The sequence below is a fragment of the Mesorhizobium sp. WSM4807 genome, from assembly GCF_055811615.1.
Genome location: NZ_JBVVQY010000002.1, coordinates 1 through 111836 on the forward strand (window position 1 = coordinate 1; position 111836 = coordinate 111836).

General features: G+C 62.2%; 113 protein-coding genes and 2 pseudogenes. 77 read left to right on the top strand and 38 right to left on the bottom strand.

The genetic code is table 11. The features are described 5' to 3' along the window. Positions 1-112: 112 nt before the first annotated feature. The 9 genes from AC0L3N_RS02285 to AC0L3N_RS02325 all read left to right on the top strand — a co-directional run bounded on the left by AC0L3N_RS02285 (position 113) and on the right by AC0L3N_RS02325 (position 9877). Positions 113-838 (top strand): SDR family oxidoreductase, encoded by a 726-nt coding sequence (locus tag AC0L3N_RS02285; RefSeq protein WP_127314342.1) that lies wholly within the window; start codon positions 113-115, stop codon positions 836-838. Positions 839-873: 35 nt separating this feature from the next. Further along, positions 874-1941, top strand: coding sequence for an ABC transporter ATP-binding protein (locus tag AC0L3N_RS02290; protein ID WP_473545299.1), 1068 nt, complete (start codon positions 874-876; stop codon positions 1939-1941). A gap of 430 nt (positions 1942-2371) precedes the next feature. Beyond that, entirely contained in the window at positions 2372-2683 is a 312-nt protein-coding gene (locus AC0L3N_RS02295) for a helix-turn-helix domain-containing protein (protein ID WP_123147004.1), read from the top strand. Then, entirely contained in the window at positions 2680-4698 is a 2019-nt protein-coding gene (hyfB, locus tag AC0L3N_RS02300) for a hydrogenase 4 subunit B (protein ID WP_473545301.1), read from the top strand. Before AC0L3N_RS02295 ends, hyfB begins: the two co-directional genes overlap by 4 nt. Beyond that, complete coding sequence (locus AC0L3N_RS02305) at positions 4689-5645, top strand: respiratory chain complex I subunit 1 family protein (protein ID WP_473545303.1); 957 nt, start codon at positions 4689-4691, stop codon at positions 5643-5645. Before hyfB ends, AC0L3N_RS02305 begins: the two co-directional genes overlap by 10 nt. Further along, on the top strand, positions 5645-6307 hold the full coding sequence (locus AC0L3N_RS02310; RefSeq protein ID WP_473545305.1) for a hydrogenase-4 component E: 663 nt from the start codon (positions 5645-5647) through the stop codon (positions 6305-6307). The genes AC0L3N_RS02305 and AC0L3N_RS02310 overlap by 1 nt, the downstream gene beginning before the upstream one ends. Continuing rightward, the gene (locus AC0L3N_RS02315) at positions 6304-7752 is read left to right on the top strand and encodes a hydrogenase 4 subunit F (RefSeq protein WP_473545307.1); all 1449 of its coding nucleotides are present in this window, start codon (positions 6304-6306) and stop codon (positions 7750-7752) included. Before AC0L3N_RS02310 ends, AC0L3N_RS02315 begins: the two co-directional genes overlap by 4 nt. A 14-nt stretch (positions 7753-7766) precedes the next feature. Next, positions 7767-9332, top strand: a complete 1566-nt coding sequence (locus AC0L3N_RS02320; protein WP_473545831.1) for a hydrogenase large subunit — start codon at positions 7767-7769, stop codon at positions 9330-9332. A gap of 11 nt (positions 9333-9343) precedes the next feature. After that, positions 9344-9877: an NADH-quinone oxidoreductase subunit B family protein gene (locus AC0L3N_RS02325; RefSeq protein WP_473545309.1), complete on the top strand. Its 534-nt coding sequence runs from the start codon at positions 9344-9346 to the stop codon at positions 9875-9877. Between the two features lie 58 nt (positions 9878-9935). Here the strand turns inward: AC0L3N_RS02325 and AC0L3N_RS02330 are convergent, their stop codons facing one another. The 3 genes from AC0L3N_RS02330 to AC0L3N_RS02340 form a co-directional block, all read right to left on the bottom strand. After that, on the bottom strand, positions 9936-10292 hold the full coding sequence (locus AC0L3N_RS02330) for a DUF488 domain-containing protein (RefSeq protein ID WP_473545311.1): 357 nt from the start codon (positions 10290-10292) through the stop codon (positions 9936-9938). Positions 10293-10337: 45 nt separating this feature from the next. Next, the gene (locus AC0L3N_RS02335; protein ID WP_473545312.1) at positions 10338-11594 is read right to left on the bottom strand and encodes an aminopeptidase; all 1257 of its coding nucleotides are present in this window, start codon (positions 11592-11594) and stop codon (positions 10338-10340) included. 84 nt (positions 11595-11678) lie between these two features. Then, the gene (locus tag AC0L3N_RS02340; protein ID WP_473545314.1) at positions 11679-12593 is read right to left on the bottom strand and encodes a LysR substrate-binding domain-containing protein; all 915 of its coding nucleotides are present in this window, start codon (positions 12591-12593) and stop codon (positions 11679-11681) included. A 97-nt stretch (positions 12594-12690) separates the two neighbouring features. Here AC0L3N_RS02340 and AC0L3N_RS02345 point away from each other — a divergent pair, with 97 nt between their 5' ends. The 3 genes from AC0L3N_RS02345 (at position 12691) to sbmA (ending at position 15582) form a co-directional block, all read left to right on the top strand. Beyond that, positions 12691-12903, top strand: coding sequence for a hypothetical protein (locus tag AC0L3N_RS02345; protein ID WP_473545316.1), 213 nt, complete (start codon positions 12691-12693; stop codon positions 12901-12903). Positions 12904-13067: 164 nt separating this feature from the next. Further along, on the top strand, positions 13068-14183 hold the full coding sequence (locus tag AC0L3N_RS02350) for a YbfB/YjiJ family MFS transporter (protein ID WP_473545833.1): 1116 nt from the start codon (positions 13068-13070) through the stop codon (positions 14181-14183). A gap of 121 nt (positions 14184-14304) precedes the next feature. Further along, entirely contained in the window at positions 14305-15582 is a 1278-nt protein-coding gene (sbmA, locus tag AC0L3N_RS02355; protein WP_473545318.1) for a peptide antibiotic transporter SbmA, read from the top strand. A gap of 16 nt (positions 15583-15598) precedes the next feature. Here the strand turns inward: sbmA and AC0L3N_RS02360 are convergent, their stop codons facing one another. Next, entirely contained in the window at positions 15599-16615 is a 1017-nt protein-coding gene (locus AC0L3N_RS02360; RefSeq protein ID WP_473545320.1) for a polysaccharide deacetylase family protein, read from the bottom strand. Between the two features lie 295 nt (positions 16616-16910). Here AC0L3N_RS02360 and AC0L3N_RS02365 point away from each other — a divergent pair, with 295 nt between their 5' ends. Continuing rightward, positions 16911-17576 (top strand): tetratricopeptide repeat protein, encoded by a 666-nt coding sequence (locus tag AC0L3N_RS02365; RefSeq protein WP_473545322.1) that lies wholly within the window; start codon positions 16911-16913, stop codon positions 17574-17576. A gap of 172 nt (positions 17577-17748) precedes the next feature. Continuing rightward, complete coding sequence (der, locus tag AC0L3N_RS02370; protein ID WP_473545324.1) at positions 17749-19182, top strand: ribosome biogenesis GTPase Der; 1434 nt, start codon at positions 17749-17751, stop codon at positions 19180-19182. A gap of 258 nt (positions 19183-19440) precedes the next feature. On the opposite strand, the gene AC0L3N_RS02375 is transcribed toward der, so the two are convergent. Then, positions 19441-20196, bottom strand: coding sequence for an SDR family NAD(P)-dependent oxidoreductase (locus tag AC0L3N_RS02375; protein WP_473545326.1), 756 nt, complete (start codon positions 20194-20196; stop codon positions 19441-19443). A gap of 188 nt (positions 20197-20384) precedes the next feature. Here AC0L3N_RS02375 and AC0L3N_RS02380 point away from each other — a divergent pair, with 188 nt between their 5' ends. The 12 genes from AC0L3N_RS02380 to AC0L3N_RS02435 all read left to right on the top strand — a co-directional run bounded on the left by AC0L3N_RS02380 (position 20385) and on the right by AC0L3N_RS02435 (position 28867). Beyond that, a complete protein-coding gene (locus AC0L3N_RS02380) occupies positions 20385-20981 on the top strand; it encodes a L,D-transpeptidase (protein WP_123147018.1) in 597 nt (198 codons plus the stop codon). A 199-nt stretch (positions 20982-21180) separates the two neighbouring features. Continuing rightward, positions 21181-21321 carry an ABC transporter gene (locus AC0L3N_RS02385; protein ID WP_082982116.1) on the top strand — a complete coding sequence of 47 codons (141 nt, stop codon included), beginning with the start codon at positions 21181-21183 and terminating at the stop codon, positions 21319-21321. Between the two features lie 142 nt (positions 21322-21463). Beyond that, positions 21464-22063 carry a hypothetical protein gene (locus AC0L3N_RS02390; protein ID WP_123147019.1) on the top strand — a complete coding sequence of 200 codons (600 nt, stop codon included), beginning with the start codon at positions 21464-21466 and terminating at the stop codon, positions 22061-22063. A 159-nt stretch (positions 22064-22222) separates the two neighbouring features. Next, positions 22223-22810 carry a protein-S-isoprenylcysteine O-methyltransferase gene (locus AC0L3N_RS02395; protein ID WP_123147468.1) on the top strand — a complete coding sequence of 196 codons (588 nt, stop codon included), beginning with the start codon at positions 22223-22225 and terminating at the stop codon, positions 22808-22810. 10 nt (positions 22811-22820) lie between these two features. After that, a complete protein-coding gene (locus tag AC0L3N_RS02400) occupies positions 22821-23600 on the top strand; it encodes a hypothetical protein (RefSeq protein WP_473545329.1) in 780 nt (259 codons plus the stop codon). After that, entirely contained in the window at positions 23600-24487 is an 888-nt protein-coding gene (locus tag AC0L3N_RS02405) for an SDR family NAD(P)-dependent oxidoreductase (protein ID WP_425294085.1), read from the top strand. Before AC0L3N_RS02400 ends, AC0L3N_RS02405 begins: the two co-directional genes overlap by 1 nt. A gap of 260 nt (positions 24488-24747) precedes the next feature. Continuing rightward, complete coding sequence (locus AC0L3N_RS02410; protein ID WP_123147022.1) at positions 24748-25932, top strand: cell wall hydrolase; 1185 nt, start codon at positions 24748-24750, stop codon at positions 25930-25932. A gap of 241 nt (positions 25933-26173) precedes the next feature. Then, positions 26174-26572: an AtpZ/AtpI family protein gene (locus AC0L3N_RS02415; RefSeq protein ID WP_023799399.1), complete on the top strand. Its 399-nt coding sequence runs from the start codon at positions 26174-26176 to the stop codon at positions 26570-26572. A 70-nt stretch (positions 26573-26642) separates the two neighbouring features. Beyond that, the gene (locus AC0L3N_RS02420) at positions 26643-27401 is read left to right on the top strand and encodes a F0F1 ATP synthase subunit A (RefSeq protein ID WP_123147023.1); all 759 of its coding nucleotides are present in this window, start codon (positions 26643-26645) and stop codon (positions 27399-27401) included. A gap of 79 nt (positions 27402-27480) precedes the next feature. After that, positions 27481-27705 (top strand): F0F1 ATP synthase subunit C, encoded by a 225-nt coding sequence (locus tag AC0L3N_RS02425; RefSeq protein WP_023799397.1) that lies wholly within the window; start codon positions 27481-27483, stop codon positions 27703-27705. Positions 27706-27765: 60 nt separating this feature from the next. Beyond that, positions 27766-28365 (top strand): F0F1 ATP synthase subunit B, encoded by a 600-nt coding sequence (locus tag AC0L3N_RS02430; protein WP_123147024.1) that lies wholly within the window; start codon positions 27766-27768, stop codon positions 28363-28365. Positions 28366-28375: 10 nt separating this feature from the next. Beyond that, positions 28376-28867: a F0F1 ATP synthase subunit B gene (locus tag AC0L3N_RS02435; RefSeq protein ID WP_473545332.1), complete on the top strand. Its 492-nt coding sequence runs from the start codon at positions 28376-28378 to the stop codon at positions 28865-28867. A 193-nt stretch (positions 28868-29060) separates the two neighbouring features. On the opposite strand, the gene AC0L3N_RS02440 is transcribed toward AC0L3N_RS02435, so the two are convergent. Together AC0L3N_RS02440 and AC0L3N_RS02445 are read right to left on the bottom strand one after the other, a co-directional pair. After that, the gene (locus tag AC0L3N_RS02440) at positions 29061-29756 is read right to left on the bottom strand and encodes a ribonuclease HII (protein WP_123147026.1); all 696 of its coding nucleotides are present in this window, start codon (positions 29754-29756) and stop codon (positions 29061-29063) included. A gap of 155 nt (positions 29757-29911) precedes the next feature. Further along, positions 29912-31066 (bottom strand): PA0069 family radical SAM protein, encoded by a 1155-nt coding sequence (locus tag AC0L3N_RS02445; protein ID WP_292186664.1) that lies wholly within the window; start codon positions 31064-31066, stop codon positions 29912-29914. Between the two features lie 150 nt (positions 31067-31216). On the opposite strand from AC0L3N_RS02445, the gene AC0L3N_RS02450 reads away from it, so the two are divergent. From AC0L3N_RS02450 to AC0L3N_RS02465, 4 genes are all read left to right on the top strand, one after another. Then, a complete protein-coding gene (locus tag AC0L3N_RS02450; protein ID WP_095491071.1) occupies positions 31217-31723 on the top strand; it encodes a glycosyltransferase in 507 nt (168 codons plus the stop codon). A 188-nt stretch (positions 31724-31911) separates the two neighbouring features. After that, complete coding sequence (locus AC0L3N_RS02455; RefSeq protein ID WP_473545335.1) at positions 31912-32847, top strand: cyclase family protein; 936 nt, start codon at positions 31912-31914, stop codon at positions 32845-32847. Between the two features lie 193 nt (positions 32848-33040). After that, positions 33041-33868: an MBL fold metallo-hydrolase gene (locus AC0L3N_RS02460; protein WP_473545337.1), complete on the top strand. Its 828-nt coding sequence runs from the start codon at positions 33041-33043 to the stop codon at positions 33866-33868. A gap of 259 nt (positions 33869-34127) precedes the next feature. Beyond that, entirely contained in the window at positions 34128-35102 is a 975-nt protein-coding gene (locus tag AC0L3N_RS02465) for a phytanoyl-CoA dioxygenase family protein (RefSeq protein WP_473545339.1), read from the top strand. Between the two features lie 47 nt (positions 35103-35149). Here AC0L3N_RS02465 and moaB read toward each other — a convergent pair whose 3' ends face one another. From moaB to AC0L3N_RS02495, 6 genes are all read right to left on the bottom strand, one after another. Further along, positions 35150-35707, bottom strand: coding sequence for a molybdenum cofactor biosynthesis protein B (gene moaB / locus AC0L3N_RS02470; protein ID WP_473545341.1), 558 nt, complete (start codon positions 35705-35707; stop codon positions 35150-35152). After that, positions 35694-36584 (bottom strand): 4-(cytidine 5'-diphospho)-2-C-methyl-D-erythritol kinase, encoded by an 891-nt coding sequence (locus AC0L3N_RS02475; protein ID WP_165848498.1) that lies wholly within the window; start codon positions 36582-36584, stop codon positions 35694-35696. The genes moaB and AC0L3N_RS02475 overlap by 14 nt, the downstream gene beginning before the upstream one ends. Before the next feature lie 37 nt (positions 36585-36621). Beyond that, complete coding sequence (locus tag AC0L3N_RS02480; RefSeq protein ID WP_095491078.1) at positions 36622-36807, bottom strand: hypothetical protein; 186 nt, start codon at positions 36805-36807, stop codon at positions 36622-36624. Positions 36808-36889: 82 nt separating this feature from the next. After that, positions 36890-37756, bottom strand: a complete 867-nt coding sequence (locus AC0L3N_RS02485) for a S49 family peptidase (protein ID WP_473545343.1) — start codon at positions 37754-37756, stop codon at positions 36890-36892. Positions 37757-37840: 84 nt separating this feature from the next. After that, positions 37841-38641 carry a tRNA1(Val) (adenine(37)-N6)-methyltransferase gene (locus AC0L3N_RS02490; RefSeq protein ID WP_292186688.1) on the bottom strand — a complete coding sequence of 267 codons (801 nt, stop codon included), beginning with the start codon at positions 38639-38641 and terminating at the stop codon, positions 37841-37843. Further along, complete coding sequence (locus tag AC0L3N_RS02495) at positions 38641-38865, bottom strand: putative signal transducing protein (protein ID WP_095491081.1); 225 nt, start codon at positions 38863-38865, stop codon at positions 38641-38643. Before AC0L3N_RS02495 ends, AC0L3N_RS02490 begins: the two co-directional genes overlap by 1 nt. 162 nt (positions 38866-39027) lie before the next feature. Between AC0L3N_RS02495 and AC0L3N_RS02500 the strand changes: the two genes are divergently transcribed. Further along, the gene (locus AC0L3N_RS02500) at positions 39028-40044 is read left to right on the top strand and encodes a polyprenyl synthetase family protein (protein WP_123147034.1); all 1017 of its coding nucleotides are present in this window, start codon (positions 39028-39030) and stop codon (positions 40042-40044) included. A gap of 41 nt (positions 40045-40085) precedes the next feature. On the opposite strand, the gene AC0L3N_RS02505 is transcribed toward AC0L3N_RS02500, so the two are convergent. Next, entirely contained in the window at positions 40086-41513 is a 1428-nt protein-coding gene (locus AC0L3N_RS02505) for an MFS transporter (RefSeq protein WP_473545346.1), read from the bottom strand. Positions 41514-41616: 103 nt separating this feature from the next. Here AC0L3N_RS02505 and AC0L3N_RS02510 point away from each other — a divergent pair, with 103 nt between their 5' ends. Then, the gene (locus AC0L3N_RS02510; protein WP_123147470.1) at positions 41617-42222 is read left to right on the top strand and encodes a TetR/AcrR family transcriptional regulator; all 606 of its coding nucleotides are present in this window, start codon (positions 41617-41619) and stop codon (positions 42220-42222) included. 73 nt (positions 42223-42295) lie between these two features. On the opposite strand, the gene AC0L3N_RS02515 is transcribed toward AC0L3N_RS02510, so the two are convergent. After that, the gene (locus AC0L3N_RS02515) at positions 42296-43444 is read right to left on the bottom strand and encodes a helix-turn-helix transcriptional regulator (protein WP_473545348.1); all 1149 of its coding nucleotides are present in this window, start codon (positions 43442-43444) and stop codon (positions 42296-42298) included. A gap of 298 nt (positions 43445-43742) precedes the next feature. On the opposite strand from AC0L3N_RS02515, the gene AC0L3N_RS02520 reads away from it, so the two are divergent. Continuing rightward, positions 43743-45518, top strand: coding sequence for a tetratricopeptide repeat protein (locus AC0L3N_RS02520; RefSeq protein WP_123147036.1), 1776 nt, complete (start codon positions 43743-43745; stop codon positions 45516-45518). A 67-nt stretch (positions 45519-45585) separates the two neighbouring features. Here the strand turns inward: AC0L3N_RS02520 and AC0L3N_RS02525 are convergent, their stop codons facing one another. Continuing rightward, positions 45586-47421 (bottom strand): patatin-like phospholipase family protein, encoded by a 1836-nt coding sequence (locus AC0L3N_RS02525; RefSeq protein ID WP_473545350.1) that lies wholly within the window; start codon positions 47419-47421, stop codon positions 45586-45588. A gap of 151 nt (positions 47422-47572) precedes the next feature. Continuing rightward, positions 47573-48496: an NmrA/HSCARG family protein gene (locus tag AC0L3N_RS02530; RefSeq protein WP_473545352.1), complete on the bottom strand. Its 924-nt coding sequence runs from the start codon at positions 48494-48496 to the stop codon at positions 47573-47575. Here AC0L3N_RS02530 and AC0L3N_RS02535 point away from each other — a divergent pair. The 3 genes from AC0L3N_RS02535 to AC0L3N_RS02545 all read left to right on the top strand — a co-directional run bounded on the left by AC0L3N_RS02535 (position 48473) and on the right by AC0L3N_RS02545 (position 52706). Continuing rightward, positions 48473-49540, top strand: a complete 1068-nt coding sequence (locus AC0L3N_RS02535; RefSeq protein WP_473487661.1) for a glycine--tRNA ligase subunit alpha — start codon at positions 48473-48475, stop codon at positions 49538-49540. The two genes, AC0L3N_RS02530 and AC0L3N_RS02535, sit on opposite strands and share 24 nt — an antisense overlap. 404 nt (positions 49541-49944) lie before the next feature. Next, a complete protein-coding gene (gene glyS, locus AC0L3N_RS02540) occupies positions 49945-52473 on the top strand; it encodes a glycine--tRNA ligase subunit beta (protein ID WP_473545354.1) in 2529 nt (842 codons plus the stop codon). Between the two features lie 110 nt (positions 52474-52583). Continuing rightward, positions 52584-52706: a hypothetical protein gene (locus tag AC0L3N_RS02545; protein WP_280178801.1), complete on the top strand. Its 123-nt coding sequence runs from the start codon at positions 52584-52586 to the stop codon at positions 52704-52706. Positions 52707-52776: 70 nt separating this feature from the next. Here the strand turns inward: AC0L3N_RS02545 and AC0L3N_RS02550 are convergent, their stop codons facing one another. Next, complete coding sequence (locus AC0L3N_RS02550) at positions 52777-53229, bottom strand: hypothetical protein (protein WP_123147039.1); 453 nt, start codon at positions 53227-53229, stop codon at positions 52777-52779. Positions 53230-53405: 176 nt separating this feature from the next. Here AC0L3N_RS02550 and AC0L3N_RS02555 point away from each other — a divergent pair, with 176 nt between their 5' ends. The 3 genes from AC0L3N_RS02555 to AC0L3N_RS02565 all read left to right on the top strand — a co-directional run bounded on the left by AC0L3N_RS02555 (position 53406) and on the right by AC0L3N_RS02565 (position 56568). Further along, the gene (locus AC0L3N_RS02555) at positions 53406-54377 is read left to right on the top strand and encodes an L-threonylcarbamoyladenylate synthase (protein WP_473545357.1); all 972 of its coding nucleotides are present in this window, start codon (positions 53406-53408) and stop codon (positions 54375-54377) included. A 9-nt stretch (positions 54378-54386) separates the two neighbouring features. Then, positions 54387-55817, top strand: a complete 1431-nt coding sequence (locus tag AC0L3N_RS02560; RefSeq protein WP_473545359.1) for an FAD-binding oxidoreductase — start codon at positions 54387-54389, stop codon at positions 55815-55817. 184 nt (positions 55818-56001) lie between these two features. Then, positions 56002-56568, top strand: coding sequence for a DUF6101 family protein (locus tag AC0L3N_RS02565; RefSeq protein ID WP_473545360.1), 567 nt, complete (start codon positions 56002-56004; stop codon positions 56566-56568). On the opposite strand, the gene ubiA is transcribed toward AC0L3N_RS02565, so the two are convergent. Further along, positions 56569-57552, bottom strand: coding sequence for a 4-hydroxybenzoate octaprenyltransferase (ubiA, locus tag AC0L3N_RS02570; protein WP_473545362.1), 984 nt, complete (start codon positions 57550-57552; stop codon positions 56569-56571). Positions 57553-57758: 206 nt separating this feature from the next. Between ubiA and purD the strand changes: the two genes are divergently transcribed. Next, positions 57759-59036: a phosphoribosylamine--glycine ligase gene (gene purD, locus AC0L3N_RS02575; protein WP_473545364.1), complete on the top strand. Its 1278-nt coding sequence runs from the start codon at positions 57759-57761 to the stop codon at positions 59034-59036. 20 nt (positions 59037-59056) lie between these two features. On the opposite strand, the gene AC0L3N_RS02580 is transcribed toward purD, so the two are convergent. Both AC0L3N_RS02580 and AC0L3N_RS02585 read right to left on the bottom strand, forming a co-directional pair. Next, positions 59057-60163, bottom strand: a complete 1107-nt coding sequence (locus AC0L3N_RS02580; protein ID WP_473545366.1) for a glycoside hydrolase family 25 protein — start codon at positions 60161-60163, stop codon at positions 59057-59059. Between the two features lie 169 nt (positions 60164-60332). Beyond that, the gene (locus AC0L3N_RS02585; RefSeq protein ID WP_473545368.1) at positions 60333-60563 is read right to left on the bottom strand and encodes a hypothetical protein; all 231 of its coding nucleotides are present in this window, start codon (positions 60561-60563) and stop codon (positions 60333-60335) included. A 211-nt stretch (positions 60564-60774) separates the two neighbouring features. On the opposite strand from AC0L3N_RS02585, the gene AC0L3N_RS02590 reads away from it, so the two are divergent. Next, positions 60775-62544, top strand: coding sequence for an acyl-CoA dehydrogenase (locus AC0L3N_RS02590; RefSeq protein ID WP_473545369.1), 1770 nt, complete (start codon positions 60775-60777; stop codon positions 62542-62544). Between the two features lie 56 nt (positions 62545-62600). Next, entirely contained in the window at positions 62601-63359 is a 759-nt protein-coding gene (locus tag AC0L3N_RS02595; RefSeq protein ID WP_473545371.1) for a crotonase/enoyl-CoA hydratase family protein, read from the top strand. A gap of 152 nt (positions 63360-63511) precedes the next feature. On the opposite strand, the gene pdxH is transcribed toward AC0L3N_RS02595, so the two are convergent. Next, a complete protein-coding gene (gene pdxH / locus AC0L3N_RS02600; protein ID WP_123147046.1) occupies positions 63512-64129 on the bottom strand; it encodes a pyridoxamine 5'-phosphate oxidase in 618 nt (205 codons plus the stop codon). Between the two features lie 40 nt (positions 64130-64169). Here pdxH and AC0L3N_RS02605 point away from each other — a divergent pair, with 40 nt between their 5' ends. The 4 genes from AC0L3N_RS02605 (at position 64170) to AC0L3N_RS02620 (ending at position 67267) form a co-directional block, all read left to right on the top strand. Continuing rightward, positions 64170-64646 carry an RT0821/Lpp0805 family surface protein gene (locus AC0L3N_RS02605; protein ID WP_123147047.1) on the top strand — a complete coding sequence of 159 codons (477 nt, stop codon included), beginning with the start codon at positions 64170-64172 and terminating at the stop codon, positions 64644-64646. Between the two features lie 99 nt (positions 64647-64745). Beyond that, positions 64746-65666 carry a DnaJ C-terminal domain-containing protein gene (locus AC0L3N_RS02610; protein ID WP_123147048.1) on the top strand — a complete coding sequence of 307 codons (921 nt, stop codon included), beginning with the start codon at positions 64746-64748 and terminating at the stop codon, positions 65664-65666. Positions 65667-65806: 140 nt separating this feature from the next. Continuing rightward, complete coding sequence (fabI, locus tag AC0L3N_RS02615; RefSeq protein ID WP_473487645.1) at positions 65807-66625, top strand: enoyl-ACP reductase FabI; 819 nt, start codon at positions 65807-65809, stop codon at positions 66623-66625. A 54-nt stretch (positions 66626-66679) separates the two neighbouring features. Next, complete coding sequence (locus AC0L3N_RS02620; RefSeq protein WP_473545374.1) at positions 66680-67267, top strand: histidine phosphatase family protein; 588 nt, start codon at positions 66680-66682, stop codon at positions 67265-67267. A gap of 145 nt (positions 67268-67412) precedes the next feature. Here the strand turns inward: AC0L3N_RS02620 and AC0L3N_RS02625 are convergent, their stop codons facing one another. Then, on the bottom strand, positions 67413-68201 hold the full coding sequence (locus AC0L3N_RS02625; RefSeq protein WP_473545376.1) for a DUF1194 domain-containing protein: 789 nt from the start codon (positions 68199-68201) through the stop codon (positions 67413-67415). 515 nt (positions 68202-68716) lie between these two features. Between AC0L3N_RS02625 and AC0L3N_RS02630 the strand changes: the two genes are divergently transcribed. Next, a complete protein-coding gene (locus tag AC0L3N_RS02630; RefSeq protein ID WP_473545378.1) occupies positions 68717-69100 on the top strand; it encodes a hypothetical protein in 384 nt (127 codons plus the stop codon). 597 nt (positions 69101-69697) lie between these two features. Here the strand turns inward: AC0L3N_RS02630 and AC0L3N_RS02635 are convergent. Beyond that, positions 69698-69961, bottom strand: a complete 264-nt coding sequence (locus AC0L3N_RS02635; protein WP_128242504.1) for a DUF1344 domain-containing protein — start codon at positions 69959-69961, stop codon at positions 69698-69700. A gap of 280 nt (positions 69962-70241) precedes the next feature. On the opposite strand from AC0L3N_RS02635, the gene aroC reads away from it, so the two are divergent. The 3 genes from aroC to AC0L3N_RS02650 all read left to right on the top strand — a co-directional run bounded on the left by aroC (position 70242) and on the right by AC0L3N_RS02650 (position 73009). Continuing rightward, the gene (gene aroC / locus AC0L3N_RS02640; protein WP_473545381.1) at positions 70242-71360 is read left to right on the top strand and encodes a chorismate synthase; all 1119 of its coding nucleotides are present in this window, start codon (positions 70242-70244) and stop codon (positions 71358-71360) included. 94 nt (positions 71361-71454) lie between these two features. Then, positions 71455-72555 (top strand): 3,4-dihydroxy-2-butanone-4-phosphate synthase, encoded by a 1101-nt coding sequence (ribB, locus tag AC0L3N_RS02645; protein WP_287198540.1) that lies wholly within the window; start codon positions 71455-71457, stop codon positions 72553-72555. 19 nt (positions 72556-72574) lie between these two features. After that, positions 72575-73009 (top strand): hypothetical protein, encoded by a 435-nt coding sequence (locus AC0L3N_RS02650; protein WP_473545383.1) that lies wholly within the window; start codon positions 72575-72577, stop codon positions 73007-73009. Between the two features lie 391 nt (positions 73010-73400). Here the strand turns inward: AC0L3N_RS02650 and AC0L3N_RS02655 are convergent. Further along, positions 73401-74621: pseudogene (locus AC0L3N_RS02655) on the bottom strand (MFS transporter). A 119-nt stretch (positions 74622-74740) separates the two neighbouring features. On the opposite strand from AC0L3N_RS02655, the gene AC0L3N_RS02660 reads away from it, so the two are divergent. The 7 genes from AC0L3N_RS02660 to AC0L3N_RS02690 all read left to right on the top strand — a co-directional run bounded on the left by AC0L3N_RS02660 (position 74741) and on the right by AC0L3N_RS02690 (position 82345). After that, positions 74741-75385, top strand: coding sequence for a TetR/AcrR family transcriptional regulator (locus tag AC0L3N_RS02660; RefSeq protein WP_473487637.1), 645 nt, complete (start codon positions 74741-74743; stop codon positions 75383-75385). A 182-nt stretch (positions 75386-75567) separates the two neighbouring features. Next, a complete protein-coding gene (locus tag AC0L3N_RS02665) occupies positions 75568-76494 on the top strand; it encodes a histone deacetylase family protein (protein WP_473487690.1) in 927 nt (308 codons plus the stop codon). Between the two features lie 3 nt (positions 76495-76497). Next, positions 76498-76749 (top strand): exodeoxyribonuclease VII small subunit, encoded by a 252-nt coding sequence (locus tag AC0L3N_RS02670; protein WP_258119043.1) that lies wholly within the window; start codon positions 76498-76500, stop codon positions 76747-76749. Positions 76750-76858: 109 nt separating this feature from the next. Next, positions 76859-77125 carry a DUF2277 domain-containing protein gene (locus AC0L3N_RS02675; RefSeq protein ID WP_123147057.1) on the top strand — a complete coding sequence of 89 codons (267 nt, stop codon included), beginning with the start codon at positions 76859-76861 and terminating at the stop codon, positions 77123-77125. Between the two features lie 40 nt (positions 77126-77165). Further along, entirely contained in the window at positions 77166-78086 is a 921-nt protein-coding gene (locus AC0L3N_RS02680) for a pirin family protein (RefSeq protein ID WP_473545385.1), read from the top strand. Between the two features lie 133 nt (positions 78087-78219). Next, positions 78220-80133, top strand: coding sequence for a 1-deoxy-D-xylulose-5-phosphate synthase (dxs, locus tag AC0L3N_RS02685; protein WP_473545387.1), 1914 nt, complete (start codon positions 78220-78222; stop codon positions 80131-80133). A gap of 616 nt (positions 80134-80749) precedes the next feature. Further along, the gene (locus AC0L3N_RS02690) at positions 80750-82345 is read left to right on the top strand and encodes an ABC transporter substrate-binding protein (RefSeq protein WP_473545389.1); all 1596 of its coding nucleotides are present in this window, start codon (positions 80750-80752) and stop codon (positions 82343-82345) included. 136 nt (positions 82346-82481) lie between these two features. Here the strand turns inward: AC0L3N_RS02690 and AC0L3N_RS02695 are convergent, their stop codons facing one another. Beyond that, positions 82482-84671 carry an adenylate/guanylate cyclase domain-containing protein gene (locus tag AC0L3N_RS02695; protein ID WP_473545391.1) on the bottom strand — a complete coding sequence of 730 codons (2190 nt, stop codon included), beginning with the start codon at positions 84669-84671 and terminating at the stop codon, positions 82482-82484. A 243-nt stretch (positions 84672-84914) separates the two neighbouring features. Further along, positions 84915-85316, bottom strand: coding sequence for a GFA family protein (locus tag AC0L3N_RS02700; RefSeq protein ID WP_473545393.1), 402 nt, complete (start codon positions 85314-85316; stop codon positions 84915-84917). A gap of 175 nt (positions 85317-85491) precedes the next feature. On the opposite strand from AC0L3N_RS02700, the gene AC0L3N_RS02705 reads away from it, so the two are divergent. The 4 genes from AC0L3N_RS02705 (at position 85492) to AC0L3N_RS02720 (ending at position 88481) form a co-directional block, all read left to right on the top strand. Next, positions 85492-86286, top strand: coding sequence for a TlyA family RNA methyltransferase (locus AC0L3N_RS02705; protein WP_473545395.1), 795 nt, complete (start codon positions 85492-85494; stop codon positions 86284-86286). Then, complete coding sequence (locus AC0L3N_RS02710; protein WP_473545397.1) at positions 86283-87524, top strand: class I SAM-dependent RNA methyltransferase; 1242 nt, start codon at positions 86283-86285, stop codon at positions 87522-87524. The genes AC0L3N_RS02705 and AC0L3N_RS02710 overlap by 4 nt, the downstream gene beginning before the upstream one ends. Positions 87525-87610: 86 nt before the next feature. Beyond that, on the top strand, positions 87611-87982 hold the full coding sequence (locus AC0L3N_RS02715) for an antitoxin Xre/MbcA/ParS toxin-binding domain-containing protein (RefSeq protein WP_095492412.1): 372 nt from the start codon (positions 87611-87613) through the stop codon (positions 87980-87982). Further along, complete coding sequence (locus AC0L3N_RS02720) at positions 87975-88481, top strand: RES family NAD+ phosphorylase (RefSeq protein WP_473545399.1); 507 nt, start codon at positions 87975-87977, stop codon at positions 88479-88481. Before AC0L3N_RS02715 ends, AC0L3N_RS02720 begins: the two co-directional genes overlap by 8 nt. A gap of 124 nt (positions 88482-88605) precedes the next feature. On the opposite strand, the gene AC0L3N_RS02725 is transcribed toward AC0L3N_RS02720, so the two are convergent. The 4 genes from AC0L3N_RS02725 to AC0L3N_RS02740 form a co-directional block, all read right to left on the bottom strand. Beyond that, complete coding sequence (locus AC0L3N_RS02725) at positions 88606-88995, bottom strand: type II toxin-antitoxin system VapC family toxin (protein WP_473545401.1); 390 nt, start codon at positions 88993-88995, stop codon at positions 88606-88608. After that, positions 88982-89257: an AbrB/MazE/SpoVT family DNA-binding domain-containing protein gene (locus tag AC0L3N_RS02730; RefSeq protein WP_473545403.1), complete on the bottom strand. Its 276-nt coding sequence runs from the start codon at positions 89255-89257 to the stop codon at positions 88982-88984. Before AC0L3N_RS02730 ends, AC0L3N_RS02725 begins: the two co-directional genes overlap by 14 nt. A gap of 142 nt (positions 89258-89399) precedes the next feature. After that, on the bottom strand, positions 89400-90812 hold the full coding sequence (tldD, locus tag AC0L3N_RS02735) for a metalloprotease TldD (RefSeq protein ID WP_473545405.1): 1413 nt from the start codon (positions 90810-90812) through the stop codon (positions 89400-89402). A 138-nt stretch (positions 90813-90950) separates the two neighbouring features. Continuing rightward, complete coding sequence (locus tag AC0L3N_RS02740; RefSeq protein WP_473545407.1) at positions 90951-91526, bottom strand: invasion associated locus B family protein; 576 nt, start codon at positions 91524-91526, stop codon at positions 90951-90953. A gap of 375 nt (positions 91527-91901) precedes the next feature. Here AC0L3N_RS02740 and coxB point away from each other — a divergent pair, with 375 nt between their 5' ends. From coxB to AC0L3N_RS02800, 12 genes are all read left to right on the top strand, one after another. Further along, positions 91902-92786, top strand: coding sequence for a cytochrome c oxidase subunit II (coxB, locus tag AC0L3N_RS02745; protein ID WP_473545409.1), 885 nt, complete (start codon positions 91902-91904; stop codon positions 92784-92786). Between the two features lie 37 nt (positions 92787-92823). Further along, a complete protein-coding gene (ctaD, locus tag AC0L3N_RS02750; protein ID WP_123147071.1) occupies positions 92824-94473 on the top strand; it encodes a cytochrome c oxidase subunit I in 1650 nt (549 codons plus the stop codon). An 80-nt stretch (positions 94474-94553) separates the two neighbouring features. Then, positions 94554-95498: a heme o synthase gene (locus tag AC0L3N_RS02755; RefSeq protein ID WP_473545411.1), complete on the top strand. Its 945-nt coding sequence runs from the start codon at positions 94554-94556 to the stop codon at positions 95496-95498. Positions 95499-95500: 2 nt separating this feature from the next. After that, on the top strand, positions 95501-95662 hold the full coding sequence (locus AC0L3N_RS02760) for a hypothetical protein (protein ID WP_077381685.1): 162 nt from the start codon (positions 95501-95503) through the stop codon (positions 95660-95662). Between the two features lie 8 nt (positions 95663-95670). After that, on the top strand, positions 95671-96312 hold the full coding sequence (locus AC0L3N_RS02765) for a cytochrome c oxidase assembly protein (RefSeq protein ID WP_123147478.1): 642 nt from the start codon (positions 95671-95673) through the stop codon (positions 96310-96312). A 1-nt stretch (position 96313) separates the two neighbouring features. Continuing rightward, a complete protein-coding gene (locus tag AC0L3N_RS02770) occupies positions 96314-97195 on the top strand; it encodes a cytochrome c oxidase subunit 3 (protein ID WP_123147073.1) in 882 nt (293 codons plus the stop codon). Positions 97196-97276: 81 nt separating this feature from the next. Then, complete coding sequence (locus tag AC0L3N_RS02775) at positions 97277-97663, top strand: DUF983 domain-containing protein (protein WP_095492400.1); 387 nt, start codon at positions 97277-97279, stop codon at positions 97661-97663. Beyond that, positions 97660-98415 carry an SURF1 family protein gene (locus tag AC0L3N_RS02780; RefSeq protein WP_473545414.1) on the top strand — a complete coding sequence of 252 codons (756 nt, stop codon included), beginning with the start codon at positions 97660-97662 and terminating at the stop codon, positions 98413-98415. Before AC0L3N_RS02775 ends, AC0L3N_RS02780 begins: the two co-directional genes overlap by 4 nt. Before the next feature lie 97 nt (positions 98416-98512). Next, entirely contained in the window at positions 98513-99523 is a 1011-nt protein-coding gene (gene ispH / locus AC0L3N_RS02785) for a 4-hydroxy-3-methylbut-2-enyl diphosphate reductase (RefSeq protein ID WP_473545415.1), read from the top strand. 7 nt (positions 99524-99530) lie between these two features. Beyond that, the gene (locus AC0L3N_RS02790) at positions 99531-100493 is read left to right on the top strand and encodes a homoserine kinase (protein WP_473545417.1); all 963 of its coding nucleotides are present in this window, start codon (positions 99531-99533) and stop codon (positions 100491-100493) included. Then, complete coding sequence (rnhA, locus tag AC0L3N_RS02795; RefSeq protein ID WP_473545419.1) at positions 100490-101017, top strand: ribonuclease HI; 528 nt, start codon at positions 100490-100492, stop codon at positions 101015-101017. The genes AC0L3N_RS02790 and rnhA overlap by 4 nt, the downstream gene beginning before the upstream one ends. A gap of 42 nt (positions 101018-101059) precedes the next feature. Then, the gene (locus tag AC0L3N_RS02800) at positions 101060-101656 is read left to right on the top strand and encodes a histidine phosphatase family protein (RefSeq protein ID WP_473545420.1); all 597 of its coding nucleotides are present in this window, start codon (positions 101060-101062) and stop codon (positions 101654-101656) included. Positions 101657-101661: 5 nt separating this feature from the next. Here the strand turns inward: AC0L3N_RS02800 and AC0L3N_RS02805 are convergent, their stop codons facing one another. From AC0L3N_RS02805 to AC0L3N_RS02815, 3 genes are all read right to left on the bottom strand, one after another. After that, complete coding sequence (locus AC0L3N_RS02805) at positions 101662-102141, bottom strand: DUF2938 domain-containing protein (RefSeq protein ID WP_473545837.1); 480 nt, start codon at positions 102139-102141, stop codon at positions 101662-101664. Positions 102142-102300: 159 nt separating this feature from the next. After that, positions 102301-102783, bottom strand: coding sequence for a redoxin family protein (locus AC0L3N_RS02810; protein WP_473545422.1), 483 nt, complete (start codon positions 102781-102783; stop codon positions 102301-102303). A gap of 121 nt (positions 102784-102904) precedes the next feature. Further along, entirely contained in the window at positions 102905-103711 is an 807-nt protein-coding gene (locus AC0L3N_RS02815; protein ID WP_473545424.1) for a protein-disulfide reductase DsbD domain-containing protein, read from the bottom strand. 213 nt (positions 103712-103924) lie between these two features. Between AC0L3N_RS02815 and AC0L3N_RS02820 the strand changes: the two genes are divergently transcribed. Further along, positions 103925-104533 (top strand): YqgE/AlgH family protein, encoded by a 609-nt coding sequence (locus tag AC0L3N_RS02820; RefSeq protein WP_023799312.1) that lies wholly within the window; start codon positions 103925-103927, stop codon positions 104531-104533. Positions 104534-104661: 128 nt separating this feature from the next. On the opposite strand, the gene AC0L3N_RS02825 is transcribed toward AC0L3N_RS02820, so the two are convergent. The 3 genes from AC0L3N_RS02825 to AC0L3N_RS02835 form a co-directional block, all read right to left on the bottom strand. Continuing rightward, positions 104662-105687, bottom strand: a complete 1026-nt coding sequence (locus AC0L3N_RS02825) for a transglycosylase SLT domain-containing protein (RefSeq protein WP_473545426.1) — start codon at positions 105685-105687, stop codon at positions 104662-104664. A 564-nt stretch (positions 105688-106251) separates the two neighbouring features. Continuing rightward, the gene (locus AC0L3N_RS02830) at positions 106252-106935 is read right to left on the bottom strand and encodes a class I SAM-dependent methyltransferase (RefSeq protein ID WP_473545427.1); all 684 of its coding nucleotides are present in this window, start codon (positions 106933-106935) and stop codon (positions 106252-106254) included. 425 nt (positions 106936-107360) lie between these two features. Next, positions 107361-107804 carry a nuclear transport factor 2 family protein gene (locus tag AC0L3N_RS02835; protein WP_236387998.1) on the bottom strand — a complete coding sequence of 148 codons (444 nt, stop codon included), beginning with the start codon at positions 107802-107804 and terminating at the stop codon, positions 107361-107363. A gap of 218 nt (positions 107805-108022) precedes the next feature. Between AC0L3N_RS02835 and AC0L3N_RS02840 the strand changes: the two are divergent. Continuing rightward, positions 108023-108971, top strand: a pseudogene (locus AC0L3N_RS02840) (LysR family transcriptional regulator). A gap of 395 nt (positions 108972-109366) precedes the next feature. On the opposite strand, the gene AC0L3N_RS02845 reads toward AC0L3N_RS02840, so the two are convergent. Next, a complete protein-coding gene (locus AC0L3N_RS02845) occupies positions 109367-110245 on the bottom strand; it encodes a LysR family transcriptional regulator (protein ID WP_167391349.1) in 879 nt (292 codons plus the stop codon). 151 nt (positions 110246-110396) lie between these two features. On the opposite strand from AC0L3N_RS02845, the gene AC0L3N_RS02850 reads away from it, so the two are divergent. Both AC0L3N_RS02850 and AC0L3N_RS02855 read left to right on the top strand, forming a co-directional pair. Then, positions 110397-110660: a DUF4242 domain-containing protein gene (locus AC0L3N_RS02850; protein WP_292180858.1), complete on the top strand. Its 264-nt coding sequence runs from the start codon at positions 110397-110399 to the stop codon at positions 110658-110660. A 168-nt stretch (positions 110661-110828) separates the two neighbouring features. After that, positions 110829-111755 carry an oxygenase MpaB family protein gene (locus AC0L3N_RS02855; RefSeq protein WP_473545429.1) on the top strand — a complete coding sequence of 309 codons (927 nt, stop codon included), beginning with the start codon at positions 110829-110831 and terminating at the stop codon, positions 111753-111755. Positions 111756-111836 lie beyond the last annotated feature (81 nt).

Genomic DNA, 111836 nt, shown 5'->3' on the forward strand with positions numbered 1-111836 from the left:
CCCCCCCCCCCCCCCCGCCCCCCCCCCCCCCCCCCCCCCCCCCCCCCCCCCCCCCCCCCCCCCCCCCCCCCCCCCCCACCGCGGGTATCGATAATTCCCAAGAGGAAAAGCAATGGCTGGAAAACAGCTCGTAGCAGTGACAGGAGCGAGTTCTGGTATCGGCGAGGCGGTCGCCAAGGTGTTTTCGCGCGCCGGCCACCCTGTTCTGATGATGGCCCGCCGTCTGGAGCGTATGGAGGCGCTGAACCTGCCCGACAGCATGGCCCGGCAGGTCGATGTCCGGGACCGCGCCGCAATCGCAGCCGCCGTGAAAGAGGCGGAAGCCGAATACGGACCGGTCGACATGCTCTTTGCCAACGCCGGCATCGCGCGGCTTGCCGACATAGGCCGCCAGCCGCCCGAGGAATGGGACGAGATGATCGACATCAACACGAAAGGCGTGCTGAATTCGGTCCACGCCGTGATGTCGGGCATGATGGAGCGCCGTCATGGGACCTTGTTCATGATGAGTTCGATCGCTGGCCGGAAGGTCTATCCGGATCATACCGTTTACTGCGGGACGAAATTCTTCGTTCACGCCGTCTCGGAATCGCTGCGCGACTATCTTTCCGACTATGACGTCCGCGTGGTCGTGCTTTCGCCCGGTGTAATCGAAACCGAAGTTCTGAGCGGCGTCCTCGATCCGCAGACGCTCGCCAACTACAAGGCCAACAAGCTCAAGATCGGCGGCGGCATCGGCCCGGAGCACGTCGCTGACCTCATGCTGCACACCTATCAGATGCCGCAGAACGCGCTCGTGCAGGAAATCGTCATCACGCCGACCAGGCAGAAATACTGACGACCCGAATCCGGGCGTCCGGAAAGAGATAGAGAATGGCCACCGTAGAATATAAGAGCATCGCCAAGAGTTTCGGGCATGTCGAGGTGATGAAGGACATCTCCTTCGGCATTGCTGACCGCGAGTTCGTCGTGCTTCTTGGGCCGTCTGGCTGCGGCAAGACCACGCTCCTGCGCATGACAGCCGGGCTTGAGAGCGTGACCAACGGTGACCTGTTGATCGGCGACAGGCGGGTCAATGATGTTCACCCGCGCGATCGCGACATCGCGATGGTGTTCCAGAACTACGCGCTCTATCCGACAATGAAGGTGTTCGACAACATCGGCTTCAGTCTGGAAGTGGCGAAAGTGCCAAAGGCCGAGATCAGGAAGAAGGTCGAATGGGCGGCGGAAATCCTGAATCTCACGCCCTACCTCGGGCGCTATCCCAAGGAACTGTCGGGCGGCCAGCGCCAGCGCGTTGCCATGGGCCGCGCCATGGTGCGGAATGCCGCCGTTTTCCTCTTCGACGAGCCGCTCTCCAACCTCGACGCCAAGCTGCGCACGCATATGCGCGTGGAAATCCGCCAACTCCACAATCGTCTCGGCACGACCACGATCTACGTCACCCATGACCAGATCGAGGCGATGACGATGGCCGACAAGATCGTGCTGATGCACGCCGGCAGGATCATGCAGATCGGCACGCCCGACGAGGTCTACGAGCGCCCGAACTCGAAATATGTCGCTGATTTCATCGGCTCGCCGTCGATGAACTTCATCGCCGGCGCTGTCGAGACGGCGGGCGGCAGTCCTCGCTTCGTCGCCGAAGGCGTGTCCATCGGCCTCTCGCCGCAGATCAAGGCGAAGCCAGGCCAAAAGGTCATCATGGGCGTCCGGCCGCACGATCTCGGCATTTCGGATGCGGGTGAGATCAAAGGCGAGGTCGTGCTGTCCGAAACGACCGGCGCGGACGTCCAGATTCATTTGCGTGTGGCGGGATACGACGCCGTCGCCGTGGTGCCGCGTGACGAGCGCCGCAACGCCGGCGCCGCGATCAACCTTTCGGTACTGCCGGGCAAGGTGCACCTCTTCGATGCGGCCACGGAACTGCGTGTCGCCTGAGCAGATTCGCGGTGCCGCGCCCGGCCATCGCGCTGGCGACTGAGTAACTGCACGCGTGAGCAGCCGTTGCAGGGTGGCTGCACTCTTTGCCTAAGGAGATGGTGCAGCCGCCGCGTCTTCCACGTCGAGAGAATCTTTGCTTCCGGGTTCCGGGCGATGGTCCAGAGGAGAGTATTCGCCGCTGCATCCGGTTGCGATATCTTTAGCGCGGGCCGCGCGGCCACGACCTATGGCCTTCCTATGTCAGCGGCCCCGCCATCTTGGTTTGATTGCGGGGAACGCCCGGATGTTCGCCCGTCATCTCATCCAAGGGGGGCGCTGGGTCGTCGGCAAATAGATGCCTCACACGTCAGTAATTGACGTTAGAACATTTCAATGTATGCTGTAACGCTGAGACATCATGTCTCAAAGCTGAGCCGAAGGGTCGCCGGTGATAACTGCACCACAATTGCGCGCCGCCAGGGCACTGCTCGGTATCGACCAGCGCAGGCTTGCCGAATTGTCCGGCCTTTCGGTCCCGACGATTCAGCGCATGGAAGCCAGCGAGGCGATGATCCGGGGCAATGTCGATTCGTTGATGAAATTGATTGCAGCACTTGAGGCTGCCGGCATCGAGTTGATCGGGGAAGGCGCGACCAGCCAGGCTGGCGGACGGGGCGTGCGGCTGAAGGCGGGGCTCAATCCAGCCAGGATTTCAGGCGCCGACGAAGCCGAAGCCGAGGTCGGCGGGGGCCTGCCGTGACGTCGATCGTTGCCCTTCTTTTGTGGGGTGTCGCCGCGTTTTTGGGAACCGCCGTACTGGCTGTCGCCGTCAGTCGGCGCGGCTCGGCGACGCATCTGGTCTATGGCGCAATCCTCGGCATCTCGGCCGTCATGTTCGCGATCGCCGCAGCGGGGCTAACAGGCGATCCTGCCGGCGTATCCACTGTTACGCTGCCGCTCGGACTGCCGTGGATCGGCGCTCATTTCCGTCTCGACGCGCTGTCGGCATTTTTTCTGGTTGTCGTCAATCTGGGCGGCGCGGTAGCTAGCCTCTATGGGCTTGGCCACGGCCATCACGAACCTGCGCCGCACCGGGTGCTGCCGTTTTTCCCGGCCTTTCTTGCCGGCATGAATCTTGTCGTGCTGGCCGACGACGCCTTTACCTTCCTGCTGTCCTGGGAGTTCATGTCGCTCGCCTCGTGGGCGCTCGTCATGGCGCACCATCGCGAACAGGACAATACACGGGCAGGCTACATCTATCTGGTGATGGCGAGCTTCGGCACATTGGCGCTGCTGCTCGCTTTCGGCCTGTTGGCTGGACCGGACGGAACCTACACATTCGACGCGATGCGAGCCGCCGGGCCAAGCCGGTTCGTCGCTGCCGCCACCCTGGTTCTCATGCTACTCGGCGCCGGCTCAAAGGCCGGCCTTGTCCCGCTCCACGTCTGGCTGCCGCTTGCTCATCCGGCGGCGCCCAGCCATGTCTCGGCCCTGATGAGCGGCGTCATGACGAAAGTCGCCGTCTATGGCTTCATACGCGTCATTTTCGACCTGCTCGGTGAGCCGGCATGGTGGTCTGGCGTCGTCGTGCTTTTCCTCGGCGGCCTGACGGCGGTGCTCGGCATCCTCTACGCCTTGATGGAAAAGGATCTCAAGCGGCTCCTTGCCTACAGCACCATCGAAAACATCGGCGTCATCTTCGTTAGCCTTGGCCTTGCGCTCGCCTTCAAGGCCAATGCGATGCCGTCGGCCGCGGCACTGGCGCTCACCGCAGCACTGTTTCACGTTCTCAACCATTCCTTTTTCAAGAGCCTGCTGTTTTTCGGCGCGGGCGCCGTGCTCACTGTGACCGGCGAGCGCAACATGGAGAAGCTTGGCGGTCTTATCCATCGCATGCCGCTGACCAGTTTTGTCTTTCTCGTCGGCTGCGTTTCGATCTCAGCACTTCCGCCCTTCAACGGCTTCGTCTCCGAATGGCTGGCCTTCCAGGCCATCCTGCAGAGCCCCGATCTGCCGCAATGGGGCCTGAAGGTCATGGTGCCCGCTGTCGGTGGCCTGCTGGCATTGTCGGCGGCGCTGGCCGCCGCCTGTTTCGTAAAGGCGTTCGGCATCACATTTCTCGGCCGGCCACGCTCCGCGGCGGTGGAGCAGGCGGAGGAGGTCGACCGCTACTCACTGGCGGCGATGTTCGTTCTCGCGGCCCTTTGTCTGCTTGCCGGTATTCTGCCGGGCCTGATCATAGACGGTCTGTCACCGGTGACGCTTTCGCTGATCGGCAGCCGCATGCCGGTGCAGATGGCGCAGCCCTGGCTGTCGATCGTGCCGATCGCCGAGAGCCGCAGCTCCTACAACGGCCTGCTGGTGTTTGTGTTCATTGCAATCTCCGCATCGCTTGCGGCGTTCGTCATTCACCGCTTCGCCTCGCATGCGCTGCGTCGCGGCCCCGCATGGGGTTGCGGCTTTCCCGACGTCACGCCGGCCGCGCAATATACGGCCGTCAGTTTCGCGCAGCCCATTCGCCGCGTCTTCGGCACATTCGCATTCCGTGCCCGGGAAAAGGTGGAAATACCGCCGCCGGGCGCCACCGCCCCGGCGCGCCTCACCGTGGAAATCCACGATGTGATCTGGGAGACTTTTTACCAGCCGATCGCTGGCGCTGTCGGCTATGCGACCGAGAAGCTGAACCATCTGCAGTTCCTGACCATCCGGCGCTATCTGACCCTGGTCTTCCTCTACCTCGTCACCTTGCTTCTGGTGCTCGCGCTATGGCCCTGATCCTTGAACTGGCCGTCCAGGGCGCGCAGATGGTGCTGGTGCTTTTGCTGGCACCGCTGCTGACCGGCTTCGTGCGCAAGGTGAAGGCGAGACTGCAGCGCCGCCGGGGACCTTCGCTGTTCCAGCCCTACCGCGATCTCCTGCGGCTGATGCGCAAGGAGGTCGTCCTGGCGGACAACGCATCCTGGCTGTTTCGCGTCATACCCTACCTGATCTTTGCCGCCACCTGGGTCGCCGCCGCGCTCATCCCGACATTCGCAACCGGCCTCACCTTCAGTTGGACCGCCGATCTCATCGCCATTGTCGCGCTGCTTGGCAGCGCGCGGTTTTTCCTGGCGTTGGCGGGCATGGATGTCGGCACGAGCTTTGGCGGCATCGGCGCAAGCCGCGAGGTGATGATCGCTTCATTGGCCGAGCCCGCCATGCTTTTGATCGTGTTCAGCCTGGCACTCGTCGCCGGCGCGACGCAACTCTCCACCGTCGCCGCCGTCATGGCTTCGCCGGATGTCGGCCTGCGGGTCTCGCTCGGCATGTCGCTGATCGCTCTCGTCATGGTGGCGCTCGCCGAAAACGCCCGTATACCGGTCGACAATCCGGCGACGCATCTTGAGCTCACCATGGTTCACGAAGCGATGGTGCTGGAATACTCCGGCCGCCATCTGGCGATGATCGAGTTCGCCGCCTTCCTCAAGCTGCTGCTTTATGTCTCGCTGATTTCCTGCGTCTTCATTCCCTGGGGGCTGGTGACAGCTCGAGCCGGACCAGGGGCTTATGCTCTGGGCGTCGCTGTCTACATCGGCAAACTTGCCGCCTGTGGCATTCTGCTTGCCGTGTTCGAGACCGCCATCGCCAAGATGCGCGTTTTCCGCGTCCCGGATTTCCTCGGCGCTGCCCTCATGCTGGCACTGCTTGGCACGCTCTTGCTGTTCGTCTCACGGAGCCTTTGATGAACGGTCTCACCTTTGACATCGCTCATCTGCTCGCCGGCGGCCTGGTGCTGGTCAGTTTCATGATGCTGTACCAGGATCGCCTGTTTGCGCTGATCAACGTCTTTGCGCTTCATGCGGTCGTCCTAGCTCTGTCCGTGGCCTGGCAGGCCTATATCCAAGACGCTCATCACCTTTATGTCACCGCGGCGATCGCCCTCATCTTCAAGGCGATCGTCATTCCCGTCGGGCTTCATCGCATCATTCAGCGGCTCGGCATCCATCGCGACATCGAGACCGCCGTCGGCATCGGTCCGACCATGCTTGCCGGCATCGGTCTGGTGGCTCTGTCGATGGTGCTGATGCTGCGGGTCACGCCCGAAGCCGACCCGCTCGCCCGCGAAGACCTGGCCTTCGCGCTGTCGATAATATTGCTGGGGCTGCTGGTGATGGTCACCCGCCGCAACGCCGTCAGCCAGGTTGTCGGCTTCATGTCGCTCGAGAACGGCCTGGTGCTGGCCGCCACCGGCGCCAAGGGCATGCCGCTGGTCGTCGAGATCAGCGTCGCCTTCTCGATCCTGATCGCCTTCATCGTCATCGGTGTCTTCCTGTTCCGCATCCGCGAGCGGTTCGACTCGGTGGATGTCGGCGCGCTCGACGACTACAGGGGAGAACGCCGTTGACCGCTCCCTTCGACGCGGTGGCCGCCATCCTACTGATACCCGTCGGCGCGGCCGCACTTCTGGCGGCGCTGCCGAATTACCGGATGTCGGCAGGCCTGAATGTCGCCGCGAGCTTCCTGACCTTGCTCGCCGCGCTGTCGCTGTTCGTCACCGATCGGCCGCAGCCAGGCCAATACCTGCTCGTCGACGATCTCAACATCGTTTTCATCGTGCTCAACACATTCGTCGGCTTCACCACCAGCGTGTTCAGCGCGTCCTACATTGCGCACGAACTGGAGACCGGCCGGCTGACCGCGCCGAACCTGCGATTCTATCACGCGATGTACCAGATCATGATGTTCGGCATGAACCTCGCCTTCGTGTCGAACAATATCGGTTTGATGTGGGTGGCGGTGGAGCTTGCGACGCTGACCACCGTGCTGATGGTCGGCATCTATCGCACGCATGAAGCGCTGGAGGCCGCCTGGAAATATTTCATCCTGGGAAGCGTCGGCATCGCGCTTGCGCTGTTCGGCACCATCCTCGTCTACATGGCTGCACAACCGGTCGTCGGCGAGGGCACCGACGCCATGGTCTGGACGGTGCTCATCGAACAGGCGGCGCATTTCGACCCGGCTTTGCTTAACGTCGCCTTCGTCTTTCTGCTGCTCGGCTACGGCACCAAGGTCGGCCTCGCGCCCTTGCATGCCTGGCTGCCCGATGCGCATGCCGAAGGCCCGACGCCGATCTCGGCGGTGCTGTCGGGCCTGTTGCTGAACGTCGCGCTCTATGCCGTGCTGCGCTTCAAGCTGTTGCTCGCCGCAAGCCCGGAGGCGATAGCCCCGGGACCATTGATGGTGGCGATGGGGCTCACCTCGCTCATCTTCGCGGCATTCATGCTCTACCGCCGCCGCGACATCAAACGTCTGTTCGCATACTCCTCGATCGAGCACATGGGCATCATCGTGTTCGCGTTCGGCATGGGCGGCCCGCTCGCGAACTTTGCCGGCCTGCTGCACATGGTCATGCACAGCCTGACCAAGTCGGCGATCTTCTTCGCTGTCGGTCACATCGCGCAGGTCAAGGGAACACAAAAGATCGCCGACATCAGAGGGCTGACGGAAACCCATCCCGGGCTTGGCTGGGCGCTGGTCATCGGCGTCGTTGCCATTGCCGGCCTGCCGCCGCTCGGCATCTTCATGAGCGAATTCCTGGTCGTGAGCTCGACATTTGCAAGACAGCCGCTTCTGGCGATCCCCCTGGTGTTCGGGCTTCTCATCGCCTTCGGCGCCCTGCTGCTGCGGCTGACCGGCGTCGCCTTCGGTGAGCCGCGCGGCAGCACGGCGCCCGTCGAGGCATCCTACGTGCCGATGTATTCCCACCTGGCCCTGGTGTTTGGCGCCGGCATCTACCTGCCGGCACCTCTGGTCACGTGGTTCCAGCACGTCGCGGACATCCTGGGATGAAGCGCAAAAGAAAGATGCCCGCGCTGATCGACCTCATCGAGGCCGGCCGTCCTGTCGAACACCACGCCCCCTGGCGCCGCGCCATGGTGGCGCCGACAACCTGGAACCTTGCCGTCGAGCAGCTATCCGAGGGCCGCTGGAGCCTGCTCGGTCTTTGGGGCGAGCCGGAGACCGTCCACATGGCGCTTCTCGACGCGGCCGACATCGGCGTCATCAGCCTGAAATGCCCCGGCGGCCGCTACCCATCGGTCGGCCAGCGGCATCCGCCGGCACTGCGCCTCGAGCGCGCCGCCGCGGATCTGTTCGGGCTGCTGCCGCAAGGGCTTCCTGATACACGCCGCTGGCTCGATCACGGCCAATGGGGCGTCAGTCATCCCTTGGCAGCGGGGGCATCGGCGGCGGAAGCATCAGCAGTGCCGGCTCATGCGCCAGCCATGGCCTCTTACCGCTTCCTTCCCGCGGAAGGCGAAAGCCTGCACCAGATCCCGGTCGGGCCCGTGCATGCCGGCATCATCGAGCCGGGGCATTTTCGCTTCACGGCAAGCGGCGAAATAGTTGTCCGGCTGGAAGAGCGTCTCGGCTACGTGCACAAGGGCATAGAAGGCCTGATGGCAGGTTCGCCTGTCGAGCGCGCGGCCAAACTGGCGGGGAGGACGTCCGGCGACAGCACGGTGGCGTATTCGCTGGCCTTTGCTCGCGCGGTCGAAGCCGCGCTCGGCGTCGAAGTGCCCTTGCGTGCCGTCTGGCTGCGGGCGCTGATGGCGGAACTCGAGCGTCTTGCCAACCATCTCGGCGATATCGGCGCCATCTGCAATGACGCCGCCTTCGTGCTCATGCATGCCCATTGCGGCGTGCTGCGCGAACGGGTTTTGCGCGCCGACGATGCGGCCTTCGGACATCGCCTGATGCGCGACCGCATCGTGCCTGGCGGGGTGGCAAGTGACCTGAGCGAGGCGGGGACGGCCGCGGTCCGGTCTGTGGTCACGGAGATCAGGCAGCGGTTCCCTCATTTGATCGAACTCTACGACAACACGGCGTCGCTGCAGGACAGGACCGTCGCGACCGGCCGGCTCAAGCCGGCCCTTGCCCGGCAATACGCAGCGGCCGGTTATGTCGGCCGCGCCTCCGGCCGAGAGTTCGATGCGCGGCGCAGTCCAGGCTACCCGCCTTATGACGAACTGGCCTTCGACGTCCCTCTCCTTCAGGAGGGCGACGTGAATGCGCGCGTCTGGATCCGCATCCGCGAGGTCGAGCAGAGCTTATCGCTGACCGAGCAGATCCTTCAAAGGCTGCCTGGCGGCCCGATCCGCGTCGATGTCGCCGAGGCGAGCGTTGCCCAGACAGGCGTCACCAAGACAGGCGGGCCGCGTGAAGGCATGGCGCTGGTCGAGGGGTTCCGGGGCGACATTCTGGCCTGGCTGCGCATTGGCGAAGGCGGTATGGTCGAGCGCTGTCACCTGCGTGACCCGTCATGGTTTCAATGGCCGCTGCTTGAAGCGGCCGTTGAGGGCAACATTGTCGCCGACTTTCCGCTCTGCAACAAATCGTTCAACTGTTCCTACTCCGGTCACGATCTCTAAGGCATTCCGCCATGCGCAAGCACCTCTTTGAAGGCCTGACACGGCCCCCACTCACAGAGCGTCCGCCCAAGGCGAGCCAGACGGCGATCGACGAACTCTCGCGCGCGCTAGACGGCGCTGCCCGCAAGCGACTGGGCCGCAGCCTGTCGATCCGGGCGGTCGACGCTGGTTCCTGTAACGGCTGCGAACTCGAAATGCATGCGCTCAACAATGCCTTCTATGACGTCGAACGCTTCGGAATCCGGTTCGTCGCGTCGCCGCGCCATGCCGATGTGCTGCTTGTCACAGGGCCGGTCACCAAAAACATGCGCGAGGCACTGAAACGGACTTATGACGCAACTCCCAATCCCAAATGGGTGGTCGCGCTTGGCGACTGCGGCATGAACGGTGGCTGTTTCGCCGGGAGTTATGCAGTCGTGGGCGGCGTGTCGGAGGTACTGCCTGTCGATCTGCACATTCCGGGCTGCCCGCCATCGCCAATCGAAATTCTAAAGGGATTACTAGCGTTGCTTGAGAGGGTGAACGCAAAGACTGCTGCCCCCTGAGGTTGATATCGAAAAAGCACCGCTATACCGGCGAACGGCCGGCAGCGTGCGCGCTGCCTCAGCCCCTCAGACGCAGATAGTCAGCCAAAGCCACTGCGTTGTTGTGCAGCTCGTCCTGGGCGCCGTAGAGCAGCGTCACCCGGCCGTTGTCGAGCAGGGCGCGCAGCTGGCCGACCGCATCGCTGTTCCTGTCGAGCTCGCCGCGATAGCGCTGCTGGAATTCCATCCAACGCGTCGGCTCGTGGCCGAACCATTTGCGCAATTCATCGCTTGGCGCGAAGTTCTTCAGCCATAGCGTCAGCGCGGCGTCTTCTTTGCGGACGCCGCGCGGCCATACGCGGTCTATGAGCACCCGCTGCCCATCGCCAGGCGAGGGCGGCTCGTAGATGCGCTTGACCTTGATATCGAGTTTCATCGTCAACTCCGGGGTTGACCGCCAAGACGGCTTGCTGGCGGCTCCTTACGCCCACTCGCCCTTACGCATGACCGGTACGCGGCTGCCGTCCTTGCCGACGCCGTCGATGTCGATCTTGTCCGAACCGATCATCCAATCGATATGGATAAAGCTCTTGTTGCCGCCACGGGCCGCGATCTCGTCCTGGCTGAGCGAGGCACCGTCGACGAAGCACTTCGAATAGCACTGGCCGAGCGCGATATGGCAGGCGGCATTCTCGTCGAACAGCGTGTTGAAGAACAGCAGACCGCTCTTCGAGATCGGTGAGGAATGCGGCACCAGCGCGACCTCACCGAGCCGGCGTGAGCCTTCATCGGTATCGAGCACTTTTTTCAGCACATCCTCGCCGCGGCTAGCCTTCGCCTCGACGATGCGGCCGCCTTCAAAACGCACCGCAATGCCGTCGATCAGCGTGCCTTGGTAGGACAGCGGCTTGGTGCTCGTAACATGGCCTTCGACGCGCCCTGCATGCGGCGTGGTGAAAACCTCCTCGGTTGGGATGTTCGGATTGCAGGTAACGCCGTTCCTGGCGGTCGAGGCGCCGCCCATCCATTCATGGCCGTCGGCCAGACCGACGGTCAGATCGGTGCCGGGTCCGGTGAAATGCAGCGCATGGAAATTATGGCCGTTCAGCCATTCGGTGCGGCTGCGCAGAGCCGCATTGTGCGCCTTCCAGTTGCCGATCGGGTCGTCCACATCAACCCGTGAGGCGGCAAAGATGGCGTCGGCGAGCTTCGCCACGGCGACGTCGTCGGTATCGCCCGGAAACACCTGCCTGGCCCAGGCCAGGTCGGGGTAGGCAACGATGTTCCAGTTGATGTCGAAGCCGGTGATCTTCTCCAGCGCCGGCTGATAGGCGATCGAGTTCGCCTTGTTGGCGCGCGCCACTTTCGCCGGATCCTGTGCCGACAGCAGCGACGGATCCTCGCCGCGCACGGCCAGCCGCGCCGCATTGTTGGCGAAGGCCTTCGCCATGCCCTCATAGAGCCAGCCGGCGGCGTGATCGAAGCCGGCATCGGCGCCATAGCGGAAGCGCGCCAGCGTCATCTCGTCGTCGTTGAAGATCGGCGTCACGAGGCCGGCGCCGGCTCTATAGGCATGCTCGACGATCCGTCGCGTCAAAGGCAGTGCTGCGATCGACGATGTCAGCACCAGGTCCTGTCCTGGCTGCAATTGCAACCCGACCTTGATGGCGACTTCCGCCAGCCTGTCGAGCTTCACCGGGTCGATCGTTGCGGAAACGCCGCGCGAATGTGTGGTCATGGTCCTGCCTGCCGTGATGTGGGGGTCTGGTTCTTACATAGACCCGCACTGCTCTCCTTTCCACCGCGATTGCACGCGGGGGGTTCAGTTCGCGGCGGCGAGCGACCCGAAATGCGCCATGGTCGCCGCTATCTCTTCGCGGACCCAGACCTTGAAATCCCTGACCTTACGGCTTTCGGTCTTGGTGGCGGAGGTCACCAGCCAATAGCCGAGCCCGCTCTGGGCGCGGACGCCAAAGGGGGCGACAAGGCGGCCGTCGGCCAGCGCGTCGGCAGCCAGCAATTGCCAGCCGAGCATGACGCCGTGGCCGGCGATCGCCGATTCCAGGCACAGCATCGGGTCGGTGAAGCGCGCGCCTTTGAGGAAGGTGATCGGCTTAACCCCGGCGGCCTCGAACCAGCTTTCCCAACTGATCATCGCCCGTTCGTCGGTGATCGCGCAGGTCAGGGCAAGATCTTCGATCGATTTCAGTTTGTCGGCGATCACCGGGGCGCAGACCGGGAAGACCTCCTGCGCTAGCAGCAATTCCGCCCGCGCACCCGGCCACGTCCCGTCGCCAAGCCGGATGGCGATGTCGATGTCCGAGCGGTCGAGATCGGCAATCCGCACCGAGGCGTCGATGCGCAAAAGCACATTCGGATGCTGGGCGAAGTGACGTGACAGCCTCGGCAGCAGCCACTTCGACGCGAAAGCCGGCGCCACCGAAACCACCAGCGTGCATTCGGAGGCCTCGTCGGCGAGCGCCACGGCTTGGGCGAGCTCGCGGAACCCAGCTCCGAGCCGCGCGGTGAAGACGGTGCCGAATTCGGTCAGCAAGAGGCCACTCGTCGTTCGTTCGAACAGCGCCTGGCCGAGCTGCTCTTCGGTGCGCTTGACCTGCTGGCTGACGGCGCTGGCGGACACGTTGAGTTCCCTCGCCGCAGCCGAAAGCGATCCCAGGCGGGCGACGGTTTCCACGGCGCGCAGGCCGTTGAGGTGGACGCGGTTCAGCATAGCCATACAGTTTTTCTAAACCGGGACGGTTGAAATCTCAATTGAAACATAAGGCCGGACGGCAGATTTTAAGGAAATAAGCAGACCTATCGAGGAAAATCCGATGAAGATTTTATCACTGCTCAGGGGCTTTTCCGTTGTCGGCACAGAGCAAAGCCGGTCGTATGAAAGCGAGAGCACCCGATGGGCGATTGATCCGCTGTCGCATCCTGTGCTCGACACCATGTCGGAGCGTGAACTCGGCGACGTGCCGTTCAGGCTGACGGCCCGGCGCACTGCCTGCGAGACGGGCACCGGGCAGATCGGCTGCGGCTGATGAAACAGATTTAGCGGGCCGGCCCTCTGCGGTGGACTCTGGCCAACAGCCATTGCGAGCCGTTCTGGCCCAACACAAGCGGATTGTTTGACAGGCTCGTGCACCTATTGTGCACGGCAATGAAAACCGCTTTGCCATCCCCTTTGCGTCTCGCCTTCGCCGGCATGATTGCCCTAGCCGTTGCCATGGGCATCGGCCGATTCGTCTACACGCCGATCCTGCCCGGCATGATGCAGGAACTTGGCCTGTCGCCGGCGGATGCCGGCTGGATCGCATCCGCCAACTATCTCGGCTATCTCTTCGGTGCGTTTGCGGCCGTCGGCGGCTGGGCGCACGGTCGCGAGCGCCTGCTGATGCTGGCCGGTCTTGCCGCCACCGCAGTCCTCACCGGGGTGATGGGCCTGGCCGGTACTATGGTGGCTTTTCTCGTCATCCGCTTTCTTGCCGGTGTGGCCAGCGCCTTTGTCTTGGTGTTCATGTCCAGCATCGTTTTCGGCCATCTCACCGCGGCCGGCCGAAACGATCTGCAGGCGCTGCATTTCGGCGGCGTCGGTCTCGGCATAGCGGCGTCCTCAGCGCTGATGGCAATCCTCGTCACCGGGCATGCCGGCTGGCCGGCGGGCTGGTTCTGGTCGGCCGCGATCTCAGCCTGCGCCGTTGCCGTCGTGGCGCTGCTGCTCGGCAGCACTGCGACCGCCAACGGCGCCGATGGTCGCGAACCGGCGCTGCCGAAGGACCGCTCGCTGACGAAGATCATTGTCGCTTACGGACTGTTCGGCTTCGGCTACATTGTGACAGCGACGTTTCTGGTCGCCATCGTCCGGCAAGGCGGCGGCGGCCGCGTCTTCGAAGCCGTGGTCTGGATGGTCACCGGACTTGCTGGGATTCCCTCGGTCTGGCTTTGGCAGAAGATCGCCGGAAAGATCGGGCTCTACCAGGCTTATGCCTTCGGGTGCCTCGTCGAGGTGGTCGGCGTCACCGCGAGCGTCGCCATGGGCGGACACATTGGGCCGCTGCTCGGCGGATTTCTGCTTGGCGGGACCTTCATCGCCATCACCGCGCTCGGCCTGCAGACCGGAAGGCAGCTTGCCCCGCAAGCGCCACGCCGGATCCTGGCGTTGATGACGGCCTCGTTCGGCCTCGGCCAGATCATCGGTCCGATCGTCGCCGGGCTGCTTGCCGAAGCCTCGGGCGACTTCTTCCTTGCATCGATCCTGGCCGCCGCCGTGCTGCTTGTCTCCGGCGCGATCACCTGGTCGGCTGCTCCAAAATCGCCATGATTGTGGTCTTGCTCGGGGCCGGGCATCACGCACCGGCCATTTTCATTCCGATCGATGTGTGACCTTATGCCCGTGAACAGCAACGCCGCTGATTTGCGCATCGACCGAGGATTTCCCCACAGTGTTTGTATCCTTCTTCCCGCAGCCGAAGCTTTTTTTCATCTCGGCGGCCGTCTGGAGCCTTCTGCTGGTTATCCTGTGGTTTTTTGGCGGCGAACACCTTGGCACGATGCTTGGGATGCCGCCGGTAGATCCGCGGGCCGCACCCGTCATCAGCCCAATAAGATTCCTGACGCCGGCATTCCTCTGGTTCTACGCATATTTCTTCGCCGGTATGGGCGTATTCTACCTTTTTTGGTCGCTGTATGCCCCACACCGTTGGCAGAACTGGTCGATCCTTGGCTCTGCTTTGATTATTTTCGTCACCAATTTCATCGTGCAGATAAGTGTGGCGCTCAATGACTGGCGTGGCATGTTTTACGACATGGTGCAGAAGGCGCTCACCACGCCCGGGTCCGTTGCGCCTGCCGAGCTTTACTATGGAGTATGGCAGTTTCTGTCTTTGGCCCTGGTCTATATGACCATTGCCGTTCTGAACGTTTTCTTCGTCAGGCACTATGTTTTCCGCTGGCGTACGGCGATGAACGATTATTTTACCGCTTACTGGCCGAGGCTGCGCCATATCGAAGGGGCGTCGCAGCGCGTTCAGGACGACACGATGCGCTTCTCGGGCACAATGCAGGGGCTCGGAGTGAACTTCATCGACTCCATCATGACCCTGATTGCTTTTCTACCCTTGCTGGCATCCCTTTCTCTCCATGTTCCAACTCTCCCAATAGTCGGAGCAATCCCTTATCCGTTGGTTGTTGCGGCGATCGCCTGGTCGTTGTTTGGCACCGGCTTGTTGGCAGTCGTCGGCGTCAAGCTGCCCGGGCTGGAATTTCGTAATCAGCGTGTTGAAGCCGCTCTGCGCAAGGAACTTGTCCTCGGTGAGGACGATACGGCGCGAGCGCAGCCACCAACGTTGGTCGAGCTTTTCAGAAATGTTCGCAAGAACTATTTCACTCTCTATGCACACTATGTCTATTTCGACATGGTCCGCTATCTATACCTTCAAGTCGACAACGTCTTCGCTACGCTTATTCTCGTTCCAACCTTGGCAATCGGTAAGATAACATTTGGCGTTTTCCAGCAAATTGTCACCGCCTTTTCACAAGTCGCCACTTCGTTCCAATATCTCGTGAATTCCTGGCCGACTATCGTCGAGCTGATATCCATCTACAAGCGCCTGCGCGCCTTCGAGGCGACGCTTGAAGGTGCGCCGCTGCCGGAAATCGACCAGGACTATCTGGAGCGAGAGCGAGCCGGCTTGCGCCCTGAGGATCAGCCGGTCAGCTAACAGTGGCGGGCGGCGGTCACTTCCGGATCCAGCCGCCCACCGACGCCTGCGTTTGGCCGCCATCGCGCCGCGAAACATAGTCGCGATAGCTGATGCACTCGACGTCGGGCCTGGTGCAGACCTCGCCGGCAAAGCGTTCCAGCGCATTCCAGTAGGCGCCGTCATTCATCAGCGTGAAATGGAACCCGAGTTCCAGCGGAATGCGTTTGCCCTGGTATTGAGAGTCGAAGGCTGCGCGAAAGGCGTCATAGGTCCGGTCGGCGAATTCGTTCGCCTTGCTCGGCCGCTCGAAACCGCCGGAATGCCTGACATAGAGATTGTAGTCCATGGCGATCACTCGCCTTGTGTCAGGACCTTCCGGGATCTGCGGTAGCGAAAAGCGTGTGATGCCGTCGCGGGTCGGTGGCCGGGCAGGGCCGCGTGACACACCGCTCGCATCGAACAAATAGCCCGCCTTTGGCAGCGCCTCGTAGAGCGCCTTGTTTGCCGACAGATAGGGCGCGCGAAAGCCGACCGCCTTGCGCGCGATTTCGCGCCAATCCGCGGGTTCAGCGGTAATAGCGTTTATCGAATAGGCGTTCTCGAGAATATGCTTGAACGAACCGAACTCGCTCAGCCAGTCGGCCTTGCTCCAGTCCTTGCCGTCGAAATGGCCGCAAGCGTGGCTGCCGATATCGTGGCCTTCTGAGACGGCAAGGTTTATCTGCTCGAGCCGGTCGGCGACGTCCTGTTTCGAGGCGGCAAAGCCGATGTTGGATTTGCCCGATGTCTTGCCGGGCGCCATGTACGCCTTGCGCGTTTCCGGCGAGAGCAGGAAGACGCAGGACACGAAGTAAGTGAAATGGGCGCCGGTGCGCGTGGCCAGCGCCCGGCTGCGCTTCCACTGCGAAATATCGCTTGCGCTGTCGAACGAGATGATGACCGCCTGCTTCGGCCTTGCCGGCGGTGGCGCCGCGGGCGGATCGGCAAAAGCAGCGCCCGCTGCAGCAAGCGACGCGATCGAGAACGCAACAACGCGGGACAAACGAGGCATCGACATCCGATCTGGATTTTAAGGAGGGCTCGAGCACCGGCTATCGGCGAAATGTGGCGCGCGTGCGGTCGCCCTTTCAGTCACCTTTGCGTCGCCTGTCCGGCGATTAGCCGATTTTCCTGTCCAACCCCTTCCATGCCGGCAAAATTTCGCTAAAACGCGGGCTACCGCATCGGCCTGAAAAGCAGAATTGATTTTCAGGAAGCGCGATGCGCAAATTCAAAGTGTTAGAGCGTACTTTCCATGGACGCACGTCGCTCTAAACCGCCCTGGGGGCGGGCAGGATGGTTTTGAGATGTCGGACGACAGTTTTATCCGCGAAGTCAACGAAGAGATGCGTCGCGATCAGGCGCATGCGCTATGGGACCGTTTTGGTCCTGCCTTGCTTGCGCTCGCGGTGTTGGTGGTGGTCGGCACCGCCGCCTTCGTCGGCTATCGCTATTGGGACGAGACTCGCGCCAATCGCTCGGGCGACGCCTTCTCGCAGGCGCTGAAGCTTGCCAATGAGGGCAAGAGCGACGAAGCGCTGACTGCCCTCGCTGCGTTGGAAAACGATGGCTACGGCGCCTATCCGCTGCTCGCCCGCATGCGCGCGGCAACCGTCAAGGCGGATAAGGGCGATGTCGCCACCGCCGTCAAGGACTTCGACGAGGTCGCCGCCGACGCGGACATTCCATCAGGCCTTCGCGACATGGCGCGCCTCAGGGCAGCGCTGCTGCTCGTCGACCACGGTTCCTTCGCCGATGTCTCCAGCCGCGTCGAGACGCTCACCGCCGACACCAATCCGCTGCGCCATACCGCGCGCGAGGCGCTCGGCCTTGCCGCCTGGAAGGAAGGCAAGGCGACGGACGCACTGAAACTGTTCGACCAGATCGCCTCGGATGACGGGGCCCCGCGCAACGCGCGCGAGCGGGCGACGTTGATGTCCGAGCTGATCCGTGGGTCGGGCAGCGTGTCGTAATGCATGTCGCCCAAAAGTGTGTAGCGGTTTTGGGACAACGACATGCATGGCAGATGCATGTCGCCCAAAAGTGTGTAGCGGTTTTGGGACAACGACATGCATGGCAGATGCATGTCGCCCAAAAGTGTGCAGCGGTTTTGGAACGACGACATGCTGGCAGATGTAGGGCCGCATGACGTTCAAAGTCGCCATCATCGGCCGGCCTAACGTCGGCAAATCGACCCTTTTCAATCGTCTGGTGGGAAGGAAGCTGGCGCTTGTCGACGACACGCCGGGCGTCACCCGCGACCGTCGCGTCCATGCCGCCAAGCTCTATGATCTGCATTTTGATGTCATCGACACCGCCGGCTTCGAGGATGCTGCTGCTTCGACGCTGCCGGGCCGCATGCGCGCCCAGACCGAGATCGCCATCCGCGAAGCCGACCTGATCTTTTTCACGATCGACGCCAAGTCCGGGCTGATGCCTGACGACAAGACCTTCGCTGAGATCGTGCGCAAGTCCGGCAAACCGGTTGTCGTCGTCGCCAACAAGGCCGAGGCGCGCGGCGCCCAGGGCGGCATGCTGGAGGCCTGGGAACTCGGCCTTGGCGAGCCGATCCCGGTCTCGGCCGAACACGGCCAGGGCCTGCCCGATCTGCGCGATGCGGTGATATCAGCACTGGGCGAGGCGCGCGCCTTCGGCGAAGAAGAAGAGGATGCGGACGAGGAGACCGCCGCCAGCGAGGAACTGATCGGCGAGGACATCACCGATCCGGATGCCGAGCCGAGCTATGACGACACCAAACCGATGCGCATCGCCGTCGTCGGTCGCCCAAACGCCGGCAAATCGACCCTGATCAACGCGCTGATCGGCGAGGAGCGGCTCTTGACCGGACCTGAAGCCGGCATCACCCGCGATTCCATATCCGTCGACTGGGAGTGGCATGGCCGCCGCCTGAAACTGTTCGACACCGCCGGCATGCGCCGCAAGGCCAGGATCCACGAAAAGCTGGAAGTCATGTCGGTGCAGGATGCCCTGCGCGCCATCCGCTTTGCCGAGATCGTCATCATCGTGCTTGACGCCACCATTCCCTTCGAGAAGCAGGATCTGCAGATCGCCGACCTGATCATCCGCGAGGGCCGCGCGCCGGTGATCGCCTTCAACAAATGGGATATGGTCGACCATCCCCAGGAACTCCTGGCGGAACTGCGCGAGAAGACCGAGCGGCTGTTGCCGCAGGCGCGCGGCATGCAGGCGGTGCCGGTCTCGGCCGAGACCGGGCGCGGCCTCGACAAGCTGATGGATGCGGTCATCAAGACGCACAGAGTGTGGAACAGCCGCGTCTCGACCGGCAAGCTCAACCGCTGGCTAGAAGGCATCCTGGCGCATCATCCACCGCCTGCCGTCGCCGGGCGCCGGCTGAAGATCAAATATGTCACCCAGGCCAAGACGCGACCGCCCGGCTTCGTCGTGTCCTGCTCACGGCCGGACGCGATGCCGCAATCCTATGTCCGCTATCTCTCCAACAGCCTGCGCGAAGCCTTCGACATGCCCGGCGTGCCGATTCGCATCGCCTTGCGCACCTCGGAAAATCCGTTCGCCGGCAAGGCGAAGAAACGCCGCTGAGCGCTTGCGTCTTCCGGCCGCCAGCATCAGGCTACGCTTCGCAGGCGGTTCGCGGGCAGCGCCTGCACATTTTCGGGCAGGCGATTCCACCGCCACCTGCAGCAGGATGTCGGCAAGTCGCGCCGCCACCGGGTCTGGCTCGGCCTCCCTCGCGACGCGGGAACAGCGCCATCTCAGGCAGTGCAGTGCGGGCAGCCCAGCGATCTGCGGCGTCATCACCCTGACAGTAGCCAGCACGAGTGGGGACAGCCAGTGCACCTAATGGGCGGTGTAGGCTCCGTCCACCAGATGGTAGCTCCCAGTGATAAAGCTGGCCTGATCGGACAACAGGAAGCACACAAGAGCCGCTACCTCTTCCGGTTTGCCGCGTCTGCCCATCGGCTGAAGGGCTGCCATGCGCCGCGTGGCTAATGCCTCCACTTGCTCCGATAGAAGAGGCGTTTCGATCCAGCCGGGGCCGACGACATTGATCCGGATGCCCATCCTCGCATATTCAATCGCCGCAACCTTGGTGAGTCCAACGACCCCGTGTTTAGCTGCCGTGTATGCGGACGCAGTCGGCAAGCCGACGGAACCGAGAATCGAGGACATGTTCACGATGGCGCCTCCGCCTCGATCCAGCATGGCGGCGATTTCGTACTTCATGCTGTAGAAGACGCCATTCAGATTGACGTTTATAAGCTTGTGCCAGTTGTCGAGCGGATAGTCTGCCGTTGCTTTTCGAACGCCGTCGATACCTGCATTGTTTACCGCCATATCCAGTCCGCCGCATTTCTGGACAGTGAACTCGATCAGCTTTTCGACGGCTGCCGCATCTGTGACATCGACCGCAAAGTCGTGGGCCCTGCCTCCTAGCGAGCTTATTTCGGCGGCTTTGCAGTGCGCGGCCTCGGCATCAAGGTCGGCGACAACAACCTCGGCTCCTTCTTGCGCGAGTTGCCGTGACACAGCCGCTCCTATTCCGGAGCCTGCACCAGTCACAATCGCGACTTTCCCATGGAAGTCAGCCTTCATCGTCTCTGTCCTATGCCCATTGTGACATAACCGAGCAGAGGCAGACGCTTATCGCAAGAAGTTTCGCTCCAATTCGCTTGTCAATCCTGTGAATTCATTTTGCCACCACACAGAGAGACTTGGCCCGCAGGCCTTGGAATGGTAGAGACGAGGGCGGGGTAGATTGACCAGTTTCCTAGCAGGTAGAAATGGAAGAACACCACATTGCGCGCCGGGGGCTCGTGCTGGGTAGTCTGGCTCTGATGCTTTCCGGATGTACGTCGACGTTACGACAGGTGGCGGAGCCGATTTCATCCGCGTTCGGACCAAGGAATGGCCTCAATCCTCGTTTCCGACGGCGGCATGTGCGGTACGACGGAAACGAGCCGCCTGGAACGATCGTCGTCGATACTTCGCAACGTTTTCTCTATGCCGTCGAGACCGACGGGTGGGCGACGCGCTACGGCGTCGGCGTCGGCGAGCAGGGACTTTCGTTCAAGGGTACAGCGACCGTCGCCCGCAAGGCGGACTGGCCGTCGTGGACACCCACCGCCAATATGATGAGGCGCAAGCCGCGCCTGGTGAAGTATGCAGGGGGGGTCCCTGGCGGACCAAACAACCCGCTTGGTGCGCGTGCCCTTTATCTCTATCGCGACGGGCGCGACACGCACTTCCGGATACATGGTACAAACGAGCCATGGACGATAGGCACAGCGGTATCGAACGGGTGCATCCGTTTGATAAATGACGACATCATTGACCTCTACGAACGTACTCCTTTGGGCACGACGGTGGTGGTTGTTTGATGGTGGGCAGGCCTGATCTCCGTTGGATGGTGAGCCCTGCCGGCACGTCACCGCAAAGCTGCCGTCTGCAACCGGGTGCCAACTGTGTCATTTCTGCACTAGGCGTTGGTGTAGATCGCAGCTAACTTGGTGGGGCTGCATATCTTTTTATTTGTGGCGATTCTATTGGCTGTTCCGCCCCTGGGGAAAGGATTGCTTGATGAGCAGGATGTTGATTGTAATGGTTGCTACCCTCGCCGTTGCCAGCCTGAGCGGCTGCGCGAACGGCTGGATCGGTAAAGGAAAGGGGAAGGCTCCTCCGCCGGAACCCGCTGCCGTAGAAGAGCCCGTGATTAAATAAGCACCGGCTTTCGGAGATTTGGGGAAGGGCCGCCAGGCCCTTCCCCATCGATATGCAGGGGCCAAGGCCGGATTCGCAGCCTACCTGAGGTTGGCGGGCATAGGCTGGCACTAGGTCTACGGTCCTCGGAGTTCTGGATGAGATGACGCTTGTAAGTGGCCGTTCAACAATTGTGGCCCTGCTCGCGCTTGTCGCAGCGTCATGTCAGTCGCAGGACAACAAGCCCCAGCCGACTTTCGTGTCCGATGATCGGGCACTGAGATCCGCGGCGATGACGGCGCCCGCGGCGGCATCAACTCAAGCCCAACGGCATTTCATCGAGTTCCGCTCCCGGTACGCCCTTACCTACGGCCATTCCTTCGTGATTTTTGGACGATTGAACCAGGCGGGACGGATGGTCAACCCCGAAGTCGCGGGGCTCGCTCCGAAGTCCAATGATCCCAATGTCTATGTTCTCGGCCATTTGGCGCCCGTGCCAGCCTCGACCGGGTGGACGGACGGCGACTTGGAAGATGCCTACCGGTCGGCAAGCTGGCGAGTTTTGCTTACCGAAGCCGAATATAGGAAAGTCGTCGCGAGCATACGAAAGCTGCAGGCCAGCTCTCCGCTTTGGCACGCCTCGCTCTACAACTGCAACGCATTCGTAGCGGACATCGCCAGATCGATGGGGTATAAGACCCCCGGTACCTGGCTCCGGCCGCAACAATTCATAACCAAGCTTCGGGAGATGAACGGGGGTTGAAATGCGATTGGCAAAACCCGCTTTCGCGTCATTCGCCCGGTTAAGTCCGAAAGGAACGCGCTCTGAATGTCTATCGGTCGACAATTCGGACGCTGACATCGTTGCGACGGCTAATCGCGGTCCCAGATCGAGAAAAGGCTCCGGTGACCTGAAGTGACCATTGCTGTAGCTTCACTTGGCGAGATCATATGGGTGATCGGCATCGTTGCTTGGTACGTGATCCGGTATCCGTTCGAGCGCCGGGCAAGGCGCGTGCGAATTGTAGCTGGCGGCCGCTCAAGTTCCGACACCGTCGGGCTTGCATCGGCTCTCCTTGGCCTCGCGATCCTGCCTGGCTTCTATGTCGCCACCGGCATCCCCGCAGCGGCTGACCATCCGGCCAGCCTGTGGTCGGTGGCGCTCGGAACCATCATCTTCTGCTCCGCGCTGTGGATTTTTCGCATGTCCCACAAGGAACTTGGCCGTAACTGGTCGATCACGCTCGAGATTCGCGAGCGGCATGAACTGGTCAGCGCCGGGCCATACGCCTTGGTCCGTCACCCGATGTACACCTCGTTTCTGCTTATGGGGCTCGGCCAGCTCTTTCTGCTGCCGAACTGGGCTGCGGGCATATCTGGTTTGATCGGTTTCGCAGTGCTTTTCCTGCTGAGAGTGGATAAGGAAGAGCGTATGATGCTGGAGAATTTAGGCCCGCAATACCGCGCCTATATGGAAAGGACCAAGCGAATATTCCCTTATCTTTATTAGAGGTCGTTTGATGCGAGGCCGAGCCCTCAAGCTTTCGGCGCCCCGGCGCCTTGTTGGCGATCTGATGAGGTTTTCGATCGGCGTGCCACGGGTCGCGGTGCAGCGTCAGATGAACCTTGGCCCGCTCCTAAGGGCTAGAATGGCGCAGCAGACCAGGCCCTCGTGGACTGCGATCTTCCTGAAAGGATATGCGCTTCTCGCCCTGGAGATGCCGGAGCTGCGGCGCGCCTATGTCAAGTTGCCCTGGCCGCAGCTTTACGAGTATCCGGCAAGCGTAGCCTCGATTGCCCACGAGCGCGAACATGATGGCGAGCCGGCCGTTCTGCTGAGCTGCATCAAGTGCCCGGAGCGCTACTCTATCACGCAACTTGAGGAATCCATCCACGCGGCTCGATCACGGCCGATCCTCGAGGTCCCGGAGTTCCGGCGTGCCTTGCGGATGGCAGGTGCGCCCGCGCCAGTCAGGTGGCTGCTTATGTGGCTAGGGTTGAACATCGGCCGGCAAAGGGCAAATTACTTCGGTACCTTCCAACTGTCCGTCTATTCTGGTCTCGGTGCGGAATCACTCAACCCGCTGACGCCATTGACCACGCTTCTAAACTACGGTCCGATCGAAAAAGACGGATCGGTGAATGTCCGCATCCACTACGATCACCGGGTCATGGATGGAGCGAACGTCGCACGAGCACTGGAGCGATTCGAAAAGATCCTGAACGGCACTGTCGCCAATGAAGTGGTGCTGCTCGGTCAAGGTGCTTCCGCTCCTGCAAGACGGAGGAACGCGACGTGATTTCGCACTATGAATTCCGGCCAGCCGTCGTCGTGATTGGCGGCTCGGGTGGAATTGGCCGGGCGATTGCGGGCGTCGCTGCACTGGAGCGCGGTGCGGTTGTGCTGGTTGCCCGCTCGCCCGAGGGTTTGGCCGCCGCGGCGTCTGAGGTTCGGGAGGCGGGTGGCGAGGCATTCACGCTCGAGCTGGATCTCGTGGCCGGCGATGCGCCAACGCGCCTGGAGGGCTTTCTGTCCGCACACGGCCTGGTCTGTGATGTCCTGGTCAACAGCGCCGGCTATGGCCTGCGGGGCGCGGCGACGGCGCTGCCCATTGATGGTCAACTCGGCATCATCGATCTCAACATACATTCCCTCACAGAACTGACCCTCCATTTTCTGCCGGGCATGGTGGCGCGCCGACGGGGCGGGGTGCTCAATCTCAGTTCCGTGGCCGGGTTCCTTCCTGGGCCTTATATGGCTCTGTACTTCGCTAGCAAAGGTTTCGTGCGCGTCTTCTCAGAGGCGCTTCACCAGGAATTGCGCCGAACCGGTGTGACGGTCACATGCGTGGCGCCAGGCCCGGTGTCGACGGAGTTTCTCGCAAGGTCAGGCGCCAATCAGACGGTGCTCTTCAACATCTTGCCCAAGGTGGGTCCGGAGTATGTGGCCGAACGGGCGTGGCGAGGGTTCAAATCCGGTCGTCGCCTCGTCGTGCCGGGAATCTCGGCCAAGTTGGCTGCCCTTGCGGCATCGCTTCTGCCTTCCGCAGCGCTGCTGCCCTTGGTCGGCCGGCTGCAACGCGGCGGCAATGATCAATGTCCTTGCGGTTCAGGTATGAAGTTCAAGAAATGCTGCGGTACCCGCCAGATCCAGCTGCGCCGGGGCCCTCGGGGAATTATCCCCTAACCGGACCAGCACGCCACCGAAAAAACCTCATTGAAGCAAGAGACCGCTCGCCGATGACGGGCCGTTAAGCATGTTCGTGGCATAGAGAGGATCCTCCATCTCTAAACAGCGCTCTGCGGAGTGCTTATTGGGGCCGCTGGAGCCGTTTCCAACAAAGCCATTGAAATGATTGGCGCTGGTCGAACTCCGTTAACGCCCCATCAAGGTTAATGCATCATCGTGCCTCTCCAGTGGGGTCCGTTGCGTTTCTGGAGAGTTCCGTGCATCGACGTGTTTTGAAGCGGCTTGTCGCTTTCGCCGGTGAGAAAAGACGTTCCTTTCTGTCTCCTCTGGTCATCGGACTTGGCATCTGGGTCGGCTTTCCCAATGCCATTGCCTACCAGGACATGACGAGCCTGGTTTCGGGCCTCAAGGCGCCGAACGCCCGCTGGAACGCCTATGTCGAGAAATCCGTCGCCGGCTCGGTCCATGCCGCCGAGATGCCTTTCCTCGATTCCGACACCACCGGTTCGATCTCGGGTTCCGGCGTCCGGTTGCCCGGCATCGGCGCCGTGTCGTTTCGCGGCAAGGGCAGCGTGGCCAGCACGACACCCGACGAGGACCGCATCATGCGCGCCGACAAGAAGGGCCGCATTATCATCGTCTCGCCGGTCGCGCCCCCGAAGAACTTCAATGCCGGCTCGGTTTTCGAGCGCACCTCCTCGCTGCTTCGCCCGAGCATGGACAGCGGCCTGAAATTGGCTTTCGCCAAGCCCGAGATCAAAGGCAAGGAGATCCAGATTGCCGCCGCGTTTCATAGGCGCGTCGACAAGAAGCCGGATCCCGGCGTGCCGGCCATGCTGGCCGCACTGGTCAACAACGACCGCCCCGACGTCCTGGCGACGGCCTACGCAGCGGCCGCGCCCGACTATGCCCAGGCTTCGCCCTTCGAGGCCTTGCTTCAGGACGAGAAGCCGAATGATGGCCGCTTCATTCCGCCGGTGGCCAAGGGCGATCATTCGTGGATGCAAACTCCGCTGCCGGCGAGCGTATTCTCCAAAGCGGAACAGACTTGCCTCGCCAACGGCATCTATTTCGAGGCGCGGGGTGAAACGGTGCGCGGCCAGGCCGCCGTCGCCCAGGTCATCCTCAATCGCGTTCGCAATCCGGCCTATCCGAACTCAATCTGCGGCGTCGTCTATCAGAACGACAAATGGTTCAACCGTTGCCAGTTTTCCTTCGCTTGCGACGGCAGGAAGAAGCGCATCCAGAGTCCCGCCCACTACAAGACCGCGCAGGACATCGCCATGGCAGTCACTGCCGGCAAGATCTTCATCCCGGAAGTCGGATCGTCGACCCATTACTACGCCAACTACGTCAACCCAGGTTGGGCGCGGACGATGAAAAAAATGACCAAGATCGGCCTGCACATCTTCTACCGCACCTATGGCGGCGGCTGGAGCTGAGCGCTCCGGCAGGGCCTGGGCGCGGTCGATCGAAGACCCCTCGGCGCAGGGATTCGGCCGCGGCACGCCAGCGGCGGTAGCGGGCACGATGTCGCACCCTGGCAAGCCATTGATATGAATGGAGAAAATACTTAAGGCGGAAGTCCCGCCCGTGGCTTGACGGGCGCGGACCCTCTAACTATGTTGCCGGCGACTTAAGAGCGGACGGACGGTGACGATCTGAACGGGCAAGGGGGTTGCGATGGCCGACAAGAATGGGCCAGACGGAACCGGAGAAACCGGCCGCGGCAAACAGCGTCAAGCCGACATCCGCGACGACGATCTTGAGCGCCGCCGGCGCGATCTTGAAGCATCGCTTGCGACAAGGCGGCCGGACCGGCTCGAGGGGAAAGACGACGCGAAAGCGGGCAGTGCGGCCGGATATGGCCAGGCGCTTAAGCTATCCAGCGAGTTCATCGCCGGGATAGTGGTTGGTGCTGGTCTTGGCTGGATCATCGACCGTGTGGCGGGGACATCGCCATGGGGTCTGATCGTTTTTTTGCTGCTCGGTTTTGGCGCCGGCGTGCTCAATGTCCTGCGCTCCGCGGGACTTATGGCGGAATTCGGACAGGGCGACAAAGCCCGCGATCCGAAAGAATGACTTGAGGCGCCGCTTGCCGGCGCAGTGAACAGGACACTAAAGCCGCGCGCGGCTTTGATGGGGATTTAAAGTGGCTGCTGACAAGGTCGATCCGATCCACCAGTTCCATATCAACAAGCTGATTCCGATCGAGATCGGCGGCTACGACCTGTCGTTCACCAATTCTGCACTCTTCATGGTCGCGACCGTCGCCGTTGCCTCGGCGTTTCTCTATCTCAGCACCTCGAGCCGCAGCCTCGTTCCTAGCCGTCTTCAGTCGGTCTCGGAAATGGCCTACGAATTCGTCGGCAACATGCTGAGGGACGCAGCCGGAACCCAAGGCATGAAGTTCTTTCCCTTGGTATTTTCGCTGTTCATGTTCGTGCTCGTTGCCAATCTGCTCGGTCTTTTCCCGTATTTTTTCACCGTCACCAGCCACATCATCGTTACCTTCGGCCTTGCCGCGTTGGTGATCGGAACCGTCGTCGTCTATGGCTTCATGAAGCACGGCCTCGGTTTCCTGAAACTGTTCGTCCCGCACGGCGTGCCGATTTACCTGCTGCCGCTGGTGGTGCTGATCGAGGTGATTTCCTTCGTTTCGCGCCCGGTCAGCCTCTCGGTTCGTCTGTTTGCCAATATGCTGGCCGGCCACATCACGCTGAAGGTGTTCTCCGGCTTCGTGGTGAGCTTGAGCGCGCTTGGCACGCTCGGTATTGCCGGATCGGTCCTGCCGCTGGCGATGGCCGTGGCACTGACGGCGCTGGAATTGCTGGTCGCCTTCCTGCAGGCCTACGTCTTTGCCGTGCTGACCTGCATGTATCTGAACGACGCCCTGCATCCCGGGCACTGACCCAGGTTGACCCAAGAGTTTCCGGCATTGCTGCCGGATGGAATTGCAACGGAATTTTAGATCCAAAGGAGTTGAACACATGGAAGCAGAAGCAGCAAAGTTCATCGGCGCCGGCATCGCATGCCTCGGCATGGGTGGCGCCGGTATTGGCCTTGGCAACATCTTCGGCAGCTATCTGGCGGGCGCATTGCGTAACCCGTCGGCCGCGGATGGCCAGTTCGGCCGCCTGATCTTCGGCTTCGCCGTGACCGAAGCGCTGGGCATCTTCTCCCTTCTCATCGCGCTTCTGGCCCTGTTCGGCTAACATTGGGAATTGGACGGGCCGGCCGCAATCAGCGGCAGGCCTGATATCAGGGGATAGTCCATGTTCGTGACATCTGCCTTTGCGCAAGAGTCCGCGCCCGCCGCCGAAGGCGGCCATGCCGGCACGGAAGGCGATACGCATTCCGGCACCGGCGTGCCTGCCGAGGCGCACGGCGTGTTCCCGCCATTCGATCCGGCGACATTCCCGTCGCAGCTTCTGTGGCTGGCGATCACCTTCGGGCTGTTCTACCTGTTCCTGAAGAAGGTGGTGATGCCGCGTGTTGGCGGCATCATCGATGTCCGCAACGACCGCATCACGCAGGATCTCGACCATGCCGCCAGGCTGAAGGGCGAGGCCGATGCAGCCGTTGCCGCCTATGAGCAGGAATTGGCGGAGGCCAAGACCAAGGCCAATGCGATCGGCCAGCAGGCCAACGATGCCGCCAAGGCGGAAGCCGAGGCCGCCCGCAAGAAGGTTGAGGCTGCGCTTGACCAGAAGCTTGGCGAAGCCGAGGCTCGCATTTCATCCATCAAGGCCAATGCCATGAAGGAAGTCGGCACGATCGCCGAGGACACCGCTTCTGCTATCGTTGAGGCGCTTGTCGGCGGCAAGGCCAGCAAGGCCGAGATCGCGGCAGCCGTCAAATCCGTGGCCCGGTGAGGAGCGCATCATGGACGCCACATCACTCGCGACGCTTTGGGCCACCGCTGCCCTCGTCATTTTCGTGGCCATTGCCGTCTACGTCAAGGTGCCTAAGCTGATCGCCAAGGCGCTTGACGCCCGCGCCGACAAGATCAGCAACGAGCTTGAAGAAGCGCGCCGGCTGCGCGAGGAGGCCCAGCAATTGCTCGGCCAATACCAGCGCAAGCGCAAGGAAGCCGAGCAGGAGGCCGCCGCCATCGTCGCCGCCGCCAAGCGCGAGGCCGACATGCTGGCTGCCGAGGCGCACAAGAAGACCGAGGACTATGTCGCCCGGCGCACCGCACTTGCCGAACAGAAGATCGGTCAGGCCGAGCGCGAGGCGATCAGCGAAGTGCGCGCAAGCGCCGTCGATATCGCCGTCGAAGCCGCACGCACGCTGCTCGCCGGCAAGATTGACGCCAAGGCGGGCGCCGACCTGTTCCAGGCCTCGCTTCAGGATGTGAAGTCCAAGCTGAACTAAGGGGATAATCTCCCCCCTCGAGGGGGGAGATGTCGCCGAAGGCGACAGAGGGGGTCGCCTCGGCGTCGCGACGCGATATCGGATAATTACGTCGAATGAAAGAGGAGGTTGGCGCTTCACGCGCGGCTACCCCCTCTGGCCTGCCGGCCATCTCCCCCTCAAGGGGGGAGAAAGCGCGACGATGGACCATCGCTTAATCCAGACCCGAAAAACTCTCTTCGTCGAGCACTTCGGTTCCGCCAAACCGGAACGGTGCGAAGGACGCGCGGTGCAGCCGCGCCACCGGTCCATGCAGCTCGATCGCGGCACGGTGGCGGACTGTGGCGTAGCCCATATGGAGTTCGAAACCATAATGCGCGTGATGGCTGCCGCAGCCGCACATCATGCGGTCGCGCATCACCTTGGCGACGATCGAGGCGGCGGCGATCGACTGCGAGCGCTGGTCGCCCTTGATCAGCGCTCTGCCTTCGCATGGCAGTCCGGGCGGCACGTCGCGCCCGTCGGCCAAGGCTAATTTCGGCTGCACTGACAAGCCGACCAATGCGCGGCGCATCGCCTCGAGGCTGGCCTTGAGAATATTGCTGCCATCGATGCCTTCGGCGCTGACCGAAGCCATCGACACGCCAAGAGCGGAGCCTAGGATTTTCAGGAACAGCGCCTCGCGCTGCAGATGGCTGAGGCGCTTGGAATCGTCGAGGCCGTCGGGAATGTTGGCGGGATCGAGCACCACCGCTGCCGCCACGACCGGCCCGGCGAGCGGGCCACGACCTGCCTCGTCCATTCCCGCCACCGGCCATAGTCCTTCGGCCATCGCCTTCGTCTCGAAGGAGAAATCGGGCCTCTCAACGATTTCGAAGAGAAGCGGAGAATCAGAACGCGCGCGAGCCATGTTGCGGCGAGGTTCGCATCGGCTCCGATTCTCCGCAAGCCCCTCCGGGTCGGGTGAGGCACCGGACCCGGAGGGCACCGTCTGCAAGCCCGGGGACAAGGACAGGCCGGACGGGATTTTTCATGTGCCGCCGGCAGCGGCGGCACACGATGTCTTCACAGCAGCATCAGTTGCTCGGTTGCCTTGGCCGCGACGACGAACTGGTCGGTCCTGAGGGACCGCCGTTCGGCGTTGAGGCCAAGCCGTTTGGCGGCGATCTCGAAGCGCCGGCCGATCTGCCAGGCATAGGGGCCGGAGCCTTTCATGCGCTTGCCCCAATCCGAATCGTAATCCTTGCCGTCGCGCATCGAGCGGATCAGCGACATGACGTGACGGTAGCGGTCCGGATAATGGCGCAGAAGCCAATCCTTGAAGATCGGCGCGACCTCCAGCGGCAGGCGCAGCACGACATAGCCGGCCTCGCGCGCTCCTGCCGCACGTGCCGAATCGAGGATGCGTTCCATCTCCTGATCGGTCAGGCCGGGGATGATCGGAGCGACCATGACCGAGGCCGGAATGCCGGCGTCCGAAAGCTGCCTGATCGCCTCCAGCCGCTTGGTCGGCGTCGACGCGCGTGGCTCCATCGTTCTGGCCAGCATCCGGTCGAGCGTCGTCACCGACAGCGCCACCTTGGCCAGACCGCGTTCGGCCATGCGCGACAGAATGTCGATGTCGCGCGTCACCAGCGCGGATTTGGTGACGATGCCGACCGGATGGCCGCGCGCCTCCAGCACTTCGAGGATCTCGCGCATGATCCGGTACTGCTTCTCGATCGGCTGATAGGGATCGGTGTTGGTGCCGATGGCGATGGTGCGCGGCTGGTAGCCGTCCTTCGACAGTTCCTTGTCGAGTAGCCGCGCCGCATCCGGCTTGGCGAACAGCCTCGATTCGAAATCCAGCCCGGGCGACAGGCCCATGAAGCTGTGCGTCGGCCGCGCGAAGCAATAGACGCAGCCATGCTCGCAGCCGCGATAGGGGTTGATCGAGCGGTCGAAGGAAATGTCGGGCGATTCGTTACGGGTGATGATGGTGCGCGGCTTTTCGACCTGCACCTCGGTCTTGAAGGGCGGCAGCTCCTCCAGCGAGTTCCAGCCATCATCGAACACATGCCGGCTGACCGGTTCGAACCGGCCGGACGGGTTGATGCCGGCGGACCGGCCGCGATTGCGGTCTGGACGGATTCGGACGCCACTCTGCTCGATCATTGCATTGGCCATCTCGGCCCTTCCAGCCCCGAAGGCGGCAATGTCGGCACGTACGATCTGTTCCATTTTTGCCCTCTCCCAACGACTGTCGGCTGGCTGTCGAATCGCTCTGTTCATGAAAATAATCCTATTTTTTCCAGCAGAACAAATCAAGAACATTTTGCGATGCGACGCAAAAACTGGCACTGCGCCCCGCATTCCGCTATTCGGCTAACGATGCTTAGCGTTCTCATCCAGACCCTGAATGACGAAGAGAGACTTGCCCGCACACTTGCCTCGCTGATTGGCGGCGCGGTCGAGGGCGTGGTGCGCGATGTCATCGTCTGCGACACCGGCTCGACCGACCAGACGCACCGCGTTGCCGAACATGCCGGCTGCCTTTATGTGGCGAGCGGCGGCATTGCTGCCGGCATCAGGCAGGCCAAGGGCGACTGGCTGCTGCTGCTGGAGCCGGGGGCGCGGTTGGCGGAAGGCTGGATCGACGAAGTCGTCGCCCACACGGCCCGGCAAACCATGCCGGCGCGGTTTTCGCGGGCGCGCGGCAGTCGCGTGCCGTTCCTGTCGCGGGTATTTTCGGGAAACCGGGCACTGGCCGAAGGGCTGGTGATCAGCAAGCGTCAGGCCGCGGCCTTATCGAAAAACGCCCGCAGCGCCGAAGCCATCGCGCGCGGCCTTGCGACCAAGAGGCTCGACGCCGAAATCTGGGTGGCGCCGGCGAAGTGACGGTCGTCACTCTCCCCATAGCGGGCGAGGGAACGTCGCGTCCTTCGTTAGGATGAGGCGGCGCGCAAGCCGTGGGCGGAAAGCGGCATGATGGAATCCGCATTGGCGCGATACTCTTGGGAGGAATGCATATGCTTGTCGTCCTGCGGGAAACTCGCGATACTCAGCAATATTCGGGGAGATTGCAGATGAATGTATCTAAATTCGTTCGTATCGCCTCGCTGGCAGCCGCTTGGTCAGTGCCGGCGATCGCTTTGGCGCAGGAATCGTCGCTTTGGTCGGTTTATGAGAACACGCTCAAATCGGCCAAGTACATCGATCTGACCCACGCCTTCGAGCCGGTGCAGCCTGTATGGCCGGGCTTCGCCAATGCCAAGTTCAAACCGACTGTCGCCGGTCGGGATATCGAGGGCTACGTCAAGGCCGGCGAAGAGTTCACCTACGACAAGCATGGATTCGTTGCGACCGCCTACGAGTTGACGACGGACCAATATGGCACGCAGCTCGATCCACCCTCCCATTGGAATCCACTCGGTGCAACGATCAGCGACCTGCCGGCCACTTATGCCGTGCGGCCGCTCGTCGTGATCGACATCAGCGGCAAGGTGCAGAGCGACGAAGGCTATCACCTCCAGGTCGCCGACATCGAAGAATGGGAAAAGGAGCACGGCCGCATACCGGAGGGTTCGGTCGTCTTCGTGCGTTCGGATTGGTACAAGAAATGGTCCGATGCCGCCCGCTTCAACCAGAAGCCGTTTCCAGGCGTCAGTTTGGACGCGCTGAAGTTCCTGCATCTGGAGCGGAAGATCCTGTTTCATGGTCATGAGCCGCTCGACACCGACACCACGCCCAATCTCGAAGGCGAACATTGGCTGCTTCACAACGACTTCACGCAGGCAGAAGGCGTTGCAAACCTCGACAAGGTGCCTGAGGCTGGGGCGTTGGTTACAATCGGCTTTGCCAAGCCGCTTGGCGGGTCAGGCGGATATGCGCGTTACGTCGCTATCGCACCCGCCGACTGGACGGAGGGGGTTTCGGTCACCGAAGTGCCTGGTGTCCCGCTTTCCCGGCAAAATGCGCCGCTCAAGCGCGACGAGAACGGCGTCTTCCGTCCGACGCCCTGATCGCTGGCGACGTCAGTCGTGAGGCCGGGCCATGGCGCGTCCCATTCCACGCGATTTGTCGCGCAAGTCGGGAGAAAAGGTCCAGACGACCAGCCCCTCCAGCGCTCGCGAAAACGTGACTGTCCCGACGATAGCCATCACAATTGCTGGCGCTATCGTGGCATGAGCGCCGATCCTGCCACGGGAGGCAGTCATGCTCCGCCTATCTGCCGCCGTTCTGCTGAGCCTGGCTTTCTGGCCGTTCGCCGCGTCGGCCCAGGAAGAGCCGCCGCCGTCGAGATGCGTTGCGATCGCCGAAGCGCTGCCGTCGGCCACCTATGCCAGCTTCACAGCGCCAAAGGCGCAGACGCCTCCGCTGGCCGAGGCTTTCGTCGACGGCGACGTTACGATCACCTATGCCGGCCATTCGACCTACATCATCGAGACGCCCGCCGGCGTCAGGATCGCCACCGACTTTTCCGGCGTTTACGGCGCTGACCCGCTGCCGCGCGTGGTGACCATGAACAAGGCGCACCGCACCCATTATTCGGACCATCCGGATCCCGCCATTGAATATGTGCTGCGCGGCTGGAATCCGGACGGCGGTCCGGCGCGGCACGCCCTTGTCGTGGACGATGTCTACATCCGCAACGTGCCGACGGATATCCGCAATGGCGGCGATCTCGGCAAGGACGGCAATTCCATCTTCATCTTCGAAGTGGCGGGGCTCTGCATCGGCCATCTCGGCCATCTGCACCACCGACTGGAGGACGCACATTACGGCGCCATCGGCCGGCTCGACATTCTTATGGTGCCTATCGACGGCGGCATGACGCTGTCGCTCGACCGGATGACCGAAATCACCGCGCGGCTCTATTCCTCGATGATCCTGCCGATGCATCGCCATGCGACTCCGATCAGCGAATTCACAGGTAGGATGGGCGACGATTTCGCAGTGGAATTCCTGTCCGGCCGGTCGCTGACGGTTTCGCTGAAGACCCTGCCCGACCGGCCGACGATCGTCATTCTCGACGGGGTTTGAATCGCTTCGTCGCGATCTTCTCCACCGTGCGCAACCTCTTCGTTCCACCTCGCTCGAAACACTCGCTGTCGCGAAATCAACGAGCCTTAATGCTCCGTCAAGCTTGCCGGAAAGTTTGCGACAGCTCCTTCCATTGTGCATTGCACAAAATATAACCGAGGGTTACCATTCCTTTGATGCGGGCGGATGGGTTTGGATAACGCCTGAGCGGTGAGCGGCCGACGCTTCGTCGACGCGGCCCTTATAGCTGAGGATGATGATGACCCTTTCAAGTCCTGACCAATCCGGTGCTGCAAGCCTCGAGTCGATTGCCCGAAACGGCAGCCTGCTGCGCCGCATTGCGGTGCGGATTCCGACCTATCTGTCGGACCTTCGCGAGAATCCGGCATGGCTGCCGATGTTTATGCTGGCGCGCACCATGCCGGCGCGGCGGTTGCATTGGCGTGGCGCAAAGCCGGTTCGACCCGCACAAAAAGACCAGGAGACCATGTTCGCCGGCGTCGATCGTGACGCGGTGGTCGGCGCGCTCCGCTCGGACGGCCTCTTTTCCGGGCTTGCCCTGCCGTCGTCGATCCACGAGGAAATCGCCAGCTTTGCGCAGCGCACGCCTTGCTTCGGCAATTTCGACCGTCGCCTGGAGTTCCTGCCGGCCGAACATGCCGAGGCCGAGAAGCACTTCGGCCGTCCCTTGCTCAGCGGCCATTTTTTCGAGCGGGTTCTCGACTGCAACGCTGCGCTTACCGTACAGCGCGACCCGCTGCTTCTCGACATCGCAGCCCATTATCTCGGCAGCCAGGCGAAGCTGATCACCACGCGCGTCTGGTGGAGCTTTCCGACGAGCTCCGTCTCCGACGCCGAGAAGAACCTGGCGTCGCTTGGCAAATACCACTTCGATCTCGACGATTGGCGGATGCTGAAATTCTTCTTCTATCTCAATCCGGTCGATGCCGAGACCGGTCCGCATGTCTATGTTCGCGGCAGCCATAATCGCCGCATCCTCAAGCATCAGATGACGCTTCTTGTCGGCCATCCCGCGGAAGAGGTTCTGAAGGTCTACGGCGAACAGAGCCCGATTACGCTGACCGGCGAGGCAGGTCTGGGCTTTGTCGAGGATCCGTTCGGCTTCCACATGGGCACCGTGCCGACGCGCAACCCGCGGCTGATGATGGAAGTCGGCTTCGGCGTTTCGCCGCCCTCGCGCCGGCGGTTCCACGGCGAGCCGGTTATTCGCTGATTTTTGGCGCTGATTTTTGGCCCGAAACAGCCTTTTGGGAACCTGGCCTAACTTGTCTTGGTGCCGCCGCGCCGCAGATGCTCGTCCAGGCGCGGCATGATCTCGACGAAGTTGCAGGGCATGTGCCGGTAGTCGAGCTGCGGCCTCAGAATGCCGTCCCAGGCGTCCTTGCAGGCGCCGGTCGAACCCGGCAGCACGAAAACGAAAGTCGCGTTGACGACGCCGCCGGTCGCCCGGCTCTGGATCGTGGAAGGGCCGATCTTGTCATAGGAAATGCGGTGGAACACTTCGGAAAAGCCGTCCATGCGCTTTTCGAAGATCGGCTCCAGCGCCTCCGGCGTCACATCGCGGCCGGTAAAGCCGGTGCCGCCGGTGGTGACGACGACATCGATCGCTTCGTCCTTCGACCAGCCCAGAACCTTGTCGCGGATTTTTTCGCGGTCGTCGGTGACGATGTCGCGGGCGGCCAGGATATGGCCGGCCTCCACGATGCGGTCGGCCAGCGTTTCGCCGGATTTGTCGTCGGCGAGGCTGCGCGTATCGGAAACGGTCAGCACCGCGATGCGCACGGGAATGAAGGAGCGGCTCTCGTCAATCCTGGCCATGCATGTCAGCCTCCGATGTCATGCTTCGCGTCGCGGCGACGAACCAGTCGGGATGGCGGCTGCGGATATCGACGGCCGCGCGCTTGGCGACATTGCCGGTCTCGAACAGCCCGAAGCAGGTTGCGCCGGAACCGGACATCCGGGCGAACCCCGCTCCGGCCTTGTCGAGCACCGACAGCGCCTTGCCGACGGCGGGTTGGATCGCCCGCGCCGCGGGCTCGAGATCGTTGCGGGTGATCTCCAGCCAGTTGCGGATACTGTGGAAGTCGAGGCTGCGCGGCAGCGGCGGCAGTCCCTCATTGTTACGATCGGAAAGCGCATTGAACACGTCGGCCGTAGAGATGGCAGTGCCGGGATTGACGAGAACCAGCCCGAGTGCGGGAAAGCCCGGCACGGCCGACAGTTCGTCGCCAACGCCACGCGCGATCAATGGCTTTGCCGCGAGGCACATGGGAACGTCGGCGCCAAGCGAGAGGCCGATCCGCGCCAGGTCGGCGTCGTCGAGGTCCAGTCTCCATGTCTCAGCCAGCCCGCGCAGCACCGTTGCGGCGTCGCTCGACCCGCCGCCGACGCCCGACGCGACCGGCAGGTTCTTTTCGAGCCTGATGGCGACCGGCGGCATATGCCGCTGACCGGCCTGCTCTCGCAACGCGTTGCGCGCTTTCACGACCAGATTGCCGTCATCGAGCGGGACCGCGGAGGCGTATCGGCCCGACACGGAAAACCCGTCGCTGTCGGCAATCTCGATCTCGACCCTGTCGCCGAAGCGCGTGAACACCGCCAGGCTCTCGATCATGTGATAGCCGTCGGCGCGCCTGGCGGTGACGTGCAGCGCGAGATTTATCTTGGCATGTGCATGCAATGCCCGAACGGTGATGCCGGAATCCGCTGTGTCAGTCGCGAGAGAGATGATGTCAGTCCTTGGCCAGACGGTATTCGCCGGTCTTCGGGTCCTTGACCAGCGTGCCCATTGTGCCGTTGGTAGCCTGTTTTTCGGTGCGCCGTATCTTGGCCGTCACGCGCTCGGCTTCCCTGATGAAGGAGCGATAGCCGAAATAGGCGAGCAGGCCGACTGCGATGAAGAAAATGATCTGTGGCATGTCAAACTCCTTCCTCGCAAGGCCGGCTGCGGTGGCCGGTCGGGTCGGTCAAGCTCTTAAGTTAGACGCTTTTGCCGGTTTTTCAAAGCCCGAAGCGCGCCCACAGCGCGCGCTCTTCCGCCGCATCGATCACGCCGCTTGCGGCAGCAGCGGCGATATCGGGCGCCGAAAAGCCCCACTTGCTTGAGCCGAACCAGCCGAAGCGGCCGAACAGGCCGCGCGGCGCCGTGATCAGTTTGAGCTGGGTTTTGGGCCCGAAACGGGTCTTCAGCACGCTGCGCATATCGCCGAGCGCATCGACAAGGCCGAGCTCCAGCCCCTTCTTGCCGGTCCAGAACAAGCCGGTGAATAGGTCCGAGTCGTCCTTGAGCTTGGGACCGCGCCGGTCCTTGACGAGGTCGATGAACGTCTCGTGGACATCGAGCTGCAGCGCCTTCAACCGCTCGATATCTTCCTTTTTCTCGGGCTTGAACGGATCGAGCACCGCCTTGTTCTGGCCGGCAGTATGGACGCGGCGCTCGACGCCGATCTTCTTCAACAGCTCGGGAAAGCCGAACGAGGCCGACACCACGCCGATCGAACCGACGATGGAGGACGGATCGGCAAAGATCTCGTCGCCGGCGATCGCGATCATGTAGCCGCCCGAAGCCGCCACGTCCTCGACGAAGACCAGTACCTTTTTGTTCTTCTCGGTCGCCAGGTCGCGGATGCGTCTGAAGATCAGCCGCGACTGCACCGGCGAGCCGCCCGGCGAATTGATCGAGATGGCGACCACGGGCGCATCGAAGCAAAACGCCTTCTCGATAGGGCCGGCAGTGGATGCGAGCGACAGGCTGGGCCGGAACTGGCCGCCGCCGGGCATGATCGTGCCGTGCAGCCGGATGACGGGAATGACGACGATGTCGGAACGCCAGGATTTCGGCAGCAGGCGGTTCAGGAAGCGTTTCACGGGGTCTCCGCTCGATTGGCTTGAAGGCATGTAGGGATTCGCCGGCCAACGGCAATGCCGCGCCGCCGGCCGGTAGAAAAAGGCTCAGTCGCCGAACAGCGAAGCCAGCCCGTTGTTGATCATCTCGGTCCGCTCGGTTGGGCCGTCGCCTGATTGTGCATGCAGCATCAGCGGCGGGCGGATCGACAGTTTTCCGCGTGCGCCGAGTATTGCCCTGACGACAATGCGGATCGCCGCTGCCTCGGGGCGAGGGTGGACGGCCAGCATCTCGGCGTCGCCGAAGCGGCCTGATATCGCATCGAGGATGGCGCCGAGCTGATCCGGCCGGGCAATCACGGCAAGACCACCGCGCGGCCTGACCACGGCAGCCGCACTTCGGATCCAGCTGTCGAACAGCCCGTCCTCCATGACATGCGCCGCCTTTCTGAGCGGGTCGGGCGTGGCGCGATCCTCGGCGGCATTGAAGGGCGGGTTCATGATGACGAAATCGAAGGAATTGTCGGCAAGCCCGGCGGCTGTTCGCGCTTGGCCCGACAGCGCGACATCGGCGGCGAGCACCGAGGCGCGGTCGTTGAGATGCGCATTGCCGGGGTGGGCAAGCGTCGTTGCGGCGAAGGCAGCCATTTCCGGAGACCGTTCGATGAGCACGGCCTCGGCATCAGGACAGCGCGACAGCACGGCCAGGCCTGCGGCGCCGGCACCCGCGCCGAAATCGGCAAGGCGCCCGGCGAAGGCGGACGGCACGGAGGCCGCCAGCATCATGGCGTCCATGCCGGCGCGATGGCCGGCCTGTTTCGGCTGCACCAGCCAGAACCGCCCGCGATGGAAGGCATCGACCGTATGCGCCGGCGTGTCCTGGACAAGGGTGGCGCGCGCCGCGGACATTATGTCTGGCGCATCTCGTTGGCGATGCCGGCATCCGTCAGGATGCGCCGCGCCGCATCGGCCTGGTCGGCATCGACCATGATGCGCCGGGGCAGGATGCCGATCGAACCGTCGAGCACGCTCATGTTCTGGTCGGCGACGAAACAGCCGATGCCGGCATCGCGCATCAGTGATTCGACAAATGAGATGATCACGGCATCGTTGGTGCGGATAAGCTCTATCATCGGACGAAACTCGCAGGTTGCAGCGTCTATGTAAACGTGGGTGGCTCCCGCCGCCACCTCGACCGCGCCAAATCGCCTCTTGCCGTGCCTGTGGGTGCCGCCCTAGAGTCTGCAGCGGTATCGGGGTGCCGTCGTGCGCGTGACTTAAGACGGGAGTTTGTCGTGGGTGTCGTTCTCAACATTGAAAACGGGAAGCGGGAAGCCGCGTCCATCAAGGATCTCATCGACCTGACTTCGGCCGATATGGGGCGCGTCAACAAATTGATCCTGTCGAAGGCCGGTTCCGACGTCGAGATGATCCCGGAGATTGCCAACCACCTGATCTCTTCGGGTGGCAAGCGGCTGAGGCCTATGCTGACGCTCGCCTCAGCCCAGATGTTCGGCTATTCCGGCGAGGGCCATGTCAAGCTCGCCACATCAGTCGAGTTCATGCACACCGCCACGCTCCTCCACGACGATGTCGTCGACGAGAGCGGCATGCGGCGCGGCAAGAAGACCGCCCGCATGATCTGGGGCAACCAGGCGAGCGTGCTGGTCGGCGATTTCCTGCTCGGCCAGGCTTTCCGCATGATGGTCGATGTCGGTTCGCTGGAAGCGCTCGACATCCTGTCCAGCGCCGCCTCGATCATTGCCGAGGGCGAGGTGATGCAACTCGCCGCCGCCAAGAACCTCGAAACCACGGAGGATGAGCATTTCGCGGTGATCAAGGCCAAGACCGCGGCCCTCTTCTCGGCCGCCGCCGAAGTCGGTCCAGTTATCGCCCAGGCGACGCGAAACGATCGTGCGGCGCTGCGCTCCTATGGCATGAATCTCGGCCTTGCCTTCCAGCTGATCGACGATGCGCTGGATTATGGCGGCACCAGCAAGGATCTGGGCAAGAATGTCGGCGACGACTTCCGCGAAGGCAAAGTGACGCTGCCGGTGATTCTCGCCTACCGGCGCGGCACCAAGGCCGAGCGCACCTTCTGGAAGCGCGCCATCGAGGACAATTTCACCGACGACGCCGGGCTGGAAAAGGCGATCGGATTGATGACTCGCCACGGCGCGATCGCTGACACTATCGGGCGCGCCGGCCATTTCGGCGAGATCGCGCGCGACGCGCTGGCGCCGCTTGAAGCGACGCCGCAGAAATCGGCGCTGATCGACGTCATCGATTTCTGCATCAGCCGGGTGAACTGAAAGGCATCGCCGACATTTGGCCGGCACGGCGCCCCGCCCCCTCATCTTGGTTTCCCCGGAAGAACCATTGCGGCGAGCAGGCTGAAAATGATGCCTGCCGCAGCGAGCCAGAAGGCGACCTGAATGCCGTCGGCGACGGCGATCTTCAAGGCACCGCCCGTCAATCCGCCGACATGGCGGTTGGCAATCGCGATCAACACCGCCATGCCGATCGCATTGCCGACATCGAGCATGGTGGAAGCCATCCCCGATGCGACACCTTGCTCGTCATGGGAAACACCCGAGGCGGCGGCGATCCACATGGCAGTCCAGACGATGCCTTGTCCAATGCCGGAGATTATCAAGCCGGGTACGAGGGACAGATAGCTGCTGTCGGCGTCTGCACCGGATACCATCAGGGCCGTCCCGATCGCCCCGACGACCATGCCGCCGACCAGCGTGGCGCGCGTCGAAAAACGCGTTGCCAGACGTTCGCCGACCTGGGTGCCGGCCGCGATGGCGATGGATGGCACCAGGAACGCCAAGCCGGTCTGCAAGGCGGTGAAGCCATGCACGTTCTGCAGCAGCACGGTGAGAAAGTAGGGCAGGGCCCCGAAGGTCCCCACGTAGAGGAAGGTGATCGTCATGCCGGCGACGAGGCTGCGGTTGTGGAACAGGCGCAGCGGCATCAGCGGGTCGGCGCTCTTGGCCTCTATCACCGCGAAGGTGGTCAGGAAAATTACCGCCAGCAAGGCGCTGGCCATGATCGCGGTCGACCACCAGCCATATTCTGGCCCTTGAACCAGCGTGAAGACGAGCAAGGTCGCGCCGGTGGTGACGGCCAGCGCGCCCGGCAGATCGAAGCTGCGGTATTCGTGCCGCTTGCTGTCACGCGGAATGATGGCGAAAGCCGCGACGATCGCGACCCCCGCCAAAAGCACGTTGACATAGAAGACAGAGGGCCAGCCGAAGGCGCTGGTGAGAAGCCCTCCCGCCAGCGAGCCGAGCGTCAGGCCGCTCGCTCCGGCGCCGCCCCAGACCGCAAGTGCCCGGTTGCGCTCCGGCCCCTCGGCAAACAGGCGGTTGATCAGCGACAGCGTGGCCGGGAACAGGAAGGCGGCGCCGATGCCTTGCACCGCACGGGCCGTGATGATGACTTCCGGCGACCAGGCAAGGCCGCCGACCAGGGACGAAAGCGCATAGAGCCAAAGCGCAAAGATGAAAACGCGGCGCTGGCCGATCAGGTCAGCGGCCCGACCGCCGAACAGCAGGAAGCCACCGGTGAACACGGTGTAGGCGCTGACCACCCATTGCAGGGTCTGGCCCGAAAAGCCCAGCCCGTCACCGATTTCCGGCAACGCCACGAAGACGATGTTGAGGTCGAGTGCGATGATGAGCTGCGCGAAAGCGAGCAATGCCAGCGTGGCGCCGCGCTTCGCGCCGACCCCTGTTGCCCCGGCGAACGGCGCGCCCTGATCGAGTGAACTCATGTCAATCTCCATGTCGACGATTCTTTATCGATCGACAAAGAATTGAGTTTGCAATCCGAAGTCAAGCGGATTATTTGTTGATCGATAAAAAATGGAGATCGCAATGGCGGGAAGGCCAAGGGAGTTCGATCGCGACCAGGCGCTGGAGAAGGCCCGCGACGCCTTCTGGACACGCGGCTATGAGGGCACCTCGATGGCCGATCTCGTGTCGGCGCTCGGTCTGGCTTCGCCGCGCATCTATGCCGCTTTCGGCTCGAAGGAGGACCTGTTTCGCGAGGCGGTGGCGCTTTACGAGGCCAATGAAGGCGGCTTCGCCACTCGCGCGCTGGCGGAGGAACCGACCGCCCGGCGGGTCATCGAGCGAATGTTGCGAGAAGCCGTCGAGACCTACACCAGGCCGGGGCGGCCGCAGGGCTGCATGGTGGTGTCGGCCGCGACCAACTGCGCCGTTGAAAACGACAGTGTGCTCCACTGGCTGGCGGAGCATCGCCTGGCCCGCACCGCATCGATCGTCGAGCGACTGAAGCAGGGCGTTCGAGACGGAGAGCTGAAGCCGGATACGGATGCCGAAACGTTGGGCGATTACTACGCGACGCTGATGCACGGTCTCTCGGTGCAGGCGCGCGACGGCGTGCCGAAAGAGCGGCTGCACGCTCTGATCACCGTGGCAATGCAGTCGCTGGACGCAAGACTCATCCAGGGGGCCTGAGCTTCATCGACCGGCGCCGGAAATCTGCACGGAATTCCCGGCAGATCAGCAGATACTCATGGGCATGTCGAGATCACGAAAACGACCACGTGCTCTTCAGCAGCGCCACGAGCTGGCTCTGACGGCTAGTTTCGGTCTTCCGGAAGATCCGCTCGAGATAGGTGCGGGCCGATTTGACGGCGATGCCGATTTCCATGGCCGCCTCCTGCACCGAAAGGCCCGAGGCAAGCTCGACGGCGAGCCGGGCTTCTGCCGGCGTCAGGTCGAACAGGCCTGAAAGGATACTGGGCGATGGAACAGTCGCGCCGATGCCGACCACGGTTGCGGCAACGAGAATGTCCGCGCCCGAAAAAATATCATGCGCGGCGCGGCGCAGCGGCAACAGGTGAACGACCAGCGCGGACCGCCCCTTGATGGCAGCGACGGGGACGGACCGCACGACGCGGTTATCCCGGTTCTGCGCGATCGCCTGCTGGAACAGCGCGTTTGCAGTTTGATCGGCAATCGCGATGCCGCCATGGGCTGTGGGAAGGAAGACGTCGGCCATGTCTTCGAAAAGCGGATTGGCCGTCAGCACACGGCCCGATCCACTCATGCCCGATCCATTCATGATTGCGGCCGGCAGCCCGATTTCCCGGAGAATGGATACGGCGGTCCTGGCCCGTTCCAGGCCCAGGCGCCCGGCGACAAGGCCGGCCCGTGCGAGGTGCGGACGCAGTCCGTTCAACAGTCCGATTGCGGCCTGGTCATAACTCCCGTCCTTCAGCCAGCGCTGGAAGACAAAAAGGACAAGCTCGCGGCCAGGCATGGGGATGGCTGTGCACAGATGCGGCCCGATGCCAAACGCGGTGGCACTTTTGCGAACGTGATCGCACTCGATCTCCTCGCAGATGATGAAATTATCGACCCGCACAAAGGTTGCCGGCTGCGCGGCGCACATGCGCTTCACGCTCTCGGAGAACCGCCAAGTATCCCCCTTCATGAACGCGTCGAGCAAGGGCTTGACATGCGTTTCGGTGATGGCGCGGACCGGCGAATGATCGCTGACTACAAAGATCGCGCCGTTTGCCGAGCGGGAGATCGCGCTTGCCGCCGCCAGTACCTCCGGCCACAGCTCGGCCGCGAACGCCGCTTCGTAGATTCGATCGACAATGGCGAAGGCCTGCTGGTCCTGCGGCATTTCCAGCATCGGCATCTTCCTGGGCGAAGCAACGGCATCCATCTGCACAGTTCCACGCATCATTCCGCTGCGTAAACTTTCGCCGCCCGCCGCTTACGGATCGCTTACGGCATCGCGGCGCCGGTGCTGCAGCAGGACAGGCCGGCGGCGCGTCAGGCCGGCAAAGCGCGGTCGACGGTCGCAGTTGGGCGCATTTTCGCGTGGTTTTTGATAGCATTACCCGATTGTGAATTCGGGCCGGGTTGAAGCGTCACCGCAAAAAGGCCATGCTTTGCCTGGAAAAGATCGAGTCTACGGCGATCCCGCTGACGCGGGCATGGCTTTGACTGAAAGGGGTACGATGCGGCAAGGATGTGCGCGCTGGCTGACAGGGCTGGCAATTGTGACGGGCATGGCGGTCTCCGGTCTGCCCGCCTATGCCAAAGAGACCACCGAGCCGGTCAATATCACGTCGTTCTCGGGGGCCTATCTTGCCGCGCGGGTCGCCGAAGGCGACAATGATCTCGACAGCGCCATCGCCTACTACAAGCAGGCGCTCGCCTTCGCTCCCGGTGACACCTCGTTGCAGCAAAGCCTGATGCTGTCGCTGATCGCGCAGGGGCGCTTCGAAGAATCCCTGGTCTATGCCGACAAGCTCAAGACGGTTCCCGACGTCGAGCGGTTCTCGCGCCTGGCGCTGGCCGTCGGCTCCTTTCACAAGAAGGACTTTTCCAAGGCCGAATACTGGCTCAAGCTTTCGCTCGAATCCGATCTCGACCGGCTGATCTCCGGCGTCATGACCGGCTGGGCCAAGCAGGGCGCCGGCGACCCCGGCGAGGCCATGGCCTCGATCGACAGACTGCAGGGCCCGGACTGGTTCGGCCTCTTCAAATCCTTCCATCGCGCGCTTATCGCCGATGCCTCGGGCCTGCCCGAAAAGGCGGATGCGATTTACGCCGCGACCTTGCAGGACACCGCGACCGGCGCCGCCGCGCCCGAAACCTGGATGCGCAATGCGCAGGCCTATGCCTCCTTCCTTGCCCGCAAGGGCGACAATGACAAGGCGCTGTCCGTGCTCGATCAGGCCGAGGCATTTGCCCCCGGCAAGGTCGAGATATCAGCGCTTCGCGACAAGATCACCAAGGGCGAGAAGGTCGAACCCTTCGTTGTAGGCGCGTCCGACGGCGCCTCGGAAATTCTGCTCGATCTCGCCACCGCGCTCAATCGCGGTGGCGGCGAGCCGTTCGTTCGCCTCTATCTGCAATATGCCCTGGCACTGAGGCCCGACAGCGACGCGGCCCTTGTCCAACTCGCCGCCGTTTCCGAGCAGTTGAAGGACGGCGAGGGCGCCATCGCCTTCTATCGCCGCATCCCGGCCAGTTCGCCACTGAAGGCGCTTTCGGAACTGCAGCTCGGCCTCAACCTTGCCGATCTCGACCGCTATGACGAGGCCATCGCCCATCTGAAGGCCCTCGTCCAAGCGCATCCCGACGACATGCGTGCCTATCAGGCGCTCGGTGGCGTCTATGCCTCAAAGGAGGATTTCCGCTCCGCGGCCGGTCTCTATGACAATGCGGTAGCGATGCTGAAGACCCCGACCCGCGCTGACTGGAATATTTTCTACCAGCGCGGCATCGCCTATGAGCGGCTGAAGGAGTGGCCCAAGGCCGAGCCGAATTTTCGCAAGGCGCTGGAATTGTTCCCCGACCAGCCGCAGGTTCTGAACTATCTCGGCTATTCCTGGGTGGACATGAACGTCAACCTCGAGGAAGGCCTTCAGATGATCCAGAAGGCCGTCGACCTCAGGCCGAGCGACGGCTACATCGTCGATTCGCTGGGCTGGGCCTATTTCCGCATGGGCAGGTTTGAAGACGCTGTGCGCGAAATGGAGCGCGCCGTGTCGCTGAAGCCGGAAGATCCGGTGCTGAACGATCACCTCGGCGATGCCTATTGGCGCGTCGGCCGCAGGCTGGAAGCCACGTTCCAGTGGAACCAGGCCCGCGACCTGAAGCCGGATCCCGACGTGCTCGCCGCCTTGCAGCAGAAACTGCTAAAGGGCCTGCCGCCGATCGAATCCAACACAGCGCAGGAAACCCCGAAGGTCAAGCCCGAGCCGGCGCCCGCGCCGAAGGGCTGAATACTTCTGAATTCGACTATGCGGGGCTCGTCGCCGCTGTCGCTAAGGGTCTGGACTATAAGCCATTCTAATCGTGCTCGTTGCCGAGCACCGCTCGGAGCCCTGAGTCGTTCTGGCGGAGATGTTCCTCGATCCATCGGGTCGTGCGGTCGTAGGCATCCAAAAACAACCCGGAATGCCGACTCCAATCCATGAAGCTGATCGTGTTGGAAACCTCCGGACAGACCAAGATATCCTCTTCGCCGACGGCAATGTCCTGCGGCCGGTGTGCCAGCATGCTCGAGGCAATGACCTGAAGCATGCTGGGAACCCGAGGCAAACGGGCACGACCGAAAGGGTTCAGCAAGGCCAATGCCAGTTCGGAAGCTCCGGGGATGCGGTCATAGTCTATGTCGTATTTCTGCGGTGCACTCGTCCCGAAGGTAACGATGACATTGGGTCCGGTCTTGAGCTCCTTCATCTGCTCCAGCGGCAAATTGTTCATGATAGCGCCGTCCACCAGCATATCGCCGTCATCTGTAAAGAACGGCGGCAGGACACCCGGGATGGAGCCGGACGCCCGAACGGCGTGCCAGAGCTTTCCACGACGGTGGACATGGGGCTGACGGCTGCTCAGATTGGTCGAAAGCGCAAAGAACGGAAGCCAAAGATCCTCGATCAGAACGTCGCCGTATTCCAGCCGAAGGGCCCGATCAAACGCTTTGTGATCCAGAAGCGCGAAATGCGGCAAGGTGGGACGGCGAAACGCCCGGCTCTTGATAAATATGTTGTGGGTACCTCGGTCGATCTGCTCGGCATCCAAGCCTCTTGCGAAGCCGGCCATCATCGCCGCTCCGGAACTTGTCCCGCCGAGATAGTCGAAGCAAGCGCCCGCCTCGACGAAAGCCTTGTAGACGCCTAAATGAGCGCTGCCGAGGGACCCACCCCCTGCCGCCACGAAGCCCAGTGCCTTGCCCGAAATAAATCGGACCAGGCGCTGGAAATCAGACCCGTCGTCCAGCGCAACATGATGATGCTGGTCAACATAGGGTCGCTCATCGAGCCATGCAGAGGTACCGGAGACCGCAGCCGAGCGACGGTCGTGAATTAGGACAAGCCGACTGGTCGATGGCGGATGGACCGATAGCGTCAGTTCCTCAGACGGGTTCAGGCGAGGCGAGCAGGACGCGTTGGCCAGCAACAGGACGGTATCGGCCTGGCGAATGCAGATTTGGGTCCATTCATTAGGTTCCTCATCGGCAACATAGACGATGAATTGGGCTTCCGCCTCCAGTTCGTTCAACCAGTTAAGGATCGGCTGGTCGTCGATCGGAAGACCTGGGAACTTCGCTTGGATCTCAAGCCGGGAAACGAACCGAGCGCGCGTGGCCGCGCCGAACGCTTGCCGCAGGTGCTGGATGAGCACCGGTGAGATGCGACTTCCGCCGGCTGCAATGATCGCAAGCGTTCGGATCTTGGCAGGTTCCTTGAGACGCGACGAACTCGGAGATTGGGTGGCAAACCGGCGCGCCAGAAATACCGTGACCGCCTCTCTCAGGCTCGGCAATGTCTCGGCCGCCTTCTCGAAATGATTGCGACCGATTTCAAGGACGATCGAATCGCGCGCTGCAAGGACAGTGGCCGTGCGGGGTAGTCCTGCGAAGAAACCGATTTCACCGATGAGTTCGCCCTGTGCGATCTCGGCGACCGAGCCAGTCGAATCTCCTTTGTGTACCGTAAAGCGTCCAGACAGCACGATGAAAAACCTGTCCGACGCATCGCCTTCGCGAACCAGAACCTCACCGCGTCTCAGGACCCGACGGTCGGATTCGGCAGCTAAAGCCTCGAGCGCCAGCAACGACGCCCGATCGAACATCAATGTCGCCGACAATAAACTCGCTGCAAGAGAATCGACGGAGGACATCTGAGCCATCCCTTGGGAATCCATGACTTTTGTCTCCTCGAGGGTGCTGGACGCCCTGCCGAATGACACCATACCACACGTGAGAGCCGCCGAACGGCTGAGGCGCGGGACTGACCGCTGGGCGCTCTCTGGCTCCCAGCAAGGGCCACGATCAGGCCGCCACGCCGCTCTCGGCGTCCGTCTTTTGGGCCGGGAAATTCACTTGAGCCCACATCGCGAACCTGCTCGCTTGCCTGCCTGCTATTTTGTTTACGAGCGCAATCTCGTCGTGCGGACCCGGGCCAAGGTAAGTGTGAACCTGGAAGTAGCTAAAAGTCCCTGCCACCTCGGCGGCCCCAGGAAAAGAGGTAGCAAAAACGTCCGTTGGGACTTGTTTGAATGAAATCTTATGTCCCTGCCGTTTCAGCGTGTCGACGATTTCATTGAAGCTCATGAAATCACCGACCAAAGGCAGATGCTCGCCGTTTCCTGGCTCATCCGGGTGTCCGAATGCGCCGGCCACGGGGTCGCCGAGTTCGGTGATGTCGCCCATGTGAATGCAACGTACGTCCGGATCAAGGGGAAGAGCCCAGCCCAGGTTTCCATCTTCCTGCTTTTGCGGAGCAAGTGCGCCCACAAAGTTCTGGTAGAAAAATGGCGCGATAACGAACGTATGATGCGCAAAGCTAGCCTTCTTCACGATCCAATCAATTTTGGCTTTGCCGGTGAAGTGGGGAACGTGGGGCTTGCCGCCGCTGATTGCTTCTACATTGGGCAACGTTGACCAGACAAAATGCTGGACGCCGGCCTCTTTGGCGGCGCGCACCGCTGCTGTTGCTTGCTTGAACTCGTCGGTACCTTCTTCCCAAAAATTGGTGACCAGAAAGACGCCGTATGCCCCTTCAAATGCAGCTTTGAGGCTTTCCGGGCGGTCCAGATCTGCTTCGACGACTTCCTCGGCGAGTTCGCGGTTTTTGCTGGGACACGCCTCTGCGGCCGGCCCCTTGCCTTGACGCTTGCCGGTGGGCGCTCTAGGGAGGGCCGCATCCCCGCCTTTCCCGTCGAGGCCGCCGTGACTGTTGATATCCCAGCCCATATGCATCCCAGCCGCTCGTTCCAGGAGCTGATCCTGACCTTGCATAACTACTGGGCTGACTATGGCTGCGTCGTTCTCCAGCCTTACGACATGGAAGTTGGCGCCGGCACGTTCCATCCGGCGACGACGCTGCGCGCGCTCGGGCCAAAGCGCTGGAACGCGGCCTATGTGCAGCCTTCGCGCCGGCCCAAGGACGGGCGCTACGGCGAGAACCCGAACCGGCTTCAGCACTATTACCAGTACCAAGTGATCCTGAAGCCGAACCCGGCTAATCTGCAGGAGCTTTATCTCGGCTCGCTGTCGGCCATTGGCGTCGATCCACTTCTGCATGACATCCGCTTCGTCGAGGACGACTGGGAAAGCCCGACGCTCGGCGCCTGGGGGCTGGGCTGGGAGTGCTGGTGCGACGGCATGGAAGTGTCGCAGTTCACTTATTTCCAGCAGGTCTGCGGCATCGAATGCGCGCCGGTGGCGGGCGAGCTCACCTACGGGCTGGAGCGGCTGGCCATGTATGTGCAGGGCGTCGACAATGTCTACGACCTCAACTTCAACGGCCGCGAGGGCGCCGACAAGGTGACCTATGGCGACGTCTTCCTGCAGGCCGAGCAGGAATATTCGCGCCACAATTTCGAATTCGCCAACACGGCGATGCTGCTTCGGCATTTCGAGGACGCCGAAGCCGAGTGCAAGGCGCTGCTCGATGCCGGCGCGCCCTTCTCCCCCCTCGAGGGGGAGATGCCCGCGAAGCGGGCAGAGGGGGTTGCCTCAGAAGGCACCGCAAGTAGGACGTCGAGCACTGCCCGAGCGACCTCTCCCGGCCAGGCTTCGTCTGGCCACCCTCCCCCCAAAGGGGAGGGGAACCACCGCCTGGTATTCCCCGCCTACGACCAGTGCATCAAGGCCAGCCACGTCTTCAACCTGCTCGACGCGCGCGGCGTGATTTCCGTCACCGAGCGGCAGAGCTACATCTTGCGGGTACGCAATCTGGCGAAAGCCTGCGGCGAGGCGTTTTTGCTGACGCAGGCTGGCGGGCTGGCGGCTTAGCTCCAGAGGCTATTTGCGATTTCGACTGAAGCGCTGATTGGCAATACGCCTTGGCCGCTGGAGCCAGCCATCGTCCGCAGCGCTTGTCTAACGCCAGGCATCGCGAACGTCCCATGAGCCTGCGCTGCGAAACAGGCGCTGAGCGCGAGGATCTGTAGGAATGTCGATGCCGTCTTCATGGTCGTTCAGCCAATAGTTCCCTGCCTGAGCGTTGGTCGCTTCAGCGCTGCGTTCGGTTCATGGAAATCTTTGACCCAAGGACGGATAGCCCCGCTTCGACCCGACAGGCAGCGGAAATTTTTTGGAAATCGTCGGTAGACACGCCGATTGCATGGGGAAGGGTGACAGCGGCCAGCCGAGTTGCTATGCCCCGCCCGGACCATTTTGCCGCGTGAGCACAATCAATGCCCGACCTGCTTTTAGAACTCCGTTCGGAAGAGATTCCCGCGCGCATGCAGCGCAAGGCGGCGGGCGACTTGAAGAAGATGATGACGGACGGTTTGGTCGAGGCCGGGCTGACCTATGAGGCGGCGCGCGAATATTGGACGCCGCGGCGGTTGGCGCTCGACATTCGCGGCGTGACCGCGCGCTCGAAGGACATAAGCGAGGAGATCAAGGGACCCTCGACCAAGGCGCCCGAACAGGCGGTGCAAGGTTTTCTGCGCAAGGCCGGCCTTTCCTCGATCGCCGAGGCGCATGTCCATGCCGATCCGAAGAAGGGCGACTTCTATGTCGCCCATATTGCGAAGCCGGGCCGGGCGGCGGAAGAAATCATCGCCGAACTGGTGCCGGGCATCATCCGCGGCTTTCCATGGCCGAAATCGATGCGCTGGGGGCCGGCCTCGGCGAAACCCGGATCGTTGCGCTGGGTACGGCCGCTGCAATCCATCCTTTGCACCTTCGGCCCGGAGACCGAGGAGCCGGTGGTCGTCGACTTCGAGATCGACGGCATCCGCTCGGGCAATGTCACCTACGGCCACCGTTTTCATGCGCCGGGCGCGATCACCGTGCGCCGCTTCGACGACTATGCCGCCAAGCTGGAGGCGGCGAAGGTCGTGCTCGACGCCGACCGGCGCAAGGAGATCATCCTTTCCGACGCCAGGAATCTCGCTTTCGCCAACGGGCTCGATCTGGTCGAGGACGAGGGGCTGCTCGAGGAAGTGTCAGGCCTGGTCGAATGGCCTGTCGTGCTGATGGGCGAGTTCGAGCAGGACTTTCTCGCCATTCCGGCCGAGGTGATCCGGCTGACCATCCGCGCCAACCAGAAGTGCTTCGTGACGCGGCCACCGGGTGTCGGTGAAGCGCTTTCCAACCGCTTCATCCTGACCGCCAACATCGAAGCAAGCGACGGTGGCAAGGAGATCGCCCACGGCAACGGCAAGGTGGTGCGCGCCCGCCTGTCCGACGCGCTCTATTTCTGGAAGACCGACCAGGGCGACCTGCCTGATCTCGACCAGTTGCAGGCATCGGCGGAAAAGTTCGGGCTTGATCTCAAAAAGCCGCTCGACCAGCGCATGGCCCGTCTCGACCATCTCGGCGTCACCTTCCACGCCAAGCTCGGGACGCAGGGTGAGCGGGTTGAGCGGATCAAGAGGCTGGCTGGCGAGATCGCTGACACGTTGTCGAAGCAGCCGAATTTCTTCGATGGCAAGCTTCTGTCCGCCGACGATCTGAACGTCGAGCAGAAATATCTCCGCGAGCGCGCCGAGCGTGCTGCCGTCCTGGCCAAGGCCGACCTCACCACCGAGGTAGTCGGCGAGTTTCCGGAATTGCAGGGCGCCATGGGTCGCAAATATGCGCTGCTGCAGGGAGAGCATCCCTCGGTCGCCGCCGCGATTGAGGAACATTATAAGCCGCAGGGCCCGTCCGACCGTGTTCCGACCGACCCGGTATCGGTGGCCGTAGCGCTCGCGGACAAGCTCGACACGCTGGTCGGCTTCTGGGCGATTGACGAAAAGCCGACGGGGTCAAAGGATCCCTATGCGCTGAGAAGAGCAGCGCTAGGGGTGATCAGGGTCTTGGTCGAGAATGGCGTGAGGCTACCGGTCCAGCGCCAGTTTCTTTACGCACTGTTCGGACTTACCTACAATGGCGGTAATCGTTTTTCGGTGGTCTGGCGAGCGGATGACGGGGGTGATTTCACTACTGGCGTTGGATCGGCCGATGATCTGCTCAGTGAGCGAGCAGGTTTGTTGTCCTCGGAGGTACGTGGCGTAGAACCCCCAGACCATTCTGCGGCTGAAATAATTGCCGACCTCCTCTCCTTCTTGCACGATCGCCTAAAAGTCTATTTGCGCGACCAGGGTGCGCGGCATGATTTGATCGATGCTGTGTTGGCGGCGGGTTCGCGCCCAATCTCCCCCCTTGTGGGGGATCTGTCGGCGAAGCCGACAGAGGGGGGCGCTGTCCCGCTGGCGTCTCAAAATTCTGCCGGGGAAGGGCGCTCTACGTTGCCCCTCTCTGCCCTGCCGGGCATCTCCCCCACAGGGGGGGAGATCGGCCAATCGCCGAACGACGACCTGCTCCAAATCGTCCGCCGCGTCCAAGCACTTGGCACGTTCCTCGACACCGAGGACGGCAAGAACCTGCTTGCCGGCACCAAGCGTGCGGCCAATATCCTGGCTGCCGAGGAGAAGAAGAAAACGACCATCGCCGAACGTGTTGAGCCGGCTCTATTCCGGGAAGATGCCGAGAAAGCGCTGTTTGCCGCGGTGAATCAGGCCGAGAGAGAAGCCGGCCAAGCGATTCACAATGAAGACTTTTCCGCCGCCATGCTGGCGCTTAGCGCGTTGCGTGAACCGGTTGATTCATTCTTTGAACGCGTTCTCGTGAATGATGAGGACCTGGCCGTGCGCGCCAATCGTCTGGCACTGCTGGCACGCATCCGGGCAGCGACCGACAAGGTTGCGGATTTCTCGAAAATCGCCGGCTGAGGCTTGGGAAAATATTTCTTTCCCAATAGCCGGTCGAGCCGGCTTACAGTCATATGACGATCATCTCTGCTGGCACAAGGAACATGTTCGCCAACCCCGCGGAGGCTTTCATGAATTCCGCTCGCGACATCGAAGTGACAGAAGAAACTCCCGCCGAGACGGTTGCGTCCGCTTCCGAAACGACCCTCGACGAGGTCGCCGCTGCCGACGCGGACAAAGAAGTCGCGGCCTGAGGTTTTTCAGGCGACGGAATTTTACTCAATGAACCAGGCGGCGCGCGAGCGTCGTCCTGGCCTCGAACGGCTATCTGGCCTGGTCGATCTCGGGAATGGGCGTCGGTTGCGGCGTTGCGGGCTCAGGCGGGCTGTTCGTTGCACTTATCTTTTTGTCGGATCTGGTGGCCGCCCCAGGTGCTGCGACAGCGGTTGTCGCGGCAGGTGCGACGCTGGGGGCCGGCTTTGCGAAGGCGTCGCCGACGATGCCGCCGCGAATGATCATCGGGCTTTGCATGAAGTCATGCTTGGGTTGGCTCGGGATCGCAGCAACTTTTTCATAGGTGACGTCGGGCACTGGTTCGCCGAGCGCCACGATCGATGGCGTCGAGGAGCTCCCAGCCATCTTCACCGCTTCAGGCGCGCCGAGCCTGACGACGGATGGCATCGAGGATGGTGCACCGAGAACAACGAATGACGAAGCCTGTGCTCCGCCCGCCGCCAGAGTGAGACCGAGCGCTGCCAGGATACGCACCCAGACCATGATAGTTCCCCTTGCCCAACAAGTCGGCACCATATCGTCCGGGAATTGATGCGGGCTTGCGAGGAAAGCTAGCATTTTAGCGATTTGATAATTCGCTAACGTCCGGACTTGCCCCGTAAACGTCACCGTATTACGCACCCACATCTGTGAGGTCCCGCATCTGTAAGGTGATGAGAGTGGCTGAGATACTTGCCGCCGGCGAGGCGATGGAGCGGGCGCTGGCGCTGCTCGAAGTCGGCGATGTCGTCGCCATTCCGACGGAAACCGTCTACGGGCTGGCCGCCGACGCCACCAATGGCGTTGGCGTGGCGCGCATCTTCGAGGTCAAGGGCCGGCCGCGCTTCAACCCGCTGATCGCCCATGTCGCCGATCTGGCGATGGCCGAGCGCCTCGCGCTGTTCGATCCGCTGTCGAAAAGACTGGCGCAGTCATTCTGGCCGGGACCGCTGACGCTGGTGCTGCCGCAGCGGCCCGGCAACGGCATTCATCCGCTGGTCACCGCCGGGCTCGATACGATTGCGCTGCGCATGCCGAAGGGCTTTGGCGGCGAACTGATCGCCAGGCTCGGACGCCCGCTTGCCGCGCCCAGCGCCAATTCCTCAGGCAAGATCAGTGCAACGACGGGCGAGGCCGTGGCGGCGGATCTTGGTGCAAAAATCAAGCTGGTGGTCGATGGCGGCGCGACGTCGGTCGGGCTCGAATCGACAATCGTGAAGATCGAGGGGGGAAAGCTGCGGCTGCTGCGACCGGGAGGCATTGCCGCCGGGGAGATCGAAGCGGCCGCCGGCGTGAAGCTGTCGCGCGGTGCGGCGGGCATCGAGGCGCCGGGCATGCTCGCCTCGCATTACGCGCCTGGTGCTGCGGTGCGGGTCAACGCCGCAAAAGTCGCAATGGGCGAAGCCTTGCTGGCGTTCGGGCCCCGCCGTGCCGAAGGCTGGCAAGGCGCTGCCGCCTTGCGCAACCTGTCGGAGACCGGCGATCTGCGCGAGGCCGCGGCCAACCTCTTTGCCCATATGCAGGATCTCGATCGCAGCGGCGCCAAGACAATCGCCGTCGAGCCGATCCCCCTCGACGGGCTGGGCGAGGCGATCAACGACCGGCTTTCGCGCGCCGCCGCCCCTCGTGACAAGATCGACGTAGGGCCATAGTTTCCAGCTATGAACGACATATCCCGGGATATCGACCCCGCCATCATCGACCGCTTTGCGGCCATCGTCGGCGACAAATATGCGCTTCGCGACCAGCAGGACATCGCGCCCTACCTCACCGAAAGGCGCGGCCTGTGGCATGGCCGAACGGCGCTGGTGCTGAGGCCCGGCAGCGTCGACGAGGTCAGCCGCATTATGCGGCTGGCGACCGAGAGGGGAACGCCGGTGGTGCCGCAAAGCGGCAACACCGGGCTGGTCGGCGCGCAGGTGCCGGATATGTCCGGCCGCGAGATCGTGCTGTCGCTGTCGCGGCTGAACCGCATCCGCGAGATCGACATCCTGTCCAACACGGTCACCGTCGAGGCCGGCGTCATCCTGCAGACGCTGCAGGAAGCGGCCGATGCCGCCGACCGGCTGTTTCCGCTGTCGCTTGCTGCGCAGGGCTCCTGCCAGATCGGCGGCAATCTCTCTTCCAACGCCGGCGGTACCGGTGTGCTTGCCTATGGCAATGCGCGTGAGCTCTGTCTCGGCGTCGAAGTGGTGCTGCCGACTGGCGAGGTCTTCGATGATCTGCGCAAGCTGAAGAAGGACAACACCGGCTACGATCTGAAGAACCTGTTTGTCGGCGCGGAGGGCACGCTCGGCATCATCACCGCCGCCGTGCTCAAGCTTTTCCCCAAGCCCAAGGGGCGCGAGGTGGCCTTTGCCGGCCTGTCGTCACCTGAGGCGGCACTGTCTCTGTTCAGCCTAGCGATGGACCGCGCCGGTGCCGCGCTCACCGCGTTCGAACTGATCGGCCAGAGGCCCTACGACTTTACGCTTCTGCACGCGCCAGGCGTCGTGCGGCCGCTGTCCGGGGATTGGCCGTGGTATGTGCTGATGCAGATCTCTTCGGGCCGCTCGGCGGAGGATGCGAGGGCCCTGATCGAAGAGGTGCTCTCAGCCGGCCTCGAACAGGAGATCGTCGGCGATGCGGTGATTGCGGCGAGCATCACGCAGGGCGATGCCTTCTGGAATTTCCGCGAGGTGCTGCCCGAGGCGCAGAAGCCCGAAGGCGCCTCGATCAAGCACGACATCTCGGTGCCGGTGGCGGCCATCCCGCAATTCATCGAAAAAGCGGCCGGCGCCGTGCAATCGGTCAGCCCGGGCGCGCGCGAGGTCTGTTTCGGCCACATGGGCGACGGCAATCTCCACTACAATATCTCCCGGCCGATCGGCGGCGATGACGAAGCGTTTCTCGGGCTCTATCACGCCATGAACAAGGCCGTGCATGATGTCGTGCGCAGCTTCCACGGCTCGATTTCGGCCGAGCACGGCATTGGCCAGCTGAAGCGCGATGAATTGATCGCGACGGCGCCGCCGATGGCGATCGAATTGATGCGAAGGGTGAAGACGGCCTTCGACCCGGCCGGCATCATGAATCCCGGTAAGGTTATCTGATCCTTTCGATGTCTTGTGAATGGTCGCATTCCGATAACCATCCCCTTGAGATCAGCAAAATTTAACCGACTTTCTTAAGCGCTGCGATAAGAAGCCCGCGCTAACGTTTCCCCACAACGAGGCTGGAAAAACCGGCCCGGAGAACCGGAAGACCGGCTCTCAGGAGAGACAGGAAGGGCACAATATGAACACTGGACTGAAGCCAGTCTGGGCCGGGCGCAACATGCGCCTCGACCCATTCCGCCTGCCGCAGGTGGTGAGCTACGGCACGCGCGACGATTATGGCGACGTTACCTTCACCATCGACCAGCGTGGCGCCGTCATTCGCCGCATGCTGGAGATGAGCGGCGTGCCGGCGTTCATCGCTCTGCCTGCCAACGCGTTTCGTGGCGTGGCCGCCCGCGCGATGGAGGATCCGGATGGCAATGTCACGGTGACGCTGGAGCTTCTGCACAATGATCCGATGCTGTCGGTGCCGCTGCTGGTGGCCGACGATCTCGAGGATGTCGCCGCCGACTGGCGCGCCTGGGCCGCTGCCTACCGCCTGCCGATGCTTCTGATCGAATCGGACGGCATCGCCCGCACGCTGGAGGAATCGCTTGGCGCCGCCATCAAGACATTGCCGGCGCAGAACCGCCGCAAGGGTCGGGTTTCGACCACGCGTCGTCCGCGCTTCCTCGCCCGTCGCAGGGCCGGCGATCTCGGCCTCAGGCTGGTGATTGGCGGCCAGGAAATTATTTCGCGGGAATAACTACACCAGCGGCTTCAACGCCACCCACAGCCCACCGCCGATCAGGCCAAGGAAGATCAGCCAGCCGACCTGGTTGTTCGATCTGAACAGAAGCATGCACTGGTCCGGATCGTCGATGTCCAGCCTTGCTATCTGCTGCGCCATATGGGCGCCGGCGGCGATCAGCCCGGCCAGCGCCGGCACCGGCGCCTGCGCCGAGGCGAAGGCGATGGCGAAGCAGACCAGCGCCCCGCCATAAAGCCCAACGAGCCAGGTCTTGGTGTTGTCGCCGAACAGGCGTGCGGTCGAACGCACGCCGACGATGGCGTCGTCCTCCTTGTCCTGATGCGCATAGATCGTGTCGTAACCGATCACCCACAGGATCGAGCCGATATAGAGCATGACGGGCGGGCCATCGAGATCGCCGAATTCGACCGCCCATCCCATCAGCGCACCCCAGGAAAAGGCAAGGCCGAGAATCAGTTGCGGCCAGTTGGTGAATCGCTTCATGAATGGGTAGATGGCGACGACGGCGAGCGAGCAGATGCCGAGCAGGATGGCAAAGCTGTTGAACTGTAGAAGCACAGCGAGTCCAATCAATGCCTGGATAACGAGAAACGCCCAGGCCTGCCGGCGGGTGACCTTTCCCGCCGGCAGCGGCCGCGAGCGCGTGCGTTCCACCTGGTTGTCGATGTCCTGGTCGACCAGATCGTTGTAGGTGCAGCCGGCGCCGCGCATGGCGATGGCGCCGATCAGGAACAGCACGAGATACCATGGCGCCGGCAGCAGCGAGAGCAGTGGATCAGTAGGGCGTGGATAGGCACTTGCGGCAAGGGCTGCCGACCACCAGCACGGCCACAGCAGCAACTGCCAACCGATCGGCCGATCCCACCGGGCAAGCTGCGCATAGGACCACAGCCAGCGCGGCAGAATGCGGTAGACCCAGTGGCCGCTCGGCGCATCGGCGACGCGGCCCTGGGCAGCTTTCGATTGGATGGGTTCCATCGTGCTGAAGTGGCAGCAGAGGCGAACGCCGTCAAGCATCAAGCCAAATGGTCATGCCGTAAAATATGGTAGGCGGCGAACCAGCCTTTCCCCGCTGATGCCCGACGTTCCCGTGCGCAATTGGTCCCAAACCATCCAAATGTCTTGACCCATCGTCCGGGGCGCAATAGCGCAGTCCTGATCGTGGAATGGCAAGGGATCTGGGCATGCGTGTTTTGTTGATCGGCTCCGGCGGCCGCGAACATGCGCTGGCCTGGAAGATCGCGGCCTCGCCGCTGCTGACGAAGCTTTACGCGGCGCCGGGCAATCCAGGCATCGGCCAAGAAGCCGAACTGGTGACGTTGGACATTGCCGATCATGCGGCTGTGGCCCGGTTCTGCACGGAGAAAAAGATCGACCTCGTCGTGGTCGGCCCGGAAGGGCCGCTGGTCGCCGGCATTGCAGACGACCTCCGCGCTGAAAACATTCGCGTCTTCGGCCCGTCCAAGGCGGCGGCGCGGCTGGAAGGCTCGAAGGGTTTCACCAAGGATCTTTGCGCGAAATACGACATCCCGACCGCCGCCTATGGCCGTTTCGGCGACCTAGCGTCGGCCAGGGCCTATGTCGAAAAGATGGGCGCGCCGATCGTCATCAAGGCCGACGGCCTCGCCGCCGGCAAGGGCGTCACCGTCGCCATGACGTTGGCCGATGCGCTGGCAGCACTCGATGCCTATTTCGACGGATCCTTCGGACAGGCCGGCGCGGAGGTCGTGGTCGAGGAGTTTCTCACCGGCGAGGAGGCGAGTTTCTTTTGCCTGTGCGACGGCGCCACTGCGCTGCCGTTCGGCACCGCACAGGACCACAAGCGCGTCGGCGACGGCGACATCGGCCCGAACACCGGCGGTATGGGGGCTTATTCGCCGGCTCCGGTGATGACGCCGGAGATGATCGACCGCACCATGCGCGAGATCGTCGAGCCGACCATGCGCGGCATGGCCGAACGTGGCGCGCCGTTTTCGGGCGTGCTGTTTGCCGGGCTGATGATATCAGGCGAGGGGCCGAAGCTGATCGAATACAACACCCGTTTCGGCGACCCGGAATGCCAGGTGCTGATGATGCGGCTGAAGGACGACCTCCTGGTCCTGCTCAACGCTTCTGCCGACGGCCAGCTTGCACATACCTCAGCGCGCTGGCGCGCCGAGGCGGCGCTCACCGTGGTGATGGCGGCCAGGGGTTACCCCGGCACGCCGGAAAAGGGCTCGGTGATCCGCGGCGTCGAAGAGGCCGCGGGCGATGGTGTCGAGATCTTTCATGCCGGCACCGCCATCAACAGCGGCGCGCTGGTCGCCAATGGCGGCCGTGTGCTCGACGTCACGGCGACCGGCAGGACGGTCGGCGAGGCGCAGAGGCGAGCCTATGCCGCACTCGACCGGATCGATTGGCCGCAAGGCTTCTGCCGCCGCGATATCGGCTGGCAGGCCGTCGCGCGCGAGCAGGCGCGCTGACGCCGAACGGCTTTCAGATTTCAGCGCAGGCCACGGTCGAACTCGGTCGATGCGGTGCTGACCGGATCGCTGGCGGCGGGCGCGGCTCCAACGCCTGATGCGGAGGGCTTTTCTTTCCGCGTCCAGGCCACATATTCGGCAATCCCGCGCGGAAGGCGCAGCAACGTCTTCACAGCAGGCATTTGAAAGCTGCTGCGGAACTTGGCCCAGCGGGCGCTGAACATGGCGATCATTTCGGTGAAGGTCGGTGGTGCCACCACGGTGGCGTAGGTGATGGCATTGCCCGCAAGGCCGGCCTCGCGCGAAAGAGGCACCGGTATCGAGGCGAGGTAATCCGGCTGCACCTCGATCAGGCCGCCGAAGGGCCATTGTGCGCGCAATGTGGCGGCATCCATTGGTGCGACATTGACGTCGATATCGTTGGGCGTGCCGGCCACCCGGTAAGGACAGCGGAACCGGCCGCAATTGGCTTTTGCCGAAAACTGCCAGAGTGCGTAGCCCTGCCAGTTGCCCATCGGGAAATGCACGCCGATGTCCGGCTTGTAGCGCGCATACCAGAGCGGCAGCCGCGACAGGAGCCGGTATTTGTACTTGTTGTCGGCGATGTGCCTGGCGGTCTTGCCGTTGGTGTAGAGCACCGGAAAGCGGCCCAGCCGCCGATGCACATGGCGCACGAACTCCTCTGCATCCTCGAGCGACATCCATTTCGTGGGGTCGTCATCCTCGATGTCGAGGGCAAGCAGGTCATCCGGACCAGGTTTCGCGAAATTGATGAAATTATTGGCCTGTCCCACAGGGTTGCCGGGGCGGGCGAGATGATAGGCGCCCCATTTCAGGCCGAGCGCCTTGGCCACCACCTTGCGCGTCTGGAACAGTTCCTGTGCCACCGCATGGCGCTTCCACAGCGTCTTGCAGAGCCGCGTCTCGGTCTCGTCGCCGAAACAGAAATAGACTGGCGGCATCCCGTCGGACGCCTTGTTGATGAAGCCGACGATCCGCTTGTCGGTCGCAAGTTCAGCCCAATCAATGGGATTGTATTCGTAGGCGTCGATCACCAGCGCCCGGTTGGTATCCTTCCACGGCGCGGAGAAATCCGAGGCTTGTGTCGGCCCCAACACCATTGTCATCGCGGTCGCGACGACGAGGAGTCCTAGGCGGCGAAGAGGGTGCGCCGGCGGCTTCAAACAGCAGATCCTTGCTGGCCAAAACCTGATTCTGAACCGCCATGGTTAAGGAAATACTTTCGGCGGCCCGCGGCGAATGCCGCAATTCTGCCGGTGGTGGCTTTACTGGCCATCAACGGAGGGAGAGCGGCTGGAACGGGTCGGGCGCCGGCGCTTGCGGCAGCGTTCCCTCAGCCTGGCGTTTGCGGTGATGGGCCAGCGAGCATTGAGGCGAACACAGAATGCCGCGATCCGACCAATAGGCGGCGCCGTCCTCGATCTTGCCCCGATGGTGCCAAAAACCTGCCGCTCGATAGGGCAGGCCGCATTCGATGCAGCGAAAGGCGTCAGGTCTGGCGAGCACGGGCGGTCCGATCCAGTATTCTTGAATCTGTCGCCGGTCGACTTGTCCGGCTTTTTGCCGATTTTAGCGTGAACAGCTCCAATTGCAAAATCCGCGTGACAAAATTTGACGTTTACGTAAAAAGAAGGCGGGAGAGGAGACCCAAAAGCGAATGGTTTTGTGTCCGCACGGATATTAAGTTTCCCTGCCGGACAGAGGAGGAGCGAGCGGCATGTATCGGGCACCGGTCGAGGAGATCGCCTTCACGCTGAAGCATGTGGCCGGCCTGAAGCCGGCGCTCGACGCCGGCACCTTTGGCGAGCTTGGCGAAGACCTCGTCGCCGCCATTCTGGCGGAAGCCGGCCGCTTCGCCACAGAAGAGGTCGCGCCGCTCTACAAGATCGGCGATGAACAAGGCGTGGTGCTGAGCGGCGCTGCCGTCACCATGCCGCCTGGCTGGAAGGCGCTCTATCGCCGCTGGATCGACGGCGGTTGGAACGCGCTGTCCGCACCGGAGGAATTCGGCGGCCAGGCGCTGCCGACCATGCTGGGCGTCGCCGCGCTCGAAATGTGGAACTCCGCCGCCATGGCCTTTGGCATCGGCCCGACGCTCACCATGGGCGCGGTCGAAGCACTCGACAAGCACGCCTCACAGGCGCTGAAGGCCAAATACTTGGAAAAGCTCGTCTCCGGCGAATGGATGGGCACGATGAACTTGACCGAGCCGCAGGCGGGCTCAGATCTGAACGCCTTGCGCGCCCGCGCCGAGCCAGCCGGCGACAGCACCTACCGCATCTTCGGCCAGAAGATTTTTATCACCTATGGCGAGCACGATTTCACCGACAACATCATCCATCTGGTGCTGGCGCGGATGCCGGACGCGCCGGCCGGCACGCGTGGCCTTTCGCTGTTCCTGGTGCCGAAATTCCTTGTCGGCGACGACGGCGCGCTGGGCGCACGCAACGACGTCTTCTGCTCCGGGCTGGAGCACAAATTGGGCATCCACGCCTCGCCGACCTGCACCATGATCTATGGCGACGGTTTCGAAGGGACCACCCCCGGCGCGATCGGCTGGCTGATCGGCGAGGAAAACAAGGGGCTCGCCTGCATGTTCACCATGATGAACAATGCGCGGCTCGCCGTCGGCATGCAGGGCGTGGCGGTTGCCGAAACGGCCACGCAGAAGGCGCTCGCCTACGCCAATGACCGCCGGCAAGGCAAGGCTGCAAGCTATGACGGCAACGGCATGGCGCCGATCGTCCATCACCCGGACGTGCAGCGCAATCTCCTGACCATGAAGGCGCTGACCCAGATTGCGCGCGCCATCAGCTATTCCTGTGCGCATGCCATTGACCACGCGCGCGTATCTGTCGGCGATGAAGCCACGCACTGGCAGGAACGTGCCAATCTGTTGACGCCGCTGGCCAAGGCCTTTTCCACCGATGTCGGCGTCGAGGTCGCCTCGCTTGGGCTGCAGGTGCATGGTGGCATGGGTTTCATCGAGGAGACCGGTGCGGCAGCACTTTATCGTGACGCGCGCATCGCGCCGATCTACGAAGGCACCAACGGTATCCAGGCGATCGACCTGGTGGCGCGCAAGCTGCCGCTTGGCGGTGGCGAGCATGTGCATGGTTACATCGCCGAACTGAAAGCGGTCGCCAATCAAGTGCGGACCTCAAATCTTCAAGGTTTTGGCCGCACCGCCGATGCTCTCGACCAGGCGCTCGACGACCTCGGCCAGGCGACGCGTTTCCTGCAAGGGCTGCTTGCCGACGGGCGCTCGGACGAGGCGTTGGCCGGTGCGACGCCGTATCTGCGGCTAATCTCGCTTGCGGCGGGCGGCGCCTATCTGGCACGCGGCGCGCTTGCCGACCAAAGCCGCACCGCCCTTTGCCGTTTCTTTGCCGAAAACCTGCTTGGCGAGGCGGGTGCGCTGAAGGAGCGCGTCATTGGCGGCGCCGAAAGCCTTGCCGCTGCCGGCAAGACACTGATTTCTGCCTGACATCCACAAGGTCGACGTTTTACAAAAGCCCGGCGTCTCACAAAGGACCACCACCCGTGACAGACCATATCCTCGTCGAGCGCCAGGGCGCCATCCAGATCATCCGCATGAACCGTCCGGACAAGAAGAACGCCTTGACGCGCGCCATGTATGCGAAACTGTCCAAAACCCTTGCCGAGGGCGACGCGGATCCGGCGATCCGTGTTCACGTCTTCCTCGGTGTTTCAGGCGCTTTCTCGTCCGGCAACGACCTTGCCGATTTCATGGTCGTCGCCACCGGCGGCGAGGGCGGCACCGAGGTCTGGGATTTCCTGATGGCGCTGGCCAGGGCGGAAAAGCCCATGGTTTCCGGCGTCGACGGCATCGCGGTCGGTATCGGCACCACGCTCAACCTGCATTGCGACCTGACCTTCGCCACGCCGCGCACGATGTTCCGCACGCCCTTCGTCGATCTCGGCCTGGTCCCCGAGGCGGGGTCGAGCCTGCTCGCGCCGCAGATTCTCGGCCGGCAAGGCGCCTTCGCGCTGCTTGGCCTCGGCGAAGGCTTTTCGGCCGAGCGGGCGAAAGCGGCCGGACTGATCTACGCGGTGGTCGAGGAGAACGAGCTCGAATCCGCCGTGCTTGCCGCCGCCGGGCAGATCGCGGCCAAGCCGCCCCAAGCGCTGAAGATCGCGCGTGACCTGATGCGCGGCTCGCGTGAAGAGCTCGTTGCCCGCATCGGCCAGGAATGCGAGCATTTCCGCGAGCGGCTCAAATCCGACGAGGCCCGCGCGGCCTTGATGGCCTTCATGACCAGGAAGAAGGTAGGTGTTTAGTCCGGCATTTGATAGGTGGGATCGAGTCGGAACCGTTGGGGCTCTTTTGCCCAGATTTTGCCGGCGCCGTTAGTGCTCCACCGTATATTGGCGATGCCATATTGCCGCGCGTCCAGTTCTCCCCGGTGAAGCCGCTTAAGGGACCACCCCTCTCAGGGGTAAAGCCTTGTCTTGTCCCAGCCGCCCTTGGCATTGCGGGAAAAGACGACGCGGTCGTGCAGCCGGAAAGGCCGGTCGTGCCAGAACTCGATCGTCTGCGGCACGATACGGAAGCCCGACCAGTGTTTCGGCCGTGGGATCTCGCCGATCGCGTGGCGCGCCGTGTATTCGGCGACGGCTTTTTCCAGTGCGAAGCGGCTCTCCAGCGGCCGCGATTGTTTCGAGGCCCAAGCGCCGATTCGGCTGCCGCGCGGACGCGTCGCGTAATAGGCGTCCGCTTCCGCCTCGGTAACGATCTCCACCGGCCCGCGCGCGCGCACCTGCCGGCGCAGCGATTTCCAGTGAAAGCACATCGCCGCCTTCATGCTGCCAAGAATCTCGCGGCCTTTGGCGCTCTCGAAATTCGTATAGAACACAAATCCGCTTTCATCGAACCCCTTGAGCAGCACCATCCGCACATTCGGCATGCCCTCGGCATCGACGGTCGCCAGCGCTACGCTGTTGGGATCGTTGATCTCACTCTTCGTCGCGTCGTCGAGCCATGCGGCAAAGAGGCGGAATGGCTCGGCAGCCTCGGTAAAGTCACCGCTTGTTAACTCAGTTTCGCTCATAGTTTTTCCAAATTCTATTGCCTGCCGGGGAGATTGCCGATTGTCGCGCATCGCGCAACCTTTTGACAGCAGGCAATGGAGCCTTATTGCTTCGGCCAGCGCCCAGGCTGCGGTCAAGGCCGCCGCGATCGTGCTGGTCGTCTTGCCGCTTGCCGCCTGCGGTGCCGGCGGCTTCAGTTTGGAGCAGGCGGAGGTCGACCGTACGATCCTGACCAGCAGCACGCCTGCTGTTGCCTCACCGATCGATCAGGATCGCGCCTCGGACCAGGCGACGATCCGCAACGCGGTGTCTTCCGCCGATATTCAGGAGCTTGGCGGGCAGGCCGTTCCCTGGGCGAATTCCGATACCGGTTCGCGGGGCTCGATCATCGAACTGGCGGAGTCTAGGGACAACGGTCAGCTTTGCCGCCGCTTCACCGCGTCGCGCGAAAGCTTCGACGGCGTCGCCCTGTTCAAGGGCGAGGTTTGCCTGGCCGGCGCCGGCGCGTGGCGGATGCAGGACTTCAAAGCGCTCTGATTTTCCGCCATCATATGACCGCGCGCCACTGGAATTTCTTCCTATGCGAGCGCATATAGGTGGCAATCGTGGACTCACCTCTTCTCCAGGGCAGGAAGCATGCGCGACCCCTATGAGGTGCTGGGCGTTGCCAAGAACGCATCGGCCAAGGATATAAAATCGGCGTACCGCAAACTCGCCAAGGAGTATCATCCGGACCAGAATCCGGATCCCAAGGCGAAGGAGCGGTTTGCCGCAGCCAACCAGGCTTACGAGATCGTCGGCGACGAGAAGAACCGTGCGGCTTTCGATCGCGGCGAGATTGACGCCGAGGGCAAGCCGCGTTTTCAAGGCTTCGAGGGTGCCGCCGGCGGCGCCGATCCGTTCGCCGGCTTTCGTCGGCAGCAAGGACCGGGCGGCTCGCGCTTCGAGTTTCGCTCAGGCCGTCCGGGCGGCGATCCGTTCGACGGCAACAGCGACATCTTCAGCCAGATTTTCGGCGAGACCTTCTCTCGCGGTGCCGGGACGGGCGCCGGCCGGCAGGCGCCGTCCGGCGCCGACCTGAACGTGACGCTCGACGTCACCATCGAGGAAGCGGCGACTGCGGAAAAGGTAACGGCGATGTTCCCCGACGGGCGCAAGGTCGCTGTCAAACTGCCAGCCTATGTCGAGGACGGCCAGACGATCCGGCTGAAAGGCCAGGGCGAGCAAGGGCCGGGGCAGCCGGGCGACGCGCTGGTCAAGATCCGCTTCCGGCGGCACCCGCGCTATCGTGTCGAAGGCCGCGACCTCCACGCCGACCTGCCGGTTGCACTGGCGGATGCGGTGCTGGGTGCTAAGGTGGCGGTCGAAACGCCGACCGGCAGGCTTGCGGTAAATGTTCCCGCCTGGTCGAGCTCGGACAAGGTCCTGCGGCTGAAGGGCAGGGGCCTGCCGGAAAAAGTTGGCGGTCACGGTGATCTCTACGCGCACGTGCGGTTGATGCTGCCTGAAGGTGGTGACAGCGATCTCGAAGCGCTGATGCGCAACCGAAAGCGCTAGTTTTGCGCGTCCAAAAGGACGCGCGGCGCTGTAGAGCGATGCTTTTGTCCCCTGAACTGTCCGTGTTGAGCGCTTGAAGGGGCTCTGTGCCTGTGCGATAGCCACTCCACAAAGCAGAAGATCTTGCGGAGAGCGCTCACATGACGGGTGGACAAGGCATTATGGCCGGCAAGCGCGGGCTTGTCCTGGGCGTCGCGAACAATCGGTCGATCGCCTATGGCATAGCCAAGGCCTGCGTCGACAACGGCGCCGAGATTGCGCTGACCTACCAGGGCGAGGCGTTCAAGAAACGCGTCGAGCCGCTGGCGGCTGAACTCAACGCCCGTGTCGTCGGTCATTGCGATGTGACCGATCCGGCAACGCTCGATGCGGTCTTCGACGACATCGCCAAGCATTGGGGCAAGCTCGATTTCCTCGTCCACGCCATCGCCTTTTCCGACAAGGACGAGCTGACAGGCCGCTATGTCGAGACGACGCGCGACAATTTCCTGCGCACCATGGACATCTCGGTATTTTCCTTCACCACCATCGCCAAGCGCGCCGAGGCGCTGATGACCGATGGCGGTTCGCTGCTGACGCTGACCTATTACGGTGCGGAAAAAGTGATGCCGCATTACAACGTAATGGGTGTCGCCAAGGCGGCGCTCGAAGCCAGCGTGCGCTATCTGGCCGTCGACCTCGGCGCCAAGAAAATCCGCGTCAACGCCATCTCCGCCGGCCCGATCAAGACGCTGGCCGCCTCCGGCATCGGCGATTTTCGCTACATATTGAAGTGGAACGAATACAATTCACCGCTGAAGCAGACGGTAACGCAAGAGGAAGTCGGCGATTCAGCCGTCTATTTCCTGTCCAATCTTTCGCGCGGCGTCACCGGCGAGATCCACCATGTCGATTCCGGTTACCATGTCGTCGGCATGAAGGCGGTCGACGCGCCTGATATTTCGACCGTCAAGGAATAACCCCTCGAACTCTCCCGCCTCCAGCCTGCTCTCGACCGCTCTCCGGATGACCTGATGTATCCGCTCGTCTACATCGCGCGCCATGGCCAGACGGTGTGGAACGCCGAGTCCCGGCTGCAAGGACAGGCCGACACCGATCTCAACCCGCTTGGCTGCGAGCAGGCGACCCGCAACGGCCATCGGCTTGCCGAATTCGTTCATAACCCCGAGGATTTCGACTTTGTCGCCAGTCCGATGCGGCGGACGCGCCAGACCATGGAGCGCATTCGCGCTGCAATGAGGCTCGATCCGCGGGCCTACCGCACCGATCCCCGCCTTGTCGAAATGAGTTTCGGCGATTGGCAGGGTTTCACCTTTCCCGAACTCGAGGCCCGGCATCTGGGCTCGGGCAGAGAGAGGCGCCTCGACAAATGGAATTTCCTGCCGCCCGGCGAGGGCGCCGAAAGCTATCAAATGCTGCTCGAGCGGGTAAAGCCGTGGTTCGACGCGCTGGACCGCCCGACGGTCTGCGTGACCCATGGTGGCGTCGTGCGCGCCCTGTTTCGCATGGTGCTGGGAATGCCCGAGGCAGAAGCCGCAAACCTGGATGTGCCGCAGGATCGCTTGCTCAGGCTGGAGGGACGAACCCTGGCGTGGCTCTGAAGGACGCGAGTTCAGGCCTTCTCAGACATTGATTCAAAAATTGATGCCAAGTCGGGACGACGTAGAGAAGCGGGCGGCGGTTGGCGGCCAGTCCCCGTACGGCCTCTCCCAGGCGGGTGCGGTCCTGCTCTGCTATCTTTTCAAATCAAGGCCGCCAGGCAAGCTCCACTTCCTGCACATGCTCAAGCGGATTGTCGGACAAACCGGCAATCTCCGTGACGATTTTGCGGCGGAGGACAGGAAAATAATCCTCCAATGTACGAGCTGTGGTCGCGAAACTGTTGGGACCGCCGGTAACGTGGCTATAGAGATAGTCGGTTGGGTGCTGCCACACTCCTTCGTATGGGTCGAGGCTGACAGCTAAATCGTCAAGTGGTAGCACCGGCGCGGGGATGGCAAGCGCATTGATGATGTGGCCCATGGCCAAGGCGTGGTCCCGCGCAGTCTCTGGGGCAGGACCATCATTGTTGGGTCCATTCGCTGAGATGTCGATAACCGCGCGGTCGGGTGTGGCGGGGCACTGGGCCAGGCTCTGGGACGCGTAGGAAATGGCCCAACTGAGGCTAGTGAGGCCGAGGCGGTCTTGACCGGTACGGTGGCCCATATCTCGAATAACGTCAGCTGCCTCTCGCGCGCCGCGCGCATTTTCTATAATGCGCCAAGGCAATATGGTGTGGGCGGTATGATGGCTGGACCATTCGACGTAGGTCACGGCGATCCGCCCAGTGCGGGTCAGGGCTATGGCGGACACAACGTCACGGTGGCTCAACGCCTGAGCGTGACCCTCACGCTGCATATGGGCTGTGTCATTGGCGATGCTGGCCGAGATATCTGCGGCCAGGACGAGGCACACGTCAACCGCAGTGTCGGCCTTCTGCGCGCGGACGGATGCAGCTGGAATAAGGCAGCTTGTGCAGATGATGAGGGTAGGCATGAGGGCGCCCCGGTGTTTCGGTGCGACTGCGGGGGTCGCTGTAAGAGCGTGGAGAGTTCCGTTGGTAGGGGCGATGTCGCCATTGATTTGGACGGTGCGTGCGCCGTGCGTTGCAATTTTAGCCACCGATCCCCCCATTCACAAAAGACGCCTACGGCCCGCTTTACGCTCGCGCCGAGACAACTGAACACGCAAGGATGCGTCGTTCGTCTTTTGACCCCGTGACCTCGCCGGTTCCCGAAGGCTGTTTTATAGAAATTCAAATCTTGCGCATGCCCCAACTGGGTCAGACCAAGTGTACTAGCCCTACTCGTCAGGCTCCCTCGGCCGCGGCCGGCTAGAAGTTTCAACTTCGCTAATATAAGCTCGGATTGCTTCTCGGCTGCGGGACGGAGATGGGCACGGCTTTCGATCTGAATGCAGTGGGCAATGCCATAGCCGAAGCGGCGGCCGACCCGGCGCTTTGGGATGCTGCAATGGATGTGGCTGCGGACGCCACTGGAAGCTTTGGCGCAATGCTGTTCGACACGAAAGGGCATTTCCCCGGCATACCGAAAAGTCGCCGAATGGGTCCGTCGCTCGAGACATACGTCAAGGATGGCTGGATCGACCGGGACGACCGGTACAACCTGTTGCCTCTGTTGATCCGAAGAGGCGCCGTCAGCGAGCTTGACGTACTGACGCCCGAGGAAATCGCCAGGCATCCCTACTATCAGGAATTTCTCGCGCCATTCGGCCTGCGGTGGTTTGCGGGTGTGAAGGTTGCGGCAGGCGATGCCTCTGGTGCCTGTCGATCCAGAGGTCGATCCAGCAAGGCCCTTTTTCGCCATCCGAGATTCAGAGCCTTGCCGACTTCTCCAGACAGTTGGGTTCCGCGGTCGCGCTCGCGAGAATGCTGAGCTTCGCGCGTGCCGAAGGAGCGATGGGTGCATTCAGCGCAAGCGGCACGCCTGCAGATGCTTGACCGGAACGCCGCCGTGATCCTGGTGAACGAACCTGCAGAGAGCCTGTTCGGTCGAGACCTTTGGGTGACCGGCCGCCATCTGGCTTGTGCCGACAAGAACGCCACTGATGCCCTTAGGCGCATTTCACGGGCTGCTGCGAAATCCGACCCCGCCAGCAATGGTGGACCCCGTCCCGCTGCCCCGCCTCGGAGGCAGGCCTCTGCTAGCTTATCCCACGCGCCTGCCAAGAATTACCACGAACGTCTTTGCATCCTGTCAGATAGTTGTCTGCTTTATCGATCCGGACATTTATCCTCAGCCGTCGGAGGTTGCCTTGCGGACTTGCTTCGGGCTGACCCCTGCCGAGGCGAGACTGGCTCGCCGGGTTTCATCGGGCGCAGAGTTGAAGGCCGTCGCGGATGAGTTGGGAGTCACTTACGAAACCGCCAGGAATCAGCTGAAAGCCGTCTTCGCCAAAACCGAGACCCACCGCCAGCCGGAACTGGTATCGTTGCTCGCGAGAATAGCCAGCACCGCCCAAACTGAATGACTCTATTCGGTTGAATCGCTGTCCGGCAATTGCATGTCGGTGATGACATTCTCGCCGTTTGTCTCGTCGTAGGCGATCACGATATCCATGCCGGGTTTCAGCGCTTCGAGATCGGTTTCGGCGTTCAGCTTGTAGGATTTGCCGTCGTCGAGTGTCAGCGTCAACGTGTCCTTATCGACCTCTTTGATCAGGCCTTCGGTTTGGCCGGCGAAGGCGGCGGTGGAAATCAGCAAAGTCGCGGCAACGGCGCCGATCAGGATACGCATCATCGTCCTCTTATCATTGCGCCGGCACGGCGGCGGCGGGTGTTCAACAGACGGATCGAGGGAAGCAGAAACCAACCGAATGTGTCAAAACTAAATCCGCTAGATCACAGTTTGACCACTGCGGAAAACGCCAATAGAACGCAGACAGCGCCGCGCGTCCTGTTGGACGCGCAAGGGACGCTGTAGCACTTTTGATTTTGCGCATGATCCTTTCCGAAAATCGCTCCGATTTTCGGGGTCATGCGGTAAGCCGGCTCCGAGGCCGGCAGGGCTGGTTTTCATGTCTCACAATACGTTTGGCCACCTTTTCCGCGTCACCACCTGGGGCGAAAGCCATGGCGCAGCGCTCGGCTGCGTGGTCGACGGCTGTCCGCCCGGCATCCGCTTCACGCGCGCTGAGATCCAAGCCGACCTCGACAAGCGCCGCCCGGGTCAATCGCGTTTTGTGACGCAGCGTCGCGAACCCGACGAGGTCAAGATCCTGTCCGGCTTCATTCTGGATGAGGACGGCGAGACGATGATCACCACCGGCACGCCGGTGTCGATGCTGATCGAGAATGTCGACCAGCGCTCCAAGGACTATGGCGAGATCGCCCGCCAGTACCGGCCTGGTCATGCCGATTACACCTACGATGCCAAATACGGCCTGCGCGACTATCGCGGTGGCGGCCGCTCTTCGGCCCGCGAGACGGCGGCGCGGGTGGCGGCCGGAGCCTTGGCCCGCAAGGTCGTGCCCGGCATGATCGTGCGCGGTGCGCTGGTATCGATGGGCGAGAAATCGATCGACCGCGCCAACTGGAACTGGAATTTCGTTGGCGACGCCGAAAATCCGTTCTTCACGCCCGACCCGGCATCGATCGCCGTCTTCACCGCGTATCTTGACGGCATCCGCAAGGCTGGTTCCTCGATCGGCGCGGTGATCGAGATCGTCGCCGACGGCGTTCCGGCAGGCCTCGGCGCGCCGATCTATGCCAAGCTCGACCAGGACATTGCCTCGGGCCTGATGTCGATCAATGCCGTAAAGGGTGTCGAGATCGGTAACGGCTTCGAGGCCGCCCGCATCACCGGCGAAGAGAATGCCGACGAGATGCGCATGGGCAATGACGGCAAGCCGGTCTCCCTCTCCAATAATGCGGGCGGCATCCTCGGCGGCATCTCGACCGGCCAGGCGATCGTCGCGCGCTTCGCTGTCAAGCCGACCTCGTCGATCCTGACCCCGCGAAAGTCGATTGACAAGGACGGCAACGACGTCGAAATCATGACCAAGGGCCGGCATGACCCGTGCGTCGGCATCCGCGCCGTGCCGATCGGCGAGGCGATGGTTGCCTGCGCGATCGCCGATCACTATCTGCGTCATCGGGGACAGACAGGGAGGGGAGTAGGGGGAGTAAGGCAGTAGGGGAGTATGTTACGCAGCTCCCGCGACCGTATTTTCCTTTTTCCTACTCCCTTACTGCCCTACTCCCCTACTCCCGCGAGCAAAGCGAGCACTTATGCCTTACGACCAGAAGAAGATCGTCGAAGCCCTGCGCGCCTTCGAACGCGGCGAAATCGTCGTGGTCATGGACGATGACGGGCGCGAGAACGAGGGCGATCTGATCGTCGCCGCCGTCCATTGCACGCCGGAAAAGATGGCGTTCATCGTCCGCAACACCTCCGGCATCGTCTGCACGCCGATGCCGCGCGAGGAAGCCAAGCGGCTGAATCTTTCGCCGATGGTCGCCGACAATGACTCGGCCCACACCACCGCCTTCACCGTCAGCGTCGATTTCAAGCACGGCACGACGACGGGCATCTCGGCCGACGACCGCACATTGACCGTGCGCAACCTTGCCAACGGCAATGTCGGGGCGTCCGATTTCGTCCGCCCCGGCCACATCTTTCCGCTGATCGCGCGCGAAGGCGGCGTGCTGATGCGTTCGGGCCATACCGAAGCAGCGGTCGATTTGTGCAAGCTTGCCGGCCTGCCGCCGGTCGGTGTCATTTCCGAGCTGGTCAATGATGACGGCACTGTGATGCGCGGCCCGCAGGTACAGGCCTTCGCCGAAAAGAACGGTTTGAAGCAGATTTCGGTCGCCGACCTCATCGCCTACCGCCAGCGCAAGGAAACGCTGGTCGAACGTGTCGCCTGTTCGGACATCGACACGCCTGGCGGCAAGGCGCAGGTCTTCACCTACACGCTGCCCTGGGATTCTATGCACCATGTGGCGATCGTCTTCGGCGACATCCGCGACGGCGAGGAGGTGCCGGTGCGGCTGCATTCCGAGGACGTTGTGACGGACGTCTTCGGCACCAGCCACAGGCTGGACGGTATCATGAAATCGATGGGCGAGCGCCGGCGCGGCGTCATCGTCTATCTGCGCGAAGGCTCCGTCGGCGTCGCCCATCAGGAGCGCAACCGGCCGGCTGCCGGCGATCGCGAGGACCATGAAGAGGCGCGCCGCCGCGAAAGCGAATGGCGCGAGATCGGTCTTGGCGCGCAAATCTTGAAGGATCTTGGCATTTCCTCGATCAACCTGATCGCCTCGCGCGAACGCCACTATGTCGGGTTGGAAGGCTTCGGCATCCATATCGCCAAGACCGAGATTCTTTAGTCTGTTGGAGACAATGGAGATGAGCTTCGAGGCATATCTCAGTTGTTTTGAAAACGGCGAACAGAGCTATTTTACAACATCGATCGTGAACGACGCCTTCGCACCGTTCATCACCAGCCGCGATCCTGAATTCTCATGCTGGGTGGTCACCTATCAGGACTCTCCGTCGGCATTGGATCAAACCGACCTTTATCTAAATCTCGATCCGGACGACGCGTCGCGGTGTTCGGGGTTCACGGTGGCGCGCCCCACTTCCAACAGTCGCCTATTCGATTCGCTCCTGAGAATTCTCCAGGCAACCAACTCGACCATCTATTGTCCCGGCGAGTGTCCACCAATGGTGGGGCGTGCCGAAGCAATTGCCCATTTGAGCCCCGAATTGGTCGAGGCACTGGGAACCCCGGTCGTCGTCCTGAACGGAAATGAGATCAGGGATCGGTTGGAAAGATCGTAGAACTCCAGATCCGGCCAGCGGCATTCGTCGCCCATTCTTATCCTCCTTCTCAACCTGATCGCCTGAAGGGCGGCGTCAAGGCGTATGCCGAGACACGATTCGATGCGTCTTGCTTAGTGCGGATTGCGACGTCCCGAGCTTGGCCACAGCGCGTGAGACTCCGCTCCTACGAACTGCCAGAAAGGCATTCAGGTCGGCACGCTCCATACGCCGCGCCTTTCTGATGGTCGCGTCTGCCTGACGGCCAGGTCCGCCTGGCGGATAGTGACTCGCGCGCCAGCATTCATGACTCTCATGCATAAGAGCATGCGAAGTTAAGCCCCTAATCGCAAGCGTATACGCCTTCGAAAAGGAGGACGTCCGGCCCCGCTTGGGACCGGACGCATAGAGACTATTCGGCAGGAACCGCGGCTGCGTCGGATTGCGACACCGTATGCGCCGTGGCAAGGCTGCACTGGCCGGCGAGCACGATGACCAGCGCGATGGCGCCCGCCGCCACCGACACCAGGAACCCGCTCTGTGCGCCGAAGGCGTCCACCACCCATCCGGCGGCGAAGGAGCCGAGCGCCATGCCGATGCCTATGCCGGTCATGACCCAGGTGACGCCCTCGGTCAGCACGGCCTCCGGCACGCGCCGCTCGATCAGGCCGAATGCCGTGATGAAGGTCGGCGAGATCGCCACGCCGCTAACGAAGACGGCCAGTGCCAGAAGAGGTACCGTGTCGGCGACGAGCAGCGGCAGCGTGGTGAGCGCGATGATGGCGATCGCGATGGCAAGCTGAATTTGCAGCGGTGTTTTCAGGTTCAGGGCGCCGATGATGATGCCGACGACAAACGATCCGAGGGCGTAGACGCCGATGACGAGGCTGGCGGCGCCCGGCTGGCCGAGCTCCTTGGTGATCGCCACGGTGCTCACCTCCGTGGTTGCGAAGGTCGCGCCGATGAAGATCAGGGCCAAGGTGATGATTTGGACCGGCCGCAGGCGGATTGCCGAGCTGCGCGAACCAATTTCCACCGGTCGCACTCGCGGCTCGGTCGAGCGCTGCAGGATGAAGGCTGTCGAGCCGAAGGCGAGGAACAATGTGCTCGCCAACATTCCCGCTTCCGGGAAAACGGCGACGCTCAGTCCCACCGATAGCGAAGCCCCGGCGATGTAGACCAGCTCGTCCGCCGCCGACTCGAAGGCGAACGCGGTGTTCATCTCGGGGCGATCTCGGAAGAGCTCTGTCCAGCGCGCGCGCACCATTGCGGGGATGCTGGGCATTGCGGCGGCCAGCAGCGCTGACACGAACAGTGTCCATATCGGCCAGTCCTGATTGGCCGCCGCAATCAGCACTACGAAAGCGAGCGCGGAAATGACAGTGGTGGGCACCACAATCCGCGCTTGGCCGAGGCGGTCCACCAGCCGCGATATCTGCGGCGCGACGAAAGCATTGGCCAGCGCATATGTCGCGGAGACGGCGCCAGCCAGCCAGTATTCGCCGTGCGTCTGCGACAGCATCGCGACGATCCCGATCGGAGCCATGGCCATCGGCATCCTGGCAACGAAGCCGGCTGCGGCGAAGCCCTTGGCTCCCCTTGCCTAGAAGATTTCGCGATAGGGATTGGGCATGAGAACACTCCTGGATTTTTGAGGCCGAGCCACTTATATACGTGGCGTATGCAAATCAAATAATGACATACGACGCGTATGTCAATTAATATACGAGACGTATGTGAAGGAATGAGCGAATGGGGCACAAACCACGCAAGGAGATGATCGCGGAGACCCGCGCCAAATTGGTCGCGGCGGCGCGCCATGCCTTTGGCACTGTCGGCTATGCCGAGGCGTCGATGGACGACTTCACCGCATCGGCCGGGCTGACGCGTGGCGCGCTTTATCATCACTTCGGCGACAAGAAGGGCCTTCTCCAGGCGGTCATCGCCGAGATCGACGGGGAAATGTTGGCCCGGCTGAAGATCGTTTCGGCCAGGGCGGACACTCTTTGGCAGGGCTTTGTCGACGAATGCACCGCTTATATCGAGATGGCGCTGGAGCCGGAGATCCAGCGTATTGTCCTTCGCGATGGACCGGCGGTGCTCGGCGATCCTTCGCAATGGCCGAGCCAGAACGAATGCATCCGCTCGATGAGCGAGAACCTTCAAAGGCTGAGGGACGAGGGAACCATCGTTGCCGTTGATCCCGAAGCCGCAGCAAGGTTGGTCAGCGGCGCCTCGCTACATGCCGCGCAGTGGATCGCAAATTCGGAGGATCCCGAAGCGACGTCAAAAAAGGCGGTGAAGGCCTTCAACGTGCTTCTGGAGGGATTGCTCAAGCAAGGCCGCAGGATTGGCGGTCCGCAGGCACCGGCTGAGATTGACAAATCGCTGGCCTGAGTTTGTTCAAGACCATCAAAGGCCAGGTGCCCGACCCCGACTGGGACCGGCGGCTGGCCGAGCATCGGTCGGTAGCTCGCGCCGGACCCAACCAGCATCCAACATCTAAACCCTGTTGAACGTCTGCCTTTGGCCGTGCCAAAAACATGGTCAAAGCCGCCGGGCGCGCCTATATCGGGGGCATGGTAACAAGGCTTTATACCCACCCGATCTTTCTCGAGCACATAACGCCGCCCGGTCATCCGGAGCGGCCGGACCGCCTGCGCGCCATCGAACGCGTGCTCGACGACGAAGCCTTTGCCGCCCTTGATCGTGCCGAGGCGCCGGAAGGCGACGAGGCCACCATCCTCTACGCACATCCGCAGGAATTCGTCGAACGGGTCCGCGCTACGATACCGGACACCGGTATCGCTCGCGTCGACGCCGACACCACCGCCAGCCCGAAAAGCTGGCAGGCGGCCGTGACGGCGATCGGCGCTGCCAACGCCGCCGTCGACGATGTCTTTCGGGGCAACGTCGCCAATGTCTTTGTCGCCGCCCGCCCGCCCGGCCACCACGCCGAAAAGACGACGTCCATGGGCTTCTGTCTGTTCAACACCGCGGCGATCGCGGCGCGCTACGCGCAAAGGCAGCACCAGGCCGAGCGCGTTGCCATCGTCGACTGGGACGTGCATCACGGCAATGGCACGCAGGATATTTTCTGGGACGATCCGTCGGTGCTCTATTGCTCGACGCACCAGATGCCGCTTTATCCCGGAACCGGAGCCGTGAGCGAAACCGGCGCCGGCAATATCGTCAACGCGCCGCTGGCGCCGCAGACCGGCAGCGAGGTTTTCCGCGACGCTTTCCTGTCGCGCATCTTGCCGGCGCTCGACAATTTCGCGCCCGACCTCATCATAATTTCCGCCGGCTTCGACGCGCATCACCGCGATCCGCTGGCCGAGATCAACTTGACCGAGGACGATTTCGACTGGGCAACCGGCCAGCTGATGCAGCGCGCCGGTCGTCACAGCGACAACCGGCTCGTCAGCCTGCTCGAGGGCGGCTACGATCTGCAGGGATTGGCATTTTCGGTCGCCGCCCATGTCGGGCGACTGATGAAAGGATGAACGATGGCTGGTGAGAGCAACGAAGACGTCAAGGCGATGAGCTTCGAGCAGGCGCTCGACGCGCTGGAGAAAATCGTCGATGATCTGGAGCGCGGCGACGTGCCGCTCGATCAGTCGATCCGCATTTATGAGCGCGGTGAGGCACTGAAGGTACATTGCGATCGGCTGCTCAAGGCGGCCGAGGATAAGGTCGAGAAGATCAGGCTTTCGCGCGACGGCAAGCCTGTGGGGACAGAGCCGCTGGACGCGGAGTAATGCATGATCCCGAACCGAAGGTCCGCGTTGGCGCAAAGCGGAAACCGGTTTTCGGACAAGATCATGCTCAAACTAGGATAAAAGCGAGACGCGGAGGCCCAGAAAAGCGATGTGCAGAAACATCAAGACCCTGTTCAATTTTGATCCGCCGGCGACGAACGAGGAAATTCGCGACGCGGCGCTTCAGTTCGTCCGCAAGCTGAGCGGATCGACACGACCCTCGAAGCGGAATCAGGACGCCTTCGATCATGCCGTCGATGCTATCGCTGCGTCGGCTCGCGAGCTTCTCGATTCTCTCGAAACCACGCACCATCCGCGCAGTCGCGAGGAAGTCGCGGCCAAGGCGCGCGCAAAAGCGGCAATCCGTTTCGCCTGATTTGATGGCAACCGTGCATTGCTGCTGACAAGGAGGTTTCGTGAGCTTCTTCCCCGGAAACGACCCCCTGCCCGGTGACGCCTTCGCCAGCGACCAGATCGAACTGATGGTTATTCCGAACGCCAAGGACATTGGCGGCTTTCAGGTTCGCCGTGCCTTGCCGACCGCCAGGCGTCGGCTGGTCGGTCCCTTCATCTTCTTCGATCGCATGGGCCCGGCGATTTTGCGGGCCGGCCAGGCGCTCGACGTCCGTCCGCATCCGCATATCGGCCTGTCGACGGTGACTTACCTGTTCGACGGCAAGATCAGGCATCGCGATTCGCTCGGCACCGAAATGGTAATCCAGCCCGGCGACGTGAATTTGATGACCGCCGGCCGCGGTATCGTCCATTCCGAGCGTACGCCACAGGAGCTGCGCGGCGCGCCGATGTCGGTTTCCGGCCTGCAGACATGGCTGGCGCTGCCCGACGATAAGGAGGAGGTCGACCCGATCTTCGAGAATACGGCGGCCATGCGTCTGCCCGAGATCGACGCCGAAGGCGTCAGCGGGCGCGTTGTCATCGGCGCCTTTTCCGGGCTGCGGTCTCCGGTCGTGACCGCTTCTGACACGCTCTATGCAGACCTCAGCCTGGCGCCCGGCGCCAGCGTGAAAATCCCTGCCAATGCCGAGGAGCGCGCCATCTATACGTTGGAGGGAGAGGTCTCGATCTCCGGCGACCGCTTTCCGGCAGAGCGGCTGCTGGTGTTTCGGCCCGGTGACGAGATTGTCGTGTCCTCGGAGGGTGGAGCGCATTTTATGCTGTTCGGCGGCGCCTCACTTGGCTCGAAGCGCTACATCTGGTGGAATTTCGTGTCATCGTCGAAGGAACGCATCGAACAGGCCAAAGAAGAGTGGAAGACAGGCCGCTTCGATATCGTTCCTGGGGATGAAGAAGAGTTCATTCCTCTGCCGGACAATTAGAGCGCCGCGTGCGGTTTTGGACACGCAAAGGAAACCTTAACACTTTGAATCTGGCCCGCGTCACTCACACGCATTTACATTCGCCGGCCAGCGGCCTATTTCGCACGTGAATAAAAAGCAGGCCCTACCACCAGTGAACGCAAAGCTCCATACGCCCCTTCTCGACAAGGTCCGCATACCCGCCGACCTCAGGACGCTTGACGAACGTGATCTGCCGCAGTTGGCATTGGAGCTTCGCACCGAGTTGATCGACGCCGTGTCCCACACCGGCGGACATCTCGGTGCTGGCCTTGGCGTGGTCGAACTGACGGTCGCATTGCACTATGTCTTCAACACGCCAGACGACCGGCTGATCTGGGATGTCGGTCACCAGGCCTATCCACACAAGATCCTGACCGGCCGCCGCGACCGTATCCGCACGCTGCGGCAAGAGGGCGGCCTGTCCGGCTTCACCCAGCGCGCCGAGAGCGAATACGATCCGTTCGGCGCCGCCCACTCGTCGACCTCCATTTCCGCCGGCCTCGGCATGGCAATGGCACGCGATCTCTCCGGTGGCCGCAACAATGTCATTGCCGTTATCGGCGACGGCGCCATGTCGGCCGGCATGGCCTATGAGGCGATGAACAATGCCGGCGCGCTCGATGCCCGTCTGATCGTCATCCTCAACGACAACGACATGTCGATCGCTCCGCCGACCGGCGCAATGAGCGCCTATCTGGCCCGCCTTGCGTCGGGCAAGGCCTATCTGGGCTTGCGCGATTTCGGCAAGAAGCTGACTTCTTATCTGGGCGAGCGCGCCGATCGCGCCATCAAGCGGGCGGTCGAACATGCGCGCGGCTACGTCACTGGCGGCACGCTGTTCGAGGAAATGGGTTTCTATCACATCGGCCCGATCGACGGTCACAATCTCGAGCACCTGATCCCGGTGCTGAAGAACGTCCGCGACAATGCCGACGGCCCGGTGCTGATCCACGTCGTGACCCAGAAGGGCAAGGGCTATGGACCGGCCGAGGCGGCCGCCGACAAATATCACGGCGTCAACAAGTTCGACGTCATCACCGGCGCCCAGGCCAAGGCGCCGGCCAACGCGCCGAGCTACACGAAGGTCTTTGCCGAAAGCCTGGTCCAGGAGGCCCGAGAGGACGACCGCATCGTCGCCATCACCGCCGCCATGCCGAACGGCACCGGCCTCGACCTCTTCGGCGAGGCGTTCCCGTCGAGGACCTTCGACGTCGGTATCGCCGAGCAACATGCGGTGACCTTTGCCGCCGGCCTTGCCACGCAAGGCTTCAAACCTTTCGCTGCGATCTATTCGACCTTCCTGCAGCGCGCCTATGACCAGGTCGTCCATGACGTCGCCATCCAAAAACTGCCGGTCCGCTTTCCGATCGATCGCGCCGGCTTCGTCGGTGCCGACGGGGCGACCCATTGCGGCGCCTTTGACACGACTTTTTTGGCGACGCTGCCCGGTTTCGTCGTCATGGCTGCGGCGGACGAGGCGGAACTGCGCCACATGGTGCGCACGGCGGCAAGCTACGATGAAGGCCCCATCGCCTTCCGCTACCCGCGCGGCAACGGCGTCGGCGTCGACTTGCCAGAGCGTGGCTCGGTTCTCGAAATCGGCAAGGGCCGTATCGTCAAGGAGGGCACCAAGGTTGCGCTCCTTTCCTTCGGCACGCGGCTGCAGGATTGCCTGGCTGCGGCCGAGGAACTCGGCGCGGCAGGGCTTTCCACCACGGTCGCCGATGCTCGTTTCGCCAAGCCGCTCGACGAGGACCTGATCCGGCGGCTGGCGCGCTCGCATGAGGTGCTGGTAACAGTGGAAGAGGGCGCGGTCGGTGGCTTCGCCAGCCATGTGCTGCAATTCCTGGCCCATGAAGGGCTGCTGGAAAACGGCCTGAAGGTACGCCCGCTTGTGTTGCCCGACACTTTTGTCGATCACGCCAAGCCCGAAAAGATGTACGCCGACGCCGGGCTTGATGCCGCCGGTATCGTTCGCACCGTCTTCGTGGCGCTGGGACACACCGCCAGCGCGCAAAGCGCCTGAATCAAAATCTCAACGGCTTGCATCAGTTTGCCGACCGGCGGTCGTAACCGACTGTTTGCGTTGTCATTTGGCATTCGCCTACGGTGTCTCTTGGCACCGGTCTCGCGGCCAATCTTCTAGAAGCAGAGTGAAATCCTGATGCTTGCTACCGCGTGTGAAGAGCAGAACTGGGTGGTTTCGTGCCGTTCGATTGTCGACTGGAAATGAGCGACCAGCCAGAAACGGACATTAGCGAAAGCGATTCCAGGGCAGCTTTGAAAGAGCGGACATTCGACATCCTCATATCAATTCATCAGCTTCGGCTTCGGGAATACCCATGTGCGATCTAAAATTTGCGTGCGCGGGTGATAGAGGCGGACCCAGTAACTCCAGCCTGGTGTAATCGAAATACAGTTGGCAATCTTTCCGTCGCAGCCAACGAACTGAATATCGACCGATCCATCCGCCCCGGCCCCGGGCGAGGCCCAAGTCCGCGGGAGCAAGCGAGAGGACACGAGTCCGACCGTGCGCTGCCGGAGGTCCTCGTTAGCTCGGGAATGCCTGTTGTGCTATCGTCCTAAGTCTCTCGGGCCGCCGAGGGTCTCGCATGATCTTCCGTTCGAGGGAGAGAGCATCTGTGACGGAATTTGAAACGAAACTGAAGTTGGCCGCCACGCTTGCCGCCAAAGGCAGGGTTTCGCGTCGTGACTTTGTTCAGCTGGCGCTCGCCTCCGGCCTTACCGCCACGGCCGCCAATGCAATGTTCGTCAGGGTCGCGCGCGCCGAGCCCAAGAAGGGCGGCACCTTGAAGATCGGCATCAGCGATGCCGCCGCCACCGATTCACTGGACCCGAGTACCTACGTCAACCGGTTCACCGGCACCGCGCTAGGGGGAACCTTGTCGAACAGCCTGACCGAGATCGATTCCAAGGGCAACGTGGTCCCCGACCTCGCCGAGAGCTTTGAGCCGTCCGACGGCGCCAAGAAGTGGGTGTTCAAACTGAGGAAAGGCGCCACCTTTCACAATGGCAAGACGGTTACCGCTGATGATGTCGTGGCCTCGGTCAGGCATCACACCATGGAGGGCACGAAATCGATGATGAAATCGCTCTTGGCTACGGTCAGGAATGTCGTCGCCGACGGTGCCTTGACGGTGGTGTTCGAACTCGACGGCGGCAATGCCGACTTCCCCTACATCATGTCGGACATCCTGGTCATGCCGGCGAAAGAGGGCGGCGTCGACTGGGAGTCGGGCACCCGCACCGGCCCCTATATGCTCGAAAAGTTCGAGCCGGGCGTCATCGCCACCTTCAACAAGAACCCGAACTACTTCAAATCCGACAAGGGCTGGTTCGACCGTGTCGAATACCTGGCGATCAATGATGTAACGGCGCGCACCAACGCGCTCAACACCGGCGAAGTCCATTACATGGATCGCTGCGATCTGAAGACGCTCGACATTCTGAAGCAGAACCCCGATCTCGTGATCTCAGAGACGACGGGCTACGGCCACTACGTCTATGTCATGAACGTCCAGAAGGCGCCCTTCGACAATCCCGATGTGCGCAATGCGTTGAAGTACTCGCTCAATCGCGACGAGATCGTGCGGAAGGTGTTTCTCGGCCACGGCGCCATCGGCAACGACAATCCGATCTCACCGACCGTCAAGTTCGCGATCGATCCGCAGCCGAAGCACGTCTACGACCCCGACATGGTCAAGAGCCTGCTCAAGAAGGCGGGGGCCGAGAACACCCAGTTCGACCTGTCGGTCGCGGATGCCGCCTTCGCGGGTGCTACCGACTCCGCTTTCCTCTGGCAGGAGCATGCCCGCGCCGCCGGCCTCAACCTGAATGTGATCCGGGAGCCCAATGACGGCTACTGGAACAATGTCTGGCTCCAGAAGCCGTTCTACGCCTCTTACTGGGCCGGCCGGCCGACGTGCGACTGGATGTTCACCACCGCCTATGCGGCGGAAGCGCTGTGGAACGAAACGTTCTGGAAAAATCCGCGCTTTAATGAGCTGCTCGTCGCCGCCCGCTCGGAGACCGACGATACCAAGCGCGCCGGCATGTATGCCAAAATGCAGCAATTGCTGCATGACGACGGCGGGCTCATCAACCTCGTCTTCAACTCCTATGTAGATGCCCACACCAAGGCTCTTGCCCACGGCGAGTTGGCGTCGAACTGGCCGATGGACGGGTCGAAGATCGCCGAACGCTGGTGGTTCGCCTAGGCCGTGTACTCGTCAATTGGGATGGCGGACTGGACGCGTTTGATGTCTCCTTGCCCCCAACAGCGGCTCCGGAGCGGACATTGCAGCAGGTCCGAGTTGGGCCACAAGCGGAAATCCCTGGCGCGTCCAGCGTCCATCAATTGCCTCTGATTTTGGACAGCGCGTCCTTTGCGTAAATGCCAACCAGAGCTTCATTCTGGAGTGCGACAAGCGCAGGTATCGCAGCTTGTGCCGGAGGTCCGATCTTTCCCAGCGCCTCGATGGCCTCCCGGCGGAGATACTCAATCTTGAGCGCTTCAACCAGAGCCGGAACGGCTTGTGCTGCCGCTGGTCCAAACCAGCCCAGTCGTTTTGCTGCATATAGCTGGGAAAAGGGATCGCCGTCGCCAAGCTCTGCTTCCAGGCTCGTAACGGTGACGTCCAGCGGCAGCGCAGCGATACGGACACCGTCATTCAGGCGCTCCGGGACGCTTGCGTGTTCATAATCCCATTTGAACGAAAGGTGTAAGGTGTCGGCAAGGTTTTCGAGCCCTTTCTGGTCTAAACCCGGTCGGAACTTCAGTAGCATTTGTCTCGCTTTTTCCCGGCGACCGAGTTGCGCCAGCACGGAACTGAGAGGTAGAAAGAGCGCAGTTGCGTCTGGGTTTCGCCTTACACCTTCTCCGAACACCTCAGCCGCTTGTTTCAGATCGCCCATTGCAAAAAGCGCCAATCCACGAGCGAGAACGTAGTGGCTTGGATAGTTCGGGTTGAGCCGCATGGCGGTCGCGACGAAATTCAGCGCCTCGGCGGGTTCGCCTGAGATCGTCAGCGCCCAGGCCGTTGCGATGTGCGCCTCGGGGTCGTTGGGATCCAATGCAATCGCTCGACCGGCATTCCTGCGTGCATCTTCGGCCAGGCCTTGATAAACGTCCCGCAATGCCTCGACCGTATAAGACAGTGACGTTGGATATTTCTTGGCCAGCTCTACGTAATCGTAGGCTCCCCACCAGAAATATGGTTCGTCCCTACCGAGTTCTTTACCCCAGAGTGACTCAACGACGCGGAAGTAGGCCAGCGCCAGGGCGGCATAAGCGCGCCCATATTCGGGATCAAGTTCCGTTGCTTTTTTCAAAGAAGTGATGGCGGCAGCTGTATCCTTTGCGTTGTAACGGAGATAAAGGCTCCAACCCTCATTGAAAGCTTCCTTGGCTGCAATGTTGTCCGGCTTGGCGCGGGCAATTTCCGTTTTTGTGGTGGTGGTGAGATTGACCTTCAACGCTTCGACGATCTTTGCGACAAAAACGTCCTGGACCGCAAAAATATCGGCGACGTTTCCATCGAACCTGTCCGCCCACACATGCCCGCCGGTGAGGGCATCGATGAGCTGGGCGTTGACTCGCACCTGCTCGCCGGCTCGCCGTACGCTCCCCTCGAGAACGTAACGCACGCCAAGTTCTTCGGCGACCTGGCTGATTTTTACCGGCTTGCCGCGGTAAACGAATGTCGAGTTTCGCGCGATCACGAAGAGGCCGGAAACCTTGGAAAGGTCGGTGATCAAGTCATCGGTCATGCCGTCGGCGAAGTGCTCCTGGCCGGCGTCGCTCGAGATGTTGGTGAATGGCAATACAGCGATCGATGGCTTGTCAGGTAGCGGGAGCGCCATTCTTTCCCTGGAGGCCACCTCGACCGGCGGTCCTGAACCGTCCCCGACCACCTTCCAAAGCGCTACACCTCCGGCGATCAGGACCAGCGCCGTCGCCGCGACTGTCAGCCGGCGCCATTCGATATGACGTTTGCGTTTTGCTGGAACTGCTCCGGACGCGGCGCGTGTCCGCGGGCTCACCCGATACAGGCGAACAGGTTTTTCGATGTTCTTGAGTTGTTGTTCACCCAAAAATTCGAACTCAAAATCCAGCTTTCTCTCGACCTGATCAAATGCCGTTCCTGAAATTAGAACGCCCCCGGGTTCGGCCAATCCTTCCAGTCTCGCCGCGACATTCACGCCGTCGCCATAGATGTCCTGCCCTTCGACAATCACATCACCAAGGTTTACGCCAATGCGGAATTCGAGCTGTTTTTCCTTCGGCAGTTCGGCGTTGCACTCCGCCATCGTCCGCTGGATTTCGACGGCGCAACCGACCGCGTCGACCACGCTGGAGAATTCTATCAGCGCGCCGTCGCCCATGAGCTTCACGATGCGCCCCTTATGAGCGGCGATCTTCGGATCGATCAGGTTCTCGCGGGTGCTCTTCAGGCGCGCGAGGGTATCCGCCTCATCGGCTTCCATAAGGCGGCTGTAGCCAACGATGTCAGCGGCAAGTATCGCCGCAAGCCTGCGCTCCATGGAGGTTTCCGGCGCTGGGCAACTGTTTCCATGATAATAGAGTATCGCTTCGGAGCCTAGTCCTGCTCTGGTCGGCTTTGGGTCAGGAACGCTGGTTGGGATGAGCGTCGGCCATCGGGCAGCGAAATGGGCTGATGGAGGTCGCGTTTGGGTCATGGGCGTGAATTCGGCCGGCGCGAACGAACCTCCGCCAAGGGGTCATCTTCCGCCCTTTCGCACCGGTACTGAGTGTCGGATTTTCCACTAGAACCACATATCGCGCACGCAGCGACCATCGCGCGGCAGGTCCTCGAACTTATGGAGACCATCGAAATGGTCGATTGGCAGGTCGGCGACGGTGTCTGGCGGCGCAAGCCTCACATTGACGGCGATCCGAGTGCGACCGGCGGCACTGGCGCGCAAACCACGCCAGGCCAGCACACAGGCGCATGTCGGACAGAACAGAATCTCGAGCGACGGGTCATCCTTTCCGGAGCGCGTATAAGCACTTGTCGGTCCCGCAAGACGGATGCGTTCGTCAACATAATCGTAAGCCCACAGCGCGCCATAGCGGCGGCAAAGCGTGCAATTGCAGGCTGTGATCGAGCCGGGATCGCCCTCCAACGTCCAGTGGGCCGCGCCACAATGGCAGGTTCCGGTCAGCATCCGTCCTCCTCACGTTCTGGCAGCAACACGAGCATATCGTTCCAACATTGTGCCGGACCTGGTGCGATATTCCAACAAGTTGTGGCGCGGCCTGATGCGCTCGCCGCTTTCGCAAGATGTTCGTTGTCTTCCCCAATATCCTTGCCTTCGTGACGGGCTTTCGCCATGAAGGCCGATGAACTCCCCTTTGCCAGCCAGCACACGCCAGCGGCTCGACGAACTTCTTGTCGCGCGCGGCCTGTTCCCCAGCCGCTCTCGCGCCCGCGACGCGATCGAGCGCGGTACTGTGACGGTTGACGGCGTCATCGCCCGCAAGCCCGGCCAGACCGTCCTGGCTGATTGCATCATAGCCGTCGATGATCCGGCGCAGGGTTACGTGTCGCGTGCTGCGCTGAAGCTGATCGCCGGGCTCGATCATTTCGGTCTCGATCCAGCCGGCAGCGAAGCGCTCGACGTCGGCGCCTCGACCGGAGGCTTCACTCAGGTCTTGCTCCAACGCGGCGCGGCACATGTCACGGCGATCGATGTCGGGCATGGCCAGATACATCCGGATATCGCTGGCGATCCGCGTGTGACGGTGATCGAGGGATTGAACGCCCGTGATCTTTCCGCCGCCGATCTTGCCGATCGCATTCCGGATTTTATCGTCTCCGATGTCAGCTTCATCTCGTTGAAACTGGCGCTGCCGCCGGCGCTCGCCATTGCCAGGAGCGGCGCCAGAGCAATATTTTTGGTCAAGCCGCAATTCGAGGCGGGCCGCGAGGCGATCGGCAAGGGCGGCTTGCTGAAAGACCCATACGATGCCGCGCGGGTTGCCGGCCTGCTGCAGGATTGGCTCGACGGCGTCCCGGGCTGGCGCTCGCTGGGACTGCATCTGTCACCGATCGAAGGCGGCGACGGCAACCGCGAGTTCCTGCTCGCCGGGATCAAAGACGCCGGAGTCGAGAACAGGGGGATCGGAGGCCGATGAACGCGCGCTTCACGATCACAAGGCTGGGCTCCCAGGCCGACGGCGTCGCCGAGACCGAAACCGGCGAGCTTTTCATTCCGTTCACGCTGCCCGGTGAAACCGTCACCGCCGCGCGCGAAAAGGACCGTGCCACGCTGATGTCGGTGCTGGAGGCTTCGCCGCTTCGCATCGACCCTGCCTGTCGGCATTTCACCGAATGCGGCGGCTGCGCCATCCAGCATCTTGAAGCCGAAGCTTATCATCGGTGGAAGCGCGACAAGGTTGCGCAAGCGCTCAACAGCAAGGGTGTCACTTGCGACATTGACGCGCTGGTGCCGTGCGCGCCGCAGACGCGTCGGCGTGTCGTGTTCACCGCCCGACGGAGCGAGGCCGGCATGCTGCTCGGATTCGTTCGGGCGCTGTCGTCCGAAATCATTTCCATCGAGGAATGCCCGATCTCGCTGCCCGAAATCGTCGCAAAGCTCGACCGTCTGAAAGCACTCGCCGAGTTGGTTTGCGCAACGACGAAATCGTTCCGCATGACGGTCACAGTGACCGGTTCCGGCCTTGATGTCGCGGTTCACGAGTCCGGCAAGCTTGGCGAAAACCAGCGCCGCGTCGCCTCCAATTTCGTCATCGCTCAGGGGCTGGCAAGGCTTTCGATCGATGGCGAGATCATAATCGAGCCCAAAAAGCCGGTTGTCATGTTCGGCGACATCGCCGTCGCGGTGCCGCCGGGCGCCTTCCTGCAGGCCACCGAAGCCGCCGAGCAGGCGATGGCCGACATCGTCGGCCGGCACTTCGCGCGCGCCAAGAAGGTCGCCGATCTCTTCGCCGGCTGCGGCAGCTTTGCGCTACGTCTCGCCGCCAAGTCGGAAGTCCATGCGGTGGAGGGTGACGCGGCAGCGCTTTCGGCGCTCGACCGGGCGTTCCGTTTCGCCAGCGGTCTGAAGCGCGTGACCAGCGAACGCCGCGACCTGTTTCGGCGGCCGCTCACATTCAAGGAGTTGAATACCTTCGATGGCATTGTGTTCGATCCGCCCCGCGCCGGCGCCGAGGACCAGTCGAAGCAGATTGCCCGTTCCGACGTGCCGCTGGTCGCCGCGGTTTCCTGCAATCCGGTGACGCTGGCGCGCGACCTGCGCAGCCTGATCGACGGCGGCTACGCCCTGAAAAGCGTAACGCCGATCGACCAGTTCCTGTGGTCTCCGCATGTCGAGGCCGTCGCGCTTTTGGAGAAGCCGAGGAGAAGGCGGTAGTAGGCTTTGCAAGCGTTGAGCTTGAATTTCGCCAGAAATGAGCCTATTTTGATCGCGTGTCGTTCAAAATGTGCTAGGAACCTGTTATGAATACCGCAGCCCTCGACATTCGAGCATCGCGCTTTGGCGAGGAACGGACGCCATTTCTTTCGGCAAGACGGGTAGCTGAACTGCTGGGCGTCAATCTGACCGAACTGGCGGGTCTGATCGGCGTCGCGCGCAACACGCTTGCCGCCAAGACCGGCGCGCGCAAGGTCGACGCCGCATTGAGTCCGATTGTCCGTATCCTGGCGATGGCAGGCGAGATGGCCGGCGATGAACAGCGTGCGGCGATCTGGTTCAAGCATCAGCCAATCCCCGGCTGGGCGGGAAAGACCGCCTACGATCTCGTTCGAGAGGGCAAAACGGACAAGGTGCTTGCCTATCTGGAGGCAGTCCGCTCCGGCATTTATGCCTGAAAACAGGCTGAGCCTATGGCGCGCCTTCGTGCCGCGTTGGGCGCATCTGCCGCTTTCCGGCGAAGGAGCGGCCCGCTTTGGCGGTCGCTGGAATCCGGTGGGCACCCCGACGATCTATGCCGCGCGCGAATTGTCCACTGCTTGGCCGGAGTACAATCAGGGCTTTGTTCAGCATCCGGCGCTGATTGCGCAGCTCGAACTTTCAGGCCCGCGCCTAGCCAACCTGACGGACGCTGACGTGCTGACCAAGCTCGGCGTGACGGCAGACATTCACCGATGTGAATGGCGCGACATCATGGATCAAGGCCTGATGCCTGAGACGCACACGCTGAGAGATCGCCTGATTGCCGATGGGCAGCATGGCGTGATCTACCCCTCCTTCATGTCGCCCGGCGGCACATGCGTCGCCCTCTGGCGATGGAACGAGAGCAACGCACCCCGTCTGAAGGTCATCGATCCCGACCATCGCCTGCCGAAAACGCCGGCTTCATGGCTTTAATGCATGTCGCGCAAAAGTGTGCAGCGGTTTTGCGATAACGACAAAACAACAACCTAAAGCGCGTCGCATGAGCCCGGTCAAATGCGACGCGCTTTAGGGCAGTTCGAACCTGGTCGGGAGACGGCTAGGCTTCTTGCACGCCCTCATATCCGGCCGCCCTTGCGGCCTTGACGAACTTACGGTCAAAAGTCGCGAAGCCGGCGCAGTGAGCGGACTTGCCCAGATGCAGCGCATCAGCGAAATCTAATCCCCTTTCCGAGAGGTCGAGCGCGGACGACACGACCGCTCCGTCTTCCACCTCCACCGTGGGGAGCCCACTAAACGCCCGTAGCGTACGGGCGATTTCGAGCGGCGCAAAACCATAGGTGCTGCGCAACACCCACTCGACCTCCAGGATCACTGTAATGGCGACAAAGACCGGCTGGCTATCGATCAGCGCCCGGGCGCGGGAAGACTGTGTCGGGTGATCGCCTGTTAGGTAGCGGACGATAAGATTGGTATCAATCGCGAGCATGGCGCCGCCGCGCTTCGGCCAGCACACCCGCGTCCATTTCTTCCAACGTCTTCGGCCTGCCTCTATGGGGCAGGGATCCAAACACGTCTTCTGGCCGTGTCTCGGCGAAGACTGGCGCAGGCTTCAGTAGCACGCCCTCCGGAGTATCTTCGACCAGAAGACGTGTGCCGGCGTCCCATTCCCTCCGTTTCCGGATTGCGCTGGGCAAAATGACCTGTCCCTTGGTCGAGACAGTGGTTATGAGCTTGTCCGTAGCAGCCATCTCGGCACGCCCTTAGGTGTAAGACATACGTAAGATAACCCGAGGTCGCGCCAAATTCAAGGCGCGAGCTACGCGTTGACGCGATGGAGCAGCAATGGCGGCCGGGATGGGTATTCGACCACAATAGCTGGCGGCCGATCTATCAAACCCTTGTGCCACCGACCGTCATCTGGTTCATCCTGAGATGCGGCTGGCCGACGCCTACCGGCACGCCCTGGCCGGCCTTGCCGCACATGCCGATGCCGGTGTCGAGCTTCATGTCGTTGCCGATCATCGAAACGCGATGCATGGCGTCAGGCCCATTGCCGATCAGCATGGCGCCCTTGATCGGCTGCGTCACCTTGCCGTTCTCGATTATGTAGGCCTCGGTGCAGCCGAACACGAACTTGCCCGAGGTGATGTCGACCTGGCCGCCGCCGAAGGAGACGGCATAGATGCCGTTCTTGACCGACGCGATGATTTCGTCCGGCTCCATGTCGCCTGATGTCATGTAGGTATTGGTCATGCGCGGCATCGGCTGGTGTGCGTAGCCTTCGCGCCGTCCGTTGCCGGTGGCGTTCATGCCCATCAGCCGGGCGTTTTGGCGGTCCTGCATGTAGCCGACAAGCTTGCCGTCGTCGATCAGCACATTGCGGGCCGACGGCGTGCCTTCGTCATCAACGGTCAGCGAGCCGCGCCGTTCGGCCATGGTGCCGTCGTCGACGACCGTAACACCTTTCGCGGCCACCTGCTGGCCCATCAGCCCGGCGAAGGCCGATGTCTTCTTGCGGTTGAAGTCGCCTTCCAGCCCGTGGCCGACGGCCTCGTGCAGCATGACGCCCGGCCAGCCGCTGGACAGCACGATGTCGAAGGTGCCGGCCGGGGCCGGGATGGCCTCGAGGTTGACCAGCGCTTGCCGCAGCGCCTCTTTGGCCGCGTGTTTCCAGCTCTCCTCGACCAGGAATTCGCCAAAACCTTTGCGTCCGCCCATGCCGTAGGAGCCGCTCTCCTGGCGGTCGCCATTGCCGACAACCACCGACACGTTGATCCTGACCAGCGGGCGGATGTCACGCACCATCTGGCCGTCGGCACGCACGATCTCGACATGCTGCCAGGAGGCGGCGAGTGAAGCCGTCACCTGCCGCACGCGCGGATCCTCGGCTCGCAGCCACGCATCGATTTCCTGAAGGAGCTTGGCCTTGGCCTCGAAGGAGGGCGAAGGGATCGGGTTCTCGTCGCCATAGAGATGGCGGTTGGTGCGGGCGGGTGCCGCGGCAAGCGTGCCGGAATAGCCGCTCTTGACCGTCGAGACGGCGTCGGCCGCGCGCAGCAGCGATGCTTCGGAAAGATCGCTGGAATGCGCGTAGCCACTCGCTTCGCCGGCGACGGCGCGCAGGCCAAAGCCTTGGTCTGTGTTGAAATTGGCGGTCTTCAGCCGGCCATTGTCGAACATCAGCGCTTCGCTCTCGCTGTATTCGAGGAACAACTCGCCGTCATCGGCGCCGTTGATGGTCTCGGCGACAATCTGCTTGATGCGATCGTCGGAAATGTCGAATTGGCCGATCAGGCTGTTCATGGCAGGTCCGTCCGTGGAAAGAGATTGTCCTCACGATGTAGGCGCGCAGGTGCGTCCAGACAATCGGCAATGACCATTGTCATCGCCAAAGGCCAGTCACAATCTCTTTTCGTTGGTAAGGACTTTGGGATTTTGGTCTCAAGGCAGGGCGGCGAAACCGTCGGCGAAACCCTTGAGCTCGACCGGAATGCCGATGCCTTCCTCCGGCGTCTGGAAGACGATGAAGGTGGCCGACGTTCCGGTTTTCAGCGTGTCGAGCAGCGGCTTTTCGAGAATGACCTCGGCATAGCAGCCGTCCTGGAAGCAGCGCACGAAATAGGCCCGGCCGATGTCCTTGCCGTCGACATTGAGACCGAGTCCGTTGGGCAGCAGCACTCCGAGCGGCGCCAGCACGCGCAGGATTTCGGCCTTGTTGTCGGCGGTGCGCAGCACGACGACGGAAAGCCCCATCTCGGGACGGTCCTCGGCGACGACGTTCTGCATCATCACGCATTGTTCTGATGTGGCGCCGGCCGGAGTGTCGCAGATGATCGACCATGCGCCATGCGTCGATCGCACCTTGCCGCTTGGCTGCGCGGCATTGGCCTGGCCGCTGCCAGACAGGCCAACGCCAGACACGGCAGCAAGAAGGGTGACCTTCGCCAAGCTTCTCGAAAGCCCAAGTCCCGAAAGCCCAAGTCTCGAAAGCCCAAGTCCCCAAAGCCAAGAGTTCATGACGGCTCCATTGCGAATCACGGCACTTTAAGCCGCGCCAAGGGCAAGTAAAGGATGAGACCACTGCCGGCCCGCCTCGACCAAGGCAATTGTGCGCTTTTCCGTGCCAAATTCGCCCGAATTGCGACCGCCCGGCGCATTTTGCCAAGGCACTCCGCCGCTCGGACTTTCGCGAGTCCGCCACCGCCGCGGCCGCCGCCACAAGGCGCAGCCGCGCTTGCGCGCAAAAATGCCGCACGGGTTCCCCCGCTCCTTTCTTGCAGAGGCAAATAGAGTATGGTTTGAACCAGCCTCGGGACTGTCCGGGATTCCCGTCCCGGCGTTGTTCGATATTCTTGCGGTCCGATCGCGAGGAACTGGGAGATAATGACGGCAATGAGAAAATTCCTAGCAGGCGCCAAATTCCTGACAAGCGCTTGGGCTGCCGCCACATTGTTCACCGGCGCGTCCGCCCATGCGGCCCAGCCTGCACCGTGGGAGGTGAGCTTCCAGCCCGCCGCCACCGACATGATGCGGCAGATCGCCCGGTTCGAGCACTATACATTGTGGTTCATCGTGCCGATCACCCTCTTCGTGCTCTTTCTTCTCGCCTATTGCATCTTGAAGTTCCGCGCGAGCGTCAACCCGGTCCCGTCGCGCACCAGCCACAACACGCTGATCGAGGTGATCTGGACGGTTGGGCCGGTCGTCGTCCTGCTCATGCTCGCCATCCCCTCGTTCCAGCTTTTGACCGCGCAATACACACCGCCGGAGGAAGCCAAGTTGACCGTCAAGGCGACGGGAAACCAGTGGAACTGGGACTACGAATACCAGACCGAAAACACGCTTTCCTTCAACTCAGCGATTCTGGCGGATTCTGACCGCGCGGCGGCCGGTAAGGAGGACCGCGGCGCTTATCCGCGCCTGCTCGCCGTCGACAACGAGATGGTGGTGCCGGTCAACACCATGACCCGGGTGCTGGTGACGGCGGCGGACGTGATTCACGCCTTTGCCATGCCGTCCTTCGGCATCAAGACCGACGCGGTTCCAGGCCGCATCAACGAGGTCTGGTTCAAGGCGGAAAAGGAAGGCCTCTATTACGGCCAGTGTTCGGAGCTCTGCGGCAAGGACCACGCCTTCATGCCGATCGCGATCCGCGTCGTCTCCGACGCCCAGTACAAGACCTGGCTGGCGGCAGCCGGCACCGACCTTCCCGGCGCCAACAAGGCGCTGATGGCCGAGGTCGACGGCAAAGACAAGGTAGCGGCCGCCGGCAACTGATGCCGCGACCAGAAAAGATCAGGGAACGGAGCCGAACATGGCAGACGCTGCAGCTCACGACCACGACCACAAGCCGTATCATGGCTGGGTCCGGTGGGTGTATTCGACCAACCACAAGGATATCGGTACGCTCTATCTGATCTTCGCGATCATGGCGGGCTGCGTCGGCGGTGCCCTTTCGGTCGTCATGCGCATGGAACTGCAGGAGCCGGGGATTCAGATTTTCACCGGCCTGGCGCAGATGGTCTACGGCTTGAACGCCGACGCCGCGCTCGACGGCGGCAAGAGCATGTACAACGCCTTCACCACCGCGCATGCGCTGATCATGATCTTTTTCATGGTCATGCCGGCGCTGATCGGCGGCTTCGCCAACTGGATGGTGCCGATCATGATCGGCGCGCCCGACATGGCTTTCCCGCGCATGAACAACGTCTCGTTCTGGTTGCTGCCACCGGCTTTCATCCTGCTGATCATCTCGGCCTTTATGCCGAGCGCGCCTGGCGCCTACGGCGTCGGCGGCGGCTGGACGATCTATCCGCCGCTATCGACATCGGGCCAGCCGGGACCGGCGATGGATCTTGCGATCCTGTCGCTGCACATCGCCGGCGCGTCGTCGATCCTCGGCGCCATCAATTTCATCACCACCATCTTCAACATGCGCGCGCCTGGCATGACGCTGCACAAGATGCCGCTGTTCGCCTGGTCGGTGCTGATCACCGCTTTCCTGCTGCTGTTGTCGCTTCCGGTTCTGGCCGGCGGCATCACCATGCTTTTGACCGATCGCAACTTCGGCACGACCTTCTTCGCGCCGGACGGCGGCGGCGACCCGATCCTGTTCCAGCACCTGTTCTGGTTCTTCGGGCATCCGGAAGTCTACATCCTGATCCTGCCGGGCTTCGGCATCGTCAGCCACATCGTCTCGACCTTCTCAAGGAAGCCCATCTTCGGCTATCTCGGCATGGCCTATGCCATGGTCGCGATCGGTGCGGTCGGCTTCATCGTCTGGGCGCACCACATGTACACGACCGGCCTGTCGCTCGACACGCAGCGCTATTTCGTCTTCGCCACGATGGTTATCGCGGTGCCGACGGGCGTGAAGATATTCTCGTGGATCGCTACTATGTGGGGCGGGTCGATTTCGCTCAAAACCCCGATGCTGTGGGCGATTGGCTTCATCTTCCTGTTCACCGTCGGCGGCGTTACCGGCGTCCAGCTTGCCAATGCCGGTCTCGACCGCCCGCTGCACGACACCTACTACGTGGTCGCGCATTTCCATTATGTGCTGTCGCTGGGCGCGGTCTTTGCCATCTTCGCCGGCTGGTACTACTGGTTCCCGAAGATGACCGGCTACATGTATTCGCCTGTCATCGCCAACACCCACTTCTGGGTCACCTTCGTCGGCGTCAACCTCGTCTTCTTCCCGCAGCACTTCCTCGGCCTCTCCGGCATGCCGCGCCGCTACATCGACTATCCGGATGCGTTTGCCGGCTGGAACATGGTGTCGTCCTACGGCTCGTATATTTCGGCCGTCGGCGTGGTCATCTTCCTCTATGGCGTGTTCGAGGCGTTCCAGAAGAAGCGGGTTGCCGGCGCCAACCCATGGGGCGAGGGTGCAACGACGCTCGAATGGCAGCTGCCTTCGCCGCCGCCCTTCCACCAGTGGGAACAGCTGCCGAAGATCAAATAGGCTTCTGCCTGGGCGGCGAATACGGAACCGCCGGTTCGCCCGGCGGTCTTGGCCAACGGAATGATGGACTTTAAGTACGCATGGCCCTTGTCGACGACACCTTGACTGACGAACCGGGCTTTCGCATGTCGGAAGCGACGGCGGGCGATTTCTTCGCCCTGTTGAAGCCGCGCGTCATGTCGCTGGTGGTGTTCACCGCCTTTGTCGGCCTGGTCGCGGCACCTGTGACCATCAATCCGCTTCTGGCGGTGATCGCGATCCTGGCTATTGCCATTGGTGCAGGCGCGTCCGGCGCGCTGAACATGTGGTATGACGCCGATATCGATGCGGTGATGACCAGGACCGCCGGCCGTCCGGTGCCGGCCGGCCGCATCCGGCCCGGCGAGGCACTGAGTTTCGGCCTGGTGCTGTCGGTGCTGTCGGTGATGACGCTCGGCGTTCTGGTCAACTGGCTGTCGGCGACGCTGCTGGCCTTCACCATCTTCTTCTATGCGGTCGTCTACACGATGTGGCTGAAGCGCTGGACGCCGCAGAACATCGTCATCGGCGGTGCTGCCGGCGCCATTCCGCCGGTGATCGGCTGGGCCGCGGTGACCGGAACAGTTAGCCTGGAAAGCATCGTCCTGTTCCTGATCATCTTCCTGTGGACGCCGCCGCATTTCTGGGCGCTCGCTCTCTTCAAGTCCGAGGACTATGCCAGAGCCGGCATCCCGATGATGCCCAATGTCGCCGGCCAGGCTTCGACCCGACGCCAGATCTTCGCCTATGCGCTGATCCTTGCGCCGGTTGGCGTGCTGCCATGGGCGCTCGGCTTCACCACACTCATCTATGGCGTTCTTGCGGTGCTGCTTGGCGCCGGCTTCGTCTGGTATGCGTGGAAGGTGCTGCAGATGGCGGACGACGACCATGTGATGAAGCCGGCCAAGGCATTGTTCGGCTACTCGCTGCTCTACCTCTTCGCCATCTTCGCCATCTACCTTGCCGACTGCGTTGTCGGGCGCGCGCTGGCCACGGGCGGAGCATAACCATGGCCGACAAGAAGCTTGAACTCGTCACGCTGACGGAGCGCCAGCAGAAGGCCCGGCGCAACCGCTCGGTAGCCATCGGCCTGGCGCTGGCCGTGCTTGTCGTCATCTTCTACATCGCGACCGTCGTGAAATTCGGTCACAACCTCACCGGAACGATGTGAGGCTCAAGATGAACCGCCAAACAGTGACCAATCCTCAAAAGAAGAACACCAACCGCATCGTCGCCGGCGTCTGCATCGCCTTTTTCGGCGGCATGATCGGGATGGCCTATGCCGCGGTGCCGCTCTACGCGATGTTCTGCCAGGCGACCGGTTACGGCGGCACTGTGAAACGCGCAACGCAGCAATATGCCGACCGCGTGCTCGACCGCGATATCACCATCCGTTTCGATGCCAACACGGCCGGCGTGCCCTGGCAGTTCGAGCCGGTCGCCCGCTCCGTCACCATCAAGATAGGCGAGACGGCCCAGGCGCATTATAGCGCGACCAACAAATTCGTCCGCGCCACCACCGGCCGCGCGACCTTCAACGTGCAGCCGGAACTGGCGGGATCTTACTTCAACAAGGTCGAGTGTTTCTGCTTCACCGACACGACGCTGAAGCCTGGCGAGACGCTGGACATGCCGGTCGTGTTCTATGTAGATCCCGACATCGTCAACGCGCCGGAGCTGAAGGACTTGAAGACGATTACCCTGTCCTACACGATGTTCCCGGTCGAGAAGAACGAGAAGAACAAGCCGGTGGCGTCATCAGTGCCGGCCGAAGGCACAAGCAACAAAGTTTCACACACCGAAAGAAGCCTCGGGGGTTGATATGGCAGACGCGCACGCAAAACCACAACATGACTACCATCTCGTCGACCCGAGCCCGTGGCCGTTCCTAGGCTCGGTCGGCGCGCTGGTCACCGCGATCGGCGGCGTCTGTTACATGCAGTACCTCAAGGGCGGCGATTTCCCCATTTTCGGCTTCAACATCGCCAATCCGTGGCTGTTCTTCATCGGCCTCTTGATCGTCCTCTACACTATGTACGCCTGGTGGTCGGACACCATCAAGGAAGCGCATGAAGGCCACCACACGCGTGTCGTGTCGCTGCATCTGCGCTACGGCATGATTATGTTCATCGCTTCCGAGGTGATGTTCTTCGTCGCCTGGTTCTGGGCTTTCTTCGACGCCAGCCTGTTTCCCGGCGAAGCACAGCAATACGCCCGCGCCGCCTTCACCGGCGGTGTCTGGCCGCCGAAGGGCCTCGAGGTCCTCGACCCCTTCCACCTGCCGCTCTACAACACCGTCATCCTGCTTCTGTCGGGCACCACGGTGACCTGGGCGCACCACGCGCTGCTTCATGGCGATCGCAAGGGGCTGATCAACGGCCTGGTGCTGACCGTCGGTCTCGGCATGCTGTTCACCATGGTGCAGGCTTACGAATATATGCACGCGCCGTTCGGCTTCAGGGATTCGATTTACGGCGCCACCTTCTTCATGGCGACCGGCTTCCACGGCTTCCATGTCATCATCGGCACCATCTTCCTGCTGGTCTGCCTGGTCCGCGCGATGAAGGGCGATTTCACGCCCAAGCACCATTTCGGCTTCGAGGCGGCCGCCTGGTACTGGCACTTCGTCGACGTGGTCTGGCTGTTCCTGTTCGCGTCGATCTATGTCTGGGCCTCGAGCGGCGCGGTGATCGAAGGTCACTGAAATCTTCTTGAGGAATTGCGTGGGCGGCTGCGGCGACGTGGCCGCCTTATCTTTTGGGGCGAAGGGCACTAAGGTATCGCAATGAGCGACGACAAGGCGATCTGGCCACCAATCGATCCGATCTCGGCCGGCCTGCACGGCCGCTGCCCGCGTTGCGGCGAGGGACAGCTGTTTTCCGGCTTCCTCACCGTCGGCAAACGCTGCGCCAATTGCGGCCTCGACTATTCCTACGCCGATGCCGGCGACGGTCCGGCGGTGTTCGTCATCCTGATCATCGGCTTCATCGTCGTCGGGCTGGCGCTGTGGATGGAGGTGACGCTGAATCCGCCGCTCTGGCTGCATTTCCTGCTGTGGATACCGCTGACGCTCGTGCTTTGCCTGGGCGCGCTCAGGCTGATCAAGGGTGTGCTCCTGACGCTGCAATACCGCAACAAGGCGGCAGAGGGCAGGCTGGACCTCGGCGAATGAGCACGACATCCGCCTCGATCGCAGGCCGTTCGCGGCCGAAGACGGCATTGCTGCTTGGCCTCGGCCTCGTGCTGTTCTTCATCCTGCTGGCGCTCGGCACCTGGCAGGTCCAGCGCCTGTACTGGAAAGAGGGTCTTCTCCAGACCATCGGCCAGCGCACGCATTCCGCACCTGTGCCGTTGGCCGAGGTCGAAAAGCGGTTCGCCGCAACCGGCGATGTGGATTACACGCCGGTGACGGCATCAGGCACTTTCCTGCATCAGGGCGAGCGACATTTCTTCGCGACCTGGGAGGGCCAGTCCGGTTTCGATGTCTTCACGCCCTTGCATCTGGAGGATGGCCGCTTCGTCCTGATCAATCGCGGCTTCGTGCCCTACGATCTCAAGCACGCGCCCAAGCGCCCGCAAAGCCAGGGTGGGGGCCAGGTTATGGTGACGGGACTCGCCCGCAACCCGCTGCCGGCGAAACCCTCGATGATGCTTCCCGACAATGATCCGCGGAAGAATATCTTCTACTGGAAGGATCGCGATGCCATGGCGGCGAGCGCCGGTCTGCCGGCCGGCGCGGGGTTGGTGCCATTCTTCATCGACGCCGACGCCACGCCGAACCCGGGTGGGCTGCCGGTCGGCGGCGTTACAATCATCGACCTGCCGAACAGCCATTTGCAATATGCCGTAACCTGGTACGGCCTTGCCGCTGCCCTTGCCGGCGTCCTCATCTTCACGCTTCGCCGCCCGGCGAACGAAGAATGATCGGCACCGGCGCCCTTGACAGGGCAGGGGTGCGCACCTCATTTCGCGCTTTGAGTTCAAGACTTGAGCTCACGTTACGACCAACCGGCCGGGAATCATGCTTCACACGACCACAAAGCCACCGCTGACCGTCAGGCTCTGCCAACCGCGGGGCTTCTGCGCCGGCGTCGATCGCGCCATCCAGATCGTCGTGCTGGCGCTGAAGAAATACGGCGCGCCGGTCTATGTCCGCCACGAGATCGTACACAATCGCTACGTCGTCGAGGGGCTGCAAAGCCTCGGTGCGGTGTTCATCGAGGAACTCTCCGAGATACCGGCGGAACATCGCCAGAGCCCGGTCGTCTTTTCGGCGCATGGCGTGCCGAAGTCGGTGCCGGCGGACGCCCAGGCGCGCAATCTCTTCTATCTCGACGCCACCTGCCCGCTGGTGTCGAAGGTCCACAAGCAGGCGATGCGTCATCAGCGGCTCGGCCGCCATGTGCTTCTGATCGGCCATGCCGGCCACCCGGAAGTGATCGGCACGATGGGGCAGTTGCCGGACGGCGCCGTCACCTTGATCGAGACCGAAGCCGACGCGGCGAATCTGGTGCCCGCCGACCCGCAGGCGCTCGGTTTCGTAACCCAGACGACGCTGTCGGTCGAGGACACCGCCGGCATCATCCGGATGCTTAAGGATCGTTTTCCCGATTTGCATGCGGCGGCAGCGGAATCGATCTGCTACGCCACCACCAACCGTCAGGAAGCGGTCAAGGAGACCGCCGCGGGCTCCGATCTCTTCCTGATCGTCGGCGCCCCCAACTCGTCCAATTCGCGGCGTCTTGTCGAAGTGGCCGAACGCGCCGGCGCCTCGATGTCGCTTCTGGTACAGCGCGCCTCCGAAATTCCGTGGACAGATATCGCCGGAATCTCGACGCTCGGTCTGTCGGCCGGCGCGTCGGCGCCGGAAATCATCGTCGACGAGATCATCGATGCCTTCCGGCACCGCTTCGACGTGACGATCGAGCTGGCGGTGACGGCGACGGAAACGGAGGATTTTCCGGTGATGCGGGTCCTGCGCGACGTCGAACTGACGGCGGCCGACATGGCCTTCGTCAACGGAGCCGCGTGAAGAGCCCATGGCGGTCTACACCGACGTCAACGAAGGCGAGCTCGGCGCGTTCCTGGAGACCTATCCGGTCGGCGATCTCCTATCCTACAAGGGCATCGCCGAAGGCACCGAGAACTCGAATTTCCTGCTGCACACGACCAGCGGCTCCTACATCCTGACGCTCTACGAAAAGCGCGTCGACAAGGCCGACCTGCCGTTCTTCCTCGGCCTCATGGGTCACCTTGCCAGGAAGGGCATTTCCTGCCCGCTTCCGGTGACGGCGCATGATGGCGACGTCATCGGAACGCTTGCCGGCCGGCCGGCGGTCATCATCACTTTCCTCGAAGGCCTTTCGCTGCGGCGGCCGACATCAGCGCATTGCGGCGAGGTCGGCAAGGCGCTGGCGGCACTGCATCTTGCCGGCGCCGACTTTCCGATGACCCGTCCGAATGCTCTTGCCATCGATGGCTGGCGCAAGCTGTGGAGCGCCGCTCGCCCTCGCGCCGACGAGGTCGAGCCGGGACTGGCGGCCGAGGTCGATGCCGACTTCGCCGATTTCGAGCGGAACTGGCCCAAGGACCTGCCGGAAGGCATCATCCACGCCGATCTTTTCCCCGACAATGTCTTCTTCCTCGGCGAAAAACTGTCCGGCCTGATCGACTTCTATTTCGCCTGCAACGATCTCTACGCCTATGATGTCGCGACCTGCCTCAACGCCTGGTGCTTCGAGAAGGATTTTTCCTTCAACCTGACCAAGGGCACGGCGCTGCTTGCCGGCTACCAAAGCGTGCGGCCCTTGAGCCGCGAGGAGAAAGCTGCGCTGCCGATACTGGCGCGCGGTTCGGCGTTGCGCTTCATGCTGACCCGGCTTTACGACTGGCTGATCGTTGCCAACGGCGGGCTGGTTATAAAACGCGACCCGACCGAATACATCCGCAGGATGCGTTTCCACCGGGCGATCAAATCTCCTTCCGAGTATGGACTGACATGACCAAGCGCGTTGAAATCTTCACCGATGGTGCCTGTTCGGGCAATCCGGGGCCTGGCGGCTGGGGGGCGGTCCTGCGCTTCAACGGCGTCACGAAAGAACTGTCGGGCGGCGAGGCTGCGACCACCAACAACCGCATGGAACTTTTGGCCGCCATCTCGGCGCTCAATGCGCTGAAAGAACCCTGCGCCGTCGATCTTTATACCGACAGCAACTACGTCAAAGACGGTATTTTCAGCTGGATCGACGGCTGGAAGCGCAACGGCTGGAAGACCGCTGCCAGGCAACCGGTGAAGAATGCCGAGCTGTGGCAGGCCCTCGACGAGGCGCGCAACCGTCATCAGGTGATCTGGCATTGGGTCAAGGGCCACGCCGGCCATCCGGAGAACGAGCGTGCCGACGAGCTGGCGCGGCTCGGCATGGCGCCGTTCAAGAAAGGCCCCGTCAAGACCGCGACGCCGACGCCAGGCCCGCAGTCGAAGCAGCCGGCGGTCGCAAAGCCACGGCGCTCGACTCAGAGTTATTGAATTCCGGCTGCGGGTCCGCTCTCTGGCAGGAAGACCTCTATCATGCCGATCGCATACTACATCACGCATCCCCAGGTTCGGATCGATGCCAATGTTCCAGTGCCAGAGTGGGGGCTATCCGACATCGGGCGAGCGAGAACGTCTGCAATGCTCGATCAGCCGTGGGTTCGGTCGATCCGGCGTATCGTGTCATCGGGTGAACGCAAGGCGATAGAAACCGCCGAGATACTCGGAAGGCATCTCCGCCTTGAGGTCGAGGTGAGGGAACGGATGCATGAGAATGACCGATCGGCAACCGGTTTCCTACCGCCTGCGGAGTTCGAAGCGGTCGCGGACCAATTCTTCGCCAATCCATACAGCAGCATTCGCGGATGGGAGCGGGCTATCGATGCTCAGCATCGTATTCTGAGCGAGGTAGACACCGTGCTCGGCAGCACAGATGACGCCGCCGACGTTGCTTTCGTGGGCCACGGAGGTGTCGGAACGCTTCTGCTGCTTTCTCTCGGCGGGCGGGAGATCAGCCGCGAGGCGGATCAGCCAGCGGGCGGCGGGAACTATTTCGCGTACGATATCCGCGCGCGTCGCGTTGTCCACGGATGGCGGCCGATCGACAGGCTGGCGCAGCACCGCGACGATTAATTTGGCTAACGGATCAGCAGCACCGTGCCGAAAAGGCCGAGCGCGAACACCGTATGTGAGACGAGATTGAGGGCGCGGATCTGCCCGGGGTTGGGGCGCTTTGATGCGGCCCAGCCAGCGCCCATGCCGGGCGCCAGCAGGAACCAGCCGGCGCCCACGGTGACGATGCCGAGGATGAAGGCCGGCGGGAAGGTCGGCGCGGCCAGCCACGCCGCTCCCGCCAAAACGACCAGAACGATGCCGTAGACGATGCCGACAAAATAGTGGAAGGCCCAGCCCAGCGCCGATTCATGCGCGTAGGGTGCTGCCTCGCCGATGTCGTCGTGGAAGACCTTGCCGCGCCTTAGATGCCAGACCCACCGACCGACCAGTCCCCAGTTCGGCCGGGGCTGAGCAAACACGGTGTTCAGGAAAATCGCCCAGAGGTCCATGAGCGCCGTGGCGCCGATGCCGATCGCCACAGCGCGCCAGAAGATGTCAAACATCATTGAGGTTCCCCCAAGCAAACAATCCCTAATGCATGTCGCCCAAAAGCTTGCCCTCGGGCTTGACCCAGGGCTTGACCCGAGGGTGCGCAACGGTTTTGGGATAACGAAAAACAAAGACTTAAAAGCGCGACGCGCTTTTAGAGCCCAAACCGAAATCTAAAGCTGTCCGAGAATATGAGCCGCCCCGGATTGGTCGACGCCGGGCTTTGTCTCGACATTGAGCGCGGTGACCTTGCCGTCGTCGACGATCATCGAAAACCGCTTCGAGCGCAGCCCCATGCCGCCGCTGGAAAGATCGGCGTCAAGGCCGATCGACTTGACGAAATCGCCATTGCCGTCGGCAAGATAAAGGAGCTTGCCTTCACCGCCGCTGAAGCGGGCCCAGGCGCCCATCACATGAACATCGTTGACGGCGACGACGGCGATGGTGTCGACGCCGCGCGCCAGGATGGCGTCGTAATTATCCAGATAGCCGGGCAGATGATTGTTGGAGCAGGTCGGCGTGAAAGCGCCGGGAACGGCGAACAGCACCACCTTCTTTCCCGAGAAAATCTCGGCCGTCGTGATCGCTTTTGCGCCGTCGGCAGTCATCGTCTTGAAGGTCGCATCGGGCAGTTTATCGCCAACGGCAATCGTCATCATGGTCCTCACTTGAGAGATGGAATGGAAGTGTTCTTGCGATAGCGAACTCAGGTGTTTCCCGCAACATCGGGGAGCCGGGAACAAAAGGATGTTCGACTTGAACATCCTTTGCTCGGGATCAAGGGAACGGCAGCAGGCCTTCGACCGCGCCGGCCGCAGTTGTCAGCGTGTAGTAAAGTCCGCCATCCGTCGGCGTCGTCGTCGGTCTGTTGAGGATAGGCACGGTAAACACCAGCTTGCCTTCCTTTTCGCTGCGGGCCGGCACGCCGAACATGTAATCCCGCTCACCGGCGACGAAGAAATCCGCTGCTTCGGAATTGCCCGGAAAGCTCGCCTCGACAATCAGTGTTTCGCGGTCGCCCGGCAGGATATTGATGCCGAAATCGGGTCTTGCGGGAGCAGGCAGCGTTGCAAGGGCCGCCTTCACCAACGCGGCATCTTCGACATTGTCCGGATCGGAGCCCGGATCGATGGTCAGCTTCGTCTGCACCGGGATGCAGATCGTCTCGCAAATGCCGAGAAAGATATCGGCATCGATGACGGCCGGCTCGTTCGGCGCCGACAGCGTGAAGGTCACAGGCAGCGAAACCGGATGGTCATAGCCGGCCCATTTGCCGTAGCCGTCGTCGTGGCGCTGGGGCGGCGGAAACGAAAACGTCGCGTTGGCAATGTTGGTGCTGGCCGAGATATCGATTTGCGGCGGCACGCCCGCGTCGCCCGGATCGCGCCAGTAGGTTTTCCAGCCAGGCTTGAGCGCAATATCGAGGACGCCATGGATGCGCCCGGCTTCGTCGGGCTTGCCGCTGGTCACAAGCCGCACTTTGCCGCCTTCGCTATTGTACCAGATCGACGAGGAGGCTGCGGCAGGGAGGCCGGTCCCACATCCTATAGCGGCGCTGAGCAGCAGGACTTTCAAGCTTTGCATGGCGGTGATTTGAGCGTCCGTTCATGGCTGCGCAATGACTTCATGGCGTCGCTGTTATCATATTTGCGTGACCTCGGGCACAGCTTTTGCGTGACCTCGGGCACAGCTTTGCGTGACCGGGCACAGCTTTGCGTGACCTTAGATGCACATCTGCGACCAAATCGCGCGCGGCGCATCTTTTCGGCGCTTCAGAAACGCGTTACGCTCCTCCTCATGGACTTGTTGCGCCACAAGAAGATGGCTGCGGGACGCGGCTTTCTCGACGACCAGTTCCTGATTGCCATGCCCGGCATGAAGGACGACCGCTTCACGCGCTCCGTCATCTACATTTGTGCGCACAGCGACGAAGGCGCGATGGGCCTGGTCATCAACCAGACGCAGCAGATGCTGTTTCCGGATCTGCTCGTGCAGCTCGGCATCATGAACGAACAGGAGGCGATCCGCTTGCCCGCGCAGGCCCGCGACTTCGTCGTGCGCAACGGCGGACCGGTGGACCGCAGCCGCGGCTTCGTCCTGCATTCGGGCGACTACCGGGTGGAATCGTCGCTGGCTGTCTCCGACGACATTTGCCTGACCGCGACCGTCGACATCTTGCGGGCCATTTCGTCGGGCCGTGGGCCTCGGCACGCGCTGATGGCGCTCGGCTATTCGGGCTGGGGCGCCGGTCAGCTGGAAAGCGAAATCGCCGAGAACGGTTGGCTGACCTGCCCGGCAAATGCGGAGCTTCTGTTCGATACCGATATCGAGCGCAAATACGACCGGATACTCGCTTCGATCGGTATTGACCTCGCGCATCTCAGCCTGGCGGCCGGGCACGCCTAATGCATGTCGCGCAAAAGTGTGCAGCGGTTTTGCGATAGCGACTTGCATAAAACAACAACCTAAAGCGCGTCGCGTGAGGCCGATCAAACGCGGCGCGCTTTAGTGGTGAAAACCCGATACCTGGCTGGTTACCGCTGCATTGTCATCGCCAGCCGTTTGCCCAAATCGTAGACGAGATTCTCGATACCGGCTGTCCAGGACAGGTCGGCCTGTTTCACGCGGGTTTCGACATCGCTGTATTTGCCGATGCGGGCTTCCAGGAAGGAACGCATGCGCTGGCGAAACTGGCCGACGGTGAGCTGTTTTCCCTTGGCCCTGAACATCGCGGTATTGAACCGCGCCGCCTTGGGGAAGATTTTGCTGGCCGTGGCATTGGGCGTCTCGTCGGCGTTCGACAGGAGGTTTGCTGCGCCGTTGGTGCCAAGGAAGTGGGGGAGGTAAAGATCCCTTCCGTCCATCGCCTTCTCGAGCCGGGCTTCGATGCGTTCCTTGGCCGCGAGAAGGTTCTTGGCCGCAAGTGCTGCCGACAGATAGGGATCGCGCCTGAATTCAAGGATGCGCTCTTCTTCGGCCTTGTCGTCGACGAAATGGTGTTCGCGCTTGCCCTCGAGGCGGATCCGGATCAGTTCCGCTTCGTCGCCCAGGCCGAACTCTGCACCGTAGTTCTTCACGGCCTCGAGCCATGTCTGGTCGAGGAACTGCATAAGACCAAGTGCCGACCCTTTGGGCGGGCGGTTGTTGATGTCGAAGGAGGACTCCTTCTCGGCGATCGCGAAAAGGGTGTCGGCAGGAAATTGGGTGTCCTTGGCGGCACGCAGAATCTCGCTGGCAATGTACTGCGACACCTTGTATTCGCCGAACTCGTGCACCGACATGCCGATGACGATCTGTTCCGCGCCTTCGGAAAGGATGGAGACGGTGCCCTTCAACGCGTCCGCCAGTGTGCCTTCTCCCTCGCGTCGGGAGGTCGATATGGTGCCCGGATCGATGATGTCGAACTCGGGCGCGGCCGAGGGGAAACTCAAAGCGGAATACGGAACAGCAGTGGCAACTCCGGCTTCGGTCACTCCGTTGGCCAAGACTCCCGAATAGACCGGCCATGGCATGGCTGCCACTGTCGCCGCCAGGCCAAGCCCCGCGATCCTTTTCGACAAAGGCCGTCGGCCCGAAAGGAGGACGCCTCCGCAAGCAAAGAATTCAAATGTCCTTTGGAGTGACGCCAGGTCCCCCTCCGTTCCTTGTCTAGCCGCCCAGATACTTTGGGGCAGATCTATTTCCAACGTTGAGCCGTCAACGTCGAAAAAGACAAGAAGAACGGTCAGTGCTTCATTTAGCTAGTCATGGATAATGGCGGCACAATGGCCACAGTGCGGCAAAATAATTCGAAATGTAACACAAGCGGATTTTAATCGAGGGCTGCGTAGCCGATGCGTTGCTTGTGAAGCCTCTCGATTGCGAGCAGAAATTTCCCTGAGGTGATCTGCCCTCGACCGCAGCGGGGGGCACCCTTCGGTTCTCGAACGGAAGATTGTGCATGAGCAGCCATTCTCGGCACAATACTCGATCGAACGAGTTCTCCGTTGGTGAGAGTCATTTAGCCCTTGGCTGTCGCCAGATTGGTGCTGAGCTCGAAGGCCAGTCCCGACCCAATGGTGCATGGCTGCAGCACGGGCGCACTCTCGCTCACGATCGCCTCCACGACGCGCTTGCGTTCCTGATCACCCATTTCCTTGGCTAAGGAACTCATCCCGACCAGCGCCATCGTATTCAAATGCAGGAAAGGTACGCCTTCCCCGAAATGGATGGTGCGAAACAATCCTCGATCGGACCTCGTGGAAGCCGGCGTCTCGCAGCAGTGTCTCAAGCGCGGCCGCGTCCCCTAAGCTGTACCGCTGATCGGCGATGGCGCCCAGATGGCGCTCCGCGACGCGGCGCAGCTCCCGAAAGAACGGGATTTCGTCGTCCGGGCGCCATGTGGCGACCGCCAGCCTGCCACCCTTCGCCAGCGCGCGACGCATCTGCGCCGCCGCCGCGGGTTTGTCAGGAAAGAACTGCAGTCCTTGCTGGCAGACGACCACGTCGAACATCTCACCGTTACGCAGAGGCAGCTCGCCGGCATTGCCCTGGCGCCAGTCAATGGCTGGTTCTACACCCCGCGCCACGGCAAGCATGTCGGGGCTGATGTCGATGCCGACGATATATCCGGCTTCACCGAGCCGCTCTCTTGCAACGCGCGCCACTATTCCTGTTCCACAAGCGATATCGAGTACGCGATCGCCCGAAGACAATTCCAGCTCGTCAAGAGCCATCTCGGCCCATGGACGGAAGAGAGGGCCGACGAGCCACCGCTCGTACATCTCCGGGAAACTTGCCTGGTTCATTGCGTAGCTCGGCAAGGTCATGATCGTCTTCCATCAAATTTCCATCCGGCCAATGTGAGCCTTCACCCGCGCTAGATCCAACGGGACAACTACCCTTCGCACCTGAACAACCTATGCGGCTTTCCGGCAGTCAGGCTCACATAGGCGAAGCGGCCGAAGAATGAGGGTCCGCGCCTCGCGTTTCGAGGATCCGCAAGGCGGGATCAGGCTCGGCAACGTGGCCCTGACTTCAGGCGTTGCTTTCAGCCGTTTTCAACCGTCTGTAGCGAGCAGGGCGCATGACTATGGCAGATCTACTCCACCGGCACCAGCAGGTGCTCGTAAGGCGCGTCGGGCCACATTTGGCGCCGTAAAGTGACGTTTTGCATCGACGAGAAGCGACAACCCTTCAGCGGGCTTTGGACCAGCAGCCAGAGCGCTCCGCCGGGATGACAACACTCTTCACATCACGCGGCTTCGCCGCGTGCAAGGGCGGCCGCCTGCTCCAGACTCACGCCCTTGACCAGGGGGTCAGCGTGCCGATGCACCAAGCGCCATTCCGCCTCTTCGCGGCGATAGACTAAGGTAACCCGCAGCGGCCAATCCTGGGCTGGCAGACCGCCGACCTCGACGTGCGGGCGTTCAATGATCGCGAGGACCACCATGTCGGCGGAACCATAGGCTTGAAGAAGTTCGTGCTCGAAGGTGCCGTTCTTGAAAAAGCGGCCCATCGCCTCGATCCGCTCTGCAGTGAGTTCAGAAGCCCGCGTGGGCTTTCCGCCGAATGGAGACATCAGCAGGAAGTCCTCGGTATGTGGGATCACCTCGTAGTACTTCGTTATCTCCCCGCGCATCAGCGCCGAATTTGCTTCCGCAGAACGCTCGACGAGATCGGCAACCGTCTGGTCCATAGTGGGCTCCTCAAGAGCTTGTGCCGAGGCTTTCGTTAATCTTGCAGTTTGTGACAATGTCACGCTAGCGCTTGCTGCGGCGAGAAGGGAACGTCGTGATACTGGCATGCGGGTGCTCCCTGCATCTGTTTCCGATGCGAAGCGCGCCTTGCGCTGCTCCGCTTGCTCAGGAGATCGCACTTCAATGATGCTGAATCCAGTGATATGATCTCATCGATATGCTGAACAGAATTGACCTATCCCGCGCAGACCTCAACCTCCTCGTTCTGTTTGAGATCGTGCACGACGAGCGCCACGTGGGCCGGGCGGCAGAAAAGTTGAATCTGACGCCTTCGGCAGTCAGCCATGGGCTGGGCCGATTGCGCCGCCTTCTCAATGAACCGCTTTTCCTCAGAACGCCGAAAGGAGTTATACCGACGGCGCGCGATGGAACTCGCCTCACCAATCTCGGACGTCTTGGCGCGGGTGAGGAGTGTCATCTCGACCGCCGAGCCATTCGACCCCGCGAACTCCACACGCCGGTTTACGATCGGTGCTCCCGACGGCGTCGCGGCGGTCTTCCTGCCGCCGCTTCTTGCCGAGTTGGGTCGGGCTGCGCCTGACATTGACATCGGCGTGCGTCAGCTGCTTCCCGCGCCGGGAGAAACCTCGCCCGAGCGCGCTTGGCGCAGCGCCTTTGCCGATTTGGAGGCAGGCGCGATGGACATTGCCGTCATCCCGTCTGGCCATATTCCCTCGCGCTTCCATGCGCGCAGCCTCTACAACGAGGATTTCGTCCTCGCGATGCAGGCTGGGCATCCGTTCGCGGACGATCCTACGCTGGAGCGTTATTGCGAGATGAAGCATCTGGTCGTCTCGTTCACTGGCGATCCTCATGGCTTCGTCGATGAGGTTCTGGCGACGCAAGGCTATTCGCGGCGGATCGCACTAACCGTACCCAGCTTTATGTTCGCCCTCGCCGTCCTTGCCGACACCGACTTTATTTCCGCACTGCCGAAGAGATTTGTCGCCAGGCATGCGGCGCGGTTCGGGGTGGTAAATCTGGAAGCCCCGTTGCCACTGACGACCTTCCACCTCAACGCCATCGCACCGAGGGCTGCGATGATGGATGCGGGGCTGGCTTGGATCTTCGACTTGCTTGCGCCCAGGCACGAATGCTGGGGTTAGCCGTCCGCCGTAGCTGGAGAACCTCTGGTTCGCGGCTGGCGCGGGGCGGCGCTGGATGACTGGATCTCGGGACCTTTTCAAGGCGGCCCGCCGCACTGATTTGCAGGGGGGCAAATGCAGCAGTGATGTCCTAGCCGCAAGCGGGGTGGCGTACGTCCGGGATGGGTCACGGATCGTCGTGTGGCTGCCCAGAAGGAAAGGCATGGAAGGGTTCGTCCCCTGCCATTCCAGTCGGGTATCAAACGCCAGGCTTTCACCACCAGTGCATGTCGCCCAAAATGCGCAGCGATCGAGTGTCGGTAGGTCCTGAATAGGGTCGGTACCGGCCCGAAAGAAACACCAGGGCGGCAGAAGGCATCTCAATCAGCAGTAGCTCAAGCCTCAGCAATAAACGCCTAGCCTGGCCAATCGAACGTCTGGGCAGCTCGGACCATTGCCGCCGTCGCCGGGCTATAGGGCCGGCCCGGAACGCTAGCCAGGGACACCGTGCGTGCCACCGCGGGTTCGATCAGTGGACGCTGCAAAAGTTCAGGCGATGTCACCGAATATTCAGGCATGAAGGCGAAGCCGATCCGCGCCAGCACCATTGATTGGATCCAATCCTCGCGCTCGGAACGAAAGCGGGCATAAAGGCTGACGTTTCTTTCCCGGCACACACCCATTACCAGGTCCCGCATTTCGCAGGACAGACGATCGACATAGGGTTCTTGAGAGAGATCGACCAACTTGATTGCATTGAGGCTCGCAAGCCGGTGATCCGGCGCGAATACGACGACATAACGCTCACTGTAGAGATCATGGACGCGGAACGCCGCTCCCAATCCCTCCAGCGGATTGAGAACGGCAAGATCGAGATCGCCTTGCTCAAGCCTGTTTTTCAGTTCCTGAACGCTCGCCTCGCTGACTTCAAGCTCGACGCCATGATAGTCGCGCTGGAACTTTGCTAGGAACCGGGCGAGTTTCACATGGCCGATGGTCGACATGACTCCGAGGCGGATCGGCACCTGGTTGAGCAGCCTGAAATTGTCGGCAAGCGTTCTGGTTGCGTGGGCCTCCTGCATGATCTGCTGAAGATGCGGCAGAATGGAGCGCCCGAACTCACTCAGGAGGACGCGCTTTCCCTCGCGGTGGAACAAGGGCGCGCCAAGCTCATCCTCAAGCGTCTTGACCGCTTTGGTGAGCGCCGGCTGAGACACATTGCAATCGGTGGCGGCCTTGGTGAAGTTCAGCATCTTCGCGGCGGCAAGCACGTAGCGGACCTGAAACATCTCCATGGCGAGCCCTCCCGAGGCGGTTCCACGAAACGACATTGTAATCCTTTCATCGATAACTGTCGGCTATCGATCGATAGAAAAAATGTCGTTCTCTTTCGGCCGCCGCTGCATTCAACTCCTGTGGTCACTGTTCACAGGAGGAGATCTGGAAATGACTGTCTACATGGTGGAACGCGACCTCAAGGGCATCAGCATGGAAGCTCTGGGAGGTGCGCAGAAGGCGGCGATCAGCAAAGCCGCCGAGATGACCTCCAACGGCACCGACATCAGCTATCTGCGCTCGACCTTCGCACCGGAGGACGGCCGCTGCATGTGCCTGTTTGACGCTGCCTCCGATACCGACGTGAAGCGTCTAAACGACGATGCGGGGCTGCCCTATCACAGGATCGTACCAGCGCTCGATCTTACCCCATAAGGCCAGCACGACCGGGCTCGTGATGACCATCCGGGCCCGGTGTTCTTGCGGGTCATGCGCAGCGCGCCAGGCTGATCATTTGGAACGACGGAAAGACCAGGACGTTCTTGCTGTATCCGCTAGCCCACAGGTCTAACGCTTGCTGTTCGCAGGAGTCGGAGGCGCACCATGTTTGGCAACTCGGGCATCATTGCTCTGCCCCGCCCGCTTGAGCGCCGCATGGATACGCTTGCGCAGTCGTTCATGCGCCAGCGGCTCGGATCGCAGATGGACTTCTCGACCCCGGAAGGCGAGCCGGCGCTGTTAGCGCCCAACTCGGTGTCCTGGCGTATTTTCAAGAACCCTGTTGCGCTGTTCATCGGCGGGGTTACTGCGGTGCTGCTCGAATTGGCAGAGCCGCGGGTTCGCGACGCCATTTGGCAACACAGCACATTCCGCTCGCAGGCGCTCCGACGATTACAGCGTACCGGCCTCGCTGCCTTGGTTACGGTCTATGGCCCTCGAACCAAGGCTAAGGCCATGATTGAAGGTGTGGTCAGGATGCATGGGCGCGTTTCGGGTCGAACCAGCGAAGGTGAGCCATACCACGCCACCGACCCGGAGTTGCTGAATTGGGTGCAAGCGACGGCCGGATTTGGCTTCATGGAGGCGTATCACGTCTATGTGCATCGCCTGCATTTTTTCGAACGGGACGCGATGTCTGCTGAGGCTCGGCCCGTCGCGCTTCTCTATGGTGCGGCCGGCGCGCCCACGTCGCAGGCCGAGCTTTACGCGCTGTTCGATGTGATGCGGCAAAGACTCGTCCCGTCGCCGATCGTCTCGGAGTTCCTGGAGATCATGGAAGACGTTCCCGCCTTGCCGGGAGTGGCTCGACCGCTTCAGCGGCCATTTCTGAAGGCGGCAGTCGAGATCCTACCCCGCTGGGTTCGCACGCGCTTGGCACTCGGCGACCGCTGGACGTTGAAGCCGTGGGAGCGTGCTTTTGTGAAGACGACGGCTGCAATCTGCGAGAGCGTCGTCCTCCCTTCATCCCCGGCCGTCCAGTCGTGCCGTCGCCTCGGCCTTCCCGAGAACTATCTCTATCGTCGACGTTAATTCAGGCTTTCCAACATTGATGGAGCCGCGCCGCGGGTAGGAAATTAAAGTTTTCGATACTGCGCGACCGGAAGGATTCTG

Bases quoted from the DNA above. Each gene is read 5' to 3' on its own strand.
- AC0L3N_RS02285 (WP_127314342.1), top strand. From the start codon at position 113: ATGGCTGGAAAACAGCTCGTAGCAGTGACAGGAGCGAGTTCTGGTATC.
- AC0L3N_RS02290 (WP_473545299.1), top strand. From the start codon at position 874: ATGGCCACCGTAGAATATAAGAGCATCGCCAAGAGTTTCGGGCATGTC.
- AC0L3N_RS02305 (WP_473545303.1), top strand. From the start codon at position 4,689: ATGGCCCTGATCCTTGAACTGGCCGTCCAGGGCGCGCAGATGGTGCTG.
- AC0L3N_RS02310 (WP_473545305.1), top strand. From the start codon at position 5,645: ATGAACGGTCTCACCTTTGACATCGCTCATCTGCTCGCCGGCGGCCTG.
- AC0L3N_RS02320 (WP_473545831.1), top strand. From the start codon at position 7,767: ATGCCCGCGCTGATCGACCTCATCGAGGCCGGCCGTCCTGTCGAACAC.
- AC0L3N_RS02325 (WP_473545309.1), top strand. From the start codon at position 9,344: ATGCGCAAGCACCTCTTTGAAGGCCTGACACGGCCCCCACTCACAGAG.
- AC0L3N_RS02330 (WP_473545311.1), bottom strand. From the start codon at position 10,292: ATGAAACTCGATATCAAGGTCAAGCGCATCTACGAGCCGCCCTCGCCT.
- AC0L3N_RS02335 (WP_473545312.1), bottom strand. From the start codon at position 11,594: ATGACCACACATTCGCGCGGCGTTTCCGCAACGATCGACCCGGTGAAG.
- AC0L3N_RS02340 (WP_473545314.1), bottom strand. From the start codon at position 12,593: ATGGCTATGCTGAACCGCGTCCACCTCAACGGCCTGCGCGCCGTGGAA.
- AC0L3N_RS02345 (WP_473545316.1), top strand. From the start codon at position 12,691: ATGAAGATTTTATCACTGCTCAGGGGCTTTTCCGTTGTCGGCACAGAG.
- AC0L3N_RS02350 (WP_473545833.1), top strand. From the start codon at position 13,068: ATGATTGCCCTAGCCGTTGCCATGGGCATCGGCCGATTCGTCTACACG.
- AC0L3N_RS02360 (WP_473545320.1), bottom strand. From the start codon at position 16,615: ATGCCTCGTTTGTCCCGCGTTGTTGCGTTCTCGATCGCGTCGCTTGCT.
- AC0L3N_RS02365 (WP_473545322.1), top strand. From the start codon at position 16,911: ATGTCGGACGACAGTTTTATCCGCGAAGTCAACGAAGAGATGCGTCGC.
- der (WP_473545324.1), top strand. From the start codon at position 17,749: ATGACGTTCAAAGTCGCCATCATCGGCCGGCCTAACGTCGGCAAATCG.
- AC0L3N_RS02375 (WP_473545326.1), bottom strand. From the start codon at position 20,196: ATGAAGGCTGACTTCCATGGGAAAGTCGCGATTGTGACTGGTGCAGGC.
- AC0L3N_RS02380 (WP_123147018.1), top strand. From the start codon at position 20,385: ATGGAAGAACACCACATTGCGCGCCGGGGGCTCGTGCTGGGTAGTCTG.
- AC0L3N_RS02385 (WP_082982116.1), top strand. From the start codon at position 21,181: ATGAGCAGGATGTTGATTGTAATGGTTGCTACCCTCGCCGTTGCCAGC.
- AC0L3N_RS02390 (WP_123147019.1), top strand. From the start codon at position 21,464: ATGACGCTTGTAAGTGGCCGTTCAACAATTGTGGCCCTGCTCGCGCTT.
- AC0L3N_RS02400 (WP_473545329.1), top strand. From the start codon at position 22,821: ATGCGAGGCCGAGCCCTCAAGCTTTCGGCGCCCCGGCGCCTTGTTGGC.
- AC0L3N_RS02415 (WP_023799399.1), top strand. From the start codon at position 26,174: ATGGCCGACAAGAATGGGCCAGACGGAACCGGAGAAACCGGCCGCGGC.
- AC0L3N_RS02425 (WP_023799397.1), top strand. From the start codon at position 27,481: ATGGAAGCAGAAGCAGCAAAGTTCATCGGCGCCGGCATCGCATGCCTC.
- AC0L3N_RS02430 (WP_123147024.1), top strand. From the start codon at position 27,766: ATGTTCGTGACATCTGCCTTTGCGCAAGAGTCCGCGCCCGCCGCCGAA.
- AC0L3N_RS02435 (WP_473545332.1), top strand. From the start codon at position 28,376: ATGGACGCCACATCACTCGCGACGCTTTGGGCCACCGCTGCCCTCGTC.
- AC0L3N_RS02440 (WP_123147026.1), bottom strand. From the start codon at position 29,756: ATGGCTCGCGCGCGTTCTGATTCTCCGCTTCTCTTCGAAATCGTTGAG.
- AC0L3N_RS02445 (WP_292186664.1), bottom strand. From the start codon at position 31,066: ATGGAACAGATCGTACGTGCCGACATTGCCGCCTTCGGGGCTGGAAGG.
- AC0L3N_RS02450 (WP_095491071.1), top strand. From the start codon at position 31,217: ATGCTTAGCGTTCTCATCCAGACCCTGAATGACGAAGAGAGACTTGCC.
- AC0L3N_RS02455 (WP_473545335.1), top strand. From the start codon at position 31,912: ATGAATGTATCTAAATTCGTTCGTATCGCCTCGCTGGCAGCCGCTTGG.
- AC0L3N_RS02460 (WP_473545337.1), top strand. From the start codon at position 33,041: ATGCTCCGCCTATCTGCCGCCGTTCTGCTGAGCCTGGCTTTCTGGCCG.
- AC0L3N_RS02465 (WP_473545339.1), top strand. From the start codon at position 34,128: ATGACCCTTTCAAGTCCTGACCAATCCGGTGCTGCAAGCCTCGAGTCG.
- moaB (WP_473545341.1), bottom strand. From the start codon at position 35,707: ATGGCCAGGATTGACGAGAGCCGCTCCTTCATTCCCGTGCGCATCGCG.
- AC0L3N_RS02480 (WP_095491078.1), bottom strand. From the start codon at position 36,807: ATGCCACAGATCATTTTCTTCATCGCAGTCGGCCTGCTCGCCTATTTC.
- AC0L3N_RS02490 (WP_292186688.1), bottom strand. From the start codon at position 38,641: ATGTCCGCGGCGCGCGCCACCCTTGTCCAGGACACGCCGGCGCATACG.
- AC0L3N_RS02495 (WP_095491081.1), bottom strand. From the start codon at position 38,865: ATGATAGAGCTTATCCGCACCAACGATGCCGTGATCATCTCATTTGTC.
- AC0L3N_RS02505 (WP_473545346.1), bottom strand. From the start codon at position 41,513: ATGAGTTCACTCGATCAGGGCGCGCCGTTCGCCGGGGCAACAGGGGTC.
- AC0L3N_RS02510 (WP_123147470.1), top strand. From the start codon at position 41,617: ATGGCGGGAAGGCCAAGGGAGTTCGATCGCGACCAGGCGCTGGAGAAG.
- AC0L3N_RS02515 (WP_473545348.1), bottom strand. From the start codon at position 43,444: ATGGATGCCGTTGCTTCGCCCAGGAAGATGCCGATGCTGGAAATGCCG.
- AC0L3N_RS02520 (WP_123147036.1), top strand. From the start codon at position 43,743: ATGCGGCAAGGATGTGCGCGCTGGCTGACAGGGCTGGCAATTGTGACG.
- AC0L3N_RS02525 (WP_473545350.1), bottom strand. From the start codon at position 47,421: ATGTCCTCCGTCGATTCTCTTGCAGCGAGTTTATTGTCGGCGACATTG.
- AC0L3N_RS02530 (WP_473545352.1), bottom strand. From the start codon at position 48,496: ATGGGCTGGGATATCAACAGTCACGGCGGCCTCGACGGGAAAGGCGGG.
- glyS (WP_473545354.1), top strand. From the start codon at position 49,945: ATGCCCGACCTGCTTTTAGAACTCCGTTCGGAAGAGATTCCCGCGCGC.
- AC0L3N_RS02545 (WP_280178801.1), top strand. From the start codon at position 52,584: ATGAATTCCGCTCGCGACATCGAAGTGACAGAAGAAACTCCCGCCGAG.
- AC0L3N_RS02550 (WP_123147039.1), bottom strand. From the start codon at position 53,229: ATGGTCTGGGTGCGTATCCTGGCAGCGCTCGGTCTCACTCTGGCGGCG.
- AC0L3N_RS02560 (WP_473545359.1), top strand. From the start codon at position 54,387: ATGAACGACATATCCCGGGATATCGACCCCGCCATCATCGACCGCTTT.
- AC0L3N_RS02565 (WP_473545360.1), top strand. From the start codon at position 56,002: ATGAACACTGGACTGAAGCCAGTCTGGGCCGGGCGCAACATGCGCCTC.
- ubiA (WP_473545362.1), bottom strand. From the start codon at position 57,552: ATGGAACCCATCCAATCGAAAGCTGCCCAGGGCCGCGTCGCCGATGCG.
- purD (WP_473545364.1), top strand. From the start codon at position 57,759: ATGCGTGTTTTGTTGATCGGCTCCGGCGGCCGCGAACATGCGCTGGCC.
- AC0L3N_RS02580 (WP_473545366.1), bottom strand. From the start codon at position 60,163: ATGACAATGGTGTTGGGGCCGACACAAGCCTCGGATTTCTCCGCGCCG.
- AC0L3N_RS02590 (WP_473545369.1), top strand. From the start codon at position 60,775: ATGTATCGGGCACCGGTCGAGGAGATCGCCTTCACGCTGAAGCATGTG.
- pdxH (WP_123147046.1), bottom strand. From the start codon at position 64,129: ATGAGCGAAACTGAGTTAACAAGCGGTGACTTTACCGAGGCTGCCGAG.
- AC0L3N_RS02610 (WP_123147048.1), top strand. From the start codon at position 64,746: ATGCGCGACCCCTATGAGGTGCTGGGCGTTGCCAAGAACGCATCGGCC.
- fabI (WP_473487645.1), top strand. From the start codon at position 65,807: ATGACGGGTGGACAAGGCATTATGGCCGGCAAGCGCGGGCTTGTCCTG.
- AC0L3N_RS02620 (WP_473545374.1), top strand. From the start codon at position 66,680: ATGTATCCGCTCGTCTACATCGCGCGCCATGGCCAGACGGTGTGGAAC.
- AC0L3N_RS02625 (WP_473545376.1), bottom strand. From the start codon at position 68,201: ATGCCTACCCTCATCATCTGCACAAGCTGCCTTATTCCAGCTGCATCC.
- AC0L3N_RS02630 (WP_473545378.1), top strand. From the start codon at position 68,717: ATGCTGTTCGACACGAAAGGGCATTTCCCCGGCATACCGAAAAGTCGC.
- AC0L3N_RS02635 (WP_128242504.1), bottom strand. From the start codon at position 69,961: ATGCGTATCCTGATCGGCGCCGTTGCCGCGACTTTGCTGATTTCCACC.
- aroC (WP_473545381.1), top strand. From the start codon at position 70,242: ATGTCTCACAATACGTTTGGCCACCTTTTCCGCGTCACCACCTGGGGC.
- ribB (WP_287198540.1), top strand. From the start codon at position 71,455: ATGCCTTACGACCAGAAGAAGATCGTCGAAGCCCTGCGCGCCTTCGAA.
- AC0L3N_RS02650 (WP_473545383.1), top strand. From the start codon at position 72,575: ATGAGCTTCGAGGCATATCTCAGTTGTTTTGAAAACGGCGAACAGAGC.
- AC0L3N_RS02660 (WP_473487637.1), top strand. From the start codon at position 74,741: ATGGGGCACAAACCACGCAAGGAGATGATCGCGGAGACCCGCGCCAAA.
- AC0L3N_RS02665 (WP_473487690.1), top strand. From the start codon at position 75,568: ATGGTAACAAGGCTTTATACCCACCCGATCTTTCTCGAGCACATAACG.
- AC0L3N_RS02670 (WP_258119043.1), top strand. From the start codon at position 76,498: ATGGCTGGTGAGAGCAACGAAGACGTCAAGGCGATGAGCTTCGAGCAG.
- AC0L3N_RS02675 (WP_123147057.1), top strand. From the start codon at position 76,859: ATGTGCAGAAACATCAAGACCCTGTTCAATTTTGATCCGCCGGCGACG.
- AC0L3N_RS02695 (WP_473545391.1), bottom strand. From the start codon at position 84,671: ATGGAGCGCAGGCTTGCGGCGATACTTGCCGCTGACATCGTTGGCTAC.
- AC0L3N_RS02700 (WP_473545393.1), bottom strand. From the start codon at position 85,316: ATGCTGACCGGAACCTGCCATTGTGGCGCGGCCCACTGGACGTTGGAG.
- AC0L3N_RS02705 (WP_473545395.1), top strand. From the start codon at position 85,492: ATGAACTCCCCTTTGCCAGCCAGCACACGCCAGCGGCTCGACGAACTT.
- AC0L3N_RS02710 (WP_473545397.1), top strand. From the start codon at position 86,283: ATGAACGCGCGCTTCACGATCACAAGGCTGGGCTCCCAGGCCGACGGC.
- AC0L3N_RS02715 (WP_095492412.1), top strand. From the start codon at position 87,611: ATGAATACCGCAGCCCTCGACATTCGAGCATCGCGCTTTGGCGAGGAA.
- AC0L3N_RS02720 (WP_473545399.1), top strand. From the start codon at position 87,975: ATGCCTGAAAACAGGCTGAGCCTATGGCGCGCCTTCGTGCCGCGTTGG.
- AC0L3N_RS02725 (WP_473545401.1), bottom strand. From the start codon at position 88,995: ATGCTCGCGATTGATACCAATCTTATCGTCCGCTACCTAACAGGCGAT.
- AC0L3N_RS02730 (WP_473545403.1), bottom strand. From the start codon at position 89,257: ATGGCTGCTACGGACAAGCTCATAACCACTGTCTCGACCAAGGGACAG.
- tldD (WP_473545405.1), bottom strand. From the start codon at position 90,812: ATGAACAGCCTGATCGGCCAATTCGACATTTCCGACGATCGCATCAAG.
- AC0L3N_RS02740 (WP_473545407.1), bottom strand. From the start codon at position 91,526: ATGAACTCTTGGCTTTGGGGACTTGGGCTTTCGAGACTTGGGCTTTCG.
- coxB (WP_473545409.1), top strand. From the start codon at position 91,902: ATGAGAAAATTCCTAGCAGGCGCCAAATTCCTGACAAGCGCTTGGGCT.
- ctaD (WP_123147071.1), top strand. From the start codon at position 92,824: ATGGCAGACGCTGCAGCTCACGACCACGACCACAAGCCGTATCATGGC.
- AC0L3N_RS02755 (WP_473545411.1), top strand. From the start codon at position 94,554: ATGGCCCTTGTCGACGACACCTTGACTGACGAACCGGGCTTTCGCATG.
- AC0L3N_RS02760 (WP_077381685.1), top strand. From the start codon at position 95,501: ATGGCCGACAAGAAGCTTGAACTCGTCACGCTGACGGAGCGCCAGCAG.
- AC0L3N_RS02765 (WP_123147478.1), top strand. From the start codon at position 95,671: ATGAACCGCCAAACAGTGACCAATCCTCAAAAGAAGAACACCAACCGC.
- AC0L3N_RS02770 (WP_123147073.1), top strand. From the start codon at position 96,314: ATGGCAGACGCGCACGCAAAACCACAACATGACTACCATCTCGTCGAC.
- AC0L3N_RS02775 (WP_095492400.1), top strand. From the start codon at position 97,277: ATGAGCGACGACAAGGCGATCTGGCCACCAATCGATCCGATCTCGGCC.
- AC0L3N_RS02780 (WP_473545414.1), top strand. From the start codon at position 97,660: ATGAGCACGACATCCGCCTCGATCGCAGGCCGTTCGCGGCCGAAGACG.
- ispH (WP_473545415.1), top strand. From the start codon at position 98,513: ATGCTTCACACGACCACAAAGCCACCGCTGACCGTCAGGCTCTGCCAA.
- AC0L3N_RS02790 (WP_473545417.1), top strand. From the start codon at position 99,531: ATGGCGGTCTACACCGACGTCAACGAAGGCGAGCTCGGCGCGTTCCTG.
- rnhA (WP_473545419.1), top strand. From the start codon at position 100,490: ATGACCAAGCGCGTTGAAATCTTCACCGATGGTGCCTGTTCGGGCAAT.
- AC0L3N_RS02800 (WP_473545420.1), top strand. From the start codon at position 101,060: ATGCCGATCGCATACTACATCACGCATCCCCAGGTTCGGATCGATGCC.
- AC0L3N_RS02805 (WP_473545837.1), bottom strand. From the start codon at position 102,141: ATGTTTGACATCTTCTGGCGCGCTGTGGCGATCGGCATCGGCGCCACG.
- AC0L3N_RS02810 (WP_473545422.1), bottom strand. From the start codon at position 102,783: ATGACGATTGCCGTTGGCGATAAACTGCCCGATGCGACCTTCAAGACG.
- AC0L3N_RS02815 (WP_473545424.1), bottom strand. From the start codon at position 103,711: ATGCAAAGCTTGAAAGTCCTGCTGCTCAGCGCCGCTATAGGATGTGGG.
- AC0L3N_RS02820 (WP_023799312.1), top strand. From the start codon at position 103,925: ATGGACTTGTTGCGCCACAAGAAGATGGCTGCGGGACGCGGCTTTCTC.
- AC0L3N_RS02830 (WP_473545427.1), bottom strand. From the start codon at position 106,935: ATGACCTTGCCGAGCTACGCAATGAACCAGGCAAGTTTCCCGGAGATG.
- AC0L3N_RS02835 (WP_236387998.1), bottom strand. From the start codon at position 107,804: ATGGACCAGACGGTTGCCGATCTCGTCGAGCGTTCTGCGGAAGCAAAT.
- AC0L3N_RS02845 (WP_167391349.1), bottom strand. From the start codon at position 110,245: ATGGAGATGTTTCAGGTCCGCTACGTGCTTGCCGCCGCGAAGATGCTG.
- AC0L3N_RS02850 (WP_292180858.1), top strand. From the start codon at position 110,397: ATGACTGTCTACATGGTGGAACGCGACCTCAAGGGCATCAGCATGGAA.
- AC0L3N_RS02855 (WP_473545429.1), top strand. From the start codon at position 110,829: ATGTTTGGCAACTCGGGCATCATTGCTCTGCCCCGCCCGCTTGAGCGC.